The sequence below is a fragment of the Halobacillus karajensis genome (assembly GCF_900108515.1).
Taxonomy (GTDB): domain Bacteria; phylum Bacillota; class Bacilli; order Bacillales; family Halobacillaceae; genus Halobacillus; species Halobacillus karajensis.
On record NZ_FNWW01000004.1, the window covers coordinates 113,466 to 228,808 of the forward strand.

Consider the following 115,343-nt stretch of genomic DNA (forward strand, 5'->3'; position numbering starts at 1 on the left):
AATCATATAATGGGAGGTTTTTTGATGAAAAAGAGTAAAAGGGGAAATAGAAAAAATTTAGTGGAGTTAAAGATTTTTATCCCCTCTATACTGATCGTTCTTGCTATTTGTATTCCCTTTTCGTTATATGAAGATGCATCTTTAGACATGTTAAATCATATTTTTAACGAAATTACGAAAGCGTTTACATGGGGGTATATTTGGTACGGAACTTTAATCACTATCGCAGCATTATATTTTTCATTTTCCAAATACGGAAAGGTCGTATTAGGAGATCTGAAGGAAAAGGCAAGATTTACACTGTTTGAATATGCTTCCATTTTAGTCGCCATGGGGCTGGGATCTACCATTATGCGAACGGGTATGGTGGAATGGACGAATGTGGCACAGAACCCTCCTTTTGGAGCGGAGGCAAATTCAATGGAAGCCATAATGTGGGGGAGTTCCTACAGTATGTTTTTATGGAGTTTCCAAACCTTTGCTATTTTTGTTATGGCAGCCCCGGCATTAGGTTATATTATGCATGTCCGTAAAAAGCCTTTCTTGAGGATTTCGGAAGCCTGTCGGTGTATTTTTGGAGATAAGTTTATCGATGGCTTAGGTGGAAAAATGTTAGACATGATTTTCTTAATTAGTATATTCGCTGGAGCAGCAGTGACCTTAGGTTTAGGTGCGCCGATTATCACCCATAATTTAGCTGAATTACTTAACATAGAGATCACATTTACTTTAACATTAATCGTGACAATCATCTGGGTATTCCTATTTTCGATGAGTGCTTATTTAGGAATAGAAAAAGGGATAAAAAGATTAAGCACCTTTAATATGTATATGGCTGGTGCATTTACAATTTTTATCTTAATCGCGGGACCTGGGATTTTTATCCTTGATTACTTTACAGATAGTGTTGGTTTTCTATTAACGAATTATTTCAACATGTCTCTTTATACCAATTCCATTAATATGGAAAAAACCACGTATATAGTGAAAAACACGGTCTTTTGGTTTGCATATTCAGCTACATGGGCTATGTTACATAGTGTATTTGCTGCAAAAATTTCTCGAGGGAGAACCATTAAGGAGATGATACTTACCTATTTATTGGCCCCTACTTTAATATCTTGGGTTGCGACAGGCGTCCTTGGTGGTCTAGGGGTGAATAGGTATCTGACAGGAGATATCCCTGTAATGGATGTTGTAAGAGAACAGAGTCCAATGGCTGTTATCCCTGAAATATTAGCGTCTTTGCCTTTCTCTACTCTAGCGATTACAGTTTTCATTATTTTGGCAACCGTTTTTCTGACTACGACACTCGATTCAACAACGTATACGGTGGCATCTTATCTGAGCACAAAAAATATGGCGAAGCGAGAGCCCTCCAAAATATTAAGGATTTTTGTGGCTGGAATTATTACTTTCATTGGACTAACTTTGATGAGAATAGGGGGACTTGCACCGTTATCCGTGCTTTCTGGTCTGATGGGGATCCCCATCATTTTTATACAGTTTTTGACCGTTTATGCAGCGAAGAAAATGATGGATGAAGATAGAGCATGGGAGACGAATGTAAAGCATAAAAACGATCCTGTGGAAATGGAATGGAGAAAGGTGAATTAAATAAAACCAAATCATACTATTATGACTGGGATTTCTGTATTATTACCCGAGAGATGTTTCTCGGGTTTTTTCTATGACTCTACAACTTCCGTTTAAAATTGATCCATTTCAAACGGAGGAGCCTACTAAGAATATCAATATTTTTGAGCCTCTTCCTGTGGGCTACATGGATAAGGGCCGCCTTTAACTGAAAAAATACTACATATAGAAGTGGTGAAAAATATATATTTATAAAAGAAAGTTTTATAGTGTAAAATTATTCTATTAGATTTTTCAAAAAATTCACATCCTCTGCCATACTAATCGATATTGGAGGTAGTTCAAGTGCTTACTTTAAAAAACGTGGTTGAACTCGAAATATTAAAAGGTGCAATCGTGAGGACGGCTAAGCAAAGGTTAGATGAACAACCAGTGGAATGGGTCTCCATTATGGATATCCCGGTGGAGAATTATATTCGTAAAAACGAATTGGTGTTAAATATTGGGGCTGGTGCAGGGAAGGATATGAATACATTTCTTACATTTGTCGAAAGCGTCTATGAGTCCGGAGCTTCAGCCCTGGCCATTGCAAAAGGGAAATATATTGTAGATATTCCCCAAAGTGTCCTTGCTTTTGCAGAAGAGAAGGAATTCCCAATTATTGAAGTGCCATGGGAAATTCGTTCTGCTGAAGTTATCCATTCTGTGATGAATGAAATTAAAAAAGACCAAAATGAAGAGATGGAAATAGTGGAGAACATTCAACAGCATCTTTTAAATATCATTCTTCAATCTCCCACCCTATCTAAGGTTTCCAACTATATAAGTGAAAAATTGGGATTCCCCCTTATCATCATTGATAAAACAGGGATGATAAAAGGTAAGAGTGTATACGCTCAAGAATTTGCAGAAAAATGGACCCTTTACAAAAAGAATAACGATATTCCTCAAACCGCATCACTTACCTATAAACACCACCCCTTACATGCTAGAATCGAGAGAATTAAATGGTTTGATCATATGATTTTACAAATCCCTATAGAATCTTCTAACCGCATTAATGGCTATATCATGGTCGATTTAAAAAATGAAGAGGAGATAGATGTATTCTTGAACAATAAGAATGTCAGTATTCTGGAGCAGTCCTCTACAGTATTAGCGCTGTGGTTTCTGCGTGAAAACGCGATCGAAGAAACCAAAAACAAACTTAGGGGAGATTTTGTATGGAGGCTAGCAAAAGGGGAGTTTATGAATGACAACCAAAAAATAGCCCAGGCGAAGTCACTCGGTTATAAATTAGACATCTCCTACACCTGTGTCATTGGTTCAGTTGAAAATTATGAAACCCTTTATCAAAGAAATCAAACCCATACTTCCTTTGAGCGATGGAAAGGAAGTATGGAGCATATGATCCAGGAAGAAATCTTTATCGTGACTAATATGTCAAATAAGAGGGCAATGATCACGAATCATGATGACGAAATCATTTTATTTCTCGAAGCTTCGATGGAAAATTATAAAGAACAAGCTCATAATTTTCTTGAGTTATTGAGCCGACGTTTAAATAATCTATTACCTGGCTTAATCATTTCTTGGGGGATCGGAAGATGTCATGATAATAATGCAAGGTTTGTAGCGAGTTATAATGAAGCCCAACTAGCTCTTGAAATAGGCCGAAAAAAAGACGGGAAGACTTGTCGTACGAATTATGATGACACAAGAGTTGAACGTGCCCTTGTAAAAATGGCAAAAGATGAAGAGATAAGGGACATTGTTAACCAAACGATAAAACCTCTGTTAAGCTATGATCTACAAAAAAATACGAATTTTATAGATACCATCACTACTTATAATGAAAATCAAGGCAAAATTAGTCAAACCGCTAGAGACTTACATTTACATCGTCATTCTCTTATTTATCGATTGAAAAAAATCGAAGGAATAGTAAACTTATCCATTATCGATCCAGAGGATAGATTTTTATTGGAACTATGCATTAAATTATGGAAGTTAGGGGAGGTTGAGGTGAAAACCTGATCATCAATCCAGATCCTTAGTCTTTCTTAAAAAAGCAGCTTTTCAAAAAAGCTGCTTTTTTATTTTTCTCTTTTTGGAAAGGGAGGGGATTCCCTTTAAAAGTGTCGGACTTTTCTAAAAATGTTTTCTACAAAATGGCGAATGACTATTTCGGCCTTAGCGATATATGATGACGTTAAGCATTAACAAAGAGGGGTGGAGTACATGAAGCAATTACCGGAGACAGCCGACGTTGTTATTATTGGAGCAGGATTGATGGGATGCTGCACAGCATTCGAATTAGCCAAAAGAAGCGTAAAGAACATCGTGGTATTAGAGAAAAATGCTATAGGTTCCGGAGCCACTGGTCAATCAAGTGGTGTTTTGCGAGGTCATTATAGCTATGAAGTCCTTACAAGGATGGCGGTCCAAAGTCTGGATACTTTTAAATATGCTGAAGAAATTCTAGGCGCTGATGTTGGTTACCAACCAGTAGGATATTTGTTCGGTGTAGACCATCAAAATATCGAAAACCTTCAAAAAAATGTGGAGATGCAGAAAAGGAATGGTGTTTATACCGACATGGTCTCCCGAGAGGAGGTCAAGGAAATTTCCCCTTACTTAGATACCGATCTATTTGGTGCATTTTCGTTTGAACCTGAAGGCGGATATGGGGATCCTGTCCTCTTAAGTCAAGCGTATGCAGAGGCAGCTAGACAATTGGGAGTTACCTTTAAACAACACTGTGCTGTTGATCGAGTGATGACTAGCCAAGACGGAAGCTCCATTGTTGGTGTAGAAACCGTAGATCATCATTTTATATCTACACCTTCTGTCATTGTTGCTGCTGGGGTAGGGGCTCATCATTTAATGAAGAACGCAGGTGTTGAGGTGCCTATTAAAGGACAACGAGCTCAGCTCATTTACATCGATCCAGGGGCAGAGATAAAAAAGGCTCCTTCTTTTGGTGATTTCGTTCAGGATCAATATATTAAACCTGAGGTTAGCAGCGGGCACTTATTATTAGGGAATGCAGATCATGCCTCCCCACATTTTATAAATCCATCTGATTATGATAAAGGCCGATATCCAAAGCATGCGACAGAGAAGGCTATAGAAACAGCAATTACGAAATTTTCGAATGCGTTTCCAACCCTTGATAACGCTAAGCTTTTAGCTAGTTATTCTGCAGCGTATGAAATTACCCCGGACGGTATACCTTATATTAGTCGTACACCAGTAGAAGGGGTTTACCTATGTACGGGGTTTAGTGGGCATGGATATAAGATCACTCCGGTAGTAGGTAAGTTAACAGCAGATCTAGTCTTAGAAGGGGAAAGCACACAAGAGGGAATTAGTCTCTCACCTTTCCGGCTGAGCCGTTTGAACGAAAATGACTCACTGAAAGCTGCGCACCCGTATACCACCACCATAAATGCGCATGTGTAAGGTTTAAATATGACGACAAAAAGGAGTAATTAGAATGATGAACATTGTGGTGATTTTAAAACAAACGATGGATTTAGAAGAGCAGGTAACTATAGAAGGTTTAAAAATAGATAACGAAAATGTAGAACTCATTCTTAACCCATACGATGAGTATGCAGTGGAGGAGGCCGTTAAGCTAAAAGAAGAGCATGGAGGGGGAGTAACAGCAATCACGTTTGGTAAACCCGAGGCGGAAAGTGCGCTTCGTACAGCCTTAGCTATGGGGGCAGATAAAGCAATCTTAGTGGAACAAGAGCGAGAACTAGATGAAAGTTCAATCGCTAAAATACTCGCTGCCGCGATTAGAGATAATGAATTTGACATTATCCTGGGCGGGAATATGTCAGTGGATAATGGGGCTAGTCAAGTAGGACCGCGTGTGGCAGAGGAGCTTGACATTCCCCATATCTCTACCCTCACGAAACTTGACATTGACGGAGAGAATGTAAGAGCAGAACGGGATTCAGAAGGGGATGTGGAAATTGTAGAGTCCATGTTGCCTATCCTGGTTACGGCACAACAAGGGTTAAATGAACCTCGGTATCCGTCACTTCCTAATATTATGAAAGCGAAAAAGAAACCATTGGAAAAAGTAGATATCGAAGACTTGGGGCTGGAGGAGGTTGTTAGTAAAGTTAGGTCGACAGTAGTGGATCTTTACCAACCACCAAAGAAGAAGAAAGGGCGTATTTTTGCAGGCGATTTAAGGCAACAGGTACAGAAATTAGTACGTTTATTACATGAAGAAGAGAAAGTCGTTTAAAGGAGGAATATCTAGTGACAAAAGTACTTGTGCTTGCAGAAGCTAAAAACGGGAAGCTGAGAAGCGTATCTTTTGAAGTGTTAACAGTTGCCAGTCGTTTAGCCGCAGATGGGGAAATTAGTGCTTGTGTATTTGGAAGTGATGCCGAGCGTCATAGTAAAGAACTTTCCAAATACGGGGCTCAAACAATATACATCGCAGAGAACGAAGAATTAGATGATTACACTCCAGATGGATACAAACAAGCTTTATTGGAAGTCATCGAAGAAATGAACCCTGATGTAATCTTAACTGGACATACTTCTATTGGAAAAGATATATTGCCTCGTATAGCAGCACGGCTGGATAAAGCCTTATTTTCTGATTGTATAAATATCGAAACCGATGATGGGATTATCTTCACACGGCCGATCTATTCCGGGAAAGCTTATCAAAAGAAAAAGGTTCATGATGATGTGGTGATCGCAACCATTCGACCAAACAATATGGAAGCAGTTGAAAATCCAGTTACGGCTGAAATCATTAAATTGCCAGTTACTATTACTGATTTAAGGGCAATTGTCAAAGAAGTAGTGAGCAAATCTAATGGAAAAGTGGATCTTGCAGAGGCGAAGGTCGTTGTATCAGGGGGAAGAGGTGTGAAAAGCGCCAAAGGATTCGAACCATTACAAGAATTAGCAGGTTTACTTGGTGGAGCTGTTGGGGCATCGCGCGGAGCTTGCGATGCGAACTATTGTGATTACTCGTTACAGATTGGTCAGACTGGTAAAGTGGTGACACCAGATTTATATATCGCATGTGGTATTTCAGGAGCCGTCCAGCACCTGGCTGGCATGTCCAGTTCTAAAGTCATTGTAGCTATCAATAAAGATCCAGAGGCGAATATTTTCCAAGTATGCGATTATGGGATAGTAGGGGATCTATTTGAAGTAGTTCCTTTATTAATAGAAGAATTTAAGAGCGCATTGGAAGAAGATGCGGTGACCAACTAAATAGAAATCTTGTCCGATTACCGGGTGGCTTAGCCATCCGGTTTATCTATAAGAAGTTGGTATCTAATTTAAATAGCCTTCTACTATAGAATGGCAAAACCATAGAATCCCGAATTTTCGTTTTTTTAGCGAGTGTTCTATGAACGCATGCAAATAGGGGCCCATTTTGGAAGAAGCGTTGTTTTAGACTATTATGAGTGGTCTCCCTAAAAGAATAGAAAAGGAGGAATATCACGATGTTACCCTTCACAATATCCGAATATCAAGAACGAGTCAAAAAAGTGAAAATAAGTATGGAAGAACAGGGGGTGGAAGTTTTATTGATTACTGATCCCTCGAATATGAACTACGTGTCAGGTTATGATGCTATGTCCTATTACACCCCTCAGGGAGTGATCATAGCAACTAAATTAGAGGAACCCATATGTATTGTACGGTTTCAAGATTTGTTCTGTGCCACAACTACAACTTGGATGTCGCATGAAAATATTATAGCCTATCCGGATAAATTTTTATGGGAACCGAAAGTGCTCGATGTGATGGATTTTATTGGAGATCTATTAAAGGAGAAGGGACTGCATAATAAACGTATAGGACTTGAGTTTAGTGCTTACTTTTTTACAGCACACAGTCTTAAAAGTCTAGAGAGATGTATACCAGATTCTACATTTATAGATGCGACATCTCTCGTCAACTGGGTGAGGACACGAAAGTCACCAAAGGAAATAGAGTATATGCAGATCGCTTCAAGAATATCGGAAAAAAGCATGTATAATGCAATAGAAAAAATTGGTGTAGGTGTCAGAGAATCACATGTAGCGGCTGGGATTTTAAAGGATTTAATTGAGGGAACAGGAGTTTATGGAGGAGAATACCCTTCGATTGCCCCCATAACACCAGCAGGAGAAAGAACAGCAGGTGCCCATTTTTCTTGGACCACAGAAGGGAAGTATAGTGATGGGCAATTAGTTTATATGGAATTGTCGGGAAGTTATAAACGGTATCATGCTCCTTTCACTAGGACCGTATTTATAGGAAAGCCACTGGCACAAGTGACAGAAACAACCAAAATCGTGATTGAAGGGCTGGAAGTAGCGTTATCGACAATAAAGCCTGGAGTAACTTGTGAAGAGGTAGAAAAGGCATGGCAAACAACCATTAATAAATACGGATTAAACAAAGAATCGAGGATGGGATACACCGTAGGATTAAGCTATCCACCTGTATGGACGGAAAATACGGCCTATTTTAAACCTGGAGAAAAAACGGTTTTAGAACCGAATATGACTTTTCATATGATGCCGGGAATGTGGCTGGACGGGTATGGAGTTGCGATAACAGAAACCTTGAGGGTTACGGAAAGTGGCTCCGAAACAATCACAAAGTTTCCAAAAGAATTATTTGTTAAGTGAGGATGGGAACAGTTGAAAGGTGGTAAATCTCTGCCGCTCCCCATTAAAACAACCGGTCTGTCACGGAAAGTCCATTCACATATGAGAACGCTCTCTTATTTAAATGAGGACATATTAGAGCTTTGGCCTATCCATCGTGTAAAGGCTCAATTTTATTGAATTTCTTCTTTTATTTTTAGAAACAAAGATGGTGCAGTCTGAAAAAGGGAAGATTCTACGATTTCAATGAGAGATTGTACTTAAGAAAACGAATTGGGGGATTTCTAAAACTTTCTGGTATACATAAGGAGCAGGGATGCATATAATAACATACAGAACATTTGTTCCTAATGTGGGGTGACACCAATGGATTCTTTAATAAAGAAGTCCGAAGTTGAAAAGATCAAGATTGATTTGATTTATTTAAACCGGGAAGGGGAAATCTCTCAACGAACGATTCGAGTTACAGGGGTTCGTCGAAATCATGTTTTAGCCTATTGTTATACTCGTAAAGAAGTCAGGTCCTTTCTTAAAGAAAATATTTTAGCTGTGTTCCCTGTGTATCGCACGAAGAAGTCATTCGGAGCATAAGGGAGAGAATATAGAAAAGGATAAAAAAGAGAAGTGCCCCGCTAGCGAGCCTCCTTAATACATTATAGGGTTACAAAGCCTTTCTTGTTGAAACTTTCACTCAACCTCCTTTGTGAAAAGAAATCATAATAGTCGAGTTTTAGACATTAAAAAGGAGAGACGAATAAAATCGTCTCTCCTTTTTAATGAACGGTGCGATATAAGCCAACTACTTTACCTAATATGGAAACATCATTCAGTAATATGGGTTCCATCGTAGCGTTTTCAGGCTGAAGTCGTATATGGTTTCTTTCTTTAAAGAACCTCTTAACAGTAGCTTCTTCCTCCTCCGTCATGGCCACAACAATGTCACCATTTTGGGCTGTCTGCTGTTGTCTGACAATCACCATATCTCCATCCAGTATTCCGGCTTCAATCATACTCTCTCCTTGTACGATGAGTACGAAAGTATTGTCTTCCGATCCAGCGAGTGTGTCTGGGAGCGGCACGTATTCTTCAATGTTCTCGACTGCAGTAATCGGGGATCCGGCCGTAACCTTACCGATAACCGGTGCATAAGAAGCCTCTGTTCTTGGAATACTGTGGTCTTCCTCCAATTCTATCACTTCAATGGCTCGGGGTTTGGTAGGATCGCGCCGAATATAGCCCTTCTTTTCCAGTCTAGACAGGTGACCGTGTACGGTTGAACTTGAAGCAAGCCCAACGGATTGTCCGATCTCTCTCACGGATGGGGGGTACCCCTTCAATAACACTTGTTCTTTAATAAAATCTAATATTTCCTGCTGCCGCTTTGAAAGTTTACTCATAGATTAGCACCTCGTACATAGGATTATAGTAACCACATTGTACCATGCATATTCTATAAATACAAACACGCGTTCGAAAAAAGATGTTGACAGGAACGTACATTCGTATATAATTTAAAGTAACAAAACACGAACACAGGTTCTCGAGAACGTTCGTTCTTATAAATGGAGGGGTTATTATGTTCAACAAACTTTCAAAACTTGATTATACTTATATTGTACTGTTTATTGTGAGTTTCATAATTCTCTATTATTCTATGGTTACAACTGTATAAGAGATCTTCATTCAGAATCGAAAGGAACGTTATTATGAAAGTCATTCTATACTGTAGAGTTAGTACAGATAAAGAGGAACAGGTATCTTCATTAAAACGGCAGAAGATGGAGCTCCTAACCATGGCTGACCATCATGGCATGGAAGTCATCGATTGCATAGTAGAGCGGGCAAGTGGGTATGAAATAGAACGGGAAGGAATATACCAGATGCTTGAGAATTTCTCGTCTGGAGAGGCTGAAGCTTTATTAATCCAGGATGAAACAAGACTTGGACGGGGAAATACTAAAATCGCTTTATTTCATCAGTTAAATCGTTTAAATATAAAGGTGTTTTCGCTTTCAAACCATGGTGAATTACAACTATCAGAATCAGATTCAATGGTTCTTCAGATTGTTGGAATCGTGGAAGAATACCAAAGAAAAATACATAATATGAAAATCCGTCGAGGAATGAGGAAAGCTGTAGAGGGAGGGTATGACCCTTCGGCTAACCTTTCCAATCAGCATTTGGCCCCGGGACGGGAGCGAATTGAATTCCCAATAGAGGAAGTGGTCCGTCTAAGAAATAGTCAATTAACATTTAAGGATATAGCCGCTACCCTTCGCGGACTAGGTTATAATGTATCGAAGGCTACTGTACACCGAAGGTATAAGGAATACCTTTCTCTTGAAAATAAAGAATAAACAAGGTACCATATACTAAAGGGCAAGAATCTTTGATTTCTTGTCTTTTTCATGTTTTTAACGATCCAGACTAGAGGTAAAGGAGAAGGATCTATGTTATCAAGAGAAAAAATTAATCGTATTAATGAGTTAGCCAATAAATCGAAACAGCAGGAGTTAACTAAAGAAGAGAAGGATGAGCAGAAAAAATTACGTCAAGAATATTTGAAGAACGCTCGTAAATCCTTTAAAAATCAATTGAAAGGTGTAACTGTTATTGATCCTGAAGGCAATGACGTAACACCAAAGAAACTCCGGCAAATGCAGAAAAATGAAAAGAAAAATTAATTTTTCAAGGTCCGTGTTCGATGAATTTTCGAATACGGATTTTTCTTGTTTAATTCCTTCTGAACGGGGGAAATTAGGTGAGAGACTGTGTAATAAATGTACACAATGCTTGTTTTGAAGCAAATTTCATTATAGGATAATACATGGTACATACACCTGAAAAGAAAGGGGAATGTTGAAACATGGCAAACAGCCTTGAACAAACATCAATCAATACGATTAGAACTCTTACAATCGATGCAGTAGAAAAAGCAAATTCCGGTCACCCAGGAATGCCTATGGGGGCCGCTCCCATGGCCTATACGTTATGGACACAGTTCATGGATCACAATCCAAAGAATTCGAACTGGTTCGATCGCGATCGTTTCGTCCTATCGGCTGGACATGGTTCTATGCTGTTATACAGCTTGCTTCACCTATCTGGTTACAATGTGACCATCGATGATCTGAAAAATTTCCGTCAATGGGACTCTAAAACCCCTGGTCACCCAGAGTTTGGCCATACTGACGGTGTCGAAGCAACTACAGGTCCTCTTGGACAGGGTATTGCAATGGCGACAGGAATGGCTATGGCAGAAGCTCACTTAGCAGCAAAATACAACCGTGAAGGTTATAATATCGTTGATCATTACACCTATACGATTTGTGGTGACGGTGATTTAATGGAAGGGGTATCTCAAGAATCCGCATCTCTTGCTGGACATCTTGGTCTCGGCAAACTGATCGTTCTTTACGATTCCAATGATATTTCTCTAGATGGTGACCTGGACCGTTCCTTCAGTGAAAGTGTAGAAAAGCGCTATGAAGCATATGGATGGCAAGTCATCCGCGTGGAAGACGGAACAAACACAGAAGAAGTGGCCAGGGCATTAAAGAAAGCAAAAGCGAACACGGATCAGCCGACTATGATTGAAGTGAAAACAGTCATTGGATACGGTTCACCAAACAAATCTGGTAAGTCTGCTTCTCATGGAGCTCCATTAGGAGAAGACGAAGTAACAGCAGCTAAACAGTTCTATGAGTGGGATCATGAGCCTTTCCACGTTCCAGAAGAAGTTTATCAGGACTTTAAAGATAAGGTTCAGCAAAATGGACAGGATAAAGAAGAATCTTGGAATAACTTGCTTGCTCAATATAAAGAAGATTACCCTGAACTTGCGAAGGAGTTCGAACAAGCCATTCGTGGAGAACTCCCAGAAGGATGGGAAGAAAACCTTCCAACTTATAAAGTCGGGGAAGATAGCCCCGCTACCCGTGCAGCATCTGGCGATGCGATTAATGCACTTTCAAAGTCTATCCCTAACTTCTTTGGCGGTAGCGCGGATCTTGCAGGATCTAATAAAACAGCCGTTAAAGAAGAAGAAGACTTTTCTCGTCAAAACTATGCGGGTCGTAATATTTGGTTTGGGGTACGTGAATTTGCAATGGCAGCAGCCATGAACGGTATGGGACTTCATGGAGGTCTTAAAGTATATGCTGGAACCTTCTTCGTATTCAGTGACTACCTCCGTCCAGCCGTCCGTTTATCGGCATTGCAGAATCTTCCAGTTAACTACGTGTTTACGCACGATTCTGTAGCTGTTGGTGAAGACGGTCCAACTCACGAGCCTGTGGAACAGCTTGCTTCCCTTCGTGCGATGCCAAACCTTTCTGTCATTCGCCCTGCAGATGGGAACGAAACCAATGCAGCGTGGCGACTGGCTTTAGAATCAGAATCAACACCAACAGCGCTTGTTCTCACACGTCAAGGGCTACCGACGCTTGAAGGCACAGAACAACATGCGTATGAAGGCTTGAAGCATGGTGCTTATATCCTAAGTGATTCAGATAAAGCTGAACCGGATGCTATTCTTTTGGCTTCCGGGTCTGAAGTTCAACTGATTGTTGAAGCTCAGGCAGAATTGAAGAAAAATGGTTATGATGTTCGCGTTGTCAGCGTACCTTCATTTGACCGCTTCGAAGCTCAATCTCAAGACTATAAAGAGAAAGTGCTTCCTTCTTCCGTACGTAAACGTTTGGCAGTCGAAATGGGCGCATCTTTTGGCTGGGAACGTTATGTCGGTTTAGATGGTTCAGTTATCGGGATTGACAAGTTCGGTGCTTCAGCTCCAGGAAATACAGTAATCGAAAACTATGGATTTACTGTAGAAAATGTTGTGAAGCATGCTGAAAACTTGATGAAATAATAAGGAAAGCTGCCCCTAAAAAAGGGCAGCTTCTTTCTTGGTATTAGGGGAAATTGAATGATGATTTTTTGTTTACAAGGTAGCTTCTGTTTTTAACGGATCATCTTAAAAGCAACATCAAAATAACCATTTTCGCAATCCCTTTCCCTTATGATATAATTAATATAAGAATTATTGTTGTCTTATCATTCTATCGTCTATTAAAGGGGAAGATTAATAAGTACTTTCCGGAGTTAGAATTACTTTTGCCCTTTGTATAGGAGGTAAACCTTTAAACTTAAAGAGTAGCGTTTAAGGGTAAAGGTTTAGCTGAAACGGCTATTGTATTCTCAAAGGCGTTTTACTATACTGTTATGGGAGACAACACGAAGGAGGAAGACGAAGTCATGACATTGGGGATCGTTTGGGTTATCATCATAGCCTTGTTGACTCTTGTCGGTGGTGCCGCTCTAGGCTTCTTCATCGCAAGAAAGTATATGATGAACTATTTGAAAAAGAACCCGCCAATTAACGAACAAATGTTACGCACACTGATGATGCAAATGGGACAAAAGCCATCACAAAAGAAAATCAATCAGATGATGCGTTCAATGAACAATCAAATGAAATAATGAAAATAAGCCTTCTTTCTTTTAGGAAAGAAGGCTTTATCTATGTCATTTTAAAAATTCACAGGATAGGCATCGTTTTATATGGTGGGCTCTGATACAATAGGGAACGACTATGTTTGTAGGGTGTGATTAACTAATGGATGTCAACCTTTTTTTAGCGTTTGGTGCGGGGTTTTTATCATTTATATCTCCGTGTGTTTTCCCTTTATATCCTGCCTTTCTTTCCTATATTACAGGGATGAGTGTGAATGAATTGAAAGAAGACAATGGGATGTTGAGAAGAGCAAGTCTGATTCATACGATCCTATTTTTGTTAGGGTTTACAACCATCTTTATAATTTTAGGATTCTCAGGTTCGCTATTTGCTCAGTTTTTTATACAAAATGAATCCATTATCCGACGTTTAGGTGCAATTTTAATTATCTTTTTTGGGTTTGTGATTATAGGTGTTTTTAATTTCAACTTCCTAATGAAGGATCGCAAAATTATATTTAAAAATAGACCATCAGGATACATAGGAACATTCATCATCGGCCTTACCTTTTCGTTGGGGTGGACCCCTTGTACAGGTCCTATCCTGGCAGCAGTCCTATCCCTGGCTGCTGATTCCCCTGAGTTGTTTTTCGTTACCATGCTCGCATATTCCCTTGGATTCTCGATACCATTTTTAATCTTGTCTTTCTTTGTTGGTAAATTAAATTGGATTAAAAAGCATAGCGCAAGCATTGTGAAGGTTGGAGGTTATGTAATGATTCTTGTTGGTGTCGCGCTTTATTTTGACTGGATGACAATGCTTACTTCTTACCTCGCAGGTTTCTTTGATTTTCAAGGGTTCTAAGGCATGGATTTTACCTGCCAATTATATTAAGATGATACTATAGAAAAATAAAGGAGTATTTGTATGACCCAAACGAATGACATTATTTTAAGAACAGCAACCACATTAATCGCATTTATCCTGCTGGGGTTTTCCATTTACTTATTTTTTGCGGGGCATAATGCTCCGGGTGGAGGATTTATTGGAGGATTAATGACTGCAGCAGCCATTATACTTATGTACATGGCATATGGAATTAAGGCGATGGAAAAGATTCTCCCAATTAATTTTCGACACATGATTCCAGTTGGATTAATCATCGCGACGGCTACAGGAGTGGGCGGAATCCTTTTTAATGCCCCTTTCTTAACCCAAACATTCGCTTATTTCCAATTGCCTATCTTAGGTAAGACGGAATTAGCCACGGCCTTAGTGTTCGATCTTGGTGTATATTTAGCTGTTGTAGGAGTTACAATGACTATTATCCTCACAATTGCAAACGATCGAGAGTAAAGGGAGTTGTTAAATCGAAGCTCTTAAGAATTTCAACGGGTTTCCGGTGATGCTGGGGGTTTCAGTTATAGGACAACAAAAAACGTTTGTAGCGGCTATCGAAGTGGCCCAAAAGACTTTATTGTTAAACCTTTTGATGAAACTCGGGTCCTGGGCACTATTGAACGGGTGTGTACACTAGCTTTAAGGACAGAGTAGAGAGAGTGAATCTGTATGTTGTGGTTAATAGCAAGTACGATAGTTGCTGCCGGGATGGCTACAGCAATGATCTTCGTCCGTCTCCGGGCAGCCAAAAAACCAGCAAGTGTTAAAAAAATTATTCTGCCTCCATTTATGATGAGTACGGGTGCCCTTATGTTTGTTTTTCCTATGTTCAGGGTGCAGTGGAGTCAAGTATTTGAGGCAGTTATGATTGGTGCTATTTTCTCTATTTTCCTTATCCGCACATCAAAATTTGAAGTGCGGGATGGGGATATTTATTTAAAGCCTTCCAAAGCATTTATAGGGATTCTATTTGGCCTCTTGATCTTAAGGATTATCCTTAAGCTGATAGTAGGTCACCATGTGTCCTTTGGTGAGACGAGCGGAATGTTCTTCTTACTTGCTTTCGGAATGATTATGACCTGGCGCATAGCCATGTTGAAACAATTCTTACATTTAGAGAAAAAAATGGAACCAAAAAAGGACCTGGCATAAGCCGGGTCCTTTTATCGTTCGATTAATGGATCATAAGGAGTCATGTCAATTTTTTTCTCTTCTAATTTTTTGACAAGGAACTTGTGGTCACGCTTTGGTGTCGCACGTATGTAGCCCTCAATCAAAATCTCTTGTGTGATTTTTTTCTTTTTCCTCTGCAGAGCAATCTCTCCAATACGGCCGGCAATTTTCTGTCTTGCTACATCCCTGAAAAGCTCAGGTACTGGAGAAATTAATTCTTCCAACAGTTCTTTTTGTTCATTAGTCCACATGTGACGTGTTTGATCTACATAATATTCTTCCCAGTCAATAATTGATTTTCCATCTTCTTTTGGAAGGCGTTTCAGGAATTTTCGGAACATAAAGAAACCACCAATACTCATCAAACCAACCATGATGACAATCCACCCGACAATAAACAGGGCAAATCCACCTGACATATTATCACCTGTTTCATTATTCTTATGACATATCTATTTATAATTATAAAAGGTCTCCTAATTAAACACAAGCCGTAGTCTGAAATGTAGTTTTTTGTATAAAATTTATCGAATTCAGAAAAATTTGTTGTCATTTATTTTACTTATAAATCGTTTTCATTTACAATAAGGATTGCAGATTTGTGAACTTGTTTTTAACTAAGGGATCAAATGTACAATTTTTGGGGAATAGTGAAGCCGTTTGCCGGTAGCACTATTGAATATTGATGAGGGGGTAAAAGGAATATGGCTAGCAATGCTTTTAACGCTCGCAAACAATTTGAACTAAATGGCCAAACGTATAACTATTACGATTTGAAAGCCTTAGAAGATGCGGGACATGGTAAGATTTCCCGTCTACCTTTCTCCATCCGAATCCTACTAGAATCTCTATTACGTCAACACGATGGTCGTGTTATTAAAGATGAACACGTAGAGAGTCTAGCAAACTGGGGAACTGACAAATCAAAAGGGGAAGACGTTCCATTCAAACCTTCCCGAGTAATTTTGCAAGACTTCACGGGCGTACCTGCTGTAGTAGATCTAGCATCTCTACGAAAAGCGATGGTTGATATGGGAGGAAGCCCTGATAAAATCAATCCAGAAGTACCTGTGGACCTTGTTATTGACCACTCTGTACAGGTTGACAAGTATGGAACACCTGATGCTCTGAACGTGAACATGGAGCTTGAATTCGAACGAAATGAAGAACGCTATGAATTTTTACACTGGGCTCAGAAAGCGTTTGATAATTACCGTGCTGTCCCGCCTGCAACAGGGATTGTCCACCAGGTAAACCTTGAATACATCGCAAATGTTGTTCATGCGAAAGAAAATGAGAACGGCTCTTATGATACTTATCCAGATACACTTGTTGGAACGGACTCCCATACTACGATGATTAATGGTCTTGGTGTCCTTGGATGGGGTGTAGGTGGTATTGAAGCAGAAGCAGGAATGCTTGGACAACCTTCTTACTTCCCTGCTCCGGAAGTTATTGGTGTGAAGTTGAATGGCAGCTTCCCACAAGGTACAACAGCGACAGACTTGGCTCTTAAAGTAACACAAAAGCTTCGTGAGCAGAATGTAGTCGGTAAATTCGTCGAATTCTTCGGCCCAGGACTGCAGGAAATGCCACTTGCTGATCGTGCAACAATTTCCAACATGGCTCCTGAATATGGTGCTACTTGTGGTTTCTTCCCAGTAGATGGAGAATCTCTCGAATACCTTCGTCTAACTGGACGTAGTGAAGAACAGATCAAGCTTGTTGAGGAATACTGCAAGAAAAATAGCCTTTGGTATGATCCTTCATTTAAAGATCCGGAATTTACTTCCCTCGTTGAAATCGATCTCGGGGAACTGGAACCCAACTTGTCAGGGCCTAAACGTCCACAAGATTTGATCCCACTTTCCCAAATGAAAGATTCCTTTGAAAAAGCCGTTACAGGTCCAGCAGGGAACCACGGTTTTGGCTTAGACAAAGCAGAGTTCGATAAAGAAGTAGAAGTGGAATTTAACAATGGCGGTAAATCTGTCATGAAGACAGGGGCTCTTGCGATCGCTGCGATCACTTCCTGCACAAATACATCAAATCCGCATGTCATGCTTGGAGCTGGCCTTGTAGCTAAGAAAGCAGTTGAAAAAGGGTTACAGGTACCTGATTACGTAAAGACTTCACTAGCACCAGGCTCCAAGGTTGTTACACGTTACTTGGAAGACTCAGGCTTGATGCAGTTCTTAAATCAATTAGGATTTAACCTTGTCGGTTATGGCTGTACAACATGTATCGGTAACTCAGGTCCATTGCTTCCTGAAATCGAAAAGGCGATTGCGGATAGCGACTTGACCGTGTCTTCTGTACTTTCTGGTAACCGTAACTTCGAAGGGCGTATCCACCCGCTTGTTAAAGCAAACTACTTAGCTTCACCGCCATTAGTTGTTGCCTATGCTCTAGCAGGAACTGTGGATATTGATCTTAGAACTGAGCCAATCGGCAAAGACAGTGATGGAAACAACGTATACTTCAATGACATCTGGCCTTCACAAGAAGAGATCAAGTCAGAGATTTCTCGCGTTGTAACACCAGAAATTTTCCGTAAAGAGTATGAAAGTGTCTTTAATTCCAACGAAAAATGGAACGAAATCCAAACAACGGATGAACCATTATATGATTGGAATGAAAACTCCACATACATTCAAAATCCACCATTCTTCGAAGGACTTTCCAGTGAACCAGAAATGGTTAAGCCGCTTGAAGGCATGCGTGTCATTGGTAAGTTCGGTGATTCCGTAACCACGGACCACATCTCTCCAGCAGGTGCTATTCCAAAAGATATGCCTGCAGGTGAGTATTTACAAGAAAACGGGGTAAGTCCTCGTAACTTCAACTCTTATGGTTCTCGTCGTGGTAACCATGAAGTTATGATGCGTGGTACGTTTGCAAACATTCGTATCCGTAACCAATTAGCTCCGGGAACAGAGGGTGGATTTACAACATACTGGCCAACAGAAGAAGTAATGCCTATTTACACAGCGGCTATGAAATATCAACAAGACCAAACCCCGTTAATGGTTATTGCTGGTAATGACTATGGCATGGGTAGTTCACGTGACTGGGCTGCAAAAGGTACGGATCTTCTTGGTATTAAGACAGTTATTGCGGAAAGTTTCGAACGTATCCACCGTTCCAACCTTGTAATGATGGGTGTTCTTCCACTTCAGTTTAAACAGGAAGACAGTATTGAATCATTAGGATTGACGGGACGCGAAACTTTCGATGTCCAAATCGGTGAAGATGTAAAACCTCATGACCTTGTGAAGGTAACAGCGACAGATGCAGAAGGCAATAAAAAAGAATTTGAAGTCATTGCCCGATTTGACAGTGAAGTCGAAGTGGATTACTACCGTCATGGTGGTATCCTGCAAATGGTACTTCGAAATAAATTGAACTAAAAAACATTTGAAAGGTCGCCTTTTAGGGGCGGCCTTTTTATGTGAATACGTTATCTTGACCTAGTGTCTCTATTTAGGCTTTACAAGTAGATGGTTTCTTCTTTATTCTAATACATAGAATAGAAACGGTAGACTTATAATGGAGGAAGAATTTATGAAAAGATGGATCGCCTTAGCTTTTTTGCTCACGCTCTTAATTTTCGTTATTATTACAGCATTTAACGACCAAAAGGAAGAGAAGGCAGAAGAGAATACCCCAGTAAATGCCTCGCCCGAAAGAGAAGGCATGATTGCACCTAATGCTCCTGATGGATTAGAAGTGGGAGAGAAGGCGCCTGATTTCACATTAGAAACTTTAAGTGGTGAAACAATTCATCTTTCTGATTTTAGAGGGAAAAAAGTGTTTCTCAATTATTGGGCCACCTGGTGCCCGCCATGCCGGGAAGAAATGCCGGAAATGCAAAGGTTTCAGGAAGCTTATAAAGATGAAGTCGTTATTCTTGCCGTTAATGGGACAGGTACAGAAAAAAAAGAAGAAGATGTAAAACAATTTGTGGAGGAAGAAGGATATACGTTTCCTATACTTATGGACAAGGATTTGGAAATTAATCATTCCTATCAAATCCTTACCATCCCAACGACTTATTTTATTGGCACTGATGGTGTTATACAAGCAGAGAAGGTTATTGGACCAATGACTTATCAAATAATGGAAGAAAAAAAAGATGCCCTTAATTAAGAATAATAAGATTGAAAATTGGAAATCCTACCAGTAAAAGGAGAGATTTCCATGAGAAAACATAAGACCATTTCTTTTGAAGAGCGTGTCAAAGAAAACATTCGTTCCATTAAATCTGACCCAAAGTTAATGGATCAGATTGATGACCGTATCGAAAAGCGCCATAAAGACCGCATAAAACAAATCCCATCTTAAACCGGGATTTGTTTTTTTATTGTTTTTATTCTTTGTTGTTTAGGGGGAAGAAATACATAAGTCAAGAATTCCTTCTCATAAATCCCTTACTCTCGGGAAAAGTAAAGGATGACTCTTTAGGGGTCCATGAAAAACTACAGGAGGGTACCATATGTCCCATAAACAACAGCACATGGCGAATCAAAAACCAAATCCTGATAATCGTGCAGACAATGTTGATCGTCTACAGGAAAATGTGACGAATACCATAGAAAATATTGAAGCTTCTCATGAAGCCTTACAATTTGCTTCGGATGAGGAAAAAAGAAACATTGAAAAGAAAAACAAGCGAAGAAACCAATCTTTAGAGGCTATGCGTGATGAAATTAAAGATGAAGCTCGCCATCAACAATATTAAATTCAGAAACCGCTTCTCTTAAGAGGAGCGGTTTTTTTCTGTGAATTTTCAGTGGGGTTGTGCATCTTCATCTACATCAAACCTTGACTATGATAAAATGGATATCGGCGATAGAAAAGGAAGTGATGAAGGTGTTAGATGAGCTGAAACAATGGAAAAGTTTAGAACAACAGCCTCCGATGACAGAGGTGGAGGCTTTACGATATATGAACAAAAATAATTGGCAAGGTCATAAGGAAGGAAAAGCTTTACTTTATGTAACATTGGCCTATCATCGGATAAAAAGACATCCAGGAGAAGACTTGCTTGCTGAGCAATTTATTGATGAAGCGCGAGTTCTTGATCCTGCACATCCTTTAGTAGCAGAATTATACGAATCTCAACAGTTGATGCAGGCCTATACAATGCTAAAAAATACCCCTCTTGACCAGTGGGTGCTGCATGAGACGGATCATGACTCAGCGAAAGCAAAAAAAGTAAAATCCATTTATTCTGATGTGGGGTACTTAAAAAAACAGTGGGATAAAGATCTTGCTGAAAAGACGATTATTGATGCTTCCAGCCGGTTAAAACTTTATCAAGATGTATATGAAGAACTAGGTGACTTGGAAATAATGTTGGAAGAAGCCATCCATTCGATTGAGAACAGGCGGATCCGTGTCCCTGTAAAAGAGATTAATGAGCGGGCAAGACGTCTTTCCGATAATCAGGATGAGATTTATAAACGATTACCAGGATTTTTGACGGATCAATCCTTTCAAAATCCATTAGAGGCATTCGACCAAATGGTTGGTTTGAAAGATGTTAAGACTTACATTCGACGGTACTATCATTTTTTACGCTACCAACAACAGCGGAAGAGTTACGGTTTTTCCATGGTAGATGAGCCTGGGTTACATATGATTATTACTGGCAATCCAGGGACCGGAAAGACGACCATGGCCAGATTGCTGGCAAATATTTATCATGAATTGGGGATATTAGATACGAAAGAAGTGATTGAGGTAAATCGATCCCACCTCGTCGGATCTTATGTTGGCCAAAGTGAAGAAAATACAATGAACTATGTGAAGCAGGCTATTGGCGGTGTGTTGTTCATTGATGAAGCTTATAGCCTGAAGAGGGAAGGTCAAACTGGAAACGATTATGGACAGGCTGTTATTGATACATTAGTCTCTGCAATGACCAGTAAGGAATATGGCGGGAAGTTCGCTGTTATTCTAGCTGGATATCCTGAAGAAATGCGTCAGTTCCTATGGTCCAATCCTGGTTTACGTAGTCGCTTTCCTGAACAGAATCATATAGAGTTACCAGATTATCAAATGGATGAACTTTTGACGATTGCTGAGCAAACGGCTATAGAAAATGATTTCTTTTTTACTGAAACGGCTTTAAAAGAGTTCTCCTCACTCATCGAGCGCGAACGCGTGGATGATTCATTTGGAAATGCTCGCACGGTGAAAAACCTTGTGTTAAAAACTATTTTTCAAAAAGGAGCTCAAGAAGCAGAGCGGGATAAACAACATTGGCTGGATCATATGCGCATTTCCAGTGACGATTTGGAATGGGAAGATCCTAAAAGGGAAGATCAACCCTCTCCTATGGAGCGATTGGATGAATTAATCGGTCTTGCCAATGTGAAAACAGAAGTAAGAAAGTTGTCTTCCTTTGTACAAGCTCAGCAAAAAAGGAAAGAAAAAGGCTACCCAGTTGTGCCTATACAACTGCACTCTGTCTTTTCTGGCAATCCAGGAACAGGAAAAACGACAGTAGCTGAAATTTACGCAAATGTTTTGAAACAGTGCGGATTGCTAAAGAGAGGACATACGGTTGTCGTTTCCAGAAGTGATTTAGTTGCGGGTTACATTGGACAAACCGCCATAAAAACAAAACGAAAAATCCGTGAGGCTTTAGGTGGCGTTCTTTTTATCGATGAAGCTTACTCTCTATACAATGGTGGAAGAGATGACTTCGGTAAGGAAGCCATTGAAACACTTGTGGATGAAATGACGAAACATAATGAAAACCTTGTGGTGATTCTAGCGGGGTATCAGCGTGAAATGGAGCAATTGGTGGAGAGTAACCCTGGATTGTCCTCCAGATTTAAAAAGTACTTTCATTTCCCGGATTATTCCGAATCCGAATTGTTGCAAATGACACATTACCAGGCTAAACAATACGGATATCATTTTAATGAATGGGCAGAGTCATTCCTCTTGGAAAAATTCACCGATCATAAAATTCGCGGAAATGGCCGTTTTATTAATAATCTTGTTAATGAAGCCATCCAATTTCAAGCCATTCGAATAATGGATGATGAAGCAGAAGACATAAATGATTTGCAGCTTGAAGATTTTGAAAAAGCATGGCATATGGTGCGAAGGGAGTCCTGAATATGAAAGTGAATGAAACACCAATCCAAGTGAGGTACCAGGAAACGGATATGATGGGGGTTGTTTACCATGCCAACTATTTGGTTTGGTTTGAAATCGGCCGTACGGCTTTCATCGAAGGGCTTGGGTTTTTGTATTCAGAAATCGAACAACAGGGTGTAGTCTCCCCTGTTATTGACGCTCAAGTCAGTTTCAAAAAACCTGTACGTTATGGAGATGAAGTTCACATTCGGACATGGGTGGAAAACTATGATGGCCTTAGAGTGGCTTATGGATATGAAGTCGTGGTAAATAATGATGAGGTTGCAGTAACGGGAGTAACTAAACATGTCATCGTAAAGAAAGATACTTTTAAGCCTGTTTCCATTCGCCGCAGCTTTCCAGATTGGCATGAAGCCTATCTATCTGCGATGGAGTCCTAACTATCATGGCTTTCGGAGTGAAAAGGGAAGAACTTAGAAATTGGAAAAGTAAAGTCAAAAATGGAGAAATTGCGATCTTGACTCATTATTGGCTTGATGAACGTTTTCCAGACTGTGATACGGTAACTAAAGTAGGATGCAACAATATGAAGAAGTTAAAAGAGTGGGGGGAGGGGTACGGTTTAGCTCCTGAATGGATCCATAAAGACCCCCAATATCCTCATTTCGATTTATTTGGAGATCGCCAGGTCCGAATTTTAAGAAAAGAACAATGTTGGGAACAGATTGATCGATTTCGTTTAGATAAAAAATAAGACGCCCTCCAAGTGGCGTCTTATTTTTTGTATTTAAATGCTGGTTCTTTCCATTTAGAATCAAAGGAAACTTCCAGTGAATGATTGTCAAAGTACCATTCATCGTCAGCTTCAATGAAAAAATGGATATTCCCTGTAGTCGTTTCAGCGATAGGTTCGGTAGCTTCCTCTAATTTGATGGCAAGAGAGAAGCCTGGTTGAAGACCGCCGACACCGCCATAACGTACATAAAATCGTAAATCAGTTTTTTGGTCGATATCTAGTTCTTCTTCATACCATTTGGCTGCTTCTTCTGTAACGGTTAAATTCATTAGCTCAACTCCTGTATGGTGGTTCATGTGTTATCATGTATCCTCTTCAGTCGTTTCATAAACCTCTGATTCTGACAAATTACTGTTTATCCGGCTTGTCAGTGGCATCAGTGGACGATTTCCTTGGTACAGGGTCGAATCCTCCACCGTGAAAAGGATGACATTTTAAAATCCTCTTCAACGTTAAATAACTGCCTTTGAAAAATCCAAAGCGACGGAAAGCTTCCAATCCGTATTGGGAACATGTAGGTTGGAAACGGCAGGATGGAGGAAAAAAAGGGCTGATGCCCTTTTGATAAAACTTAATCAAGCCTATCATTACATGTTTCATAGGACTTTTTTATTTTGATTCCCGTTTTTTATCATAACTGACAGTAGCTACAGCATCATGCAAATGAATCGATTCTTCATTTCGGCATTGAACTTGGAAAGCTTCCACGAATGAATATTCATAAAGATCTGCCGCTACTAAACGGACAATATCTTCTACGAAACGTGGATTTTCATAGGCCTGTTCCGTGACCATCTTCTCATCGGGTCTTTTTAGGACAGGATGAATTCTTGCGCTCGCATTGCTTTCTGCCGCTTCGAGCAGCGCCGCCTTCCAGTCGGTTTTTTGTTCATCGAAATCATCTGTCAGTTTTACGCTCATGGTTACATTGCCTCGCTGATTATGGGCACTGTACTCACTAATTTCTTTAGAACATGGGCAGAGAGTTGTGATTTTTCCTGTCAGCGTTACTGTCACATCATGACCAGAATGGACATCATATTCGACTCGGATGGTTGCATCAGCATGATTCATACCCGTCAACCCGGAAAAGGGGCCTTTACGCTCAAAGAACCACGGAAAGCTGACTTCCACTTCAGCATCTGTTTGCTTCAAGCGTCCTGCCAGCTCTTCGGTAAACTCTTTTAGAGTGGCAATATCAATCGCAAAACCTTCATTGTGATATTTATCTAATTGTTCTGTGAAGCGACTCATGTTTGTCCCTTTGCTTCCTTGAGAAATGGAAGAACCAAAAGAGAATGTACCGATGGTCGTCTGAATTTCGGGTGTTAGAGTACTTGGAATTCGGATAGGGTGTTTGACATTGGAAATGCCTACCATATCAATATCAAAGAGAAAATCTTTTCTAGAATTCTGAAGATCGGCCATTTGGTCTTTCTCCATAGGTTTTGTGCGTGGACCCGGGTCCACGGATCCGAATAATTTATGACGTTCTTTTTTTGATGGTAGTGGTTTGTTCTGACTCAATTCGGTCTTATTCATAACAAAGACTCCTTTCAGGCCTTCTTTCTAAGTCAAAGTATACAATATGTATTTCTGAATATACAATGGATTGCTTATACTCGACTGTATTCATAGAGTACGTCATAAAAGAAAGCCTATCCTTTCATCGGATAGACTATTCCTCTATTCTTCTTTTAGAGAGGTTGTTACATCCAGGTAATCTTAGGTTCAGTTTTGTTCAATATCCTCTTAATATTGGCACGATGACGATAAATGACAAATAGGGTAAATAGAGAAATAATAATCGTCAACCCATAGTCCTTAACAATCAATGTGGCGATAATACCGAATAAGCCGGCCACCATCGATGATAAGGAGACATACTTACTTAAATAAAGTACGATGAAAAAAGATAATAACAGAACGACAAATATAATTGGGTTAACTCCGAGTATGACTCCCCCTGAGGTCGCGACAGCTTTTCCACCTTTAAACCCTGCAAAAATCGGATACATATGTCCCACTACTGCGAAGATTCCAATTACAAGCGGGATCACCTCGGCTCCCACAAAATAAGGGATAGCGGCGGCAGCTGTCCCTTTCAGGATATCGGCAGTAGTGACGATCATCCCGGCTTTAAATCCTAGGACACGGAACGTATTGGTTCCGCCCAGGTTCCCACTCCCATGCTCCCTGATATCTGTTCCGTAACCAATTTTACCGACAATTAATCCGGAAGGGATGGATCCGAGGAGATAGGCAATGAGGATATAAAGAGCATATTCCAATAAATTCAACTCCTTGTACACTTTCTTTTATTTTATCATGGCTATTAAAGATAAAGAACAGCCATTTCATGGTCAACTCTTTTATTATACCAATTTAGTACCAGGTATCAAGTTCTTGTGGGGATTGTTCCATCTACACACATCGAATGGAGGCTCCCGTGATAGGGAAAGATTATAAAATAGGAGGATTGCATTATGTTTCAAGTTGTGGAAATGTGGTTATAGAAATAAGTCTTTTATTTATTGCTTAGGGGGAACAAAATGATTACATTCACAGATGTTACGAAAACCTACCCGGATGGAACCACAGCACTGAAAAATATTAATCTTGAAGTTCAAGAGGGAGAGTTGCTTGCTCTGATTGGACCAAGTGGCTGTGGAAAGACGACAACAATGAAAATGATCAATCGTCTAATCCAGCCAACTGAGGGGAAGATCACGATACATAATCAAGATATCGAGGAATACAACATTCATGAGCTCCGCTGGAATATTGGGTACGTGTTACAGGAGATCGCGCTTTTTCCTCACATGACTGTGGAGGAGAACATATCCGTAGTCCCAGAGATGAAAAAGTGGAAGAAAAATGAGTTATCCAAGAGGATCGATGAATTGATGAAGATGGTAGGACTGGATCCTAAAAAACATCGGGAAAGGAAGCCAAGTGAACTTTCCGGTGGTCAACAACAGCGTGTAGGTGTCATCAGGGCACTGGCTGCTGACCCGGATATTATCTTGATGGATGAGCCATTTAGTGCTTTGGATCCAATAAGCCGGGAACAGTTGCAGAAGGATATCCGTAATCTCCAACAGGAAATCAAAAAGACGATTGTTTTCGTCACTCATGATATGGATGAAGCGCTAGCTCTTGGGGACCGGGTCTGCTTAATGAAAGCGGGGGAAATCATTCAATTGGATTCTCCTCAAAATCTGATATTGCATCCAGTTAATGCATTTGTTAAAGATTTTATTGGCAGCAGAAAAACGCCATGGCAGACGGCGGTGGATGTTATTATGAATGATACGTCGCATCGAATCATCACAGAAGAAGAGTGTATCCAAGGGAATGTCGTTATGGACGGTCCGTTTGCACTTAAAAATAAGCAGGGTGTTTATCAAGGAATGGTTGAGGATGGAAGGATTTTAAAAGCACCGTCCCTCTCGAACGAGATGATTCTCAGGGATGCGGTAGAAGTATTCGAAGAAGGGCATTACAAAATTCTACCAGTGATCAAAGGAGATTTCCTTCTAGGCACGTTATCTTATCGTGATATTGTCCTCTACCTGAAAGAGCAGGAACGTAAGAAGGGAGAGGAGGTAGAAAGTAAATGAGCCAATTTATCGACGTATTTAACCAAAGACAAGGGATTTTATTAGAAAAGGTTTGGGAGCATTTACAAATATCTATTATTGCCTTAGTTATTGCGACCTTGATCTCTGTTCCGCTCGGTTTATGGCTGACAAGAAAGCAAAAAGTAGCGGAACCTATCATAGGCGTCACCGCTGTTTTGCAGACCATTCCGAGTCTCGCCGTTCTTGCTTTCCTTATTCCATTCTTTGGAATAGGGCAGTCTCCTGCTATCATTGCCCTGTCAGCATACGGTCTGCTTCCTATTCTAAGGAATACATATACAGGAATAAAAGAAGTGGATCCAGCGTTGAAAGAAGCGGCAACGGGTATGGGGATGAAATCTTTTAGGCGGTTAACCAAGATTGAATTGCCTATTGCCATGCCTGTAATTATGGCAGGGATTCGTACTTCTATGGTATTAATTGTAGGAACAACAACAATCGCTGCTTTAATCGGTGCTGGCGGCTTGGGGGATTTGATCCTTCTAGGGCTTGATCGCGGTGGAGATGCGAATCTTATCTTGCTGGGAGCTATACCTGCCGCTTTGCTAGCTATAATTTTAGATTTGGTTTTACGTTTATTTGAGCGTACCTCTGCAAAATCTGGTTTTCGTTCCCTTGTCAGCTTACTTGTGATTGCCGCTTTAATCGCCGTAGGGCCGTTAGCCTTTGGGGGGAAAGTTAAAAATGACTTGACTATTGGTGCGAAACTCGGATCAGAACCTGCCATTTTGATTCACATGTATAAACTCCTGATTGAAGAAGAAACGGATTTGTCTGTCGGCTTGGAACCGAATCTTGGTAAAACAGATTTAGTTTTCAGTGCTTTACAGGAAGGTAGTATAGATATCTATCCCGAATTTACAGGTACAGCCATTGTTTCGTTACTAGGTGAAGAAGCTAACAGTAATGAACCAAATGAAGTCTATCAGCAAGCGAAGGAAGGCATGGCTGAAAAATACGACCTGGCATTTCTTGAACCGATGGAGTACAACAACACGTATGCTGTAGCTACTACACAAGAGCTTGCTGAACAATATGACCTTGAAACCATCGGTGATTTAAAACCAGTTGAAAATCAAATCACTGCTGGTTTCACACTTGAATTCAACGACCGGGAGGATGGATATCAGGGAATGAAAGAGATGTACAATCTTGATTTAAGGGAAGTCCGCACGATGGACCCTGGTTTAAGGCAGGGAGCGATAGAAAGTGGAGAGGTAGACATTATTGACGCTTATGCGACGGATGGATATATGATCGATTTGAATCTTAAGGTATTAGAGGACCCTAAGAATTTATTCCCTCCATACCAAGGAGCGCCGTTGTTGAGGCAAGAAATCCTTGATCGTTACCCCGAAATTGAAGAAGTGCTGAATCAATTAGGTGGCAAGATTACCGGAGATCAAATGAGGGAAATGAATTATCAAGTTGATTTTGAAGATCATTCCCCAGAAGAAGTAGCCAGAGAATATTTAATTGAAGAAGGGTTAATTAAAGAATAGGAGGGTCATTATGAGTTTTGAAAATCCATCAAAACAACAAATAAAGAATTTATTGGACCAATCGAAAACCATCGCAGTCGTTGGACTTTCGGATAAACCTCACCGAACATCTTATCAAGTAAGTGAAGCCATGCAGAAAGCGGGATATAAAATTATTCCTATCAATCCTACGATTGCTGAATCTCTAGGGGAAAAGGCAATCCCAAGTCTGAGTGATTTGAAGGAGCCCGTTGATATTATCAATGTCTTTAGAAGATCTGAAAATCTTCCAGACATCGCGAAAGAAGCATTAAAGGTTGATGCCAAGGCATTTTGGGCACAGCAAGGTGTCTACTCTGAAGAAGCGAGTCATCTGTTAAAAGACAGTCCTAAGCTTGTTATCATGGACCTTTGCATCAAAGTAGCTCAGGCTATTTATCAATAAGAGAACAGAAAAAAGTATGAAAAATCCCTGGCTTTTCAGGGTTTTTTTCATGCTTTTTGGAAGAATTATGTTTGCGAAACCTTATAAAATCGCTACAATATAACAAGCGGCGTTTTTTAGCCATGTAAACTTTCAAAGAGTATCCACCTTGAGAAAGTGCTGTGGAAGCGAAAAGTGTTCGGGGTAAACGAGGGATACTTAATGCATTCAGTTATGCGTCTCAAATATACGTTCGTGCCTATTCTTTTGAAGTCATAAGCCAATCAATGGAGTGGAAAAAGCCTCCACACCATTGATTGACTTATGCTTATCGGGCATGAAAAAGACCTATATATATTTACTCGTTTACACAAACGAACGTTTGTTCTATTATGGATGTAGCAGTGTGTAAGAGAAAGGAGCCGATGGTAAATTGTCGAGTCAAAATCAAACATATTCAGATGATTCTATTCAAGTGCTGGAGGGATTGGAGGCAGTTCGTAAAAGGCCGGGGATGTATATTGGATCCACGGATCATAGAGGTCTCCACCACCTAGTTCACGAAATTGTAGATAATGCTATAGATGAAGCTTTATCTGGATTCGGCCAACAAATGACTGTCACGCTCCATAAAGATGGAAGTGTATCGGTACAAGATGAAGCGCGCGGTATGCCAACAGGGATGCACAAAACGGGAAAACCAACACCTGAAGTTATCCTGACTGTGCTTCACGCAGGAGGAAAGTTTGGACAAGGAGGTTACAAGTCTTCTGGAGGTTTGCACGGTGTCGGAGCCTCTGTCGTTAATGCTCTTTCTGAATGGTTGGAAGTACACATTTGCCGGGACGGGGAGAAGTTTTACCAGAGGTTTGAAAATGGAGGTGTTCCGGTTACTTCCCTTGAAAACAAGGGGACAACAAGAAAAACAGGGACGACGATCCGTTTTAAACCAGATCCCACCATTTTTTCTACCACAAAATTCAACTTTGAAACTTTATCAGAACGGCTGAGAGAAGCGGCATTCCTCTTAAAAGGTTTCCGAATTGTGCTTATTGACGAGCGGAATGAAACGGTACGGGAAGAATATCAGTATGATGATGGCCTCGTATCCTTTGTGGAATATTTAAATGAAGAGAAGGATACATTGCATTCTGTTGTCTCTTTTGAAGGAACCCATGGCGAAATTGAAGCAGACTTTGCTTTTCAATTTAATGATGGGTTTGCTGAGAATATTCTTTCTTTTGTTAATAACGTCCGTACAAAAGACGGTGGTACTCATGAGTCTGGCGCAAAAACGGCCATTACAAGGGTGTTTAATGATTATGCCAGACGAGCTCAGCTATTGAAGGAGAAGGATAAGAATCTAGAAGGAAACGATATCAGGGAAGGTTTTACAGCTGTAATTTCGGCGAGGATCCCTGAAGGACTTCTCCAATTTGAAGGTCAGACCAAAAGTAAGCTCGGGACGTCAGAGGCTCGTTCGGCTGTTGATGGCGTGGTTGCAGAACAATTATCTTATTTTCTTGAAGAAAACCCTGATGTAGCCTCTATGCTCATTAAGAAGGCAATTAAAGCAAAAGAAGCAAGAGAAGCGGCCAGAAAAGCAAGGGAAGATGCGCGTTCTGGTAAAAAGAAAAAGAGGAAAGAGACGCTTTTAAGTGGAAAATTGACACCGGCTCAATCTAAGAATGCTCAAAAGAATGAATTATACCTCGTGGAGGGGGACTCTGCAGGAGGATCGGCAAAGCAAGGCAGGGATCGTAAATTCCAAGCCGTTCTTCCGTTGCGAGGGAAAGTCATCAATACGGAAAAAGCCAAAATCGCAGATATCTTTAAGAATGAAGAGATCTCCACAATTATTCATACCATTGGTGCAGGCGTCGGAGGCGATTTCACATTAGAAGATTGCAACTATGATAAAATTGTCATCATGACCGATGCAGACACGGATGGTGCACATATTCAAGTACTGCTGCTGACTTTCTTCTATCGTTATATGAGACCTTTAGTAGAGGCAGGTAAAGTTTTCATTGCCCTTCCTCCCCTTTATAAAGTATCAAAGGGGAAAGGGAAAAAAGAAAAAGTGGAATATGCCTGGGATGAAGAGGGCATGCAAAAAATATTAAAAGAATTTAAAAATGGATATTCGATCCAGCGTTATAAAGGTTTAGGTGAAATGAATGCCGATCAACTCTGGGAAACCACAATGAATCCGGAGTCCCGTACATTAATTCGTGTTACGATCGATGATATTGCTCGTGCTGAACGCCGGGTAACGACATTGATGGGAGATAAAGTCGAACCTCGCCGTAAATGGATTGAATCCCACGTCGCTTTTGGTTTGGAAGATGAAGCGAATATTTTAGAAAATGATAAAATTCAGACGTAAAAGGGGGCCCTTCTGTTGGCAGAGGCAGAGAAATATTTAGATTTACCATTAGAAGAAGTTCTCGGAGACCGCTTCGGGAGATACAGTAAATATATTATACAGGAACGTGCTCTTCCTGATGCCAGAGACGGACTTAAACCGGTTCAAAGGCGTATCCTTTATGCTATGCACCAGGAACGAAACACACATGACAAAGCTTACCGTAAATCCGCCAAAACAGTGGGTACCGTGATTGGTAACTATCACCCTCATGGCGATACATCTGTATATGACGCGATGGTTCGATTGAGTCAAACATGGAAAGTAAGGAAACCACTTGTGGAAATGCACGGGAATAATGGAAGTGTCGATGGCGACCCACCAGCAGCAATGCGTTATACGGAAGCTAGGTTATCTGCCATTTCGTCCGAATTATTGAGGGATATCGAAAAGCAAACCGTTGAATTTATTCCTAACTTTGATGATTCGATCGAAGAGCCTACCGTGCTCCCAGCAAAGTTTCCCAATCTCCTTGTAAATGGTTCAACAGGGATATCAGCTGGATATGCAACTGAAATCCCTTCCCACAACTTGGGAGAAGTCATTGATGCTGTTATTATGAGGATTGATAAACCTCTGACGACAGTACCGGAATTAATGACTAAGTTGAAAGGACCTGATTTCCCGACAGGCGGGATAATTCAAGGAATCGACGGAATTCAAAAAGCTTATGAGACAGGTAAAGGGAAGATTGTCCTCCGTGGGCGCGCAGAAATTCAACAACAGCGTGGAGGCAGGGAACAAATTGTCATCGATGAAATCCCTTTTGAAGTGAATAAGGCGAGTATGGTTAAGCGGATGGATGAATTAAGAATTGATAAAAAGGTCGAAGGAATTGCAGAAGTTCGCGATGAAACAGACCGTACCGGCTTGCGCGTCGTGATTGATTTGAAGAAAGATGCGAATAGTGAAGGTGTCCTTAATTATCTTTATAAGCATACAGATCTTCAGATCTCTTATAATTTTAATATGGTAGCCATTCATGACCGGACGCCTAGTCTTATGAGTCTGCCGATGATGCTTGATTCTTATATTAAACACCAGAAAGAAGTAGTTACTAGACAATCCATTTATGACCTGAACAAAGCGAAGTCACGTGCCCATATCGTCGAAGGGTTAATAAAAGCCATTTCGATTCTCGATGATGTGATCGCAACGATTCGAAGTTCTAAAGACAAAGCCGATGCGAAGAAACATTTGATTGCAAATTATGATTTCACTGAAGAACAAGCAGAAGCAATAGTTACTTTGCAACTATATCGCCTGACTAATACGGATATCACGGCATTGCAAAAAGAAGCGGAGGAACTAAAAAAACAAATTGAATATTTAGAAAAGCTTCTAACCAGTGAACATGAAATGATGAAGGTCATTAAATCGGACCTTCGTTCCATAAAAAAACAATACAATAATGACCGACTGACAAAAATTGAAGAAAAAGTGGAGGAGTTAAAAGTTGACCTTGAAGTAACAGTAGCAAGTGAAGATGTGCTCGTTTCTGTTACCAAGGACGGGTATATCAAGCGCACGAGCCTGCGATCTTATGCAGCTTCAAACGGGGAAGATTTTGCCCTGAAAGAAGGAGATCATCTCCTTGGGTTGTTTGAGATTAATACCACAGATACTATTTTACTCTTCACGAACCTAGGAAAATACTTGTTCTTACCTGTTCATAAACTTCCGGATATTCGTTGGAAAGACCTGGGGCAGTATATCTCAAATATAGTTCAGGTAGATAAAGATGAGTACATCGTGAAAGCGATCCCTGTACGGGATTTTAATGTTGAACAATATCTAATTTTCTTTACAAAGAACGGCATGGTTAAGAAAAGTGAATTGAAACTCTATCAAGCCCAGCGCCATTCCAAAGCGCTCGTTGCTATTAATTTGAAAAATGATGATGAAGTGGTCGATATCCATGTGACAGATGGAGACTCTGATTTATTTATTGCTTCAAAGAAAGCTTATGGTCTTTGGTACCATGAAGAAGAAGTAAATACTGTAGGACAAAGGGCAGCTGGAGTTAAGGCTATTAACTTAAAAGAAGACGATGAAGTTATTTCCGGTCAAACCTTCCAAGCAACTGAGGACCCATCCATACTTCTAACAACGCACCGGGGTGCAGTAAAACGAATGCGCCTGAAAGAATTTGAGAGGACATCACGCGCCAAACGAGGCGTGATCATGTTAAGAGAATTGAAGAAAAACCCTCACCAATTAATAGATGTACACCTGGTTACCCGTGACGACCAAGTCATGTTAATGACAGATAAAGATGAAAGTATTATTGTAAATACGATGGATTTTAAAGTGAATGACCGTTACAGTAATGGTTCTTACGTCCTTGATACTGAGCAGAAAGGTCAAGTAACGGAGGCGTGGGTCAAACCAGAATATGAAGTTCCTTTTGATAAAGAATCGGATGATTAACCAAAAAAACAACTCTTCATTATGGAGAGTTGTTTTTTGATTTTAATAGAAAAGATATCATCATAAAAATAACCCGTAGGAAAGTCGAAATGAATGGTCATTGTTTTTTCAGAAAAATGTGATAAAATGAATGTATATTCAGCAGATGGGAGATGATTTATGAGTGATTTGAGGGAAAAGATCATCCAAACGTCTTTAGAATTGTTTGACAGACATGGCTATCATGGTGTCACTGTGAAGCAGATCGTGCAAGCAACGAATACTTCAAAAGGCGGCTTCTACCACCATTTTCAATCGAAAGATGAACTTCTTTTCGTCATTCACGATACCTTTATTACATATGTTTTGAAAGAAGCACAAGCCGCTAATGTTACCCACTCTTCCCCGATTCCAAAAGTACAGGCAATCATTCAATCCTTTGTTCAGGTATTTGATTTGTATAAGCCGCATATCTCTGTGTTTTATCAAGAAAGCCTCTATTTAAAGCCAGAATACGAGGAGAAAATTAAGAAGAAGCGCGATGAATTTAAACGAATGGTTTTTGAAGTCATCGATGAAGGTCAACAATCAGGCCACTTCCGCAGAGAGTTGCCCCTGGAAATTACCGGAATGGCGATCCTTGGGATGGTAAACTGGATTTACAAATGGTATCGGCGGGATGGGAACTATTCAATTGACCAAATTGCAGAAGTTTTTACAGATCTTGTGTTACATTTTTTGTTACCAGGCAAAGAAGATGAGGCGTATTTTAGTCATATGTTAAAAGTTCCTTTTTTTTACGAAATAAAGTAAACGCTTTCACTATTTTTTTAATATTTTTACAGACCAACCAGTCGGTCTTTATTCCTTAAGGAGGAATCATATGAACTTTGATCTTACAAAAGAACAAGAAATGACAAGGAAAATGGTACGCGATTTTGCAGAGGATGTCATTGCTCCCAGGGCAGTGGATATTGATATTCATAGTGATTTTCCGAAAGATATCTTTGATGAAATGGGGAAACTCGGTCTTTTGGGGATTCCTTTTCCTGAAGAATATGGAGGATCAGGAGGAGATACGATCACATACGCTCTCGCTGTTGAAGAGATCGGGCGTGTGTGCGGATCGACAGGCCTTAGTTATGCGGCCGCGGTTTCTCTAGGAGCAAGTCCTATATATTACTTTGGAACAGAAGAACAAAAACAGAAGTTTTTAACACCGCTTGCCAAAGGTGAAGGCTTGGCTTCTTTCGGTTTAACAGAACCGAATGCGGGTTCTGATGCAGGAGGAACGAAGACTCATGCCGAATTGAGTGGTGACCACTATATCATTAATGGCGAAAAGTGCTGGATTACGAATGCTGAATATGCAAGGTCCATCACAGTTACAGCCGTTTCAGGCAAACGCGAAGACGGGAAAAACATTATTTCCGCTTTCGTCATTCCTAAAGATACTCCTGGGATGACGATCACAAGCCCATACGACAAGATGGGAGTAAGGGGGTCAAATACATCTGAAATTGTTTTAGAGGATGTAAAAGTTCCGAAAGAAAATATTCTGGGGGATCCCGAGAAAGGATTTAAACAATTTCTTTACACGCTGGACGGAGGGAGAATATCCATTGCTGCTCTGGCTGTAGGGATTGCACAAGCCTCTCTTGATCGTGCTCTTGCTTATGCAAAAGAAAGAAAACAATTTGGTCAGCCAATTACAAAATTCCAGGCTATCCAGTTCAAGTTGGCAGATATGGCCATGGAAGTTGAATTAGCGCGAAACATGGTCCTGAAAGCTGCATGGTTAAAAGATCAGGGGAGAAATTTCACTAAAGAATCTGCCTATGCCAAGCTATTTGCATCTGAAACGGCTTTCAGATCTGCCAATCAGGCTATCCAGATTCATGGTGGATATGGATATATGCGAGAATACGAAGTCGAGCGTTTTCTACGTGATGCGAAATTGCTTGAAATCGGTGAGGGGACTTCAGAAATTCAGCGTTTAGTTATTGCCCGTCAGCTTGGTTGCTAAATAAACAAAGGAGGAACAGCTATGTCCTTATTAGAACAAACCGTTGGGGAGTTGTTAGAGAAGCAGGCTGCCACATATCCGGATCATGAAGCATTTGTTTATCCTGAGAAGGGACTTCGGAAGACCTATGCAGAATTTAATGAAATGACAGATGAAGTTGCCAAAGGACTAATGGCTCTAGGTATAGAAAAAGGGGAACATGTAGCCATTTGGTCAGATAATAAACCGGAATGGCTACAGACACAATTTGCTTCCGGGAAGATGGGAGGCGTTCTGGTTACTGTTAATACCAATTACCGGGCTCAGGAGCTTGAATATCTATTGAAGCAATCCGATGCGACTACGCTCATTTTAGCAGAAGAATTTAAAGGAACATCTTACATTGATATCCTTAAGGAAATTTGCCCTGAACTTGAAACATCGGAAAAAGGGAATTTACAAAGTGAACGTCTTCCATTTTTGAAAAATGTAGTGGTCCTTAGTGATAAATCTTATCGTGGTTGCTACACATGGCAGGATGTGCTGGATATGGGTTTAACCATAAATGATGAAGAATTATCTCAAAGGAAAGATTCGCTTCATCACCGGGATGTTATTAATATGCAGTACACGTCTGGAACCACTGGTTTTCCAAAAGGAGTCATGTTAAGTCATTACAATATTGTGAATAACGGTAACCAAGTAGCCGATTGTATGCGGCTAACAGAAGAAGACCGCCTTTGTATTCCGGTACCTTTCTTCCATTGTTTTGGCTGCGTGCTTGGGACCATGGCTGCCGTGTCAAAAGCATCGACCATGGTGATCCTTGAGCAGTTCGATCCAAAGAAAGTCCTCCAAGCTGTGAAGGAAGAGAGTTGTACAGCTCTGCACGGTGTTCCAACAATGTTTATTGCAGAATTAAATCATCCAGAATACGAGCAGCTGAAGCCGACCACTCTTCGAACAGGGATTATGGCTGGATCTACATGTCCTATGGAAGTCATGAAAAGCGTGATAGAGGATATGGGAGCAGAGGAAATTACAATTGCTTACGGACAAACGGAATCCTCTCCTGTTATCACCCAGACGAAAGCAGACGATCCTATCCATTTAAGGGTCAGCAGTGTCGGGCAAGCCCATCCGAATGTCGAAGTAAAAATTATAGAGCCAGCCACAGGGGATGAAGTGGAGACCGGAATTCCGGGTGAACTTTGTACGCGTGGTTATCTCGTCATGGAAGGATATTACAAGAATGAAGAAGCGACAAGTGCTGCTATAGATCCTGATGGATGGCTTCATACAGGTGATATCGCGGTAAAGGATGAGAACGGCTATATAGAAATCACCGGAAGGATTAAAGATATGATTATACGTGGAGGAGAAAACGTATACCCTCGTGAAATAGAAGAATTTTTGTACCAGCATCCAGATGTTCTTGATGTTCAGGTCGTAGGGGTACCTGACGAGAAATATGGGGAAGAAATCATGGCATGGATTATTCCTAAAGAAGGAAAAGAGTTAAATGAAAGCGATATTAAAGAGTTTAGTGATGGAAAGATATCGAAACATAAGATTCCACGTTACATCACTTTCACTGATGAATATCCAATGACAGCAAGCGGTAAAATACAGAAATTCCGCCTGCGTGAAAATGCGCTGGAAATGATGAATTTAAAATCTTAACAAAGAGGTGAGTATGGGTGTTTAATAAGGTGTTGATTGCAAACAGAGGGGAAATCGCTGCTAGAATTATTCGGACGTGTAAACGGATGAACATAAAAACCGTTGCTGTTTATTCGGAAGCCGACAAGGAGTCACCCTATGTATCTATGGCGGATGAAAGTTTTTTAATTGGCAAACCAAAGGTTAATGAATCGTATTTGAATATTGAAAAGATATTGCAGGCTGCTAAGGAGTCAGGAGCCGAAGCGATTCATCCAGGATATGGCCTTTTGAGTGAGAATGCCGATTTTGCAAGAAGGACCGAAACTGAAGGCATTACTTTTATCGGTCCGGGTGCGGATATCATTGCTAAAATGGGAGACAAAATTGCTGCAAGGGCGGAGATGAAAAAAGCCGGCGTCCCAATTATACCTGGGACGGAAAGCGCCGTAGATTCTCCAGAAAGCGCAAAAGAAAGAGCTGCTGAGTTTGGCTATCCTGTTATGCTAAAAGCGGCAGCAGGCGGTGGTGGTATCGGCATGCAGGCCGTTTATACGGATGAAGAGCTTGAAAAAGCTTTTGAAGGGAATTCCAAGCGTGCTCAGGCATTTTTCGGCGACGGACAAATGTTTATTGAAAAGTTAATCGAGGATCCCCGTCATATTGAAATTCAGGTGCTCGCAGACAAATATGGGAATGCTGTTCATTTATTCGAAAGAGAATGCTCGATTCAGAGACGTCACCAAAAGGTTGTGGAAGAAGCCCCTTCACCTGTTCTATCAGAGGTAACACGTGAAAAAATGGGCCTTAGTGCACTTAAAGCTGTAGAATCTCTGGGGTATGCCAATGCTGGGACCATTGAGTTTCTAGTTGATGACCATGAGAATTTTTATTTTCTCGAGATGAATACCCGTCTTCAAGTTGAACACCCAGTGACAGAACAAATTACCGGGATTGATCTCGTCGAGCAGCAATTGCGTGTGGCGTCAGGCGAAAGACTTTCTCTAAGTCAAAACGACCTCATCATCGATGGACATGCCATAGAAGTAAGGATCTATGCAGAAGATCCACGTACTTTCTTCCCCTCACCAGGAAAGTTGACGAATATGGAGCTTCCGGAAGGGCCGGGTGTCAGACATGAATTAGCCGTTAACGGAGAATCGCAGGTCACACCTTTTTATGATCCTATGATTGCTAAACTTGTCATCCATGGGGAAAATCGAACAGATGCCATCGAGCGATTAACTACTGCCCTTCAAGAGTACAAAATAGAAGGAATTAAATGTAACCTGACAATGTTAGAACAAGTGGTATCACACGAAAAATTCAAGCAGGGCGAAACGAAAACATCATTTATCGAAAATTATTATCTACCAACATTGACAAAACAATAAGGAGGAACAATTATGACAGAAATCAAAGCATCTATGGCAGGAAGCGTGTGGAAATTAGTGGCAAGTAAAGGAGAGCAGGTGAATGATGGTCAGGATATCGCCATCTTAGAATCTATGAAAATGGAAATTCCGATACCAGCCGAAACGTCTGGGACCGTTAAAGAATTGAAAGTAAGTGAAGGAGACTTCGTGAACGAGGGCGATGTCATCGCGATTATTGAATAAGCAGGAGGTTCTCAAATTGCAATGGCCTGAAAAAGTAACCATTAAAGAAGTGGGTCCCCGGGATGGATTGCAAAATGAATCGGGAGAAGTACCTTTAGAAGACAAAGTGTCCTGGATCGACCTTCTTTCTGAAGCGGGCTTCTCCTATATAGAATTCAGTTCTTTCGTTCATCCAAAATGGATTCCCCAACTCAAGGATTCTAGAGCAGTGGCCGAAAGGATTAAACGAAAAAGAGGCGTCACGTATGCAGCCCTGGTTCCAAACCGGAGAGGACTTGAAGCGGCTGTAGATACCCAAGTAGATGAAGTATCCGTTTTCATGTCTGCAAGTGAAACACATAATAAAAAGAATATTAATAAATCTATCGAAGATACATTTCCTGTACTGGAAGAAGTAGTAAGAGAAGCAAAATTGGAAGGGAAAAGTGTCAGAGGTTATCTCTCTACGGTGTTTGGATGTCCTTACGAAGGTAATATTTCAACAGAGAATGTCGCAAGGATCAGCGAACGACTTTTTGAGATGGGCATTAATGAGCTTTCCCTTGGTGATACGATTGGTGTAGCGAATCCGGAACAAGTCGACAGAGCACTCAATAAGTGGAAGCAATGGCTTCCTTTCGATCACCTGGCTATGCATTTCCACAATACACGAGGGATGGCTTTAGCCAATGTCCTTGTATCATTGCAGCATAACATCACAACGTATGATTCGGCAGTTGGAGGTCTTGGTGGTTGTCCGTATGCAAAGGGGGCATCAGGAAACCTTGCAACTGATGATCTCGTTCATATGCTCCATCAAATGGGCATCGAAACAGGTATTGATGAACGAAAACTTGAGGAGGCCGCACTTTATATTCAACAGGTGCTAAATAAACCTCTTCCGAGTCACCAGATGCAAGTGATAAATAAAGAAAGGGTGTAAGAAATGAAGGATCTCGTTACCTTAGAGGAGCTGTCTCCACATGTTTTCTTACTTCAGTTGAATCGGGAGAAGGCTGCTAACTCTCTTTCCCACCTTTTGTTGGATCAGTTACAGATGAGAGTGAAAGAAATTAACCAGCGTAGTGAGATTCGAGTAGTCCTCGTGACAGGTGCAGGAACGAAGGCTTTTTGTGCAGGTGCAGATCTGAAAGAACGGGCAGGGATGAGCGATCATGAAGTTATACAAACCGTTAAAAAAATCGGAGAAACAATCAACATGGTTGAACAAATTTCCGTCCCTACGATTGCTGTGATCAATGGGGTAGCATTTGGAGGCGGGCTTGAACTCGCCCTCGCTTGTGATTTGCGTATGATGAGTACATCAACAAAAGTTGGTTTGACAGAAACTTCGCTTGCGATCATTCCGGGCGCAGGAGGAACACAACGTCTTTCAAGGTTGATAGGAATCGGGCATGCAAAATCAATGATTTATACAGCCCGACCTATCGAAGCCAAACGTGCCCACTCCCTAGGGCTGGCGGAGTATATCCATGAGCCCCAATTTCTTATGGAAGAAGCGAAGGATTTAGCGGCTTGTATGGCACGCAACGGTCCTGTAGCAATGAAACAAGCGAAGAAAGCTATCAATCTTGGTTTTGATGAAACCCTTGAATCAGGTCTTGAAATTGAGCGGTCTTGCTATGAAAAGACCATTCCAACAACAGACCGAATCGAAGGACTTCAAGCCTTTAAGGAAAAACGTAAGCCTGAGTATAAAGGAGAATAAAAAGGTGGAAAAAATAATGCCTACAAATGAGACGTTAGAAGAAAAAGCTAAAAAAATCGCTTCAGGTGGTGCTGAAAAATACCACCAAAAGAACGCGGAAAAAGGGAAAATGTTTGTTCGTGAACGTTTACAGCTCCTATTTGATAAAGGTATGGACATTGAAGATGCTTTTTTTGCTAACTGTCAAGAAGGAACTCTCCCAGCAGATGGGGTGGTCACAGGTATTGGGAAGATTAATGGTGAAAAAGTCTGTGTCATGGCCAACGATTCCACAGTTAAAGCTGGCTCTTGGGGAGCTCGCACTGTAGAAAAAATCATCCGTATTCAGGAAACGGCCCTGAAGTTGAACCTACCTATGCTTTACCTTGTCGATTCCGCCGGTGCCAGGATAACCGATCAGGTAGAGATGTTCCCCAACCGCCGAGGAGCAGGTCGTATCTTTCACAACCAAATTAAACTGTCCGGCCGTGTCCCACAAGTTTGCTTGTTATTTGGGCCTTCAGCAGCAGGCGGAGCTTACATACCTGCCTTTTGTGATATTGTTGTCATGGTTGATGGCAATGCATCCATGTATTTAGGTTCGCCAAGGATGGCGGAGAAAGTAATCGGCGAAAAGGTTTCCCTGGAGGAAATGGGGGGAGCTAACATGCATTGTTCAGTTTCCGGCTGTGGAGATGTATTAGCTAAGGATGAAAGTGATGCGATTGCCTATTCCAGGAAATACTTAAGTTATTTCCCGCAATCGTATAGAGAATACCCCGAAAAAGCGGAAGCAAGAGAACCTGCTCCATTTGAAAAAAGTATGGAAGAATTGGTTCCCAAAAATCAAAATGCACCCTTTGACATGTACCAACTGATCGACCGATTGATCGATGATGATTCTTTCTGCGAAATTAAGAAAAAGTTCGCCCCTGAATTAATCACCGGGTTGTCCAGAATTAATGGACGTTCTGTTGGAATAATCGCCAATCAGCCTAGGGCAAAAGGAGGGGTTTTGTTCCCTGATTCTGCTGATAAGGCGGCGAAATTCATACAGCTCTGTGATGCTTTCAATATACCTTTGCTTTTCTTAGCAGATATTCCAGGTTTTATGATTGGAACTAAGGTTGAACGAGCAGGGATTATACGTCATGGAGCAAAGATGCTTTCTGCAATGAGTGAAGCCACCGTGCCGAAAATTTCAGTTATTGTAAGAAAAGCTTATGGGGCAGGGTTATATGCCATGGCAGGTCCCGCTTTTGAACCTGATGCATGTCTGGCCTTACCGACAGCGCAAATTGCTGTTATGGGCCCTGAAGCAGCTGTTAATGCTGTATATGCCAATAAGATCGCAGCTTTACCTGAAGAAGAACGTCCTGCTTTTATTAAAGAAAAACAAGAGGAGTACAAAGAGAACATTGATATCTACCGTCTGGCTTCAGAGATGGTAATCGATGATATTGTTCAACCGAACAACCTTCGCGAAGAGCTGTCTGCTCGTTATGATGCATATGAGACAAAAAATGTTCTGTTTACTGAAAGAAAACACGGAGTTTATCCAGTATAAAAAAGAATTCCTGGATCGTATGTGGTCCAGGAATTCTTTTTTATTTATGCTTTAAACGATGGATTTTGACCGATGCTCTTGATTTGGTTTACACTCTCTGGGTTTTCCAGGGCACTCAAATCCCCGGAAGGCCTATTAAGATAAGCCGATTTGATCGCACGTCTCATCACTTTGGCATTACGTGTTTTCGGTAGATCATCGACAATGAACAGCTTCTTTGGAGCTAGTGCTTTCCCGAGCTTCTGGTCCAGATGCAAGAGAAGTTCTTCCAGAAGTTCATTCGTATTTTTCTTTTTATTGCTTAAAACGATAAAAGCAACCGGTTCTTCTCCTTTGACCTCGTGAGGGATTCCGATCACTCCTGACTCGATGACGTCCTTATGTTCAACTAGTACAGACTCCACTTCAGCAGGTCCGAGCCGCTTACCCGCAACATTCAATACATCATCCGACCGACCTGTAATCGTATAATAGCCTTCTTTATCTCTGATGACCCAGTCTCCATGGACCCAAGTATCCTTGAATCGACTCCAATAGGTTTGCTCATAACGTTCATCGTCTTTAAAGAAGCTATTGGTCATCCCAACCCATGGTTGTTTGATGACAAGCTCCCCGACATGATCAAAAACCGGATTTCCTTGGTCATCAAAAACATCTACATCCATACCCGGAAGGGCGGCGTTGAAGGTAACAGGCTGAATAGGTTTAAGGAGTACATTACCTAGGATACCGCCTGATATTTCTGTTCCTCCAGAGTAGTTGAAAATCGGAACTTTTGAATCTCCCGCGTGCTTGAACAACCAATTCCAAGGCTCTGGGTTCCATGGTTCGCCCGTAGAACCTATGAGTTTTAAGGAGTGGAGATCATGTTTCTTAATCCAATCTTCTCCATGCTTCATCATAGACCGGACTAATGTAGGAGAAATTCCTAAATGGGTCACCTGATATTTTTCAACAAGGTTCCATAATCGATCAGGCTCTGGATAATCAGGCGTACCTTCAAACATTACGATAGAGGCTCCATTTACTAAGCCTCCATATACCAGAAAAGGACCCATCATCCACCCCATATCCGTATACCAAAACAGAGTATCTCTTTTTTGGACATCCATGCAGATACCGGCATCGAAAGCAGCCTTAATCGGAAATCCAGCATGAGTATGAACCGCCCCCTTTGGTTTTCCAGTGGTACCTGAAGTATAAATCAACATGTAAGGGTCATCCGCCTTTTTCACTTTCGTCTTGTAAACGGTTTCATTTTTTCGCAGATTGGACCATGCTACATCCCGGTATTTGTTCCAATCCACTTCTATACCAGCCCTTTCTACAACGAATACATGCTCTAATGAAGGAGACTGGTCTGCAGCTAAATCCGCTTCATCTTTCATAGAAATGGTTTTGCCTCTTCTGAAGAACCCATCAGCTGTGATGAGGGCTTTAGCACGGCTAGCCTGGATTCTCGTCGCCACGGCATCGGCTTTGTATCCAGAGAAAGCAGGGGAGAATATTGCTCCTATCTTTGAGATCGCGAGCATGGAAATCAATGTTTCAGGGATCATAGGCATATATAATGTAACGATATCCTCTGGAGTAATATTGTATTGTTCCAGCCCATAAGCGACAGCATCCACTTCTTTTTGTAGATCATGGAATGTGTAGCTTGCAGTATCCCCGTTATCTCCCTCCCATAATAGGGCGACCTCATTTTTCATCTCTTCATCTTGTGCCCAGCGATCAAGGGCAAGATGAGCAACGTTTAATTTACCACCCTCAAACCATTGAGGATACATAATTCCTCGGGATAAATTCAGTGTTTTTTGATAAGGAGTGTACCAATCGATGTCCATTTCCTTCACAGCCGCATCCCAAAACCAATCAATTTTTTTTACCGATTGTTCATAAAAATCCTCGTAACGATTGAAACCAAGTTTATTCATCCATTGGTATAACCGTGTTGATTTTTTCATATCCTGTGTTGGGATCCATGCATTCTCATATGTACTCATGTTAAGTTCCTCCTTTTCAGAATGTTCTAATATTCATTATACCTTAAAGAAGTGTTTGGTTGAATCTATGTATAGATTTCACAAAGAATTATTTGTCGAACATTGCAAATTTGTTGAAACTTTAATATGGTTGAATTCGTTATGCTATATATCCCCTTTTATTACATATTAGGGAAATCGTAAAGGAGTGGTATTTTGTTTGAAGGTGCTTTATTTTTGCTTATTTTAGGAGTTATAGGTGTGGTAGCTCTTGTGGGGGGAATTATTACATTTATCGTTTTTCGATTGCGTTATAAAACAGCAAGCTCGAATGAAGCGTTAATTGTGACAGGGCCTAAGTTGGGAGATCCAGAACAAGAGAAGAATGTTTTCGAAGATGATAACGGCAGGTCCGTCAAAATCATCCGGGGCGGAGGTTACCGTTTACGAATGTTTCAGACGGCAACACCTATTGATTTGACATCATTTCAACTTCAAGTCAATTCTGAAAAAGCGTATACCAAGGAAGGAATCCCTGTCAGTGTTGAGAGTACTGCAGTAATCAGCATTGGCAGTGAGCTTGAGATTATGGCGAACTTTGCAGAGAAATTCCTTGGGAAAAAACAGAAAGAAAGAGAATCAGAGCTTAAAGATGTATTGAATGGTCATTTGCGCTCAATCATTGCTTCTCTACCTATTGAGAAGATATATAATGACTTTAAAGAAGTAAATACTCAAGTGAAAAAGATTGCGGAGTCAGACCTTAAAGGAATGGGTTTTGAAATTACATCCTTTGCACTGAATGATGTAGAAGATGTGGATGTGGAAAATGGTTATATTGATGCTTTAGGACGCCCGCATATTGCGGAAGTACAGAAAAAAGCGAACATGGCTGAGTCGGATGCAACGAAAGAAACTCGTATTTACCAGGCGAAAAATGATCAGGAAGCTCAGAATGAGGAAAATCGTCGCCAAACAGCTATTGCCGCATCAAAAAAAGAAAAAGACATTAAGGAAGCGGAATTCCAAACCGAAACAAATCGTGCAAAAGCAAATGCTGATCAGGCCGGAGAGCTAGAAAGACAGAAGCTTGCTCAACAGATTAAGGAAGAAGAGTTGAAAGTTCAGTATATTGAAAAACAAAGGGCCGTTGAGCTTGAAGAAGAAGAGAATAAGCGTCGTCGTTCGATAGCTGATGCAGAAGCATATGAAGTAACGAAACGGGCTCAGGCGGAAGCGGATAATGAAAGAATCAAAGGGGAATCAGAAGCGGAAGTCATCCGACAGCGTGGTTTAGCGGAAGCTGAATCTAAAGAACGCATGGCTAAGGCTATGGAACATTATGGGGAAGCGGCGATCATGGAAATGTTGATCAAAGTATTGCCTGAATATGCAGAAAAAGTATCTGCACCGATTAGTCAGATTAAAGATATGAAAGTCATCGACATGGGTGGAACTGACTCGCGCGGGGGATCTACAAAAGTAGCGAACAGCGTTACATCAACAATGCTCGGAATTCAGGAATCGTTGAAAGAAACCACAGGAATGGATTTAAAAGCCATGCTGGAAAGTTATGTTTCAAGGGGAGCTGTTCACGATTTCGATGATCGTTCTACTGACCAAATGAAGGAAGCAGCCGCTGCTAAAGAAAACGAATCTCATGAAATTCAAGAGGATGTAAGGAAAGAAGAATAAATGGAAGGCCTGCAGAAGGATCAAATCTGCAGGTTTTTTAATACAGAGGTTTAATGGTTATGATAGTGGGGGTACATAGGTTTCAGGCCTTAAAAATTTACATGTGCTATACATAGAACCAGCGGTTTAATAAAGAATTAATTGTTTCAAAATTAAATTAATGGTAAAGTCTAAATCGTAGAGACCTGACAGAATGACATCAAGGATAGTAGCTTGAGAACTTTTATAAACCTTATGGTACTGTCATAGAGTCATTCCATTAAGGATACGAGTATGTGATGTAACTAGGAGGTAGATTATGAGAATTATTGTAGCAGGGGGAGACGGTTTTTGCGGTTGGCCAACCGCATTATACCTATCCAAACAAGGCCATGATGTAACAATTGTAGATAACTTAGTACGCAGAAAGTATGATCAGGAACTTCGCTCAAATTCCGTAACACCAATCGCGTCATTAGAAGAACGGGTGACAAAATGGAAGGAAGTCTCAGGAAGGGAAATTAAAACTTTCATTGGAGATTTGAATCACTACGATTTTTTAAGTGAAGTTTTCCGTCAAACACAGCCAGATGCGTTTGTTCACTTTGCTGAACAACGATCAGCCCCCTATTCAATGATTGACCGTGAGCATGCAGTGTATACACAAACGAATAATGTAATGGGGAACTTGAATGTCCTATACGCCATCAAGGAATTCGCTCCTGAATGTCATTTAATTAAATTGGGTACAATGGGCGAATACGGCACACCAAATATCGATATTGAAGAAGGATATATTGAAATAGAGCATAAAGGGCGTAAAGATACACTTCCATATCCGAAACAGCCGGGCTCTTTCTATCATCTTTCCAAAGTGCATGACAGCCATAATATCATGTTTGCATGTAAGATATGGGGCATTCGCGCGACCGATTTGAATCAGGGGATCGTTTATGGTCTTCATACAGAGGAGACCAAGCTTGATCCGAAACTAGTAAATCGTGTAGATTACGATGGAGTATTCGGAACAGCATTGAATCGCTTCGTTAATCAGGCGGCTATCGGACATGATATAACTGTCTATGGTTCTGGTGGGCAAACACGTGCTTTCTTGAATATTGAAGACACTGTAAGATGTGTTGAAATTGCTGCTGAAAATCCTGCAGATAAAGGTGAATTCCGTGTGTTTAACCAATTCACGGAATGGTTCTCTGTACAGGAGCTTGCTGAACGTGTACAAAAGATCGCTAAAGAAGAAGGTCTTGATACACAAGTGAGGCAAATCGAAAACCCAAGAATTGAAAATGAAGACCATTATTATAACGCTGTAAATACAAAACTTCGTGATCTTGGATTGGAGCCTCACTTGCTTACAGACGATGTCATTCGTGATATTCTCCGTACAGCAGTAGAACATAAAGATCGAATTATCCAGGAGAACGTATTGCCGTCAATCACTTGGAAGTAAGGAGTTTTCCGCTTTGAAAATCGCCATTATTACAGAGACATTCCTCCCATCAACAGATGGAGTTGTAACTCGATTAAAAGAATCTATCAAATATTTACGCAAACAAGAACATGAGGTCGTAGTCATTGCTCCAGATTTTGGTGTGACGGAATACGAAGGGGCGATCGTCGAAGGGGTTAAAACCACGAAAATGCCATTTTACAGGTATCGAGAATTCAGTTTACCTCAGCGGCGGGTGAAAGAGTTGTTACAGAAACATAACCCAGACCTTGTTCATGTGGTTAATCCAGCTCTCGTCGGGGTTTCAGGTGTATATTATGCAGATAAACTGAATTATCCTTTAATTGCCTCTTACCACACCCATGTACCAAAATACCTGGATTATTACAGTTTATACCCTTTTAAACCTTTGGTTTGGTGGTATTTCAGAAAGTTACACAATTATGCAGATGTGAACTTGTGTACGTCCAAAGCGATTAAAAAGGAATTAGATGAAAAAAACTTTCATAATGTCAGTGTGTGGGACAGAGGAGTAGCGGTTGATCATTATCATCCAAAACATAAAAATGAAGCCATGCGCAAGCGATTGACAGGTGGTAAAACAGCAAACAAACTGCTTATTTTTGTAGGAAGGCTGGCTCCTGAGAAGGAGATCCATAAAATAAGACCACTTTTGGAAAGACGGAATGATCTTTCCCTCGCTATTGTCGGAGATGGACCTGTAAAAAAAGAGTTGGAGGAGACATTCAAAGGGACAAATACCATATTCACAGGGCTTTTGCACGGAGAAGAATTAGCCCAGGCGTTTGCTTCTTCTGATGCCCTCATTTTTCCATCTGTGACCGAAACGCTTGGCCTCGTCATTTTGGAATCCATGGCATCCGGTTTACCTGTAATCGCAGCAAAAAGTGGACCTACGATGGAACAAGTGGAGGATGGCAAAACAGGCTTATTATTTGAAAATGAAAATACAGAGAGTATGATCCAAGCTATTCAAAGACTAGAAGATGAAGGTTTATATCGAACTCTTTGCGAAAATGCTCGTGAAGAAGCTGAAAAGTACAGTTGGCAAAAACCATCCGAACAAATTCTCGAGTATTATTATCAAACACTAAAAGTCTATGAAGAGCAAACGGCTACCACTTCAAAAAAATCAAAGCTTAAAGTCACAGAGTAATCGCTCTGTGACTTTTTCTTTGCGTATTAAAGCGACTTAGTAGTAACTCAAAATACATTATGATACACTAACCATCGGAACACACGTTCTAAGCCTCATAAATACCACATTACCCTTCGACATTCTTACTTACAACTTAGTAGCAACTCCGAGACTAAAAATAAAAACAATCAACAAATCAAAACAAACGATTTTCCTTTAAATTCTATATAGGGAGTGTGGAAATAGCAACTAAAAGAAGGGGAGAGCCATCTCAACTTTTTATATTGCTGGTGATAGAGTAGATTTTAGAGTGTTTAACGTGAACGAATTGTTTTTGATCATTCAGAAACACTGACCAGATAAAATGGATAACTTCTAAAGGTAGGTCCATACGAATAATAAAATAATGGTAATTCGTAATTTTTTGCAAATGTTTTATAGCTTTGCACGGGAAGTTATGAATAGAAGTTATGGGTATAAGTAGAATTTATCTTAAATTCAAATTGGTCACGGGAACGGCAAGTATAAAGTGTAAAAGGAGATTACGCAGTAAATTAAGAAAGTAATAACATAACGTAGTATGTTCGCGGATCTATAATGTAACAATGATTAAACAGAATAAAAATTTGCTCATTCATTAACATTAAAAAACAAAATCTATTCGCACATTTATATTTTTATATTTCGTCTCAATATCTAAAGTATACTTTATTATTGAGACGAAAACTCATCCCCAGAAATGACTCAGTATAATAAATATTATGTAAACTAAGATGTGAAATAAAATAAGCATAACTTTTTTTATTTTCTCCCCCTTCCTTCTTACATCTTGTTTCAGTTTGCTGTGATGATTTATGAAGAATCTATTGGACTTTAGGATAAACTAATTTATCAACGCCATAATTACAATGCATTCCACCTGCGAAGATATTCAAATTCAGCTTAAATTTCCATGTTACGTATTTTCTTACTCCACAATACATGGAATTTTAAGTTATCTTCTTTGTTCATAATCGCTTATGCTTTCCATTCCTTAACGGATGCGAACATACGTTCCAACCCCGTGTTTTTGGCATTTCATATAGTTGTGTTTAATTTTTATTGATCTAGGATCGTCATAGAAGAAAATAAAGGAAGATTTATATGCAAAAATTACATTTATTATTGATTTCATTCATTATGGTGATTTTTTTTATTAAAGCTAAGAAGGTGTTTGCTCCAGTGCATCAAGAAAAAAGCCCTAAATATCCTCAATCAATGAGAACACTACTTCCAGGAGATTTGTTGTTTTCTCCTATCGGCCGAAAAGAATCACGTTACATAGGCCATGTAGGGATTGTAAATAGCAATTACAAAGTCGTTCACTCCGTTCCTGCCGGGGTAATTCAGGATTGTCTTGAAGATTACTTCCAAAAGTTCTCAAAAATTAAGGTGCTTTCCCCTCTTGATAAAAAAGCAGGAAAAGCTGCTGGAGAATACGCTTTAAAACTACAATCGGTTCACTCTAAGGCAATGTATAAAATACGGACCCCTATAGGATATTCAAACCAATATCAATATTGCACTAAAATTGTTTGGCAGTCTTATTTTTATGGAGCAGGGATTAATCTTGGCGGATTGTCCATTACATCCAAATCCGTCCACCCTCTACGTATAAAAGACCGCCGGTATTTAATGCAAAAAGAGAACCCAAGCTCATCATTAGTTCATTGATGAGCTTGGGAAATATTGAAGAAAATCGGATTCTGGAATAATTTCGATCGGGTATCCCTGACTGAGGAATGTTTCGACTTGTTCAAGCTTGCTTGTTTTATTACCCCTCATGTACTCTTTGAAGCTCTCTTCTCCAACAATAATAAAATTTGTTGTTGACTCAATGGAGGGCTGGAATTTAGCACCAAGATCTACTACTTTCTGAATAGCCTCCTCCCTTTTCAAGCTTTTCAATTTTCCTGTAAACACAATCGAAGCCTTGTAAAATGGATGCGCTGGGTCAAAGTGGTTTGTTGTAGCTGGATAAGCACTGCACTTTTCCTTCTTTACAGGTTTCTTATTATTCAAACGAGCAGGTTCATATCCATGTTCATACATGACCCCATTTGTAGTCCCCGTTTTATTGACTAAATCTCTTGAGTCTACTGCCCCAAGTTCTTCTTTTGCACATAAGAATATATGAGCAGCTGCTCTTGCATCATCCAGGGCTTGGTGATGACGAAATGTAAAACCAAGGTAGGCCGATACAACATTTAAATTGTATTTAGGTAAACTCCACGTTTTTTTAGATATGTTCAATGTACAGTTGTAAGCAAGCATGGGGTAAGGAAGGTGGTATTGATCCAAAACGGCCCGTAATACTCCCATATCAAACTTAGCATTATGGGAGATAATTAACCTGCCTTCTAACAAAGGCTTTATCTCTCGCTTCCAGAGTATATCGAATTCTTCAGCATCGGATACATCCTCTTGTGTAATTCCATGAACGCGAGTGTTCATAGGTGCGAAATAATTGTTCTTTGGCTTTATCAACTTATAGTATTCTCTAATTACTGAACCCTCTTTATATTCGATAAGGCCTATGGAACATACAGAAGCTCTTGAAGAATTAGCTGTCTCAAAATCCAGGGCTATAAAATTCATATATGACTCCTTTAGGTGTAGTTGTTTATTTCTATCATAAAGAAATCTTTTCTCATTCGTCCATTCTAAAGGCTTATACCAGATGATATTATTTTTATCCGATCATAACTGTATAAGCTATAAACGACTAGCGGACAATATACAAAAGGAGGAGTTGGAGATGGCTTGCGATTATGCTAAATTACCGAAAGAACAGTTGAACCGGGTGAAAGAGCTGGAGGAACAACTGAAAGTCGTTCTAATTGCTTACGATTCCAAATATAAAGATTAAAGAAAGGGTGCCGTAAACGGGCACCTTCTTTCTTAGAGCTTTATTACTTAGGCTTCGTGTTTTTATTCGTATTCGTATTTTCTTTCCATTTCCATATGATAATTTTGATAACTACGGAAGGAAAAAGTTAAATTTTTGGCCCACATTCTCGTTATAAGATCAAGTTTAACGTTAAATACGGACAGAAATAAACGAATACTCAATGATTACTTGTTAATCCAGCCCAACGATAAACAAAAGAATAAGGGATCTTGCTCCACTTAAAAATCTAAACCAAGCCCCTAATAAGGTATAATTATCATCTAATATTCCCTGGACCACTACAAAAAGCCCACCATTAATGGTGGGCTTTTTGTTAGTTTTTATAAACGGTTAATTTATTTTCAATTGGTGTTCTGGATTTTTGCTTCGGTTGCTGATCAAAGAATCCCATGTGGATAAAACCTACAATCTTCTCCCCTGGTTTCACATCAAGGAGTTCCCTTACCTTTGGCTCGTGGATTTGTGGGTTCGTTTTCCAGCAAACTCCTAATTGCCTTTCCCAAGCAAGTAATTGGAAGTTTTGGAGCATGCTGCTGATAGCACCAAAATTTTCTTCCCATTGTTTTTGACGCGGATCTTCCTCCATGACTGCAATTAAAAATGCTGCCGGCTGACTAAAATAATTTCGGCGATTTTCCTGCATCTCTCGCGGGAAGGTTTGGACAAGGGATTCTACAAATTCATCTTTTTCGTGAGTTGGAATATAGATAAATCTCCAAGGCTCCCGTAAACCATGAGTCGGTGCCCACCTTGCATCATCCAATAATTCCTTTATTAATTCAGTTGGTACTTCTTTATCTAAGTATCCACTCTTAATGGATCGGCGTTCACGAATAATTTTCGCAAGATCTGTTTTCGTTTGTTCCATACCTCTCACCTACGTTATCAAAATATTTTATCTACGGTAATGATAATCGTTCTCATTGATTTTGTCAAGGTTTGGTGCTTTATAAACCCCTTCCATTGCCAAGAGCTATCATTAATTAGTTCAGTTTAGCTGCAATTTCCTCAGCCAAACGTTCTGCAGAAAGAGGTCCTGCAAATGTACCCATATCACCTGGGAGCTGATATGTACGTTCTTTCTCAACAAAATCCAGATTTGTCCAAGCAGGATTATCTGCAAGGTTGTCAAAAATAGGGTCATCTTCCTGGACAAGATAAAAGAAATGAGCATCTTGATAGTTTTGAAGAGCTTCAACATCAGAAGATATAAAGCCATAAACTTCTGGTTTTTCACTATTTACTGCATTTTCAATACCCATCTGGTTCAGTACACCTGCCACAAGTGAATTGTCAGTAAACAACCTCATTGTTGGTGTATTTTGCGCAGTGAAAGCCTGAGTGACTATAGCTTCGATTTCCTCGCTTTCGTTGATTTCTTGACCTAATTTCATCATTTTATCTTCCAAAGTAGATATAAATTGAGAGGCTTTGTCTTTTTTCTTAAATATCTCTGCCATGATTTTAAATTCATTTTTCATGTGCTCATATTGATCGCTGCACCTTCTTCAGAATAAGGAGCAAACATAATTGTAGGAGCAATCTCTTTTAATTGATCTTCAAATTCCTCATGGCGGTAGTCGGCCCCAATAATTAAATCAGGATTCAAACGTGAAATTGCTTCAAAATTAGGTTCAGAACGGGTCCCCACATCCACTACATCATCAGCAAGAGATTCTCCCGCATTCACCCATTTATTATACCCCTCTTTATCTGCGACACCAACAGGTTGAATTCCTAGTGGAAGTATATGTTCTACATAGGACCATTCCAAGACTACAACCCTCTTAGGGACTCCCTCTATCTCAACTTCGCCATTAGGGCCATCTATCGTTCTTATCTGCCCATTCTCTTCTGAACTTGTTTGTTCTTTTACTTCTTCACTACCACAAGCAGCAGTTAATAATACGACTAATAATAAGGCAATCCATTGGCCCCACTTCATTACACATCCGTCCCTCCGCAATTAATTGATAAAGATTCTCATTATCAATAATGAGTCTATCCAATTATTGATTGTCTGTCAATGAGAGGAATGATCAATTTTATAGGGGACACAAATGAAAAAGGTATATAAACGAAGAGGAACCTAACTCACCACTCAACACTATGAGTCATGATGGATCAGATGATTTGGTCTTTAAAAGTTATGAACTGGTTTAATTTCGGTCATCCTATTAAAAGGATACGAATGGAGGGATAGGAAATGAAGAAAAACATAACTATCATAGTCTTCACTTTCGTTATTTTGTCAGGATGTAAAGCCTCCCCCCCCTGATGAACAAGCGTTGGATTATGATCAACAACAATTATCTACAGAACAATCATCTAAGCCTCATGACAATATAGATAAAGTCCCTAATGAAAAATGGCAACATTCGAGGAAGGCCCTTCCTTTCAAGGAATTTGATCTCGAAATCGACTATGTAGATTCACTTTCTTTTGAGGTGGAATATTATACTTCAAAAGATCAAACGAGTGCTGCCATCCATGAAATTGACCAAGAAAAGATCGTGGGAGAAAAAGCACTCAATCAACTGACTCCACATTTTATGGAACTTAGTTTTGATCAAGATTCTACGGAGGAAGAAGTTATAGACGATGTTATCCATGTGTTTGGGCTTGATGATACGTATAAAGAATTTAAGCTGAGGGTTATCTATAATAATGGGAATAGGGCTGTTTATGAAGATTAAAGTAAAAAAACAAACACCCAGTCTGGTTTGGCTTAGGTGTTTGTTTTTTTTTATTTCAATTCGGAGTTGCTACTAAGTTTTAAGAACGATTATGATTGATCATGGTTTTCCCGTCTTTTTGGATGATTTTTCTTTCCTTCAAAAGTTGTCCTATTGCTCTTTTAAAGGCAGCTTTACTTATTTTGAATGTCTTGCGTATATCTTCTGGATCACTTTTATCATGTAAAAACATGACTCCATCGTTATCTTGTAAGTATTCATAGATCATTTCAGCATCTTCTTTCATGCCTTCTTGCTTTAAGGGACGTAATGAAAGGTTAATGCTGCCATCTTCCTTTACGTCAATGACTCTTGCCTGGATTGTCTCCCCTAGTCTCGGTTCATGCTTCCTCTCACTAGGATGTATGAAGCCTCTAAAGCCTTCACCAGTCAGAACTGCTGTTCCTGCCTTTGTAGCTTTATATACACGTGCAGTAAGCTCCTTATTCATCAGAGATTTAGGAGCTTTTTCAAGATCATCGATTACTTCCTGTTCGGAAATAGGCTCGGCAAGGAGGCGGCCTTTCTTATCAAGTTCCAGACTTACAAATAAATGATCCCCTTGTTGAGGCCAAACAGACTTAAGGAGTGGCAGGTGATCAGTTGACACAAGAATGTCTTTATCACTTAACCCGATATCAACGAAAACCCCCATATTCGGTACAATCTCAACCACTTCCGACCAGCCATAAGTCTCTTTTGTGACTTCAGGGATCTCTAAAGTTGCTACAGCTTGTCCTTTTTTATTTTCATAGATAAAAATCTGGAGTTCTTCATTCTGTTCAACTTCTTTCCCTACTTCTTCTTCAGGTAATACAATTTCGTCTGCCCCGACTTTCAAAATAAAGGCGTTCGTTATTTTCTTTTCTACTGTCGCCTTCTGGACAGTACCAAGTATATGGTTGATATCTTTCATGTTAATTCATCCTTTTTCGACCGTAATGGTACTTATTATAGCTTACATTAAAGCAATTTAAAACGTTGAATATATGTAATGGGAAAAGCGTGGCAAATGCCACGCTTGCAGTGATTAATACCACCAAGACGCTCCTACAATAATTAGGAGAATAAACAATACAACAATTAGCGCAAAGCCTCCACCATATCCTTTACTCATTCCAATTCCCCCCTTTACTTCTATATATGAAAAAGAGGGATAAACGGTATGGGTGAAAGGAGGAGTTTATAACAGAAATAGGCAGATATCTATTAAAACAGATCAGCAATTCTTTCATAGGACTTTTTCTTTTCTTCAAAATCAAAGATGTTCGTAATAATTAAAAATTCCTCTGTCTTATACATTTCTGATAATTCAAGCAACTGTTCCCTTACTTGATGGGGATCTCCAATCACACACCGTCTTCGATTACGGCTGATTTTTTTTATTTCATCTTCAGTATATGGATACGCTCTTGCTTTATCCACTGAAGGAACACGCGTATCCAGTCCTTTTTCTACACGTAACAACCAGAGGTCCTGGCTTAGGGCTAACTCTTCAGCCTTTTCTTCCGTTTCAGCACAAATAACGAAGATACAAACATTGATTCGTGGCTTTTGAAGACCTTTGGAACTTTTGAAGCGTTGCTTATAAGTAGATATACTTGCGCCTCCACGGTCAGGATTAATAAAATGACCAAAGGTGAAACCTGTTCCGTTTATAGCTGCATGTTTGGCCCCTCTTTCGGATAATCCAAGAACCCATAGCTCAGGTTGATGAACGGTCTCTGGAGTTGCCTTTACACCATAATATCGGTCACCCTTAGGAAAATCGCCATATAAAAATTGACTTAGTTCTTTCACTTGTCTTGAAAAAGAACTAAGGGGTTTTTCTATACCATCTGTTAAAGCCATCCTAGTCTTCGGCCCTCCCCCTGGGGATCTTCCTAAACCTAAATCAATGCGGCCAGGATAAAATGCCTCTAACATTCGGAAGTTTTCCGCAACTTTATACGGGCTGTATTGAGGGAGTAACACACCTCCAGAACCCACGCGAATTTTTTGGGTTGATTGGGCAATCTGCGAAATAAGAACTTCCGGAGAGGTGCTTGCCAAACCATTTGTATTATGATGTTCAGCAACCCAAAACCTATGATATCCGAGTTGCTCTGTATGCCTAGCTAAATCAATGGTCTGATGTAAAGCATCTTTTGCTGTTAACCCTTCAGAGATGGGGCTTTGATCCAGTACACTTAATTTCAAAACTGCTCACCTGGCTTTCTTATCGGTACACATCATCCATTATTTGTTGAAGGATGTGTATTTGTTCTTCAAATAATAATTTATACCGTTTTTTTAATACGTCAAACTCCTCTTTTCCTTCATCCGTAAGGTAATACCAATACACTTTTTGTCTTTTCTTCTCATGTGACTTGTAATCCTCTTTTCGGTATAATAAACCCTGCTCTGTCATCTCATGAAGTGTATCAAGCAATGTGGAAGGCGCAGGGACCCAATTCCTTGTAAGCTTCTTAAATTCTGATTTAAAATGTTCACTGATCATCGGTTGATGAATTTGTAATAAATGCATAATGTAAAACTTGGTGAATTGTGCGGCACTCATATTTAATGCAAATCTTTTCGGATTATTCTTATGAGACAAAACATCCACCCCTTGTCATAAAATGGTCTTTCTTTCATTTTACAACAAAAGATGGATGAATTGTCCACTCATACGCACATTCGTTCGGTTATTTATTTGAATATTTTTTATTATATGTTCGGAGTTACTACTAAGTTTTAAGTGAAAACATTAAACAATCTTAAAACCGATTTTTCCGAAGTTTTTTGAGTCCCTAATGTATTCAAATGCCTGTAAATATTCATCAATGGAGAATGTCTTGTCTAATTGTGGTCTTATGTGATGTTCCGTTACAAAGTGAAGCATCTCTCTGAATTCTTCTGCACTCCCCATCGTGGAACCGAGTAGGTTATACTGTCCATAAAAGAACTGACGTATATTGAGCTTCACTTCGTCCTCAGTAGTTGAACCAAATGTAACGATGGTTCCTCCTTTACGAACAATATCAAGGGATTTATTAAAAGTGGCATTCCCTATACTCTCGATAAGTAAATCCACGTTCTCAGATGACAAACTGTTATTCCAATCCTCTTCTGTAGATAATGTTACATCGGCTCCCAGCTTTAATGCTTCTTTTTGTTTTTCCGTAGATCGTGAGGTAACGATGACACGTGCCCCTATGGCTTTAGCAAATTTCAAACAAAAAGTAAGGACTCCACTGCCTATCCCTGGTAACATGACAGTTTGATCCGCTTTCAAATTTCCTCTAGTAAACAGAGCCCTATACGCAGTCAAAGCAGCTAAAGGGAGCACGCCAGCTTCTTCAAAAGATAAATACTCGGGTTTTCGTTCGACGTGATCTTCTGTACAGGTATAATATTCTGCAAATGTCCCATCATCAGGAAGGCCGACAATTTCAAAACCTTGAGGTGGAGCAGCACTCTTTCTTTGCCAACCTAGACCTGGATTCACGACTACTTCATCTCCTGGCTGAAACTTTGTAACCTGCTCTCCAACCGCTTCAACAATACCTGATGCATCAGACCCCGGTATGAGTGGAGGGTCTTCCGCTGTATGACGTTTGGTAACTACAGCTAAATCTCTTCGGTTCATCCCCGCGGTATGTATTTGAATTCTCACCTCTTTCCCTGTAACTTGTTTAACAGACATATCTTTAACCGTTAAGCCATCCAGTCCATTTTCATTTTCATGTACGATTGCTCGCATCACTTTCTCTCCCTTCTAAAAACGAATTATCTATAGTCTATCAATAAGTCCTCCGTCTTCAAAGTAAATGGACTGCATCAAAAAAACTCCTTTCTAATTCCTAGAAAGGAGTTGGTTACACATCTATATGATTTCGTTAATTTGCGAGTACTTGAACTTTCACTGATTTTCTTCCAAAACTAAGGGCCTCTTCCTGAGATGGCATAAAGACATCAATACGGTTTCCACTAATAGATCCACCAGTATCTCCAGCAATAGCTGTGCCGTATCCTTCCACATAAACTTTCGAACCAAGTGGAATAACATTAGGGTCAACGGCAATTACTTTTTGATCAGGATTTGCACGTAGATCGATTCCTGTTGAAGTTACACCACTGCAACCGGAGCAATAAGCAGTATAGGCTGTCGCTTCAGCCGTGATTTCTTTGATTACGTCGTTTCCTGTATCTTTAGATGTACTCGTCTGTGTTGCTGATGATGTATTACTGCTGGAGTTAGAGCTAGGTGCTGTTGTCGCAGGTGCAGCTTGTCCATCTACTTTGAATTGTTCACCAGGATGAATGAGGGTAGAAGTCAGGTTGTTCCACGCCATCAACTGGTCAACTGAGATATTGAATTTTTGCGAAATGGCGTACAACGTGTCTCCGGACTTCACTGTATAAGTGGATGTATTTGAAGACGTATTAGATGAAGATGAAGGTGTGCTAGATTTTGATCCATTTGCTACTTTCAAAGTTTGATTAGGATAGATCAGATTTGAGTTTAAATTATTCATTGTCTTCAAGTCATTTACACTGACGTCATATTTTTGAGAAATTCCCCAAAGGGTATCTCCCTTATTAATTTTATATTCCGTTTCATGTGCACTGACAGTTGTGGCAAATGCCCCAGTTAAAGCTACAGTTGCTGCAACAGAAATTACGGTTTTTTTCATGGAATTCTGCCTCCTCTTGATTGGTCGATCACCAAGCGTGATCATTAACACAATTACAAGATTACCAGAATATCCTGTAAAATTAAGAACAAACAAGCAACAGTTTAGTTGCAAACATAACATGAACATTTCACAGCCATTACAAAAAGGGTAGATTCACCCTTTTTTAGTCAAAAATACCTTCAGGCTCTTATCATTCGACAGCTTTCCCCAATGTAAACTTTTGTCTTTTTATTTATATTTTTACCCAACTTAGTAGAAAGATCAAGTGTTTTATCGAAAAAAACGTCGTTTCTATTAAATAGAAACGACGTCTTACTCATTGTTATTTTGAAGCTAATTTTTTCTGAACCTCAGGATCATTCAAATACTCATCGTACGTCATCTCTTTATCCACTATACCGCCGTTTGGTGTAATCTCAATAATCCTATTGGCGATCGTTTGGATAAATTCATGGTCATGAGAAGCGAAAATAACAGAGCCCTTGAAGTTGATTAACCCTTTGTTCAAAGATGTAATGGATTCTAGGTCAAGGTGGTTGGTCGGTTCATCAAGTAGCAGAACGTTCGCACCTGAAAGCATCATCTTGGATAACATACAGCGAACTTTTTCTCCACCTGAAAGTACATTCGCCTTCTTTAAAGCTTCTTCTCCTGAAAACAACATACGTCCAAGGAAGCTACGAAGGAATGTCTCTGTTTCATCTTCTGGTGAATATTGGCGAAGCCATTCAACAAGGCTTAGATTAGAACCTTCAAAGAATTCAGAGTTATCCTTAGGAAAGTAACTTTGAGATGTCGTCACACCCCATTTGTATGTTCCTTCATCCGGTTCGATTTCTCCCATAAGAATTTGGAAAAGTGTCGTTTTAGCGACTTCATTCGCCCCTACAAGGGCCACTTTATCATCTTTATTTAATGTAAAACTGACGTTATCCAAAACTTTAACTCCATCTACTGTCTTGGAGAGGTTTTCAACAGTGAGTAAATCATTTCCGATTTCACGGTCAGCTTTGAATGCGATATACGGATATTTACGTGAAGACGGCTGAATATCGTCCAATGTAATCTTTTCAAGAAGCTTCTTCCTGGATGTTGCCTGTTTAGACTTTGATGCGTTTGCACTAAAACGGGCTATAAATTCTTTCAAATCTTTAATCTTTTCTTCTTTTTTCTTATTCTGTTCTTCAGCCATCTTCATCGCCAATTGACTGGATTCATACCAGAAATCGTAGTTTCCTACATAAACCTGTATTTTTCCAAAATCAAGGTCGGCGATGTGCGTACAAACATTGTTCAAAAAGTGACGATCGTGGGAAACAACGATGACCGTATTCTCAAAATCAATCAAAAAGTCTTCCAACCATTGAATGGCTTTGATATCCAGGTGGTTGGTCGGCTCGTCTAGCAGAAGAACATCCGGGTTACCGAATAACGCTTGAGCAAGTAGCACTTTTACTTTTTCAGAACCTTGAAGCTCACTCATTTCTTTGTCGTGAAGCTCTTCCCCGATTCCCAGACCTTTAAGAAGGCGGGCGGCATCTGAATCTGCTTCCCACCCATTCATTTCAGCGAACTCCCCTTCTAGTTCAGCTGCTCGCATGCCGTCCTCTTCAGAGAAATCCCCCTTCATATAGATGGCGTCTTTTTCCTTCATTACTTCATAAAGACGGGTATGACCCATGATTACCGTTTCGAGAACTTTATACTCATCATACTCGAAGTGGTTCTGTTTCAAGACTGCTAATCTTTGATCGTTTTTAAGACTTACATCTCCTGTTTGAGCTTCGATCTCACCGCTTAAGATTTTTAAAAAGGTGGATTTTCCTGCTCCGTTCGCTCCGATCAATCCATAACAATTCCCAGGTGTGAATTTTATATTGACATCTTCAAACAACTTCTGGTCGCCGAATCGAAGACTGACATTGTTTACTGTTAACATATGGTAATCCTCCAGTATCTCGTTTCTATAACATAAAAATTATATCATTCTTAAGCTTTGTATGATAGTCGTCCGTTCCAATAAAGAGTTCATTCATCTGCATTCTTTTTATTTGTAAACAGAAAAAAGCGATTGCTTAGAAGCAACCGCTTTGAATATTATGAGTCAGATTTATAATATAAACTGTTGTTCTCTACAACTTGAAGAACTTTGTTTTCTTCTTCCATATCACTTCCGCACATTGGACACTTCTTCTCATCATTAGTTCTAAAGTTATCTCTCATCCAGCAGTTGCAGTCTTCAGACTGACAAACCCAGATCTTTGTATCTTCTTCTTTGATTTCAGCCTGATTCTTTTTTCCGAAAGCCATCGGTGTGCCTCCTTTAGACTGTCATGATATAAAAGAGACTGACCTTCTAAAGCCAGTCTCTTTCTATTTTTTATTATAGTTTCGTGACGTTTGCAGCTTGTGGTCCGCGATTTCCTTCAGTCACTTCAAACTCTACGGCCTGACCTTCTTCTAGAGATTTGAAGCCTTCTTCATTGATGGCGCTGAAATGTACAAATACATCATCTTCGCCTTCAACCTCAATAAAACCAAAACCTTTTTCCGCGTTAAACCACTTCACTGTACCTGTTTTCATAGGGATGGATCCTCCAATGTTTCAAAAATTAATATGCGTTTTGCAATAAAGAAAAAATCACATATTATAAAAAGTACCAATAATGATTGATCACTCTTTATAATAGGTGATTGGAAGTAAGAACTTCAGAATATTGGTAAATTTTATATCTTGTTAAACACTATACTATGACTCACCGGTGAAGTCAAGCAGAGCGGGTTTTTGCTTTACATGAATAGTATATGCGATTGGCAGGCGATTTATTCCATTATTTCATGATCTTTCAATAACCGCACAGGCAAGCCGTTTCCCCGCATCTCCACTTGGCTGGGATTGATAATCATCGGGGCCTTCATGAATAATGACAGATTTACCAATAATATCACGGACATTAAAGCGATCGGTAAAAAAGATCATCCTAGCTCTTCCTTGATTCGAAAATAGCACAGGGAAATCCCCGGCATGATTGCCATGCGGTTGGTGATCTGGGTTCCAATGCTCGCCAGCTGAAGAAAATGGGTCTTTTCCATCACCAATCTCGCAGACACCTTTTTCATGAATATGAAAACCGTGAGGACCAATTTGTTTACCGTTCTTCCCTTTTCGAAAAGCCGGCAAACCTTCTACCTGGACAAAGACCTCGACCCCATAAGGCATTTGATAAAATTGAACGACTCCTTTTAAGTCAGGGGCCAGAGGACTGCTTAAAAAATGAGCCTGAGCAGTTTCCGACGCGTAGGTTTGTCTGTACGGGCCATGTTGGATATACATATGGACATCCTCCTCTTTGTCTATACCTATGTGGACGAATAATCTGATATACCATATTTACATTTTCCATGTATTTAATCATAAAACAAATCCCCTTGTCTAAGGAGGAGGAAGTAGTCCTTAGACGGAGGGGACTTCTGATAGCTTATCTTATGACCTTTATTTTATTTTAGAACGAAGGAAGACGAGAAATTGTATCTTCAAGTTCTTTTGTATGGATTGGGCGATCAAGGTGTGCCTGCAATTGAGCAAATTGATCATGTAGGTCTTCTGCCCATATATCCTTACATTCCTTATATCTTTGATGCCATAACCTTGTATAGTGCTCGATGACAACGTTCGTTAAAGAGTTTAATTGATCTTTCAACACAGGTGAGATAATTTCGGACATAGTATCCTTCATTTCTTCTTTTTCATTTCTTTCAAAAAACGCTTTTGGATTCCTAAAAAGCTTGATCAGCTGACTTTTTTGCTTTTCCTCTATGTCTACTTTTCCATTCAATGGTGGCAATGGAAAATCCTTTTCATCCATATGGGATAATTGCAGAGAATGGCGAATCAGTTGAATTTCACTTTCTATACGTTCTTTCGTCTGTTTCTCTAAATTTTCAATGAAGCGTTCCATCCTGACACAAACAGCTTTGGTCTCTTGAAGCATTTCAAAACTCATTTCCTCAAGAAGCTGCTCCTGGGCCTTTTTCAACGCCTCTTTTACATCAGCAGTGTTTTGAATACTGGCTGGATTAAAATGCCGCTTGAACAGATCATTGAAGTTCAGCATAATACGTTCGTGAACGTAATGGATCTGTTTTTCTGCTTTAATTTTAATCGCATCCTCTGTTCCCTGGGCAAAATTATTCTGCAAAGCCAGGGACAACCGCTCCTGATCTCCCTCTACTTTTGCTTTTTCTAGTTGACGTTCATCTTCATCCATTCGGCTCGTCTCAATGAAGTTCTCTAATACTTGGCGTATGCTGCGAATATCTTCATCAATGGCTTCTACCATCATTTGAGCTAATTCTTCATTTAGAAAAGATTGGAAACTACGCTCGAAGGATTGGATACCTGATTGAAGATCTTTCCCTGTGTGCTTTTCTTCGAGTGCCTTTAAACTGGAGACGGAATACAGTTTAGGATGTCGGATTTGGAAATCATTTAATTGCCTTTTTACATAAGTCTCCACCTGTTTTAACTCTCCCTGGGAATCAGCTAGATCAGCGGCATTGATAAGGAAAAACATTTTATCAAGTGCAAAGCTGTCCTTGACTCGACCAAGTTGGGTCAGAAAGGTCTGATCTGCATGAGAAAAAGGATGATTATAATAGGTGACAAACAACACAGCATCAGAATCCTTGATATATTCAAAACTGACATTCGTATGTCTGGCATTCACTGAATCCGCACCGGGGGTATCGACAAGAGTAATACCTGCTTGAGTCCACGGACAATCATAAAATAATTCCATGGATTCAATGAAACAGGATTTTTTCTCTGTGGAAACATACGATGAAAACTCTTCCCATGGAACATCAATCCTACTGCCAAGTGATGAGGCCATCTCCTCATACCCCTCTATAAATGCTCTTAAAAATGAATGTTGCTTTTGATCAAGTTTCTGCCAATCCTCTTCTTTCAAGTGTTTCGTTTTGTGATAAACATCTGCTAACGATTGTTCGTGAATAGAAATAGACTCCAAAACAGGCGCCAAATCTTCCAGCATTTCTATTTCCTTCTTCACATAAGCATCAATCGAACGATTCGGTTTTTGCTCATTCGAAGGCGAAATCTTGTTGATAGTAGCGGTCGTCGGATTAGGAGAGACCGGCAGAACTAAATCACCGAGCAAAGCATTGGCAAAACTCGACTTCCCCGCACTGAAAGCACCGAATAAGGCTATCGTATAATGTCGGTTTTCCAAACGGTTTTGTTTGTTTTTCAGCTGCTTATATAACCTTTGTGTACCGTCCACATGGGAGATGGTTTTAAGTGTCCTATCTGCCCTTTGCAAAGCTTCTTCAATAGAAGATCCCTTAGGCATGTGTGTCTCTTTTATATGTTCCTCGTTTTTATCGTCAGGTATATCTTGTTGAATAAAATCATCAGGGTCTTTATCAGTGATCGATTCTCGTCGCCACTTTAAAGCCTCTGTAATGACTCTAGCATCTTCTTTTGAATGGCCCTTGTCCATATTTTCTTCCATACGGATACGGAATTTGTTAATATGCTCGGTTAATTCCGTCATTCTTTCATCGATCATTTGCTTTTCTTCGGCCGCTTCAAAAACCTCTTTATGCGTCTTCTTCCATTCCATTTGCTTTTGATCTAACGCTTCAATGAAAAGCTGTTCCCATTTCTGGACAAAGGAACGGACCTCTTTTTGAATATCTTTGGCCACTTCATCGGTATATCGAAGAACATAAGGGCCTGTCACCGATGCCCCTTGTTCAACGAGTGCGGATAACTTTTCCTTGGGATAAATAAAGGGATGATTTTGGATATAATCCAACAAACCTTGATCTGTAATCGTATAATGTTCACTTAAAGTCAACATCCGCTCACGCAGCGGCCAATACAAGTTCTGTTCAATTGACTCACAAACTTTTTGATAAAAGGTATCTTCTCTCCTTCTCCGCTCTTCTTCCGTTTTCTTTTGGGTGAATAAAATGCCGACTTTAAAATTCGGCTGCAAAGATTTTAAATAAGATTCTGCATATTCACGCAAAGAACTTGGCATCAAATAAGCATTGGGTATGAATGAACGAATTTTCTGACGAAAAGCGTTTGTGGCTTCGCCTATAAGTCTCTTCTGATTTTCTAACCAATCCGAGTCTAAATGACTTTGTTCAATCATTTCCTCTAAATGGTCCTTCCTATCTCGCAATTCTTCCATTTCTTGTTCCAGAGTATTAGAATACTCCCTTACAGCTTCTTCCGCTATTCCCTCTGTTTCCTTACTGTTCCGATTTGCTAAAATATCTTCCATTTTGTCAGATAGAGCATGAAAATCTTCTCTTAAATCTTCAAAACTGTTAAAAGGCAGTGAAAAATCCCTCATTGAGGTGAAATAGATATTTTCAGGTTCTATGCCCCATCGCCCAAACGCGTCTTTTACACTATTTTCATACTCTTCAAACGTAAGTTCTCTTTCCACATGCTTATCTACTTGATTGATCACGATAGAGAAAGGAGTCTCTCTTCTTTGCATTTCCAATAGGAACATTAAATTGACTTCAGATTGAACGTGATTATAATCCATAACGTAATACATATAATCCATTAAATGAAGGGAAGATTCCGTGATGAGACGATCCGCATCATTGGTTGAATCTACACCTGGTGTATCTACAACTGAAACTCGTGAGGGTAAGGCCCCTCCCGGCTTCGTAATATTTAAACCTGTAATAGTATCTCCATTTTTACATAGGGCTTTAATGGTTTCGAGATCCACATCTGTATCATAACGAACGGCCGAACCATCTTGAAAATAAACAATGGTTTGGGCATCTCCGCTACTCAAGCGGACAATATTAGCACTTGTTGGAATTGGACTTGAGGGAAGTAAGTTATTTTCTAGTAATTGGTTAATTAATGTAGATTTACCGGCTGAAAAGTGTCCCGCAAAGCCTATAATCATTTCTTTATTTAGCATTTTTTCATAGAGGTCCAATAGTTTCTCTTGCTGAGTTGTAAAATTATATTCACTTAAAAAAACGTACAAATGTTGTATTTTGTTCATTCTTACGTCTGTCAAATAGCTCATCACTTGTCTCCTTCCGGAAAAGTACAATATCTCCTATCATTCTACTCTGAAGAGATTTATTTACTCAAGAACAAAAAACTCTGAGAACGAGATCCATTGTAAGTTTGATAGTTAAGTATCTTTTGTCTGCGTAAAATTCCATTACCTTCCCCTATTTTTAGCAAACCAGAGTCATCATTCACTAATTAACGCCCTTTTTTAATGTTGTCTACATAAATGTATTTTGCTGAAGGAAGCGGTGTACTTTCCAAAATGATTCAGGAGTCATTCTCCATTTACTTCATGAGTCCAATTATATATGAAAGCCTAAGTCTTTCGATGTCCAAACCTCCCCTTGTTCACGAGTAAATAAAGGTTCCTCAACATTTCAGAATAGTCTCCCAAGTGATCTATTTCCTTTAGTAAAGAGGAAGGAAACGCATACAATTCCCCGTGAAGTACTGCTCATCTTTAACTAAGAAAGGATAATAAGTGAACTTGTATACAAACTTCCTTTTACATAAGCTTGTTCTGATAAACAAACGGATTTTTGTAAGAAATGGTGATTTTCCTGATATTTGCACAGCGATCCATAAACAAAAACTTTCATTTTCGTTCTCCTCTCACTGCATCAAATCTTTTGCTGCTATCAAAGTCGATGTGGACTCTGCATGGAAGACGGCATTCAGAATAGCTTGCTCTACCGCTTTTACAGCCATTACACTAAGACTATTTAAATCACACGGAACCTCTCCTGTACTCATAAAGAACATGGTATCTCCGTCTACAAATGTGTGGGAGGGACGGATTGTACGTGCCAGACCATTATGGGATATACTTGCAAGTTTATTGGCTTGTGGTTTACTAACATCCGCATTGGTAATGACGGCACCAATCGTTGTATTACCTGCAAAGCGATTGGTTTGTTTACGCATTATTTCTTTCATAAGCAACGTTTCACTATTTAAAAAGCGGCCTTGTTCCTGAAGCCCGGCAATAATATGACCACGTTGAGGATCGATAATATCCCCAAAACAATTAACAGCTACGATCGCTCCTACTTGGACAGATCCTACTTGAAAGGCATGATAGCCTATCCCGCCTTTCATACTATATTCAGCACCTAAAGCTTTTCCTACGGATGCTCCTGCCCCTGCACCGTAATTCCCCTGCTTTAATAAAGAGCAACGAAGGGCATTTTTTGCAGCCTTATAGCCCATTGTAGCATCTGGTCGTATTTGGTGATGTTCATGGTGTAAATCAAATAAAATGGCTCCGGGGACAATAGGAATTTGGGTCATGCCGACATCAAATCCAATCTTTTCTTCTTCTAATAGTTTCATGACCCCTGAACCAACATCGAGACCAAAGGCACTGCCTCCCGATAAAAAAATTCCGTGAATCTTTTGTACATAATTCTCTGAAGTCATCACATCGGTTTCTCTCGTTCCAGGTGCTCCGCCTCGCACATCCACTCCAGCTTTTACACCATCCTTATGAATGATAACGGTACACCCTGTATGACCATCGGTACTTTCGTATTGACCGAAGAGAAACCCTGGAATCGTTGTAATTTCAATTTTTTTCATATATGATTTCTCCTTTCACATGTTTGCTGTAGTCTTTGTGTGGGGAAACATGTGGATGGATGAGGAGGTGTTAGCGTGGAAAATAATCAAATTACTGTTCATGGACGTGTTCAAGGCGTTGGTTTCCGGGCAGCTACCAAGCAAATCGCTGAGGAGATTGGTGTAGCTGGCTGGGTTAAGAACCAGCCGGACGGCACAGTTCTAATCGAAGTAGAAGGGAAACACGAACAGGTCAAACAGTTTATTAAAAAAATTCAGGAGGGCCCTACTCCATACAGTAAAGTTAATGCTCTTGATATTACAAATAATAAGAGCATGAATGATCACGAAAAATTTAAGGTTTTACCATAAAAATGACCGCATTTCCGCGGTCATTTTTATTTATGACTTTTTTGATGCATAAGTCTTACCATCACTTTGTTCACGTGAATATCGAAGGTTGAGTAACTGCATAACACACAGAATGTGCCATTCATCTATATGGTCATTTTTCAAGAAAGATAACAACACAACTCCGACCTTGTACATAGATAGGTTCACATGCATACCTATTGCTTTTGTTTCAGTTGTTAAGTTTTCACCACTTCTCACTCTACCTTTTATGGTTCCTGGTTTCCGTTTGAACGTTGGCTAAGTTTCTCAGCCTTTCTCGCAACACTTCCACTCTACCTATTTCTTTTCACCCGTAATCCATCTAACTATCATAGTCGTGCCCAGAATGGAGAAAGTAAAGAGTTTTTTTGTTGTAATCAAAAGACTATAGGTAATTATACCTGCTTATAAAAAGACCGCCTCTATAAAAAAGAGACGGTCGTTGCTATGTTAAGTTACTGTTCTTCAAAGAACTTACGGTTAAGTTCGATGTATGGAGTTTCTTCTTCTGGTACCTCATCTTCAATATAAATTGCTTCAACTGGGCAAACGGCTTCACACGCACCACAATCTATGCAAATCGCAGGATCGATATAGAACATATCTTTCCCTTCTTCAATACAGTCAACCGGGCACACATCCACGCACTCTCCAGCTTTTTCATCTTTACAAGGGGATGTAATAACAAATGCCATTCGATTTCTCCTCCTTCTACTAGAATATCGTGTGCTTATTATTAATATTCACCCTAAATGGCTAAGATAAACACCACATTATACTATAACGATTTTAATGAAAAATCGCAATTCCTATAATCATTCGACCATTTTCGCTGCTTCTATAAAAAGAAATGGAAAGAGGGTGTCGTCGTTCACTCTTCCCATATACGTTCAACTGTATATTCTCCACCTTGTTTTTGAACAAGGAATACATCTGGCCGGGACAGCCGCTTCCATTCATAAAACCCTATTTCTCGATTATATTTCTGCAACAATAATGCTAATAAGTTTCCATGAGTAACGAGCAGGACGTTACCACTAACCTCGTTTTCAAGCTCTTCGATAAGGGAAAGGACGCGTTTTTTTGCTTCAGAGGAAGATTCTCCACCCGTTAGTTTCAAATCAAGGTCTACAAATGTATCATGAAGAACTTCTTCCCAATCATCTAAAGGTTCTTTACTGAGTACACGCTCTTCTAAGCGTTCGTCAACCTCAATCGTCACATTATTTTTTCGGGCAAAAGGCTTAATGGTTTCAACAGCACGGAGGTACGGACTTGATAGTATCCGATCAATACCATAACCGTAATTCTCAATAAATGTAGCAAGCATTTGCGCCTGCCGTACCCCTAGTTTTGTTAACGGGGAATCTTCGTGCTGGCCTTCTGTTTCACTGTGACGTACTAAGAATAATTTGTCCATTGCTACCCATCCTCCCCTTTCCATCGCTTACTACCATTATGGCTGATGAAGCGATTGTTGACAAGGAAAGTTGTGAAATCAATCACCTTCTATATACACACTTTCCTCGATGCCAAGTCTCGAGAACTTTTACTTGATTTAACTCTCTTAGATCAATCTCTTCCGGGTGTCTATCAAGAATGACAAAATCCGCTTGATAACCAGGTTCTATTTTACCCTTTTCTTCCTCTCTATATTCAAGTTCCGCTGGGGTTTTAGTAAATCCGATAAAAGCATCTTTGACACTTATTTTTTCCTGAGGCATCCACCCACCCTCAGGGTTTCCATCAAGATCTGTACGATGAACAGCTGAAAAGATCGATGTAAAAGGGTTTAGAGATCCAATCGGAAGATCCGAACTTAAAGTTAATGGAATCTGTTCATGCAAGAGGCTCTTATAAGCATCGCAAAAAGGGAGAAGACTTTTAGGGGTCCAATCCTCCTTTTTGCTCCATTCATCCAAAAGAAAAGATGGCTGTGTTTCAATATATGGTTTTATTCTTCTTAATCGATCAATTAAGTCAGGGGCAAGGGTTTGGGCGTGGATAATTCGATGTCGCAGTCGTTTTGTATCCTCCCTTGATTTTTCAAGGGCCGTTATTGCTTGTTCCACTGCTCTGTCACCAATCGCATGCATGGCGACCTGCATATCATTCTTACTGGCATATGCAACCATATCCTCCAGTTGTTCCTGCGTATAGATCAAATATCCATCTTTTTCGGGATCAGCCGGATAAGGGTTGCGCATCGCTGCTGTATAAAGACGTTGGGTTCCATATAAAAAGATTTTAAATGCCCCCACTTTGACCCTTGAGGTCCCTTCACCGGTGCGCCGTTCACTTTCTTGACAATAGCTCTTCATATCATTGATGTTGAATATATAATGATGAAGCTGAACGTCGATCGGTAAATCCTCTTCATCTTCTAATTGAGTATAGGCCTGCCACAAACTATCATAACAGCCGATGAAATTAATATCATCTGTATGAACAGAAGTAATTCCATGTTCGCTCATCTTTGGTAAAGCTTTCTTCAAGGCTTCTTTAGCATCTTCAGAAGACCTCCCCCAAAAATGGTGCTTAATATAGTGAACGGCCGTATCTTTGAATCGTCCATTCCAATTTCCATATTCATCTTTTTCCTTAAATTCTTCCGGCTCTTTTTTGAAGTCTTCTTCTTTTTTTAACAGTTCCATCGCCCGCTCACTTATGACGCATTCATGACCATCCTGGTGCATGAAATACATAAAGGCATTCACTTGTATTTCGTTTAAATTTTGGGCTGTTAAAAGACAATCAATATCCTCAAATTTACTATCATTGAATCCTTTTCCAAACACCCAGTGATATTGTTGGAGTTCATCATAATGACTTTTGACTAAAGCTTTCATTTCTTTCCAACTTGTAACCTCAGTCAAATCCAATTCTTTTTTTAGTAAACCATAGCGGAGCAAATGCATATGACTGTCTATGAAGCCTGGAGATAAGACCCTCCCCATGCCATCTATGACTTCTCCATCTCCCTCATAAGGAGAATTATAGATGGCTTCGATTTTATATCCGTTTATTTTTACTGCGTATGTCTGGTCTTTTTGAAAGGTTTGATATGGTTGGTAAGGTTGGAAAATTCGAACATTATCAAGAATCATGACATTCGTTCCTTTCTTTAACTAATTATTTATTCATTCCTTACCCCACCGCACATCTCAAGTAAACACGAAGGAAAACACACCTCGCACGGTCTGGCATTATAGAACATTTATCCCATAAAAAACTACAAAATAAAAAGCCAGGGAATCCCTGACCTTTTTTGAGTTACACTTCTTTGAAATATTCTTTATAAAATCCACCCATACGACCTGAGTTATCAATGACAAAATAAAACTCTTCACTTTCATTTTTTACATCATATACTTTACCTGGGGTAAGTACATGATTCACTACGAATTTCTTTGCGTCATTATGAATACACTCAATTTGTTTAATTGTATCATGATTCTCCCAATCTTTGTGAATCATATTATGCCTCCTTGTTTTCTGCGTGCTCCTATCATACAACGAACGGCTATAGGACACAATATTCCGGGAGAGTTAAAATTGAGATTTATACCATCTCGCCGCTGTATTCACTTCGGTCTCAGTTAACTGATGCCCCATACGTTCCCAATGGACAGTCACATCTGCTCCAGCATTTGAAAGTAATTCCTTCAACTCTTCGGTTTCATGAGCCGGGCAAATCGGATCATTTTCACCTGCCCCGATGAATACAGGAAGTCCAGATTGCTGAGGTATATCAATCCCCCGGCGTGGAACCATCGGATGAAATAACAATGCTCCTTCCAAGCTATTGTTAAAATGGAACAACAGACTTCCAGCAATATTTGCGCCATTAGAATACCCTACAGCAACGACTTTATTCCGGTCAAAACCATATTCAGAACTTGCTTCGTTTAAAAAAGTATCCAGTTCCTTCGTCCTCGCTATGAGGTCCTCTTCATCGAAAACTCCTTCCCTTAATCGTTTAAAAAAGCGCGGCATCCCATTTTCTGATACATTTCCTCTTACAGAAAGTACAGAAGCTTCAGGATCGATCATTTTAGCTAGAGGTAACAAATCTTGTTCTGTGCCCCCTGTACCATGAAGAAGTAGTAACGTCCGATCAGAAGCCCCTTTTTTAAAAACATGTTTCATAATCATAATCCATTGCCTCCTATATTATCCTTGCAGAATATGTTGAATTAACCAATATCTACGATTATTTTATCTTCATTTCAAGATAAGGTCAAAATCAGCGCTTATATGCATTCTTAAATACGAACGGGAGAATTAAAACAATGATTAATAACCGAATTGTTTGCAATGAACTAACGATTGCGGGCTCGCCCCCTGTTTGTTCTGCTGTAATCGACATCTCTACAAGTCCTCCCGGGGCCAGTGATAAAACAGCTGTAGTTAAATTCATAGCCGTCCACCAGCTTAATAAAAAGGATAATCCAATCCCTAAACCAATCGTAAACAAAGCCAATATAAAAAAGTATAAACATGTCTTTCCGGATAGAATGATTTCCCTTAGAGAAACCGTATGACCTAAATAAGCTCCGATAATAAGTTGAGCCAAAATGAAAAGGACTTCAGGCAATGGATAAAACGGGGCCCCGGACGACTGCAAAATCCCAATGGACAACATGGGCACGATTACAAGAGAAGCGGGAACGATGTCTCTGATCTTCCAACCGATTAAGGCAAAAATGACATAAAGCGGAATCGTCCATAAAGAGCCGTCTTCTGTGTTTATTAGCTCCCCAGCTCCTCCATCGGGTGAGGAACTCGATACCCAATGAGTGGCGAAAAAAGGAATAATGAATAATACACTAACAAGCCTTAATGTATGGAAAATCGTAACGAGTGCACTATTCCCTTTTAAAGCATCGCTGACCGCAATCATTGCCGACAGCCCTCCTGGCGAGCTTCCCACTAGTGCTGTCATCTTATCAATATTCGCAAATTTAGATATGTAAAGTCCGGCTATTAAGCTGAACCCAATCATTAAAATCGTTAACACTGTATACGGCAGTATGTATGGAACAATCAAAGCAAATGTCTGTGCAGTGAAACTGAGCCCGATCTGAATACCGAGTAAAACAAAAGCCATGCTTTTTGCTATAGGGGACGTATCTGATTCCAAAGAGGAGCAATATTTAGCAATTACTACAAATACGATTGGCCCCAATATCCATGGAATAGGGATCCCAAGGATTTTAAATAGCGCCCCTCCTGGGAGAGCAACGAGATAAGTTTTCATCATCGGGATCCTAGTCACTAAAAAAAACCTCCTATGGCTGAATTAACAAATCCCCCGGTGTTTACAAGTACTACAATGGAACCTCCATTTAGAATAATAAAAATCAAACGTTAAACAAGTTTCGAATAGGAATAGCCGCTTCCTTTATAGGAAGCGGCTATTCCTTTGCTACCCCATTCTCAATCAAATCGAACAACTGATCATAATCTTATAAGTTTCCATTAAATCCTCATGCCTTTTTTGTACGGTAAAAAAGGGTGAGATTTTTATCGCTGCTGTGCAATTCTCGAATCATCTGGTCAATATGATACGTTTCTGGAATTAAGCAAGGTATATAACAGACGATAAAGTTTATGATTGGGTGGTTCCTCTCAGGAATTTGTTTAATTTGTTTCGTCATCTCTTCCATGATGTATTTCATGTAAGTAAAGATGAGATGTTCCTTGGTATTGAAGTATTCATAGAAAGTGCTCCGGCTTACGTTAAGTTTGTCCGAGAGTTATTTTAATGAAACCTATGGGATCAGGATCTTTTTTCTTCTCAAACTTTTTCTCCTCCCCCTTCTTTTATTGTACCAGCTGGAGAAGGGGAAAGAACGTTCATTGTTGACACATCCGCTTTCCTACTCAAAAAGATGCGTTAAATACCCGTAGCCTTCTTGTTCCATTTCCCCTTTTGGAATAAACTTCAGCGCAGCAGAATTAATGCAATAACGAAGCCCGCCCCGATCAGAAGGACCATCTTCAAAAACATGTCCAAGGTGAGAATCTGCACGATCGCTTCGTACTTCCGTGCGGAACATTCCATGAGAAGTGTCCACTTCTTCTTTGACCTGCTGCTTTTCAATAGGTTTAGTAAAGCTTGGCCAACCACATCCAGCATCGTATTTATCCCGGGAACTGAAGAGTGGTTCGCCTGAAACAATATCGACATAGATCCCTTCTTCGTCGTGATCATGGAATTCATTTTGGAATGGACGTTCTGTCCCATTTTCCTGAGTAACTTTATATTGTATATCTGTCAAACGCTGTTTTAAATCCTCTTGGTCCTTGTGATAACTCCAGCGATCTTTAATAAAATCTGCTCGTCCGGATCCTTTCTTATATCGCTTGTAATGAAAACGATTCTTTTTATAATAATCTTGATGTTTATCTTCAGCAGGATAAAAAGTTACGGCTGGTAGGATTTCTGTTACAATCGGTTCCTTAAATTTCCCGGAAGCTTCCAAAGCCTTTTTGCTCTCTTCAGCTATTTTCTTTTGTCTCTCATTGTGAAAATAGATGGCAGTCGTATAAGAATGGCCGCGATCAGCAAACTGGCCCCCAACATCTGTGGGATCGATTTGCTGCCAAAACAGTTCAACGAGTCGTTCATAAGGAAATTTAGAGGGATCAAAAGTTATTTGTACAGCTTCCCTGTGACCTGTTGTTTCCGTAACGACTTGCATGTAGGTAGGGTTTTCCGTATGTCCGCCAGTATAGCCAGAGAGAATGGATTCGATCCCAGGGCGTTCGTCAAAAGGTTCAACCATGCACCAGAAACAACCCCCTGCAAATGTTGCTTTTTCTAAATGTTTATTCAAAAATAATACCTCCTAAAGGATCGGTCTTTTACTATTAGATATGTCCTTATTTTTGCTAACTACAGAAAAAAAATCAAGCCACACGCACAGCCTAAATATACAATTTAGGCTGTGATGCACCTTGAGGTCTTGTTTTCTTATCTTTATCGTCTAACGTACTTGTGGATTCCCAATCGAAAGACTCCTCTTTCTTATGGCTACTTTCGACAGGTCCTGTTTCATCCTCATCGTCCGGTTCATTCATAATCTTCATCATGTTAATCATGGCAGGGATATTCTTTAACATGGGACCATATTGCTGCATCATTGGAGCTGCTGATTGCATAGCTTTCAATGCGGTTTGCATATGACTGAGCCAGCCAGCTCCGCCTGTTTTCGCTGCTGATCCAGCGGCCCCGAGTGTCTGAGCTCCTAATCCCGTTCCTCCCCCAAAAAAACCTGGTGCTCCAGCTCCAACCCCTGAGTTTCCTAAGAAGCCAGGAATTCCAAATCCCCCGATGCCCCTGCTTCCAGCATTGGCAAAAGGAGCCATGGAACGCATCATCTGTGGTCCTGCAGCTTGTTGAAAACCTGGAAATTGCCCCATAGGAGGGAAAGGCGGTTGACCTGTTGGAAACATAAAAACCCCTCCGAAACTTTAGAATACTCTAGCATATGCTTTTTTTAAAAACTGGTATGGGCTCATGCTTTTCTTACCTCTTAGGTAAAGACCAATCCACTGGGTCCATTCCATTTTGTTTAAGAAATTGATTAGCTTTTGAAAATGGACGACTACCATAAAAACCTCGATGAGCAGCAAAAGGACTCGGGTGGGAAGAAGTGAGGACAAGATGCTTATCCCGATCAACAACCGCTCCCTTTTTTTGTGCATGCTTCCCCCACAAGATAAAAACCAATGGACGACTTCTTTTATTTAACGATTGGATTACTGCATCTGTGAATTTCTCCCAGCCTAAGCCCCTGTGGGAGTTCGCTTCACCAGCTCTGACTGTCAAAACATCATTTAAAAGCAGCACCCCTTGTTCTGCCCATGAAACCAGGTAACCATGTCGTGGTATCTCAATACCCAGATCCTCCTTTAATTCTTTATATATATTACGCAGCGATGGAGGGATGCGATTGCCAGGGCGAACAGAAAAACTTAACCCATGGGCCTGATTTTCACCGTGGTAAGGGTCCTGGCCGATGATTACTACTTTTGCCGATTCATAAGAGGTATAATTTAAGGCCGAAAAAATTTCATCATATGGAGGATATACCGTACGCTTTTGATACTCCTGGTTCACCTGATCCTGTAAATAGGAGAAGTAATCTTTTTTAAATTCGTCCTTTAAAATAGATTTCCATTCATTTGATAGATGATTCATGATCTCATTCCTTCCACTACCACTCTAAGATATTTCCCGGGCAAGCGCAGAATATGACAAGCTTCCTCTTTGTCCATTATAACTACGTAAGAATCTTGACATTTCCCGTGGTTAACAGCCAAAATCCTTCTGACAGTTAAAAATGATTGGCAATGTATCTTTCTTTATTGAAACACAAATTCTACTTTGGAGCCTTGAGGACCTGAATGGATCTGTAATTTTGCAGGGATTTCTTCTTTTAATTGCTGGACATGGGAAATAATGCCCAGCATACGATTTCCATCTTGTAAACTTCTTAAACACCCTATAGCTTGCTCCAAAGAAATTTCATCCAAGGTACCAAACCCTTCATCAATAAATAATGTATCCAATTGGACACCACCCGCATGGGCTTGAACCACATCAGCCATGCCTAGAGCCAAACTTAGAGAGGTCTTAAAACCTTCTCCGCCAGATAATGTTCTAACCGAACGCTGCTGGCCTGTATGATGATCAATAACTTCAAGGTCCAGGCCACTTTGTGCCCCACGTTTAGCCACCGCGTCACTTCGAATCAACTGATAACGGTGATCGGTCATTTGATCGAGTCGTAGATTTGCTTGAAGGAGTATTTCATCTAAATACGATGCAAGAACATACCGCTCCAGGGAAAGTCGCAAATGGTTGTCACCCCTCGCAATTTGGGCTAACTCTGCTATATCATAATATTTCGCTGCAAGTTCCCCTTGTTCTTCAACAAGAGAAGTAATGGTATCCCGAATCTCCAAGTTTTGGCGTAAGGATAGGTGGAGATTATTCCATACCTCTCGCTGGGCATTCAGCTCTTTACGCACATCATCTAAGTTTACTTGTAAAGATGGTAAATCAGGTTTTTGATAGGTAGATAGTTTTGTCTCTAATTCCATCAACCTGTTCTGTACTACATTGACTCTCTGTTGATATTGTTGAATTTCAGCTGACATCTCCTCAATGATATAAGGTTCCTTGAGGGCATTCTTATAGGATTCTATTGAAGAAAATGAGAATTGAACAAGCGTTTGATCAAATTCCTTCTTCCATTGTTCCAGAGCGATTTCACTCTGTTTTAAGTAGTTTTCCCCTTCATTCACAGCGGTTTGAATTTTTTGCCATTTATCTCGTTTCGCTTGATAATCCTTTTGAATGTCTCTCCATGTCTGTTCTGCTTGTTTATAGAGGATCTCACTCTTAGCTACTTCTTCAGCTACCACTTGAGGATCATACGAAGTGAAAGAAACTGACTCATGGAGAGAATCCAATTCCGTGGTCCTTTTTGCTAACTCTTTCTGCCTATCATTATAGGTTTGAAGAAGTTTTTCCTTCTCTTCTTGAATGGAAGACAATTGTCTTTCTATGTGATCGATCTTCTTTTCAAAGGATTGCAATTCCTTTAGTTTCTCCTGTAGATCGTCATATTCCTTTTTTATTTCCTCCATGTGCTTATGACAAGCATGTAAGACATCTTGGATGGATTCTTCCGACATTTTATCTTCATTGTTCAAATCGTTCCAAATGCTCTCAGTCAATTGCCTTTGTGCTTCACCTTCTGATTTCACTTCCATCAACTGACTTTGAGCCTGCTCATAATTTAGACCAGCCTGTTCATATTGTCTCTTTAACTTTTCTAGTTCTTGCTCGTTCTGGATTTGAGCAGGTTTACTCGCGGGAGCTGGATGCTCAGAAGAGCCACATACAGGACATGGACTCCCCTCTTTTAAATGGAGAGAAATTGTGTAAGCATGGTGTTTTCTAATTTCCTCCATTGCTTGTTCGTAGGCAGATTTCTTTGCCAAATGATCATCTTTTATTTTACGGTAATTTGTTAAGGAAGATTGATAGTTTCCACGTAACTCTTTCAGTTTCTTCCACTCATTCAACAGACGTTCTGTAGCTTCTTTTCTTATATTTAATGTTCGGTGCTCTTCTTTCTTTTTAAACGCAGATTCCCTTAATAGACGCTCTTCTCTGGTTTTCTCCCTTAGACCTTTAAGCTGTTTATTTAGTTCGTCTTCCATACGTTTATACTCTTGAAGAGCTTCTTCATCTTTTTCGGATTGTTGTTCTAACTGCCTGACCTGTTCTTTCTTCTGTACAAATTCTTCTAAGCGCTCTTTCTCCTGGATTTTCTTCTGCCACGCTTGCTTTAATTTTTCTCGATCATTCTCTTTATCAGCTTCCTGGATATATTGTTCTTCTATCTTACGAAAATCTTCTTGAACTTGGTGATAGGTTTCTATTTTTTCTTTTTGATTTTGACGCAAACGGCCAAGTTCTTGTTTTCGCTCTTCATATTGCTTCTCATATGGACGTACCTCTGCGGCGTTTCTGGCAAGAGAATATTCCTTTTTTAGTTCCTGAATCTTTTCCTGGTTCTCATCTAACTTCTGCTTTTCTACAGATAATTGTTCTTTTTCTTCAAAGAGGTCCTGGAGTTGTTTGGCTTTGTAATAAAGTTCCTGGAGGTGGTCAGTTTTTTGCTGCAAGTGTTTTACTTGATCTTCCTCTTCCAAGACCATCTTTTCCTGTTTAATAATTCGTTGTTGGAGTCGCTCTCTTACTTTAGAAAGCTCTTGAAATTCCAACTCTTCATCCGCTTCTTCCCCCCAGTTTATTTTTTCCTTTTCTCGTTCGATTTTCCATTCGAATTGGTTAATTTCTGATTCCAGATCCTTCGCTTGCTTCTTAAAGTAATCAGTCAACTGCGCAAAAAATTCTGTTTTAAAGATTCGTTGTAAAATTTCTTCCCGCTCTTTACTATTTTCAGAAATCAGCTTCCTGAATTCTCCTTGGGGAATCATAATCATTTTGCGAAACTGTTCGTAATCCAAACCCAATATTTCTTCAATGTAATCATTTACTTCTTTAATTTTGGAGGCAACCAGCAGCTCTTTTTCATCCTGAATCATATAGAACTCTGCTCTCGCCGGTTCTTCTTTCCAACCTTCTCCCCGCTCTTTTCTCTTCTGTTGTTTAGGCATTCTAACAATGCGATACATTTTTCCTCGTAGTTCAAAAGAGAAATCAACATAGGTAGATTCTTCGATCTTAGCGAAGTGACTGCGCATGGTATCCTGATCTCGATCACTGCCACTTGCACGACCATATAGCGCAAAGCACATCGCATCAAAAATTGTCGTCTTTCCTGCGCCTGTTGGACCTGTAATTAGGAAAATAGACTCTTCGCCCAAGCTCGTAAAATCAATGGTTTGTTTATCTCGGTAAGGACCAAAAGCTGCCATCGTGAGTTTCAACGCTTTCATATTATTGCTCCCTCTCTTCCTTCTTAAGTTGATCGATGGCTTGATTAATCATGTTTTTTCTCTCTTCAGAAATGCCGTCACCCTTAATATCCTCATAAAAGGAAGCAAAGAGATCGGCATGTGATAATTGTTGTCGCTCTCTTACTTCATGAAGTTCGTCCATTTGCGGGTTCGTCATCGACCTGCGTCTTTCCAAATGCAGAATGTTTGGATAAACCTGACGCAACTTGCCCATAGGGTCTACAAGCTGGCCATCATCTAGGAGCCTTACATGGAGATAGTTCTCAGAATTGCTCACCGCTTCACCAGCTAGCAATTCTTCAAAATACCCTTCTATGATTTGGAAATCTCTTTTAGGGGTAAGAGGGATTTTTTCGATAGCGCAATGTCCGTCTTCATCCATTTCTACGATCGTTATAGATTTTGAATGGTTCGCTTCAGAGAAAGAATACTTCAGAATTGACCCACTGTAACGAATATATTCCTCTGTGACTCTCTGAGGTTGATGAAGGTGTCCTAAGGCGACATAGGAAAAATCCTTGAACAAGCGTGCATCTACATAAGGACTTCCCCCAATCATAGACAACCGCTCTTCTGACTCAGATTCCATCCCCCCCGCTAAAAAAGCATGACCAACCCAAACATGGCGATCTTCCATGTTAAAACGATCCTTAATATCCTCAATTAATTTCTCAGCGGCTTCCTGGTGAGATTTAATCCTATCATCATTAAACACATAGGCCACTTCTGCGGGCTCCACATATGGAATAAGGTGAAAGTGGACAGGTCCCTTTCGATCATATAAAGTGATTGGTTTTCGTTCTTTTGTAAGTTTAGTATCCAAGAAAAGACCTTGATTTCTAAACAATTGGTTCCCAAATTCTAAACGGCCCGGGCTATCATGATTTCCGGAAATAGCCAGAACAGGAATTTGAAAATCATTGATCAATATCGTTAAAATTTCATTTAGAAGTTCTACCGCTTGTTTCGGAGGGATCGAACGATCGTAAAGATCACCGGCAATCACAATCACATCCGGTTCAGTTTCCTTTACAATATCGATGAATTGCTGAAGGATATACCGTTGATCTTCCGTCATATGTACATAATTAACGATCTTCCCCAGATGCCAGTCAGCTGTATGCAGGATTTTCAAAAAATCACCCTTCTCATTTATTCTTCTTCTATTAAGTATTTTTCATATAACCGATCAAAAACAGCTAAAGCCGATGGAAATGGTGCATTCCATTCTAAATACCGGCTAATTTCATCATAGGATTTCGCCTGTTTCGGAAAACTGTGATCATCAAACATCCATTCAGCCAGTTGCTTCTCCTCATCATTTTTCCGGTTTCCACGATATCTCATCATATAATGGTAAAAAGACCTCATTTTTCGTATTCCTCCTCATCCGTGCCTACTTTATTTTTATCATGTTCCTCCATGTTCAGCAAAAGATATTGATTTCATTCAAATAAATAGCTCAGAGAAACAGTTCTCTGAGCCAATTCTAGGGTATTCGAATTCTAGTTATACTATCATACTGATGTATCGTTTTCATCATCTGTTTCCATAAATGCTCGATGATTTTCAAGCTTTTTACGGTAAACTACCTTGGACAGAATGATGCTGACTTCATACAAAATAATCAGCGGTACCGCGACGACTAACTGTAGAATAAAGTCAGGTGGAGATATAATCGTACCAATAATAATTAATATGAAATATGCATATTTCCTTACTTTCACTAAAAATACAGGATTTACAATACCTAGACTTGTTAAAAACATAATAATGATTGGTATTTCAAACAGTACAGCAAATGGAATGGTTACTCTGAACAAGAACCTGAAATACCGTTCTACTGTATAAATTTCATTAAACATCCCATTATTTAAGGATAATAAAAACGGGAGGATTAATTGAACAAAAACCACATATCCAAAGGTTAGCCCTCCAAGGAATAATAAAAATATGGCAGGGATGTAGGAAAGGGACACACGTCGTTCTTTCGGTGTTAACGCTGGTTTAATAAAAAGCCACAGCTGTAAAGATAAAATGGGAAGAGTCCCAATAATAGCGACGAGACTGGCTATGGTGAAAATAATCCATATAATTTCCCCTGGACTGGTCATATTCAGTTCGAATGGTAAGTCTTTAATAAAAAAAGCTTGAATTTGCTCAACATAAAGGAATCCTGCAATGAAAAAAGCGATAAAAAAGACAAGTGTCAATATTACCCGCTTACGTAATTCACTTAAATGATCCGTCACATTCATCTCTATATCCTGAGTCATTTTTTGTTCTGACACTCTTCATTCACCTCCAGGCTTGTATGAGCCTGACAAAAAGAAGATGTAAGGAGAATACCCTTACACCTTCTCTATTCATTTTATTCTTTAGTTTTTTTCTCTTTTTTACTGCTTTCATCATCGGACATAATGTCGCCGGTAGCTTTCTTGAATTCTTTCAAAGAACTTCCAAAAGCTTTACCGATCTCCGGCAGTTTGGACGGGCCGAATACGACAAGTGCGATGATTAAAATCAGAATGAGACCTGGTACACCGATACTTGATAACATGGTCTATCACTCCACTAGTTATGTCTTAAGATTCACTCTTATGTCCATTTGGTTTCTTAGGTTCTGTTGTGTCATTCGTAAGATCGCGAGCAGAGTTTTTAAACTCTTTTAATGTTTCTCCTGCAGCCTTTCCGATTTCAGGTAATTTTTTCGGGCCGAAAATGACTAACGCGATGGTCAAAATCAAAATCAACCCTGGTATTCCGATACTTGACAGCATGTCCATTCACCGCCTTCAATGCGTACTTCACCTATATTTTACAAGAATATAGCAAGAAAAGAAACATTCTCAAGAAATATTTCTCTCTCCAACCATCGTTTCTATCTTACCATGGTCCATGTTTTAAAGTCTTTACTTATTCCAGCTTTCAAGCAAATCTTTTGCTTTAGCGTATTCTTCTGGTGTATTCATATTGAAAAAATGCCGTGCAAGCTTACCAGCTTCAACCCCTGGGAAAGTATGAACTTTTTTAACCTTCACCTTGTCGAAAAGACCAATGACCTTCCTCCCACCATTCGAAAGGTAAGTTTCTAGTTGGGGGAATATCCTTCTATGATAAACCCCTGACAAAGGATGGAGCCTGTATCCATGTACAGGAATAACGACATCATCCGAATGATTCACTTCACTCATTAGTTTGCGGTATACGTCCTCCATAATAAACGGGGTATCACAAGGAGCCAAAACAAACCATGATTCCGAGCGGGCTTTCATGACCGCATGCACCCCCGAAAGAGGCCCTGCATTTTTAAACCTATCTGGAATCGTGAGAAAACGAGGATGGTCGCAATAATTCTGATTGACTACAATTGTATCTGTCAGTTGAGCAAGTGTAGACGTTATTAATTCCACAGGGGTTAAGGCCCCCAAAGAAAGCGCAGATTTATCAGACCCCATTCTTGTGGACCCGCCACCATTAAGAAAGACCCCGCAGACCTTTCCTTCCATCATGATTGATGCTTCCGTTCATAAGTTCTGAAATAATAGTCATAAGGATTTCTATCATCCTTCAGACCCTTTGTTTCGGACAGAAGGGCCCATTCCGATGTATCAAAGTCCGGAAAATACGTATCCCCTTCAAAACTAGCATCAATGAAAGTTAAATACATACGGTCTGCATAAGGAAGCATTTTTTCAAAAAGGACACTGCCGCCAATGACAAACCATTCTTTCTCAGGATTTTCTTTTTCCAACTCTAAAATTTGATCAATAGAATGAATAACTGTACATCCTTTACGGTCATAGTTTTTATTACTTGTAATGACAATATGGGTCCTTTCTGGTAGAGGTTTCCCAAATGACTCGAACGTTTTCCTTCCCATTATAATTGTTTTTCCCCATGTCTTGTCCTTAAAGAATTTAAAGTCATTCGGGATATGCCACGGAAGATCATTATCTTTTCCGATCAATTGATTCTTATCCATTGCGAAAATAAATGAAATCATTTAGACCACCTCTCAACAAAAAATTAAACGGCTACAGGAGCTTTAATACTCGGATGAGGATCGTAACCTTCTACTTTTAAATCTTCCATTTCAATATCGAAAATACTTTCCTTTTCTTTATTCATTAAAAGGGTAGGTAATTTTTTGGGTGCTCGTGTTAACTGCTCTCTAATTTGATTAAGGTGATTACTATAAATATGGGCATCACCTAGCGTATGAATAAACTCCCCTGCTTCAAGCCCACATTCATGGGCAATTAAATGGGTAAGTAATGCATAACTTGCAATATTAAATGGTACCCCCAGAAAGATATCCCCGCTTCTCTGGTAAAGCTGACACGAAAGTTTTCCATCCGCTACATAAAACTGGAACAGTGTATGGCACGGCGGTAAAGCCATATTGGAGGGTACATCTTCCGGATTCCAAGCAGTAACAATGTGTCTTCTAGAATCAGGATTCTTTTTTATGTTTTCGATCACATTTTGAAGCTGGTCAATTGTCCCGCCTCTGCTAGTCTTCCACTCTCTCCATTGTTTTCCATATACAGACCCCAAATCTCCAAACCTTTGAGCAAATTCATCGTCGCTAAGAATCTTCCCCTTGAAAATATCCATTTGTTCAACATAGCGCTTTTTGAATTCTTCATCCTTTTGACTGCGGCGGCCAAAGTCCGTCATATCCGGGCCCTCATAATCTTCACTCTCTACCCAATTTTGAAAAGCCCATTCGTTCCAGATATTGTTGTTGTTCTCCAATAGATAACGAATATTTGTATCGCCTTTGATGAACCACAGCAATTCGCTTGCAATCAATTTAAACGGGACACGTTTAGTTGTGATTAAAGGGAAACCAATTTGAAGATCAAAGCGCATTTGATGTCCAAAAACGGAAAAAGTCCCCGTCCCTGTACGGTCCCCTTTTGAGTTTCCTTCATTAAGAACGTGTTCACAAAGATTCAAATACGCCTGTTCATTTACTGCCATATCTATTCCCCTTTTCTGTATCATTGCTCACGGTGAAATTCTTCTAAAAAGTGGAGCATGAATTGATGACGCTTTTCAGCTTCTATTCTTCCATTTTCTGTATTCATCTGTTTTTTCAGTCTTAATAGCTTTTCATGAAAATGATCGATAGACCCCAAGCCATCTTCATTATAAATCGGCTGGTTGTTAGCTCCTCCGAAGGCAAAAGCCCTGGCGATCCCTACGGCTCCTATGGCATCCAAACGATCTGCATCCTGTACGATTGCCCCAATCCTTGAACTTGGTAAAGAACCTTTAGAGAAGGATACGGTTGCAATAGCATCGTGTATGATATCCTTCTCTTTTGTTGAGAAGCCGAGTTTAAAAAGCCATTGATTTCTTTCTTCTATTACCTTTGCGGGATCCCTAAACAATTTATAATCCCCTACATCATGAAGCCATGCAGCAACTTCACAAAGAAAAGGATCCTCCCCTTCGTCTAAGGCCAAACGCCTGGCCCACTTAGCTACACGCTTCATATGAACAGCATCATGCCCGCTTGCGTCCTCATGAAATAATTGGTTGATGTATTGAGTGATTTGCTGCAGTACAGCCATCTGATCCATATTTTCCCCCTAGAAATTAAAAAGATCCATTTGTCTTGGGTTAAGATCTTCATATTTTAGATTCAGCATGTCCATCATCTGCTTCGCATTATCTGCGGCGTCTCCACCTGAATTATTATTAAATAACAGTGTGACGTCAGGGGTGATCTCTTCCAGTTTTAAGGCTTGTTCTTTCCACTCAAGCAGTTCTTCTTCATTATAGCGATATAAGAAACGAACTTTCCTCCAATCTTTTCGCCCATTTTTGTTCCAACCATGAACATTGCGGCCATGAAAACGGACGAGCGTTTTATCCGGATGTGTTGGAACCAAAACACGCGGAACGGAACCTTCCCCTGCCTGTGGTTCATCACATATGCTGTGAATCCATTGCTGATCCTTCATAAAGGAAAGGGTCTGTTGATAATAATTCTGTTCAAACCATGTTCTATTCCTGAACTCCAATGCAATCGGGTACCGTTCTAACCACTCCCTAATATAACGCAATTTCCGAATGTTTTCTCTTCGAACATCGAACCATGGGGGGAATTGAAAGAGCAGGGCGTTGATCTGTCCCTTTTCCCATACGGGTTGAATGGATTCTTCATACCGCTTTATCAAGTCACGTGCTTCCTGAACCGAACGTGACTGCCTATCATGGCCAGTAAGCTGTTGAAAGGCTTTAATGACAAAAGAAAAAGAATCCGGTGTTTCTTTCAACCATTTTTCGTACCTTTCTGGTGGTTGTATTGCGTAGAAAGCCGTGTCGACTTCAACAACTGGAAAATGTGAAGCATAAGACGACAATTTTTCTTCCGATTTCGTTCGATCAGAATAAAGGGTTGGATGGTCCCCCCACCCCGTGAGACCAATACGAATCGTCATGTTGGACCCTCCTTCATTAGATCTAATCTTGTTGACTTGCAGGACCATTTGTATCTTCTATGTACTTGGGTTATTGTAGCAAACCTTAGCTAATTCGTATATGGATTAAAACAATCCTTGAATGCCTCCATCTTGATTGACATCCATATTTAAAGCAGCCGGCTCCTTAGGTAATCCGGGCATTGTCATAACATTCCCCGTTAAGGCCACTAGAAAACCTGCTCCAGCCGAAAGGTAAATATCTCTTACCGTCACAATAAACCCTTCAGGGCGGCCGAGTTTCTTCGGATCATCAGATAGAGAGTACTGGGTTTTGGCCATGCAAATAGGTAGATGACCATAGCCTAATTCATTCATTTGCGTGATCTGCTTTCTTGCTTTAGACGAAAACTCTACACCCTCCGCGCCATAAACATTTTTCGCCACACGCTCAACCTTTTTTTCAATTGAATCCGACAGTTGATACAGGTATTTCATTGGTGCCTCTTTCTCTTCACAGGTCCGGATGACCTTTTCCGCTAAATCTATACCGCCTTGGCCCCCCTGGGCAAATACATTCGTAAGGGAAACATCTATTCCCCTTTGTTCACACCATTCTTTAAGGTAGGAAATCTCTTGGTTTGTATCTGTCGGAAATTGATTAATCGCAACAATAAAAGGAAGTCCAAACTGTTCGATTGTTTCCACATGCTTTTCCAAGTTACCCATTCCATTTTTTAATGCTTCAAGGTTTCCTTTTTTCAATTGATCTTTTTCCATGCCACCATGCATTTTTAACGCCCGAATCGTAGCCACTATAACTACAGCATCCGGTTCAAGATCACCAGCACGTGTTTTAATATTGAGAAATTTCTCTGCTCCCAGATCAGCTCCAAATCCCGCCTCTGTCACAACAAAATCTCCAAGCTTTGAGGCAAGGTCTGTTGCAATGACACTATTACAACCATGAGCGATGTTAGCAAATGGTCCTCCATGAATAATTGCCGGGGTATTTTCCAAAGTTTGGACAAGGTTTGGTTTTATTGCATCCTTTAGTAAAAGCGTAAGAGCGCCTTCCATTCCCAACTGCTTTACGGTGACCGGTTCTTTCTTATAGGTAAAACCGATGACGATTTCGGATAATCTCTTTTTCATATCCATCAAGTCTTTAGAGAGGCAAAGGATGGCCATGATTTCAGAAGCAACAGATATATTGAAACCATCTTCTCTTGGCACCCCTTTAACTGGCCCTCCTAAGCCAACAACCACTTCTCTTAAAGCCCTGTCATTTATATCCAGAACACGTTTCCACTCAATTCTTCGAGGATCTATATTCAGCTCATTTCCTTGATGGATATGGTTATCGATAAAAGCAGAGAGTGCATTATTTGCCGTTGTTATAGCATGGATATCACCCGTGAAGTGAAGGTTGATTTCCTGCATGGGGACCACTTGTGAATATCCTCCACCTGCTGCACCTCCCTTAATCCCCATCGTAGGTCCAAGAGAGGGTTCCCTTAAGGCAATTATTGCTCTTTGGCCAAGCTGGTTAAATGCTTGACCAAGCCCAACTGTCACCGTAGATTTTCCTTCACCCGCAGGAGTAGGATTGATGGATGTCGTTAATATAATTTTCCCTCTTTTATTTGTAGAAACTTTATCTAAAAGTTGATCCGAAAGCTTGGCTTTATAATGTCCATATGGTTCCCAATCTTGTTCAGAAAGGTTTAGCTGCTCAGCAATTTGTTTAATCGGCTTCATCGTTGCTTCCAAGGCGATTTCTATATCAGATTTCATCGACGATCTTCCTTTCCCTTATGTATCTTTTCCCATTGTAACCCACTCTTCCTTTGAGACATAGTAAGGCACATAAAAGAAACGCTTACATTCGATTAAAATTTAATATAATCTGAATGTTGACGCTCCTTTTTGCATACGATATATTTGAATTAAGCAAATATCATGGTCGGAAACATAAATGACAGGTAGTTCCTCATAGAAGTGCTTCGGAATTTATTGTTCCGATTCTTCTATGAGTTTTTTTTCGATCTGCTATTTGTAATTTCCACGTTTTACGTGCAAGATTTAGGAGGAAACAGAACATGCAAAATGGTACAGTGAAATGGTTCAATGCAGAAAAAGGTTACGGTTTCATTCAAGTCGAGGGTGGAAACGATGTGTTCGTACACTTCTCTGCTATCCAGGAAGAAGGTTTTAAGTCTCTTGAAGAAGGTCAAGCCGTTACTTTTGAAATCGTAGAAGGCGACCGCGGCCCACAAGCTGCGAACGTTGTGAAAGAATAAAATGCATGCTCAAAAGCAACCTCCTCGGAGGTTGCTTTTTCTTTACCTCCTCTCCTTATCCAGAAACCTCAGTTTCTCGATATTTTGTAATACGAACTCGCGATGGAAGCTATTCGTTTTTCGCGGGGAGGTTGGCAAACCGTAATAAATGTTCGATTAAGGTCGGCACGTCATTGCAACATTGAACGAGCCCAAATCATGTCGTGCTGTAAAGCGATCCATCCCCCGCGCCCCGATCCACTAAATAATAACCTTGGAATGGAGTCTTCCAACTAATTGCCATATTATGAATAAACCTGGGATTTTCTTGCTATTCTGCTCATTCCATCGTATAATAAACCGCTGTTGGTTGTTTTTACCCGCGGTTCGTAAACTCCCGCGATATCAAAACTAAGGAGGAAATAACGATGAGTAATGAGATACTTTGGATATTATTTGCCATTATTAATTTCGGGTTATTATTAGGTGTTTACCGAATGTTTGGTAAACCAGGTTTATTTGTATGGATTGGGATGTCTACGGTTATAGCCAATATTCAAGTTGTAAAAACGATCGAAATGTTCGGTCTGAATGCAACCCTCGGAAATATTGTATATGGGACAGCATTTCTCGCTACTGATATTTTAAATGAAAAGTATGGAACAAAAGAGGCCAGAAAAGCAGTTTGGATGGGTTTTTCTACGTTGGTTATTTTAACAATCATCATGCAATCTGCTCTCCTTTTTAACCCTGGTGAAAATGATATCGCTCAGCCAGCTTTAGAAACATTGTTTGGGCTTGTTCCTAGAATCGCTATTGGGAGTATGGTCGCCTATATAGTCAGTCAATATTTTGATGTTTGGCTTTATGCAAAACTGAAACACTTATTTTCATCTGACCGGTCCCTCTGGATCAGGAACAATGGGAGCACTATGGTTAGTCAGCTGCTAGATACAAGTATTTTCTGCTTCATTGCTTTTATTGGTGTATATCCTTTTGAGGTTTGGCTTGAGATTTTTATAACGACGTATGTCATTAAGTTTATTGTAGCTGCAATGGATACGCCTTTCTTTTATATTGCTAAAAAAATGCCTCATTCTAACTAGGGGGTCATAACATGATAGAAGTTTATACAGATGCTGCATGTAGTGGTGATCCGGGACCGAGTGCTGCTGGAATCATTATAAAAAAGAAGCAAATGATGAAGGAATATCAATTTTACCTTGGCTCATGGACAAACCATGAAGCGGAGTTTCTTGCGATGATACGAGCCCTGGAACTCTGCCAGAAAATATATCCAAATGAAATTATATCGATCCGCTCTGACTCACAAATTGCAGTGGATACAATGGATAAGCGCTACACAAAGAATGAAAAATTCCTTCCATTGTATCAGCAAATTTTGGAGCTTGAAGAGAATTTCTCACTTGTCTTTTATAAGTGGATTCCCGATAAACAAAATAAAAATGCTGATCGTTTGGCACGGCAATGTCTTCAGCATAAACAAAACCCAGATCATTTATAGATCTGGGTTTTTATCTACTTGTAGTCTTTGCGATAGATAACTGTTCCTCAATAGACTCATATGCCATCCGCTTGTTGGTGATATCGGTTTTAGCAATATGTTCAAGGATGCTGATGAAGAAGCTTGGATCGAATGTCTGTTGGACTTTAAGTGTCATTTTGACCGCTACAATAGTCTTCCATTCGGGTGCATTAGCAGAATTTTTTCCAAAATAAATAAATTGGACATCCTCATCACTCAATTTAAAGCCTTTACTCCAAAGATCTTCAAGAAAGTAAGCTAGTGTGTTTCTATACATAAGCCGCTCCTTATTCTCTCATTCATCGTCGATATGTAGATTGCCATCGACACCTGTCCCCTTTTTTCCCTATCATAACAAAAATAAAGCGGTTTTTCCTTTTTTTAAAATTTTTCGTTATTTCTTTTTTATCAAAATACTCTCTCTTCACGAAAAGAACTTCCTTAACGGAAGTCCTTTAAAGCTTACTATTGAATGTAAAACGATCAGATATAAGAGGTGTAGGTTTATCTAATCGAAATGGTTTGTTCATATGATTTTTCAGGCTTGGACTGAGATCGAACTTGCTTCATTTTCCATAGATCTAAAACCGACTTTGCTGGCAAACTGCCTACTTTGGCTAACATATACACCATCAGACTGCTATAAACGGCTACAACCAGGAATATGATGATAAACATGATCGCACCTAACCCTTCCAATTGATAATGATTTTCATTTCTATTTAGGATTATAGCAAATGAAGAAAGGAAGTGCAACGTTTTTAGAATATTCAGGCCCTGTCCTCAAGCGCTTTTTCTTCTACTGGAATCCTTATGGTGAGTAGGAGTAAATGTAAAAATGGAAATACAAGAGCTGTTAAATAAGCATGAAATAAAACAGGGATTACCATCATTTCAAAGAAAACAATGACATAATTAGGGTGTTTGATATAACGATATATCCCTTTTCGAATGGGTTTCTCTTCAGGCATTACAAGGATCCTAGTATTCCACCTTTTCCCCAGTGTTTTAATACAAGCCATTCTTAGTACTTGCAAGGTAAGAAAGATCGCGAGAGCCGGGTAAAATAGCGGTTGCTGTTGGAAGGATGTCCAAACAAACTCAATGATGATAGCCATAAAAAAGGCGGTATGCAAAAGAATGAAAAGAAAGTAATGACCTTGCCCCCATTCCCTCGCTCCTCTTTTCAACATCCATTTACGGTTTCGACTTGCAAGCACAAGTTCACCCAGTCTTTGAAAAATGATGAAAGAAAAAATCATCCATAAGAAAATTTCCATTTCACATCCACTCCAAGCTGATAATTTCTGAACTAAAACCTGGGCCTAAGGAAGTCATCATTGATTTTGTACCTTTACCTGGTTGGTTACTTAACACTTCATGTAGGACAAAGTGGACCGTTGGGGAAGACATATTCCCATGACAAGCTAAGACTTTTCTCGGAATATCCAGAACCTTTTCTCCTAAATTAAATACTTCCTGATAAGCCTCCAATACTTTACGACCTCCAGGATGCGCAATAATAAAAGGGAGCTCTTGAATAGCCCATCCGTTCCTTTTAATCACCTCATCTGCATGCATACTCCAAAATTGTCTTACTAGCTTTGGAATGCTTTTATTAAAAATCACTTCAAAACCTGTATCCACAATTCTCCATCCCATGACATCTGTGCTATTTTGTTTTGTCTTTGAGCTTGCGTTCAGAATGTTAGCTAATGATCTTTTAGATCTTTTCAACCACTTCGATTTATCACCTACGACTAGAACAGCTGAAGCTCCATCACCAAACAAGGCCGTGCCTACAAAGTTGCTCACCCGAGAATCCTCAGGTTGAAAGGTCAGACTGCAAAGCTCCACACAAACGACAAGCACACTCTGGGATGGATGACCGATCAGCCACTCATAAGCTCTAGCTAACCCGCTTGTTCCTCCCGCACAACCAAGACCAAAAAGAGGCGAGCGTTTCGTATCATCTCGGAAGCCGAGTTCATTCATTATATAGGTGTCAAGTGTTGGGGTTGAAATCCCTGTCGAAGAAACAAAAATAATATGATCTACATCATAAGGAGGAACCTCTTCAGACAAATGATTACCGGATAAGCAGGATTGAATAGCTTCTATGGAATACTTCAATGCTTTATGGTGATACAATGTATTTCTTTCTTCCAAACCGCGCGGTTCTTTAAACCATGACAAAGGGGCGGCAAACTGACGCTCTTCAATATTTGCATGTTCAAATATGGGTAAGAGTCTTTTTTTCTCATTTTCTTTCAGAGGAAATAAGTCATAAACAAGTTTCTGAACATCCGTTTGCAGACAAGGATATTCAGCACATTGAATACCGGACGATAGTATGTATGGCATGGTCATCCTCCTTTTTCTTACTATGCGCCGAAAAAGGAGGAATTATGAATCCATCAGAATGTAACGAAAATTATTGAAGCCCTTGGCTTTATAGGAGATTAAAGTGCAGATTCCACTTGAGGGAGAGGTGGCAGGAGATCTGGGAAATATGATCACTGGGAACAGTATTGGTTGATCACACGTATCGATGGAAGAAGAGAAATGTTTCAAACAACAAAAAAGGAGTAACTATTCCCTAGTATGGAAAAATACATCAACTTTCTCTTCTTCTCATAATCAAAAGAAACATTTAACTCCATCCATTGCGATCAGCGATTTTTATAAAATCCGGCGCTTTACTAAGCCAAACAAACCTATGGCCTCTATAGCATTATAAAAAACTTAAAACCCATAAATGGTCATCCCCCCATCCACAAATAGGGTCTGTCCTGTCATATAATTCCCTGCTTCGGATGCTAAAAAGATGGCTGCGCCAGTTAATTCTTCAAGTTTACCAATCCTGTTTAATGGTGTACGATCAAGGATTGCTTGTACATATTCTTCATCTTCCAGAAGTTTTTCGGTAAGAGACGTTGGGAAATACCACGGTCCAATAGCGTTTACGTTTATATTGTGTTTCCCCCATTCTAATGCAAGGTTTTTTGTCATTTGAATCAAGGCACTCTTAGTCATTGCATATACGACTCCTGTTCGTAAAGCTGTGTGGCCGCCAACTGATGAAATATTAATGATTTTCCCCTGTTCTTCCCTTTTCATGACTGTACCGGCATATTGAGAAAGAAAAAATGCACTTCTCATGTTTGTAGTTATAATTTGATCCCATTCCTCCTCGGTAACATTCTCTGCCTTACTCCTAATATTCAAACCTGCGTTATTCACCCAAATATCGATCGGCCGGCCATCACGTAACCGTTCTACTTCACGTTTAATGGCTTCATAACCCGTAATGTCATGACAAAGGAGGTAAGCTTTAGAGCCTATTTCCTCCACTTCTTTTTTTGTATTTTCAAGGTCTTCATAATTTCTCGCAATGACAATAACATCGGCCCCTGATTCCGCAAAAGCGAGAGTGATCGCTTTTCCAATTCCTTTCGTCCCACCTGTAACAACAGCAAGTTTCCTATCTAATCGAAAGTTAGGTACATACATACGAGCTCCTCCAATAACAATATTGAATTTTCAGTATAGTATAACATTTTTGCAAATTATTTACAGGATTAAAGGAGTGACATAAAATGAATAAGCCTAAATGAAAAGAAGGGAGTTGTCTGTATGAAAAAATGGTTGTACGTATTAGGGATATCCGGCTCACTCATCTTAACAGGATGTAACGGGAATGCAGAAGACACAAACGCGGAGACAGAAAATCAAGCGGAAGAAAAAACGGAAGAGGTAAATGAGCAACAAGTTAAAAAGGAAATACTTAAAGCGCAAATGGAGCTAACAAACACATTCAAACCTTACCAAGAAAAAATTACAGCCTATCAAGCTGCTGTGTCAGCAGAAGAGCCTGATTCAGAAACCATTCAGTCCACAGGGAAAGAGGCTAAAACTGCCGCAAGCGAAGCAGCCTCAAAAGTAGAAGATTTCACTATTGAAGCAGATCTTCCTGAGGATGTGAACACTGCATTTAACGATTCACTTCCATCTCTTCAAGCGTATTATGAGCACGTTGAGTCAGCACTAAACGAGAATTTAGAAGAAGCAGACTTCACATCAGCAGAAGAGAAATTCACAGAATTCAATAATCAATTCAATGAAATTATTGAAAAGGCAGGGTTCCCTGCTGCTCCGGATTTAATGGAGGAAATGTCATAAATCTCACTTCAATAAAACCGATAAACCATCACAGATTCTATGATTTCTTAATAAAGAAAGCCCACTGGTTTTTCCAGATGGGCTTTCTTTATTAGAAGTGGTAAATTTGCTTATATTTTCTTGTTAAATATTCAATTAGAAATTCGGGATTAAGTTCTTCCCCTGTTACATCTTTTAATATTTCTAAAGGCTTTTTCATTTTGCCGTACTGATGCACATTCTCAGTCAACCACTCTTTGATCTTATTAAAATTCCCTTCTTCAATGCATTGACTGACATCTATTTCTTCCTGCATTTTAGCATGAAATTGGGAGGCATACATATATCCTAGCGCATACGATGGAAAATATCCAAAATCACCACCAGACCAGTGAATGTCCTGTAACACTCCATCTGAATCCTTGTCTGGACGAACGCCAAGGTAATCTTCCATCTTTTGATTCCAAAGGACAGGTAGATCTTTCACTTCAACCTCCCCGTCAATTAGTGATTTTTCCAACTCGTATCTGACCATAATATGGAGACAATAAGTCAATTCATCTGCTTCAATTCTTATTAAAGAAGGCTTCACTTCATTAACTGCAGGATAAAACTTTTCAAGTGGGAGGGTTTGAAAGTTCTCAGGTGCATAGGATTTAAACAATTCATAATGATTTTTCCAAAAACCTTCACTTCGAGCGACGAAGTTCTCCCAAAACAAAGATTGGGATTCATGAATCCCCATGCTCGTTCCATCTGCAAGCGGAGTCAAGGCAAGTTTTGGATCGATGTTTTGTTCATAAAGGGCGTGACCTCCCTCATGTATGGTACCAAATACCGCCGTACGGAAGTCTGTTTCATCATACTTTGTTGTCACACGGACATCCTTAATGTTCAGGCCAATTGCAAAAGGGTGAATCGTTTCATCGAGTCGGCCTGCTTCAAAATCATAACCCATTCGTTTTAAAATGACTTCACTGAACTTAGCCTGGTTTTCCTTAGGAAAGTGTCCCTCCAATACACTCGGATCAGGTTTAAAAGAGGATGTTTTAATCTTTATCAACAGTTGTGTTAAGGCTTCTCTTACTTTTGGGAATACTTCATCAAGCACCTTGACTGTTACCCCTGGTTCATAATTATTTAATAGGGCATCGTATCTGTGATCTTCGTACCCCCAATAATCAGCAAACCTGCGATTATATTCAACTAGCTCTTCTAAATAAGGCCGGAACTGCTCAAAATCATTATTCTCTTTTGCTTCCGCCCAAACCGACTCTGCCTTGGTTTGAAGGGTAACATAGGCGCGGTACTCTTCAGTAGGAATTTTAGCGTTTTTGTCATAAGTCTCCTCGGCTTCTTCAACGGCCCTTTTCACGACAGGGTCCTGAACGTTCCCTTTCAGTTCCTCAATGCATTGCCGCATTTCCTTTGAAGTCTGGATGTCGTGTACCTTTTGCGATAGGACGCCGAGAACTTCTGAACGCCCTTCTGCACTTTTTCTTGGAGCTTTTGTTCGCATATCCCATGCCATTAATCCGATCGCTTCCACATAAGCGGCTTGTTGCTTCATTAGTTCCATAAACTTTTGCTCTGTAGCCATACTCACATTTCATCTCTCCCTCTCTCATCACCAGAATCACTCTATACGACCTTAAAATCCAAATCCTTTTCCATTTTTAGATATCGATTTGGGACGTCTTCCAAAGTACTGGTAGTAATCTGTTTTGATGAAGCCATTGAAGAGCTTACGTTTTTTGGTGGCAGGCTTTCCGTAAAGTTTTTCAAACCCTTCATGAGAAGTAAGAATGTACACACTCCAAGATGGATGATCACGCATAATCGTCCCTAAATCATGATACATTTGTTCCACTTCTTCCCGCTCCCCCATACGCTCTCCATAAGGAGGATTAGACACAAGGTATCCATTTTCCTGCTTGGGTTTAAAATCACTCATCTGCATTTGTTTCCATGTGATTAAATCCCCAAGTCCAGCTTCCATTGCATTTTTTTGGGCAATTTCAATTAACGTAGGGTCTAGATCCGATCCGATTATTTGTAAGGGCTGATCATAATTGGCAGCATCTTCCGCCTCCTGGAATGCGTCATCCCAAACCTTGGGTGGAATAAACCCCCATTCCTCAGATGCAAATTCTCTGTTAAAACCAGGGGCAATATTTTGTCCAATTAAAGCAGCCTCAATGGCAATTGTCCCTGATCCACAAAATGGATCTACAAAAGGCTGATCTGGTGTCCAATTCGTAATTTGGACAAGAGCTGCAGCTAAGGTTTCCTTAAGGGGGGCCTCCCCTTGTCCCACTCTGTAGCCTCTTTTATGCAACCCACTGCCTGAAGTATCAATAGTAAGTAAAGCCTCATCTTTATGAAGAGCGACTTCCACCCGATAAAAAGATCCCGTTTCCTTCAACCATGTAGTAATCCCATGTTTTACTTTGAGCTTTTCTACAATGGCTTTTTTTACAATAGACTGACAATCCGGGACACTGTATAGCTTAGATTTCACTGATTTTCCGACAACCGGAAACTCCCCATCCTCTTCTATAAAGGCTTCCCACGGCAATTCCTTTGTCCTTTCAAATAATTCATCGAATGTTGTAGCTTTGAACCTTCCTACAAGCAATTTAACTCGATCTGCTGTTCTAAGCCAAAGGTTTGCACGTGGAATGGCAGAAACATCCGCTTCAAAAATTACTCTTCCGTTTTCGATCGTTACATTCTCATAGCCAAGAGCTTTGACCTCGTTCCCAACTATGGATTCAAGCCCCATAGCTGCTGTAGCGATCAATGTCACTTTTTTAGGCATATTTAAGACCTCCTGATATGTAATGGATGTTATTGGTTTTATTAAATGAAATGGTTTATTATTTTCTTAGGATTTTCCGAATGCATAAAATAAAAACCCTCCTAAAAAGCATACGGCTTTTCAGAAGGGTGTAACCTGTATCAATAGCGACCTTTGAATACTCTGTAAGCCATGTTCTGTGCCATTGTACTGCAAACGGTGGTCAACCTCGTACTCCGGTGGCAATCATCTATCTGCCGCTAAACGGCCTCTTCTCTGGTTGAATTCCCATTGAAAAGTGCCCCTACCTATATTTGGGTTGCTCGCTCGTGGGGTTTACCTCGTTCCACCCGAAGTATTTCTACTCCGGCTCCGTCACTGTGGCACTTTCAAGGTAGTCATCCCTTATCCAAAGACTTAGGGATTTTCCCTGCCGTAAGTTCTGATGAACTCCCTTGACTTATGGTTTCGTCAAGCACGAACACTACAAACATCTCAGTTTGTGCGAGCATGGACTTTCCTCTGCGTAGTATAACTGCGCAGCGATTACCCGAGTATTCAAATGAATTTTATCTTATGTCCTTTACGCCTCGAAAAGACGTGCTAAATGATTATAACAAACATTTAATCGCTTGTCACATGGAAAAAAACGGAATTTAGTCAGCGTATTTGTTACCGAACACCGCTTTTTCCAAATTGGAAACACGCTTTAAGATGTCATAATTAACTTGATGGTTATTCGTAGATGGCTGTCTTTGTCTTTGGGATGTTTCACGGGAAGACATTTTTTTCAATCGGTCATTTTCTTGTTGTAAACGTTCGATTTCCTGTTGAAAGCGGTCATAATCCTGAATAATCAAATCCAAATATTCATCTACTTCTTCCTGGTTATACCCTCGCATAGACGTTTTAAAGTCTTTCTCAAGTATATCCTTTCCGCTTAAATGATACTCTTCTACGTTCATTTTTTTCACCTCTGTTTCACACATTATACTCATTTTTTCAGATGGGAACGGAAATGTCAATTTCATTTCTTGAATATTTATTGACTCCAGTATTCAGGATCAGCCATTCGTAGCTCTTCTACTGTTTCATCTAAGTCGAATGGAGTTATATAATGAACTTTATAGTCTGATTTTTCCTGAGCATTTTTAGCTATTCTCAAAAAATATTGTGGACTTCCTTCCGTATCTTCGTCAAATAGTACGAGGCATCCATCTGAATGATTAATGAGAAACTGGTCTTTGGCTCGGAATTGATAAGGACCATCATAACCTTTTTTATAAATGGTTTGATAAAAATCCGCCAACATTGTTAGTTCTTCATATACCTGCTTTACATCTTCAGGCCATCGCTCTTCCTGGTTTTCAAATGGGGGGAGAACCCCTAATTGAATTTCATACTCCTCTTTCAAATCAAGAACAACTTCTGCTGCCCATAGTTCGACTCCCATTTGCCCGGAAACTAGAACCCATTCCAATCCTTCTTCTATGTAAGAAAGAAGTCTTCTTCTTATGGTCTCTTTAATAAAATGAACTTTAGGGTCGTTATGTTTAAATATACCCATTTCTATTGGTTTGTACCCTGTAACCACAATTGTCTTCAACGGCTTCCCCCCTTTATTATTGTATATTTTAATATGTTTCGTGGAGAAATGAAAATAAGCCACTGTTTCGTGGCTTATCATCATCAACTATCTGAATCGGATCCCATCATTGGCATTTGCCCTTGACCCATCATTGGCATTTGGCCCTGACCCATCATCGGCATTTGGCCCTGACCCATCATCGGCATTTGGCCCTGACCCATCATCGGCATTTGCCCTTGACCCATCATCGGCATTTGCCCTTGACCCATCATCGGCATTTGCCCTTGACCCATCATCGGCATTTGCCCTTGACCCATCATCGGCATTTGGCCATTACCTGCCATATCCTCTTCATTCATCATTGGCATCTGGCCTTGTTCCATTGGCTGACCCATATCTTGAGGATTCATATAATCCATCCAGTTATAATCTGGAGATGACCCTTGAGGGTAAGCGAAATCTTGTGTCTGGTAATTGTTTTGTTCAGAAACCATGTACGGGAAGTAATGATTGTTATTTAAAAGGTGGTTATTACGGACGAGAATGTGTGTAGGATGAATATAATCTTGGTTTTCAGAAAAATAATTATCCACTACACAATTTTGCACTGGACAAACAACCGGTCGACGATTCCCAGCTGGTGACATAGGTCCGCAGCCGCAAGAGTCATGCATAGATTGTTGATGCATTATGCTTTCACTCCTTGTTCTTGTTATTCCTTATCAGCGTATGTCACAAAGCCTATGAATGTACTAGGCGAAATCATCATATCCCTGACTTTCTTGTTTTTTGAAAATATATAAAAGGATCTGCAGTAAGGCAAGTGCCTTCCCTTAAAGGGATCCCATCTCTTCATAGAGAAATGATTCTCTTCCTTTCATTGCCCTGTTTATTTTATAAAAGCTTGATATTCGTTCGGGTAGAGACTTTAAATGACCAACAAAAAAAGATGAGGTATCATCCTTTCAGCTTGTAGAGAAACCCCGTGTTTTTCTACAAGCTTTTTTCTTGCCTCCAGGAGCAACAGACCATTCCCTTTCCGCGGACGAACGCCCGTTTTTCGCAGGAATGTCATGGTCTGTACTCCTTCGCTCTAGCTTATAGCCAAAAAAGACTCTCCTCCATCTAACTTCCCCTACCTAAATGGAGGGCAATCTTTTTCATGTTTTGACAGACGGCGTCATCTGTGCCTGTTCCTTCACTTTCTCTTTTCTCATGCGATAAATCCACTTGCCTTCATTGGAAAGTCGGTTCAAACCAACCTGCTCTTTATCCTCCTCCCATACATGGCGTGTAATAGTTTTCTGGTGATTTTGATTTTGCGTGCACTGAGTAAAAAGAGGACATGTCTCACACTGCTGCGGATCTGATTTATAATGGCGATATCCGTCACGGTCTGTTGTGCCATACCTTAGCTCTTCTCCTTGCAGACAGACATAGACATCATGTTCCACTTCATACTTATATTTCCATTTAGCTAGAAACCCTTTCCTTGTCTGGTACGACGGTGGGCAATCACACCAAAGATGTTTCTTTGGGCAAGTCCATGGCAGAGGGGTGAAATAAAACCAGAGGGTCTAACGCTGGACGACCATTATCTTCCGATATGTATGGATCAATCTTACGAAATAAGTGGTCTTCAGGCACAAGCTCTTCAATAGTCACCATTTCCAGCTCATTTTGTCGATCTTACCTTGATTGAAACAAATCATCACTGCCTAAAAGGATTTCCATCTTTAGGGTAACAAATAACAAAACGTAAATTGAGACCAAAACAAAAAAATAAGGCTGCCGAGAACTTTCTCGACAGCCTTAAAGGATGATACCTCATCCTTTTTTAAATCTTTATTTAACTTCTTCTTCTGGTAAATCAGAGGAAACAAATGAAAACGGAAGAATTTCTTCCATCGTAAAAGTTTTTGTATCACCATGAAGGTTGGTGGTGTATATCTCGACATCTGAATCAAAGAACTCACTCATCACTTGGCGACACGAACCACATGGTGGAACAGGCCTTTTTGTATCAGCAACCACAGCTAAATTTTTAAATTTGTAGTGCCCATCGGCTATGGCTTTAAAAATAGCTACTCTTTCTGCACAGCATGTGACTGGATAAGCTGCATTCTCAATGTTACAGCCTGTATAAAGATCGCCATTTTCTGTTAAAAGGGCTGCACCTACTGGGAACTTAGAATAAGGTGTGTATGCTTTATCCCTGATTTGCTTTGCTTCATTGATTAATTGTTTCATTTCCATAAGCATTCCTCCCTATTGATGGGATAGCAATTATATATGAAACCTTTTAAAATGTAAAGCGGTTTCATTAAGTGATTCAGCACATTAAAAAAACATATAATTGACACATCTGTCAAAAAAGAGGTTATATTTCAAGGAAGAATAAAGATATCATAAGGAGGAGAAGAATGAGAACGATACTGAACTTCAGGAAAATTGTTTGGGTATTCATAGGTTTATTAATTTTCACTGGTATACTTACGTATTTACAACTTCCTAAGAGAGATATACCTGAAATCAATGTGAATGTAGCTTCCATATCAACTGTTTACCCGGGTGCTACTCCTCAGGAAGTGGAACGTACAATCATTACCCCCATGGAAGAAGAATTATTGAAAACAGACGGGATTGAAAAGATCACTTCCGCTTCAGCTACTGGATTCGGTACAGTTACGGTTACACTTGAAGAGAGGAAAAGTGAAAAAACGAAGGCGCAAATTCAACAGAAGGTTTCAGAAGTATCAAGATTATTTCCAGAAGAAGTAAAAAATCCCGATATTCATACAGATATGACGTCATCGGCAGTAGCTTCTTACCACATAACCAGTGATAACCGAGAAGATTTATATCAGTTAAGGGACCAATTAAACCATTGGGAAAAGGTATTAACAGATCTACCAGGGGTAGACTCACTTTTAATCAAAGGCCTTCCTGAACAAAGAATTTCAATCCGTCTAGATCAACCACAATTAAATAATTACCACCTTTCCCCTTTTTCCATCATAAATACTTTGAGAGATGAGATTACCCCCTCCCCCATAGGAACCGAGAAAAAAGAGGGCACTTTACGGCAATTGATTTTCAATAAATACTCAGACATTGAGGATATGGAAAATTTGGTGATTGGGGAAACTTCAAATGGAGAACGTCTCTCCCTGAAAGATATAGGCTCCACCCAGGTCGTAAATCAAAATGCTGATGATCTGATTTATTATAAAGGCCAACCGGCCCTTTCGGTGACCGTTCTCGCTAAAGAAGGAGTAAACATTCGACCTCTTCAAGACCAATTGTCGGATCATATCAATCGTTTGGAAAAGGATCTGCCAGCAGCAATTACTGTTGATCGCTTCTATACACAAAGCACAGTCATAGATGAAGTATTTACAAATTTAATTACATCTTTTGGAGTCTCATTTATAGCGGTCATCTTCATTATGTTTCTTGGTTTACCACTATCTTCAGCAGTACTTGTCGCACTATCCATCCCTATTTCCATTATCATTGGATTAATTCCTTTACCTTATGTGGGTGTAGATTTAAATCAAATTTCTATGATAGGCATGATTATTGCCATAGGAATTCTTGTCGATGATGCTATTGTAGTAAATGATCATATACAACGTAGATTTCAACTTGGAGATGGACCATTCGAAGGTACTATAAAAGGGGTGCGGGAAGTATGGAAATCAATCATCACGTCCACGCTTATGATTATATTCAGTTTTCTCCCTTTATCCTTCTTGTCAGGATCAAATGGTGACTTTATCCGAGCACTGCCCACGGTATTAATACTTACCCTTATCGCATCCACCATTATCGCTTTATTATTTATCCCAACCGTTCAATACACAAGAAAAAAAAGACAATCAAAGGAGTCTCCTATAAAATCCGGTCTTTTTGGGAAAGGATTTGACCGTTTAGAAAACGTTTATGCTGATCGTTTATTACCTTTTACTACACGTAAACCCTTGGTTACTGCTCTTGCTGGAATACTTACCTGTACCCTATTAGCTTTATTAATCACCCGCATCCCATTTGAGTTTTTTCCTGCTGCTGACCGGCCTGAAGTGACTATCTCTATCGAAAATCCTCAAGGGACAGCCATTCAAGATACAGAAAAAAAACTGAAAGATATTGCGGAATACTTGGAAAAAAACGATAAAACGATAACAGAGACAGCTATTTATGCTGGAGCCGGAATCCCAAACTTATTTAATTCAGGGCTGGAGCGTTCAGGCGAAAATACTGGGCAAGTAGTTATACGCGTAGACAGAGATCAAACAAGTGCTGAGGAATTCATTAAAAAATGGAAAAAACCTTTAAGAAATAAATTTCCGGAAAGTGACATATTCCTAGAAACTATTGTGTCCGGCCCCCCTCCATCTCCACCAGTGGAAATTCAAGTTCAAGGGTCGGATCTAGATATTCTCGTTTCTGAAGCGGAAAATGCAAGGGATTTAATCAGTCATTTAAACAGTACGGAGATGGCTACAATAAATGCTAAAAAGCAGCCATTTACTGAATACTCGCCTGAGCGAAATATCCTTGATGAAAACAATATTACAATTGAGCAAGTTACCTCTCAACTTCAACTGGCTAATACGGGTGTTCCATTGGGAACATTTGATAACGGGATAAACAGAATACCAATGGAAGTTTTAGTTGACGACGGACTGGATGAAGGTATTGCACTAGACCAGTTGACCATTATTAGTCAAAATAGCAGGGAGAAGGAAGGACCACCTAATATTTTATCTATGGATGAAATGATTACAACAACCCCTGCAGAAAGAATCGGAGTCATTCCACACTTAAATGGAAAAAGAACCATTACAGTCGAAGGTTACCCAGCCGAAGGAATGGAGCAAACATTCTCCACACAATCTGCTGAAGTGATAAAAAAAATTAAAGATCAATTACCAAAAGGCTATTCCTTAGTTGAAAGTGGAGAATCTGATGCACAATCCGATTTTTTCGTAGAAATTACTAAACTGTTTGTAATTGTGCTATTCCTTATTTACCTGACCATAGCCATCCACTTCAATTCATTACTCATGCCACTTCTCATCACTTTTACGGTATTTCTAGCTGTAACGGGAGCTATTGTTGGACTCTTCATCTCAGGGCAGCCTTTAAGTTTTCTTGCTGTGTTAGGGATCGTTTCTCTATCTGGTATTGTAGTCAGGAACTCAGTGATTCTCATCGAATTTATTGAAAACAATCATAAATTCTATAGAGATAGGGTTGAAGCTGTTGTGGAAGCAGGAAGAGCAAGAATACGCCCGATAATCCTAACATCACTCACTTCAATAGCCGCGTTGACCCCAATCATTTTTACAGACGATGTATTATTCAAACCACTCGCGATATCTATTATATCGGGCTTATTGTTCTCGACGGTTCTGACTCTTCTGCTCGTACCATCCTTTTACTTGATTATCTCTAAAAAGAAGGAACCAAAAGAGTATTAGCCGCCTGCCTGTTGTTTCGTAAAAAATAAGTAGTCATTTCTTCAAAAACCTAAAAAATTCCCAAAAAGTGAACGAACCACCTAAAAGATATAGGTGGTTCGTTTTTCCAGGAAATGGACTTATAAATCTGACGGACTACTCTAAATCATTTAAGATCATATCCAGCACATAATGAACGGATTGATACAATTCCTTGAACCGTTTCCGATGAACATCTAGATAATAACTATGAAGAATGAGCATTTCTATATTTTCATGTGTTGATTTCACCTGGTTCGGATGGACGTTCGTTTTTCTATCCTTAACGAAAGCTTCCGCTTCCCCAAGCCATGTATTGTTCAATTCGAACAATGGAGACGTTTCTTCTTTTACTTTATTAAAAAATTCGTAACTCTTTTTATCCACGGGACCTTCCGTAGTTAAAAAACAATGATGGCAGCGGTCAATTACCCGCTTTAATTCTTTTGTATTTTCTTTTAATCCCATTGTTCCCACACCTTTCATGAATATCTTACCATGAGGAAACAATGATCATCAAAATCAGACGACAGAACGCCGCTTGGCCTGCTGAGCAACCTTTCCTAAATACTCATGCCGACGCTCTTTTTTTATTTTTCTTAACTCATCACGAAGTAGAAATACTTCATCTTTTAACTCATCGATCTCTTTCCGGTGGGAGACTGTCATCGTAAAAACAACTTCATCTGCTTTCATTGACAACCTGCGTTCCAGTAAGGAGAACTTTTCCTGCAGGTGTGACAACTGTTCCTCGAATTCATCAGGTGTGACGACACTATTCTTCATCATGCACAACTCCCCCTTTTTTTGGTATAGTACAATTTCTCGTTTAAATGCATAACTCCTTTATGGATGACAAGACTAGAACTAAAGCAACAAAACAAGTCAAAGCAGACTTTAATCTTCGACATAAAAGGAGAATTTTATATGGCTAAGAAGAAAGAAAAGAAAAACAAAAAACCAACCCCGGCGAAAACAGACAACCCTAAATTAGCTGGTGAGAATCGCCCTTCTACGTAAGTCTATAAAAGCTGTTGCTATTGTATATAGCAACAGCTTTTTTTCTAAATATTTTACAAACCATAAGTAAAACACCCTTTTCCTATTTGAAAATACTAGTCAAAAAACAGCTCATTATTACGAAAAGATATGAATGAGTTTTAAACGAATCTGCGAAGGGAAAATGGAGTTGGCAGTAGAAATGCATGTGTCAATTCTGTGAACAAGTGAAACTTTCCTGCTCTCTATACGTCTAATTAAATGGAGCCGTATGTTTTATATCCTTGGAGATGAAATTTTGTTATGATACTCTCATGGCTATAGGGAGGGATGGATAGTGAATTATCCCAATGGGAAGCGCAGTTCAATACAAAATAATGCTCCCAGAGGTAAGAAAAAAACAGATTTCAGCAACCGGGGAATGTCATTGGAAGAAGACATAAATGTTACAAATGAATATTATTTACAGGCAGGAGTTGCTGTTGTTCACAAGAAACCGACACCTGTTCAAATTGTACAAGTAGATTATCCCAAACGAAGCGCAGCCGTTATTAAGGAAGCCTATTTTAAGCAAGCTTCAACAACGGACTTTAATGGAGTTTATCGAGGAAAGTATATTGATTTTGAGGCAAAGGAAACCAAAAACAAAACTTCCTTTCCTTTAAGTAATGTCCACCAGCATCAGGTAGATCACATGAAGTCAGTTCAAGAGCATGGAGGTTTATGTTTCATGATTATAAGATTCACTCCTTTAGATGAAACGTATCTTCTCCCTTCTTCATCAATGATTCTATACTGGGAAGATCAATGGAACGGGGGCAGAAAATCAATTCCTTACCCTTATATTGTGAAAGAAGGAATCCAGATCCCTTTTCATTATCAGGCAAGGGTCAATTACATCACAGCTATAGATAAGCTTTATTTCTGAAATGGAGGAAAGATCAATGGCCAATGATAGCCAGTCACGTACAGCACGAAGAAAACAAATGAAATCATCAAAAAAAGGAAAGAAAACATCCAAAGTTAAAAAGATATTTATGACACTCTTAACCATCGGAGTAGTCTTAATGCTTGGAATCGGTGCGTTATTTACCTATTATGTAGCAACAGCTCCAAGTTTAGATGAATCGAAATTATCTGATCCTTTTTCATCAAAAGTGTACGATAAAAATGGTGATCTCATAGCCGACCTGGCTGGAGATGAGCGCAGAACTAAAATCACCTACAATGATATCCCTCCTTTACTGGAGGATGCTGTATTAGCTACGGAGGATGTGCGTTTTTATGACCATATCGGCATAGATTTCCGACGTATTGGCGGAGCGGTGATTGCAAACATCACAGGAGGATTTGGTGCAGAAGGGGCCAGTACGATTACCCAGCAAGTGATTAAGGAATCATTCTTAACTAAAGATAAAACGATTAAACGTAAAGTCCAGGAACAATACCTGGCCATTAAGTTAGACCAGGAGTACTCCAAAGAGAAAATATTAGAAATGTACTTGAATAAAATTTATTATGGTGCCGGATCCTACGGTGTTGCAGAAGCTGCAGAAACGTATTTTGGAAAGAAAGATTTAAGTGAATTGACACTCCCTGAAGCAGCCCTTCTTGCAGGTTTGCCACAACGACCAAGCGGCTACATGCCGTTTGAAAACCCTGAGCTTGCTAAAAAGCGGATGAACACCGTATTAAACTTGATGGTACAGCATGGTAAAATTACTGAAGCTGAGGCTGAGGAAGCAAGGCAAGTTGAAATTGAGGATCTTGTAATTGAAAGACAACCTGAAAAAGAAACCCCTTATCAGGCATTCATTGATGAAGTGGAACGTGAGATTAAAAAGAAATTAGACGGATCTGAGATTTATAAAGATGGATTAAAAATTCATACGACGCTTGACCCTAAAGCTCAAGAACATGTACAAGAGCTTCTTAGTGATGAGGGGCCAATATCATGGCCTGATGAAAAACTTTGGGCAGGTGTAGCTGTCACGGATACTCAGACTGGCGCAATAAGAGCTATTGGCGGCGGCCGTAATTATCAAAAAGGAAATTTAAATACAGCTAGCCAAATCAGCCGCCAACCCGGATCAACATTTAAGCCGATCACTGCATACGGGCCAGCTATTCAATATAATAAAATGTCCACTTATCATCAAATTAAAGACGAAAAAACAGTATTTGGAAATGATTGGACGCCAAATAACTTTGATAACCAATTCCGAGGTTGGGTGTCCGCCAGGTATGCCTTAAGCCGTTCCTTAAATATCCCTGCAATCAAAACGATGGAAGAAGTCGGGGTAGATAAAGCAGAAGAATTTACAAAAGGATTAGGATTTGAAATCCCTGATAATGGTCTAGTGCTGTCTGATGCCATTGGCGGGGGAATCGGTACAAATCCTAAAGAAATGGCAGCTGCTTATGCAGCATTCGGAAATGAAGGTGTTTACAATGAGCCCCACACTGTAACAAAAGTTGAAGTTCCAGGAGAAGGAACGATTGATTTAACACCTGAATCTAAATCTGCAATGAATAGCTATACAGCATTCATGATTTCTAATATGCTGCAGACTACTATGAGTGAAGGAACTGGTACAGCGGCCAACGTTCCCGGCATCCCTGATGCAGGTAAAACCGGAACAACCAACCGTGGGGACTACGCCTCAGATTCCTGGTTTAATGGTTATACGACCAACTATTCGATTTCTATCTGGTCAGGTTACGAAGAGGAAGATGCGATGTCACAAGCAGCCAAAGACATTCCAAAACAAATTTATAAACCTTTGATGACCCGGTTATCCGAAGGGATTGACACCCCAGATTTCACAAAGCCGGATTCTGTCTCTTGGGTTGATGTAGAAAAAGGCTCGAGACCTGCCAGATTACCAAGTAAATATACACCATCAGATAGGATCGTCACAGAGCTTTTCCACGTGGATAACCAACCTTCAAAGGTTTCAGAAACCTATCAGAAGTTAGATCCTGTTCAATCATTGTCCGGAAGCTTTAATGAAGAAACTTCGAGCATCGATCTTTCTTGGTCCTATGGGGAAAGCGATGGTGTGAGTTTCAGAGTTGCCGCATCCATCGATGGTGGTGAAATGAGAGAACTTACAACAACGAAAGATACAAGTCTTGAAATTACAAACGTCGATCCAGGAGCTTCCTATGAATTCTCTATTGTAGTGGTCAGTGACGATGACAATACAGCCAATAGTGACCCTGCAACAGTTCAAGTTCAGGCACCTGGTAACATCGAAGAGGAAACTCCAGATCCAGAAGAAGGTACCGAAGAAAATCAAGAAAATGAGGAAGAAGAACAGGAAGACAATCAGGAAAATCCTGAAAACGAAGGTGAAGGTCCTCCTGAAGGTAACCCTAATAATGAGAATGGATCAGGAAATAACGGCGGTGAAGGTAACGGAAACGGAAATGGAAACGGGAATGGGAATAATCCTGGGAATGATGACAACGAAGATAATGAGGAAGAAAACCAGGATAATGGTTCCGAATCTGACGGAAGTAATGATTCAGAAGAAGAAACACCTCCAGAGGAAAACCCGGATGAACAACAAGATGCAGCATAATCATAAAAGCCCTCTTACCATAAAGTAAGAGGGCTTTTTCATAGCTGTTTTTCTTTCTTTCGCATACGTTTTTGACCTTCTCTACACAAAGATAAAAGTGGACATTCTTCACAATTCGGCCGCTGAGCTTTACAATGATAACGGCCGAAAAAAATCATACGGTGATGAGTGACACTCCATTCTTCCATCGGAACCTTTCTCATTAATGTTTTTTCCACTTCTAATACAGAATCTTTCCACCGACATATACCAAGTCGTTTTGATACACGTTCGACATGAGTATCTACAGCAATGGCGGGTTCATCAAAAGCAACAGATGCGACAACATTCGCTGTCTTCCTCCCTACCCCTGCTAAACTTTCTAGCTCCTTTTGGGTCGAAGGGACTTCTCCTCCAAAATTGTCTACAAGTGTTTGTGATAATTTCTTTATATTTTTGGCTTTATTACGGTATAGACCAATGCGTTTGATATCATTCTGAAGCTCTTCTAATGGGACTGCGATATAATCTTCCGGTGTTTTATACTTCTCAAATAATTGAGGTGTCACTTTGTTTACCAATGCATCTGTTGCTTGTGCCGACAGTACAACAGCAACAAGGAGTTCGAACGGATTGTTATGAGTCAATTCACATTCGGCATCCGGAAACATTTCCTCGAATGTATCTAAACAATACCTTATTTGTGTTTTGTTCAACATAATGTAACTTAAGAGTCCTCCTCCAGCCAATTATAGTAGAGCGAAATATCTCTTTTTTTATTTTCTTGTTTTGACGTTTTAACAGGTGATTGGCCTTGACGGAATTGTCTTCCCTGTTCTCTCGCCTGTTCAACAGTTCTTACTCCTTTTCGCTTCCACTCCCTAAGGATGCGGTCGATATATTTAAAGTTTAGTTTACTCATTAAAACAGCTTCTCTTAATGCTGCTTTAATCAAAGCAGGAGATTGTTCTTCTTCATCCAACCATATATTTATGGTTTCAATTTCAAAAGGAGATAACGGGCGCCCAAATTCTTGTTCAAACAATGGAAAGATGTTTTCATCATAAGATTTGTCATTGATCTGGGGTTTAGATGACACAGTGAACAATTTTTCCCATAATGGTTCTAATGAATAAAATTCATTAAGAACTCTATGCTCGTTTTGATTTTGCTCTATAGTCAACATTCTTTTTTGAATTAAAGTCCTAAGCACACGTGAACATTCCTGCGAAGAAACAGAAAGGTGAGTTGCAAGCTCTTCTGGTGTAGGAAACCCGTTCCCTTCGGTGCGGAATCGATGGATCTGCAAAAGAACCACCAGTTCTGTCTCACTCAATTTTAATTGATGATAGTTTTTTAACAACTGTGTTGGAACGACCATTTGGTTATCCACGATGTCTTGAAAACTTTGATATTTAGCCAAATTAATCCCTCCATTCGTAGTAAGGTTGAATGAAAAACACCGATACGCCATAAGGCGAAAAATCGGTGTTTAATCATCCGCATGATATCAGATCACGGGTAAAGTCTGTTCAATAAGCGTGGGAATGGAATGGTTTCACGAACATGTTCGACACCTGCAATCCATGCTACAGTACGCTCAAGTCCCAAACCAAATCCTGAATGGGGTACACTTCCATATTCACGGAGCTGCAAGTACCATTTGTAGGCTTCCCCTGTTAATTCATGTTCTTCATATCTCTTTCTCATTAATTCTAAATCATCAATTCGCTGTGATCCGCCGATGATTTCTCCATAACCTTCTGGTGCGATCAAGTCTGCACAAAGAACGACTTCTGGACGTTCAGGATCTGGTTTCATATAGAAGGCTTTAATTTCAGCAGGATAATTTGTTATGAATACAGGTTTTTCATAACTTTCTGCAATTGCTGTTTCATGAGGGGCTCCAAAGTCCTCTCCCCACTCAATATCATCGAAGCCTTTATCCTTCAGTAGTTGAACCGCATCATCATAACTAATACGCGGGAACGGGGCCTGAATATTTTCTAATTTCTTAGTGTCACGGCCCAATGCTTCTAACTCGATCTTACAATTTTTAAGAACGGACTGGACCACATGAGAAACGTATTGTTCCTGAACTTGCAAGCTATCTTCATGATCCATAAAAGCCATTTCAGGTTCAATCATCCAAAACTCAATTAAATGCCGACGTGTCTTTGATTTTTCAGCACGGAAGGTAGGGCCGAAACTGAATACCCGTCCAAATGCCATGGCTGCTGCTTCCATATAAAGTTGTCCACTTTGAGATAAATAGGCATCTTCTTCAAAATACTTTGTATGGAACAGCTCTGTAGTCCCTTCCGCTGATGAACCTGTTAAAATAGGTGGGTCAATTTTGACATAACCATTGTTATTGAAAAATTCATATGTGGAACGGATGATCTCATTCCGTACTTTCATCACTGCGTGTTGTCGCTTCGAACGTAACCACAGGTGACGATGGTCCATCAAAAATTCAGTTCCATGCTCTTTTGGTGTAATCGGATAGTCAATCGCTTCATGAATGACTTCGAAGTTTTTCACTTGCATTTCAAAACCAAGTGGAGAACGCGAATCTTCAACAATTACCCCAGTGACGTACAAAGAAGATTCCTGAGTTAATGCTTTGGCGTCTTGAAATTTGTCTTCTCCAATCTCCGCTTTCACAACGATCCCCTGCATAAAGCCAGTGCCGTCACGTAGTTGCAGAAAGGCAATTTTCCCGCTTGAGCGCTTGTTGCTTAACCAAGCTCCAATGGTTACTTCTTGTCCTACATATTTCGATACTTCTGAAATGGTTGTTTTCATACTTTGACCTCCAACATTGCTTATGATTGATATTTATTTACGAAGTTCTCAATTCGATCAGCAGCTTTTTCAAGCTGATCCAGTGATGTAGCATAAGACAGACGAACATTGTCTGGACTGCCGAAACCGGAGCCTGGAACAAGAGCAACCTTTTCTTCATCCAGCAAGGCTTTCACCCATGCGTCCACATCTTCAAAACCGCCACGTTCAACAGCTTTTTTTACATTTGGAAAAAGATAAAAAGCACCAGAAGGTTTGGCACATTCTATTCCAGGAATGTTAATCAGACGCTTGTGCAATAAATCCAACCGCTCTTTGAAAGCCTCTTTCATCTTTGTTACTTCATCTTCGGAAGCTGTATATGCGGCTAATGCTGCATATTGGGCAATTGTCGTCGGGTTAGAAGTTGAGTGCGAAGCCATATTCGACATTGCTTTTACCACTGTCTTGTTTCCTGCAGCAAATCCGATTCTCCAACCTGTCATCGAATGAGATTTTGAAACCCCATTAATGATGATCGTTTGATGATAAAGCTCATCAGATAGTTGAGCTATCGATACATGGTCTTCCTTTGTATAAATAAGTTTCTCATAAATTTCATCGGAAACAATTAAAACGTCATGCTCAAGACATACTTCACCGAGAGCTTTTAATTCTTCTTCCGAGTACATCATCCCTGTCGGGTTACTTGGAGAATTAATGATTACAGCTTTAGTTTTTGGTGTGATCGCTGCCCGTAATTGTTCAGCAGTAAGTTTAAAGTTATTCGCTTCTTCTGCGGATACGATTACTGGTTTCCCTTCAGCAAGCTTGATTTGTTCAGGATAACTGACCCAATATGGAGCGGGAACAATCACCTCATCTCCTTCATTTAGGAGCACTTGAAATAATGTAAATAATGCATGTTTGGCACCTGTTGTTACAATGATTTGCTCATTTGTATAGGTTAGGTCCTGATCACGTTTCAATTTAGCTGTGATGCTGTTCTTTAATTCAGGAATCCCACCGGCAGGGGTATATTTTGTCATACCTTCATCCATTGCTCTTTTGGCCGCATCAAGGATATAAGCAGGTGTATTAAAATCCGGTTCTCCTGCTCCTAATCCAATCACATCATGTCCTTCTGCTTTCAGTGCTTTTGCTTTGGCTGTAATCGCCAGTGTTGTTGATGGTGTTAATGCTTGAACACGTTCTGCTAATTGCATAATCGTCACTCCTTAATCGTTTTGTCTGAAGGCAAAGCGTTGGTCGAACGCCTCTCCATTTAATGTGAAATAATCCATTACATAACGGTTCCGTTCGTCGATATAAGTCAACTGGTAGACTGGTTCATTTTCTTCAAAGGCGTACGCTAGATCTTTAAACGTACATCCAGAACATGATTCATCCCACTGAGCGTGCATTTCTGCAACAGGAAGAACGTCATCTAAAGGTACTTCATCCAGTACGTCTTTTTCTTTGATATCAATAAATAAAAGCCATTTCCCCTCTTCTTTTGAGCCTTGAACAATATGGATCTCCTTCTCACCATGGTATGTAAAGACATGATCTACTCGGTGGATACCTCCAGCCTCTTTTGCAATGGCTTTTGCTTCTTCATGTCCCTCTGTACGGTCCTGATTTACTTCCACATACAACCAAACAGAAAGAATTAGAATAAGAAACAGGATGATACCCACAATAATCAGGCTCCATTTCACCCATCTAGGTGCGGTATATGGTGAAGACTGCGGTGTCAGCATCGTCATCATCCAGTGCCAATCCAAACATTAGATTTTTTTCTTTTAACGTACGATTCAATGTATCAACAATTTTATATAAATCGTCAGACTTTTGAATCCTTACAGTCGATAACGTTTCTATTTTATTTTCCATCCATACAACCTCCATTTTTGTGGTGGGCCGCTTTATATTATAACAGGTTCGTCCAGTAGATTCTTACCTCGTTACAACCAATTTTCAATTTCATTAATTAAGCGTTTTGTGGATTCATAGGAGACAGGCACTTTAGGCAAAGAAGAGAGAAAGTACTTACCGTAACGCGCTTCTATTAACCGTTGATCGCATATAAAGACCACACCCTTGTCAGTAGAACTCCGAATCAATCTACCAAACCCTTGCTTAAAGCGAATGATGGCATGAGGTAGAGATTTCTCCATAAAAGAATTCTTCCCCTCTTTTTTCATACGCTCGTCCCTTATAGATTGTACGGGTTGATCAGGGGGCTGGAAAGGTAATCGGACCATCATTAGACATGAAAGATCATCCCCTGGAATATCCACTCCTTCCCAGAATGAACTAGTACCAAGCAGGATGGCCTGGTCAAAGGCCTGAAAGTTTTTCTTTAACCGATCTCTGCTTCCACTCGAAACCCCTTGTGCAAAAATCATGAATTCTTCTGGATCTATGAACTCTTTTAACAGAAGATATGTTTTTCTAAGCATCTCATAAGAAGTAAATAAAACAAGCATTCGCCCTTTGGTCACTTGAGCAACAGAATAAATGGCTTCACTAAGAGCTTCAATAAAAGCTTCTGGTTCCTTCTTGATATTAGGAAAATCATTGGGCACCATTAATTGAACCTGTTTCTTATAATCATAAGGAGATGGAATGATAGCCTCTAAAGTGTTATGCCCTTCCTCTATCCCCAGTGACCTTCGTATATAACTAAATGAGTTGTTTGTAGATAAAGTAGCACTTGTCAGAATAACACTCTGCTTCTTATTAAATAAACGATGATTCAGCATGCTGGCTATATTCACAGGTTCACTAAATAAATATATCGCATTCGCTGCCCCTTCACCTTCGATTTCCATCCATTTTACTTCCTCATCCCTAGTGAAATCGAAATAATGAATCAGTTGTGAGCGGATCTTCTGACACACATCTATTTGATTATCCAATCGAGCAAGTAAAATAGGGATGCCATGGTCTTCATTGACTGCCAGCTGAGCTTTCAATTCAAGTTCGATTTTCTCCATTTGAAGAATTAACTTTTTAATCTTTGCAAGGAACCGATGAGACATTTCCTTAGCCGTATTCATGAATGAAGGCATTTTATCTCTTTTTAGAAGCCACTGTGTCCGCCCGATATCACTTTTTCCTTTTCCTAATTGGCTCTGCTTTTTAACATTTTGATAAATATAGCGAGAAAGCTGGCTTAGTTCCTCTTTTGCTTCATCAATTGTCTGCTGACCTTTTGAAAGATTCGTAAACATGTCGTTTGGTAAGAAAAATCCTTTATAGAGACTCTTGTGGAAAACCTCTCCAAATTGTGTTAAATGTCTCTGTAATTCTCTATAGTCCATACGAACACCGAAATATCTGCTTGCCACTGCTTCCAAATGGTGTGCTTCATCGATTATGACATGATCATACTCCGGTAAAACCGTCTCCTCTTTCATTATATCCATACAAAATAGCGCATGGTTTGTGATCACCAGGTCTGCTTGCAAAGCCTTCTCCTGCGCCCAGTGAAAGAAAGAATCATCTGTATAACCCAATTGAAGAGTCTTACTGGATTGTTCCGAGGATACTTTATGCCAGAACTGCCTCCCATTAGAAGGCAATTGTATTTCATCGACGTCTCCTGTACGAGTCCTTGTCAACCAGACGAGAATCATCGCTTTCGTCAAAGCGATATCGTAATTATCCTGGTATGAATTCTCTAATTCGTAATGAAAATGGGTGAGACTAATATAATGGGATTTCCCTTTATAAATGACCGCTTTAATAGGTCGAGGAAACATCCGTTCAATTTTTGGTATTTCTTCTTCTAACAATTGCTTCTGCAAACTAGTTGTATGAGTCGATATAATGACGCGTTTGCTATCTTTCATTGCCGT

Annotated in this window: 113 protein-coding genes and 1 other RNA gene (1 of these 114 only partly in view); 47 read left to right on the top strand and 67 right to left on the bottom strand. The window is 39.9% G+C overall.

Going from position 1 to position 115,343, the window contains the following annotated elements; genetic code table 11:
- Positions 1–24 precede the first annotated feature (24 nt).
- The 7 genes from BLW54_RS09750 (at position 25) to BLW54_RS09780 (ending at position 8,837) form a co-directional block, all read left to right on the top strand.
- Entirely contained in the window at positions 25–1,617 is a 1,593-nt protein-coding gene (locus BLW54_RS09750; protein ID WP_074734358.1) for a BCCT family transporter, read from the top strand.
- 324 nt (positions 1,618–1,941) lie between these two features.
- The gene (locus tag BLW54_RS09755) at positions 1,942–3,633 is read left to right on the top strand and encodes a PucR family transcriptional regulator (protein ID WP_035505157.1); all 1,692 of its coding nucleotides are present in this window, start codon (positions 1,942–1,944) and stop codon (positions 3,631–3,633) included.
- A 204-nt stretch (positions 3,634–3,837) separates the two neighbouring features.
- Entirely contained in the window at positions 3,838–5,061 is a 1,224-nt protein-coding gene (locus tag BLW54_RS09760; RefSeq protein ID WP_035505155.1) for an NAD(P)/FAD-dependent oxidoreductase, read from the top strand.
- Between the two features lie 37 nt (positions 5,062–5,098).
- A complete protein-coding gene (locus BLW54_RS09765) occupies positions 5,099–5,863 on the top strand; it encodes an electron transfer flavoprotein subunit beta/FixA family protein (protein WP_035507485.1) in 765 nt (254 codons plus the stop codon).
- Between the two features lie 14 nt (positions 5,864–5,877).
- Complete coding sequence (locus BLW54_RS09770; protein WP_035505154.1) at positions 5,878–6,855, top strand: electron transfer flavoprotein subunit alpha/FixB family protein; 978 nt, start codon at positions 5,878–5,880, stop codon at positions 6,853–6,855.
- Positions 6,856–7,091: 236 nt separating this feature from the next.
- Positions 7,092–8,267, top strand: coding sequence for a M24 family metallopeptidase (locus BLW54_RS09775; protein ID WP_035505149.1), 1,176 nt, complete (start codon positions 7,092–7,094; stop codon positions 8,265–8,267).
- Between the two features lie 345 nt (positions 8,268–8,612).
- Positions 8,613–8,837: a hypothetical protein gene (locus BLW54_RS09780; protein ID WP_035505145.1), complete on the top strand. Its 225-nt coding sequence runs from the start codon at positions 8,613–8,615 to the stop codon at positions 8,835–8,837.
- Positions 8,838–9,019: 182 nt separating this feature from the next.
- Here BLW54_RS09780 and lexA read toward each other — a convergent pair whose 3' ends face one another.
- Positions 9,020–9,643, bottom strand: coding sequence for a transcriptional repressor LexA (gene lexA / locus BLW54_RS09785; RefSeq protein WP_035505144.1), 624 nt, complete (start codon positions 9,641–9,643; stop codon positions 9,020–9,022).
- A gap of 309 nt (positions 9,644–9,952) precedes the next feature.
- On the opposite strand from lexA, the gene BLW54_RS09790 reads away from it, so the two are divergent.
- The 7 genes from BLW54_RS09790 (at position 9,953) to BLW54_RS09820 (ending at position 15,753) form a co-directional block, all read left to right on the top strand.
- A complete protein-coding gene (locus BLW54_RS09790; protein ID WP_035505142.1) occupies positions 9,953–10,603 on the top strand; it encodes a YneB family resolvase-like protein in 651 nt (216 codons plus the stop codon).
- 93 nt (positions 10,604–10,696) lie between these two features.
- Positions 10,697–10,930 carry a DUF896 domain-containing protein gene (locus BLW54_RS09795; RefSeq protein WP_035505141.1) on the top strand — a complete coding sequence of 78 codons (234 nt, stop codon included), beginning with the start codon at positions 10,697–10,699 and terminating at the stop codon, positions 10,928–10,930.
- 182 nt (positions 10,931–11,112) lie between these two features.
- Positions 11,113–13,116 carry a transketolase gene (gene tkt / locus BLW54_RS09800; RefSeq protein ID WP_035505140.1) on the top strand — a complete coding sequence of 668 codons (2,004 nt, stop codon included), beginning with the start codon at positions 11,113–11,115 and terminating at the stop codon, positions 13,114–13,116.
- Between the two features lie 386 nt (positions 13,117–13,502).
- The gene (locus tag BLW54_RS09805; protein WP_035505139.1) at positions 13,503–13,727 is read left to right on the top strand and encodes a YneF family protein; all 225 of its coding nucleotides are present in this window, start codon (positions 13,503–13,505) and stop codon (positions 13,725–13,727) included.
- A 136-nt stretch (positions 13,728–13,863) separates the two neighbouring features.
- Entirely contained in the window at positions 13,864–14,565 is a 702-nt protein-coding gene (locus BLW54_RS09810) for a cytochrome c biogenesis CcdA family protein (RefSeq protein WP_035505138.1), read from the top strand.
- 63 nt (positions 14,566–14,628) lie between these two features.
- Entirely contained in the window at positions 14,629–15,057 is a 429-nt protein-coding gene (locus BLW54_RS09815; protein WP_035505132.1) for a Na(+)/H(+) antiporter subunit B, read from the top strand.
- 213 nt (positions 15,058–15,270) lie between these two features.
- The gene (locus BLW54_RS09820; protein WP_035505130.1) at positions 15,271–15,753 is read left to right on the top strand and encodes a CcdC family protein; all 483 of its coding nucleotides are present in this window, start codon (positions 15,271–15,273) and stop codon (positions 15,751–15,753) included.
- 11 nt (positions 15,754–15,764) lie between these two features.
- Here the strand turns inward: BLW54_RS09820 and BLW54_RS09825 are convergent, their stop codons facing one another.
- Positions 15,765–16,193, bottom strand: a complete 429-nt coding sequence (locus BLW54_RS09825; protein ID WP_035505128.1) for a DUF2621 domain-containing protein — start codon at positions 16,191–16,193, stop codon at positions 15,765–15,767.
- A gap of 285 nt (positions 16,194–16,478) precedes the next feature.
- On the opposite strand from BLW54_RS09825, the gene acnA reads away from it, so the two are divergent.
- The 7 genes from acnA (at position 16,479) to BLW54_RS09860 (ending at position 23,644) form a co-directional block, all read left to right on the top strand.
- A complete protein-coding gene (gene acnA, locus BLW54_RS09830; protein ID WP_035505125.1) occupies positions 16,479–19,184 on the top strand; it encodes an aconitate hydratase AcnA in 2,706 nt (901 codons plus the stop codon).
- Positions 19,185–19,338: 154 nt separating this feature from the next.
- On the top strand, positions 19,339–19,923 hold the full coding sequence (locus BLW54_RS09835; protein WP_035505124.1) for a TlpA family protein disulfide reductase: 585 nt from the start codon (positions 19,339–19,341) through the stop codon (positions 19,921–19,923).
- Positions 19,924–19,974: 51 nt separating this feature from the next.
- Complete coding sequence (locus tag BLW54_RS09840) at positions 19,975–20,118, top strand: FbpB family small basic protein (RefSeq protein ID WP_081867019.1); 144 nt, start codon at positions 19,975–19,977, stop codon at positions 20,116–20,118.
- A gap of 151 nt (positions 20,119–20,269) precedes the next feature.
- On the top strand, positions 20,270–20,515 hold the full coding sequence (gene tlp, locus BLW54_RS09845) for a small acid-soluble spore protein Tlp (protein WP_392387187.1): 246 nt from the start codon (positions 20,270–20,272) through the stop codon (positions 20,513–20,515).
- Positions 20,516–20,640: 125 nt separating this feature from the next.
- Positions 20,641–22,908, top strand: a complete 2,268-nt coding sequence (locus BLW54_RS09850; protein WP_035505123.1) for an AAA family ATPase — start codon at positions 20,641–20,643, stop codon at positions 22,906–22,908.
- Between the two features lie 2 nt (positions 22,909–22,910).
- Positions 22,911–23,330: an acyl-CoA thioesterase gene (locus tag BLW54_RS09855; RefSeq protein ID WP_074734360.1), complete on the top strand. Its 420-nt coding sequence runs from the start codon at positions 22,911–22,913 to the stop codon at positions 23,328–23,330.
- 5 nt (positions 23,331–23,335) lie between these two features.
- The gene (locus tag BLW54_RS09860; RefSeq protein ID WP_035505113.1) at positions 23,336–23,644 is read left to right on the top strand and encodes a hypothetical protein; all 309 of its coding nucleotides are present in this window, start codon (positions 23,336–23,338) and stop codon (positions 23,642–23,644) included.
- Positions 23,645–23,664: 20 nt separating this feature from the next.
- Here BLW54_RS09860 and BLW54_RS09865 read toward each other — a convergent pair whose 3' ends face one another.
- The 4 genes from BLW54_RS09865 to plsY form a co-directional block, all read right to left on the bottom strand.
- Positions 23,665–23,955, bottom strand: a complete 291-nt coding sequence (locus tag BLW54_RS09865) for a HesB/YadR/YfhF family protein (protein WP_035505111.1) — start codon at positions 23,953–23,955, stop codon at positions 23,665–23,667.
- 79 nt (positions 23,956–24,034) lie between these two features.
- On the bottom strand, positions 24,035–24,286 hold the full coding sequence (gene yidD / locus BLW54_RS09870; protein WP_074734362.1) for a membrane protein insertion efficiency factor YidD: 252 nt from the start codon (positions 24,284–24,286) through the stop codon (positions 24,035–24,037).
- 9 nt (positions 24,287–24,295) lie between these two features.
- The gene (gene folE2 / locus BLW54_RS09875) at positions 24,296–25,228 is read right to left on the bottom strand and encodes a GTP cyclohydrolase FolE2 (protein WP_074734364.1); all 933 of its coding nucleotides are present in this window, start codon (positions 25,226–25,228) and stop codon (positions 24,296–24,298) included.
- A 167-nt stretch (positions 25,229–25,395) separates the two neighbouring features.
- The gene (plsY, locus tag BLW54_RS09880) at positions 25,396–25,977 is read right to left on the bottom strand and encodes a glycerol-3-phosphate 1-O-acyltransferase PlsY (protein WP_035505108.1); all 582 of its coding nucleotides are present in this window, start codon (positions 25,975–25,977) and stop codon (positions 25,396–25,398) included.
- 261 nt (positions 25,978–26,238) lie between these two features.
- Here plsY and BLW54_RS09885 point away from each other — a divergent pair, with 261 nt between their 5' ends.
- The 13 genes from BLW54_RS09885 to BLW54_RS09945 all read left to right on the top strand — a co-directional run bounded on the left by BLW54_RS09885 (position 26,239) and on the right by BLW54_RS09945 (position 42,612).
- Entirely contained in the window at positions 26,239–27,309 is a 1,071-nt protein-coding gene (locus BLW54_RS09885) for an ABC transporter ATP-binding protein (protein WP_035505106.1), read from the top strand.
- On the top strand, positions 27,306–28,832 hold the full coding sequence (locus BLW54_RS09890; RefSeq protein ID WP_035505104.1) for an ABC transporter permease/substrate-binding protein: 1,527 nt from the start codon (positions 27,306–27,308) through the stop codon (positions 28,830–28,832). Before BLW54_RS09885 ends, BLW54_RS09890 begins: the two co-directional genes overlap by 4 nt.
- A 10-nt stretch (positions 28,833–28,842) precedes the next feature.
- Positions 28,843–29,256 carry a CoA-binding protein gene (locus BLW54_RS09895; RefSeq protein ID WP_035505103.1) on the top strand — a complete coding sequence of 138 codons (414 nt, stop codon included), beginning with the start codon at positions 28,843–28,845 and terminating at the stop codon, positions 29,254–29,256.
- A gap of 412 nt (positions 29,257–29,668) precedes the next feature.
- Complete coding sequence (parE, locus tag BLW54_RS09900) at positions 29,669–31,624, top strand: DNA topoisomerase IV subunit B (RefSeq protein WP_074734366.1); 1,956 nt, start codon at positions 29,669–29,671, stop codon at positions 31,622–31,624.
- A 15-nt stretch (positions 31,625–31,639) separates the two neighbouring features.
- Positions 31,640–34,093 (top strand): DNA topoisomerase IV subunit A, encoded by a 2,454-nt coding sequence (parC, locus tag BLW54_RS09905; RefSeq protein WP_035505100.1) that lies wholly within the window; start codon positions 31,640–31,642, stop codon positions 34,091–34,093.
- A gap of 159 nt (positions 34,094–34,252) precedes the next feature.
- The gene (locus BLW54_RS09910) at positions 34,253–34,885 is read left to right on the top strand and encodes a TetR/AcrR family transcriptional regulator (protein ID WP_035505098.1); all 633 of its coding nucleotides are present in this window, start codon (positions 34,253–34,255) and stop codon (positions 34,883–34,885) included.
- 70 nt (positions 34,886–34,955) lie between these two features.
- On the top strand, positions 34,956–36,098 hold the full coding sequence (locus BLW54_RS09915) for an acyl-CoA dehydrogenase (RefSeq protein ID WP_035505096.1): 1,143 nt from the start codon (positions 34,956–34,958) through the stop codon (positions 36,096–36,098).
- A 21-nt stretch (positions 36,099–36,119) separates the two neighbouring features.
- Positions 36,120–37,760, top strand: coding sequence for an AMP-binding protein (locus BLW54_RS09920; RefSeq protein WP_074734368.1), 1,641 nt, complete (start codon positions 36,120–36,122; stop codon positions 37,758–37,760).
- 17 nt (positions 37,761–37,777) lie between these two features.
- Entirely contained in the window at positions 37,778–39,133 is a 1,356-nt protein-coding gene (locus tag BLW54_RS09925) for an acetyl-CoA carboxylase biotin carboxylase subunit (protein ID WP_035505089.1), read from the top strand.
- Positions 39,134–39,145: 12 nt separating this feature from the next.
- Entirely contained in the window at positions 39,146–39,358 is a 213-nt protein-coding gene (locus BLW54_RS09930) for an acetyl-CoA carboxylase biotin carboxyl carrier protein subunit (protein WP_035505087.1), read from the top strand.
- Between the two features lie 16 nt (positions 39,359–39,374).
- Positions 39,375–40,280, top strand: a complete 906-nt coding sequence (locus BLW54_RS09935; protein ID WP_035505085.1) for a hydroxymethylglutaryl-CoA lyase — start codon at positions 39,375–39,377, stop codon at positions 40,278–40,280.
- A gap of 3 nt (positions 40,281–40,283) precedes the next feature.
- Positions 40,284–41,066, top strand: coding sequence for an enoyl-CoA hydratase (locus BLW54_RS09940; RefSeq protein ID WP_035505083.1), 783 nt, complete (start codon positions 40,284–40,286; stop codon positions 41,064–41,066).
- Between the two features lie 16 nt (positions 41,067–41,082).
- Positions 41,083–42,612, top strand: coding sequence for an acyl-CoA carboxylase subunit beta (locus tag BLW54_RS09945; RefSeq protein WP_035505081.1), 1,530 nt, complete (start codon positions 41,083–41,085; stop codon positions 42,610–42,612).
- 44 nt (positions 42,613–42,656) lie between these two features.
- Here BLW54_RS09945 and BLW54_RS09950 read toward each other — a convergent pair whose 3' ends face one another.
- Entirely contained in the window at positions 42,657–44,618 is a 1,962-nt protein-coding gene (locus BLW54_RS09950; protein WP_035505079.1) for an AMP-binding protein, read from the bottom strand.
- Positions 44,619–44,813: 195 nt separating this feature from the next.
- On the opposite strand from BLW54_RS09950, the gene BLW54_RS09955 reads away from it, so the two are divergent.
- The 4 genes from BLW54_RS09955 to BLW54_RS09970 all read left to right on the top strand — a co-directional run bounded on the left by BLW54_RS09955 (position 44,814) and on the right by BLW54_RS09970 (position 50,611).
- The gene (locus tag BLW54_RS09955) at positions 44,814–46,292 is read left to right on the top strand and encodes a flotillin family protein (protein ID WP_035505077.1); all 1,479 of its coding nucleotides are present in this window, start codon (positions 44,814–44,816) and stop codon (positions 46,290–46,292) included.
- Between the two features lie 298 nt (positions 46,293–46,590).
- On the top strand, positions 46,591–47,739 hold the full coding sequence (locus tag BLW54_RS09960) for an NAD-dependent epimerase/dehydratase family protein (RefSeq protein WP_074734370.1): 1,149 nt from the start codon (positions 46,591–46,593) through the stop codon (positions 47,737–47,739).
- A 13-nt stretch (positions 47,740–47,752) separates the two neighbouring features.
- Positions 47,753–48,916: a glycosyltransferase family 4 protein gene (locus BLW54_RS09965; protein ID WP_074734373.1), complete on the top strand. Its 1,164-nt coding sequence runs from the start codon at positions 47,753–47,755 to the stop codon at positions 48,914–48,916.
- A gap of 1,125 nt (positions 48,917–50,041) precedes the next feature.
- Complete coding sequence (locus BLW54_RS09970; protein ID WP_035505071.1) at positions 50,042–50,611, top strand: C40 family peptidase; 570 nt, start codon at positions 50,042–50,044, stop codon at positions 50,609–50,611.
- On the opposite strand, the gene BLW54_RS09975 is transcribed toward BLW54_RS09970, so the two are convergent.
- The 4 genes from BLW54_RS09975 to BLW54_RS21185 all read right to left on the bottom strand — a co-directional run bounded on the left by BLW54_RS09975 (position 50,600) and on the right by BLW54_RS21185 (position 53,793).
- Positions 50,600–51,535, bottom strand: coding sequence for an exonuclease domain-containing protein (locus BLW54_RS09975; RefSeq protein ID WP_071414079.1), 936 nt, complete (start codon positions 51,533–51,535; stop codon positions 50,600–50,602). The two genes, BLW54_RS09970 and BLW54_RS09975, sit on opposite strands and share 12 nt — an antisense overlap.
- Positions 51,536–52,161: 626 nt before the next feature.
- On the bottom strand, positions 52,162–52,716 hold the full coding sequence (locus BLW54_RS09980; protein WP_035505064.1) for a nitroreductase family protein: 555 nt from the start codon (positions 52,714–52,716) through the stop codon (positions 52,162–52,164).
- Positions 52,717–52,831: 115 nt separating this feature from the next.
- On the bottom strand, positions 52,832–53,329 hold the full coding sequence (locus BLW54_RS21180; protein ID WP_279626547.1) for an ABC transporter substrate-binding protein: 498 nt from the start codon (positions 53,327–53,329) through the stop codon (positions 52,832–52,834).
- A complete protein-coding gene (locus tag BLW54_RS21185) occupies positions 53,326–53,793 on the bottom strand; it encodes an ABC transporter substrate-binding protein (protein ID WP_279626548.1) in 468 nt (155 codons plus the stop codon). The genes BLW54_RS21180 and BLW54_RS21185 overlap by 4 nt, the downstream gene beginning before the upstream one ends.
- Positions 53,794–54,136: 343 nt before the next feature.
- Between BLW54_RS21185 and BLW54_RS09990 the strand changes: the two genes are divergently transcribed.
- Positions 54,137–54,544 carry a YusW family protein gene (locus BLW54_RS09990; RefSeq protein WP_074734375.1) on the top strand — a complete coding sequence of 136 codons (408 nt, stop codon included), beginning with the start codon at positions 54,137–54,139 and terminating at the stop codon, positions 54,542–54,544.
- A 79-nt stretch (positions 54,545–54,623) separates the two neighbouring features.
- On the opposite strand, the gene BLW54_RS09995 is transcribed toward BLW54_RS09990, so the two are convergent.
- The 13 genes from BLW54_RS09995 to BLW54_RS10050 all read right to left on the bottom strand — a co-directional run bounded on the left by BLW54_RS09995 (position 54,624) and on the right by BLW54_RS10050 (position 67,927).
- Positions 54,624–55,499, bottom strand: coding sequence for a CvfB family protein (locus tag BLW54_RS09995; RefSeq protein ID WP_035505058.1), 876 nt, complete (start codon positions 55,497–55,499; stop codon positions 54,624–54,626).
- Between the two features lie 114 nt (positions 55,500–55,613).
- Positions 55,614–55,700 (bottom strand): YjcZ family sporulation protein, encoded by an 87-nt coding sequence (locus BLW54_RS10000; RefSeq protein ID WP_008640034.1) that lies wholly within the window; start codon positions 55,698–55,700, stop codon positions 55,614–55,616.
- A gap of 92 nt (positions 55,701–55,792) precedes the next feature.
- On the bottom strand, positions 55,793–56,782 hold the full coding sequence (locus BLW54_RS10005) for an LLM class flavin-dependent oxidoreductase (protein WP_035505055.1): 990 nt from the start codon (positions 56,780–56,782) through the stop codon (positions 55,793–55,795).
- A 19-nt stretch (positions 56,783–56,801) separates the two neighbouring features.
- A complete protein-coding gene (locus BLW54_RS10010; protein WP_035505053.1) occupies positions 56,802–57,182 on the bottom strand; it encodes a helix-turn-helix transcriptional regulator in 381 nt (126 codons plus the stop codon).
- A 150-nt stretch (positions 57,183–57,332) separates the two neighbouring features.
- Positions 57,333–58,328: a zinc-binding dehydrogenase gene (locus BLW54_RS10015; protein ID WP_035505048.1), complete on the bottom strand. Its 996-nt coding sequence runs from the start codon at positions 58,326–58,328 to the stop codon at positions 57,333–57,335.
- A 136-nt stretch (positions 58,329–58,464) separates the two neighbouring features.
- The gene (locus BLW54_RS10020; protein WP_035505046.1) at positions 58,465–59,262 is read right to left on the bottom strand and encodes a LysM peptidoglycan-binding and 3D domain-containing protein; all 798 of its coding nucleotides are present in this window, start codon (positions 59,260–59,262) and stop codon (positions 58,465–58,467) included.
- Between the two features lie 325 nt (positions 59,263–59,587).
- On the bottom strand, positions 59,588–61,204 hold the full coding sequence (locus tag BLW54_RS10025; protein ID WP_035505045.1) for an ABC-F family ATP-binding cassette domain-containing protein: 1,617 nt from the start codon (positions 61,202–61,204) through the stop codon (positions 59,588–59,590).
- 158 nt (positions 61,205–61,362) lie between these two features.
- Positions 61,363–61,575, bottom strand: coding sequence for a cold-shock protein (locus tag BLW54_RS10030; RefSeq protein ID WP_035505041.1), 213 nt, complete (start codon positions 61,573–61,575; stop codon positions 61,363–61,365).
- Between the two features lie 73 nt (positions 61,576–61,648).
- Complete coding sequence (locus BLW54_RS10035) at positions 61,649–61,849, bottom strand: cold-shock protein (RefSeq protein ID WP_027954344.1); 201 nt, start codon at positions 61,847–61,849, stop codon at positions 61,649–61,651.
- A 252-nt stretch (positions 61,850–62,101) separates the two neighbouring features.
- Positions 62,102–62,599 carry a superoxide dismutase family protein gene (locus BLW54_RS10040; RefSeq protein ID WP_035505039.1) on the bottom strand — a complete coding sequence of 166 codons (498 nt, stop codon included), beginning with the start codon at positions 62,597–62,599 and terminating at the stop codon, positions 62,102–62,104.
- Between the two features lie 169 nt (positions 62,600–62,768).
- Positions 62,769–66,359 (bottom strand): dynamin family protein, encoded by a 3,591-nt coding sequence (locus tag BLW54_RS10045; protein WP_074734377.1) that lies wholly within the window; start codon positions 66,357–66,359, stop codon positions 62,769–62,771.
- Positions 66,360–66,813: 454 nt separating this feature from the next.
- Positions 66,814–66,948 (bottom strand): gamma-glutamylcyclotransferase, encoded by a 135-nt coding sequence (locus BLW54_RS21300; RefSeq protein ID WP_139254154.1) that lies wholly within the window; start codon positions 66,946–66,948, stop codon positions 66,814–66,816.
- Positions 66,949–66,961: 13 nt separating this feature from the next.
- Positions 66,962–67,927 carry a P1 family peptidase gene (locus BLW54_RS10050; protein ID WP_035505036.1) on the bottom strand — a complete coding sequence of 322 codons (966 nt, stop codon included), beginning with the start codon at positions 67,925–67,927 and terminating at the stop codon, positions 66,962–66,964.
- Positions 67,928–68,002: 75 nt separating this feature from the next.
- Between BLW54_RS10050 and BLW54_RS10055 the strand changes: the two genes are divergently transcribed.
- Positions 68,003–68,278 carry an acylphosphatase gene (locus BLW54_RS10055; RefSeq protein ID WP_035505034.1) on the top strand — a complete coding sequence of 92 codons (276 nt, stop codon included), beginning with the start codon at positions 68,003–68,005 and terminating at the stop codon, positions 68,276–68,278.
- A gap of 476 nt (positions 68,279–68,754) precedes the next feature.
- On the opposite strand, the gene BLW54_RS10060 is transcribed toward BLW54_RS10055, so the two are convergent.
- The 21 genes from BLW54_RS10060 to BLW54_RS10160 all read right to left on the bottom strand — a co-directional run bounded on the left by BLW54_RS10060 (position 68,755) and on the right by BLW54_RS10160 (position 88,041).
- Positions 68,755–68,994 (bottom strand): ferredoxin family protein, encoded by a 240-nt coding sequence (locus tag BLW54_RS10060; protein WP_035505032.1) that lies wholly within the window; start codon positions 68,992–68,994, stop codon positions 68,755–68,757.
- A 176-nt stretch (positions 68,995–69,170) separates the two neighbouring features.
- Positions 69,171–69,719: a histidine phosphatase family protein gene (locus BLW54_RS10065; protein WP_035505031.1), complete on the bottom strand. Its 549-nt coding sequence runs from the start codon at positions 69,717–69,719 to the stop codon at positions 69,171–69,173.
- An 82-nt stretch (positions 69,720–69,801) separates the two neighbouring features.
- Entirely contained in the window at positions 69,802–71,406 is a 1,605-nt protein-coding gene (locus tag BLW54_RS10070) for an amidohydrolase (RefSeq protein WP_074734379.1), read from the bottom strand.
- Between the two features lie 166 nt (positions 71,407–71,572).
- Positions 71,573–71,776, bottom strand: coding sequence for a DUF6501 family protein (locus BLW54_RS10075; protein ID WP_035505023.1), 204 nt, complete (start codon positions 71,774–71,776; stop codon positions 71,573–71,575).
- A 72-nt stretch (positions 71,777–71,848) separates the two neighbouring features.
- Positions 71,849–72,448, bottom strand: coding sequence for an alpha/beta hydrolase (locus tag BLW54_RS10080; protein WP_035507478.1), 600 nt, complete (start codon positions 72,446–72,448; stop codon positions 71,849–71,851).
- 97 nt (positions 72,449–72,545) lie between these two features.
- Complete coding sequence (locus tag BLW54_RS10085; protein ID WP_244153501.1) at positions 72,546–73,577, bottom strand: AbrB family transcriptional regulator; 1,032 nt, start codon at positions 73,575–73,577, stop codon at positions 72,546–72,548.
- Between the two features lie 604 nt (positions 73,578–74,181).
- A complete protein-coding gene (gene msrB, locus BLW54_RS10090) occupies positions 74,182–75,141 on the bottom strand; it encodes a peptide-methionine (R)-S-oxide reductase MsrB (protein ID WP_035505021.1) in 960 nt (319 codons plus the stop codon).
- 91 nt (positions 75,142–75,232) lie between these two features.
- Positions 75,233–75,760 carry a VrrA/YqfQ family protein gene (gene vrrA / locus BLW54_RS10095; RefSeq protein ID WP_074734382.1) on the bottom strand — a complete coding sequence of 176 codons (528 nt, stop codon included), beginning with the start codon at positions 75,758–75,760 and terminating at the stop codon, positions 75,233–75,235.
- Positions 75,761–75,833: 73 nt separating this feature from the next.
- Positions 75,834–76,508 (bottom strand): uracil-DNA glycosylase, encoded by a 675-nt coding sequence (locus tag BLW54_RS10100; RefSeq protein ID WP_074734384.1) that lies wholly within the window; start codon positions 76,506–76,508, stop codon positions 75,834–75,836.
- A 164-nt stretch (positions 76,509–76,672) separates the two neighbouring features.
- A complete protein-coding gene (locus BLW54_RS10105) occupies positions 76,673–79,786 on the bottom strand; it encodes an AAA family ATPase (protein WP_074734386.1) in 3,114 nt (1,037 codons plus the stop codon).
- 1 nt (position 79,787) lies between these two features.
- Entirely contained in the window at positions 79,788–80,942 is a 1,155-nt protein-coding gene (locus BLW54_RS10110; RefSeq protein ID WP_035505015.1) for an exonuclease SbcCD subunit D, read from the bottom strand.
- A gap of 17 nt (positions 80,943–80,959) precedes the next feature.
- Entirely contained in the window at positions 80,960–81,178 is a 219-nt protein-coding gene (locus tag BLW54_RS10115; protein ID WP_035505014.1) for a YozE family protein, read from the bottom strand.
- 146 nt (positions 81,179–81,324) lie between these two features.
- Positions 81,325–82,083 (bottom strand): twin-arginine translocase subunit TatC, encoded by a 759-nt coding sequence (gene tatC / locus BLW54_RS10120; protein ID WP_074734653.1) that lies wholly within the window; start codon positions 82,081–82,083, stop codon positions 81,325–81,327.
- Between the two features lie 95 nt (positions 82,084–82,178).
- Entirely contained in the window at positions 82,179–82,367 is a 189-nt protein-coding gene (tatA, locus tag BLW54_RS10125) for a twin-arginine translocase TatA/TatE family subunit (RefSeq protein WP_035505012.1), read from the bottom strand.
- 25 nt (positions 82,368–82,392) lie between these two features.
- The gene (locus BLW54_RS10130; RefSeq protein ID WP_035505010.1) at positions 82,393–82,587 is read right to left on the bottom strand and encodes a twin-arginine translocase TatA/TatE family subunit; all 195 of its coding nucleotides are present in this window, start codon (positions 82,585–82,587) and stop codon (positions 82,393–82,395) included.
- Between the two features lie 132 nt (positions 82,588–82,719).
- Entirely contained in the window at positions 82,720–83,319 is a 600-nt protein-coding gene (gene mobA / locus BLW54_RS10135; RefSeq protein ID WP_074734388.1) for a molybdenum cofactor guanylyltransferase, read from the bottom strand.
- Positions 83,316–83,813 (bottom strand): dihydrofolate reductase, encoded by a 498-nt coding sequence (locus tag BLW54_RS10140; RefSeq protein WP_074734390.1) that lies wholly within the window; start codon positions 83,811–83,813, stop codon positions 83,316–83,318. Before BLW54_RS10140 ends, mobA begins: the two co-directional genes overlap by 4 nt.
- Positions 83,814–83,836: 23 nt before the next feature.
- Entirely contained in the window at positions 83,837–84,796 is a 960-nt protein-coding gene (locus tag BLW54_RS10145) for a thymidylate synthase (protein WP_035505007.1), read from the bottom strand.
- A gap of 20 nt (positions 84,797–84,816) precedes the next feature.
- Positions 84,817–85,401: an HD domain-containing protein gene (locus BLW54_RS10150; protein WP_074734392.1), complete on the bottom strand. Its 585-nt coding sequence runs from the start codon at positions 85,399–85,401 to the stop codon at positions 84,817–84,819.
- Between the two features lie 9 nt (positions 85,402–85,410).
- A complete protein-coding gene (locus tag BLW54_RS10155; RefSeq protein ID WP_035505003.1) occupies positions 85,411–86,265 on the bottom strand; it encodes a DUF72 domain-containing protein in 855 nt (284 codons plus the stop codon).
- A gap of 105 nt (positions 86,266–86,370) precedes the next feature.
- On the bottom strand, positions 86,371–88,041 hold the full coding sequence (locus BLW54_RS10160) for a formate--tetrahydrofolate ligase (protein WP_074734394.1): 1,671 nt from the start codon (positions 88,039–88,041) through the stop codon (positions 86,371–86,373).
- 305 nt (positions 88,042–88,346) lie between these two features.
- On the opposite strand from BLW54_RS10160, the gene BLW54_RS10165 reads away from it, so the two are divergent.
- The 3 genes from BLW54_RS10165 to BLW54_RS10175 all read left to right on the top strand — a co-directional run bounded on the left by BLW54_RS10165 (position 88,347) and on the right by BLW54_RS10175 (position 90,051).
- Entirely contained in the window at positions 88,347–88,547 is a 201-nt protein-coding gene (locus tag BLW54_RS10165; RefSeq protein WP_035504999.1) for a cold-shock protein, read from the top strand.
- A 407-nt stretch (positions 88,548–88,954) separates the two neighbouring features.
- Positions 88,955–89,632 (top strand): queuosine precursor transporter, encoded by a 678-nt coding sequence (locus BLW54_RS10170; protein WP_074734397.1) that lies wholly within the window; start codon positions 88,955–88,957, stop codon positions 89,630–89,632.
- An 11-nt stretch (positions 89,633–89,643) separates the two neighbouring features.
- Positions 89,644–90,051: a ribonuclease HI family protein gene (locus BLW54_RS10175; protein WP_074734400.1), complete on the top strand. Its 408-nt coding sequence runs from the start codon at positions 89,644–89,646 to the stop codon at positions 90,049–90,051.
- A gap of 10 nt (positions 90,052–90,061) precedes the next feature.
- Here BLW54_RS10175 and BLW54_RS10180 read toward each other — a convergent pair whose 3' ends face one another.
- From BLW54_RS10180 to BLW54_RS10195, 5 genes are all read right to left on the bottom strand, one after another.
- A complete protein-coding gene (locus tag BLW54_RS10180; protein WP_035504992.1) occupies positions 90,062–90,349 on the bottom strand; it encodes a DUF6123 family protein in 288 nt (95 codons plus the stop codon).
- Between the two features lie 227 nt (positions 90,350–90,576).
- On the bottom strand, positions 90,577–90,750 hold the full coding sequence (locus BLW54_RS20720) for a hypothetical protein (RefSeq protein ID WP_155996958.1): 174 nt from the start codon (positions 90,748–90,750) through the stop codon (positions 90,577–90,579).
- Between the two features lie 92 nt (positions 90,751–90,842).
- Positions 90,843–91,352 (bottom strand): isoprenylcysteine carboxyl methyltransferase family protein, encoded by a 510-nt coding sequence (locus tag BLW54_RS10185; RefSeq protein WP_074734403.1) that lies wholly within the window; start codon positions 91,350–91,352, stop codon positions 90,843–90,845.
- A 1-nt stretch (position 91,353) separates the two neighbouring features.
- Complete coding sequence (locus tag BLW54_RS10190) at positions 91,354–92,436, bottom strand: type III polyketide synthase (RefSeq protein ID WP_035504989.1); 1,083 nt, start codon at positions 92,434–92,436, stop codon at positions 91,354–91,356.
- Positions 92,437–92,817: 381 nt separating this feature from the next.
- The gene (locus tag BLW54_RS10195; protein ID WP_074734406.1) at positions 92,818–93,585 is read right to left on the bottom strand and encodes an SDR family NAD(P)-dependent oxidoreductase; all 768 of its coding nucleotides are present in this window, start codon (positions 93,583–93,585) and stop codon (positions 92,818–92,820) included.
- A gap of 123 nt (positions 93,586–93,708) precedes the next feature.
- Here BLW54_RS10195 and BLW54_RS10200 point away from each other — a divergent pair, with 123 nt between their 5' ends.
- The gene (locus BLW54_RS10200) at positions 93,709–94,254 is read left to right on the top strand and encodes a hypothetical protein (RefSeq protein ID WP_074734409.1); all 546 of its coding nucleotides are present in this window, start codon (positions 93,709–93,711) and stop codon (positions 94,252–94,254) included.
- Positions 94,255–94,345: 91 nt separating this feature from the next.
- Here the strand turns inward: BLW54_RS10200 and BLW54_RS10205 are convergent, their stop codons facing one another.
- From BLW54_RS10205 to cdd, 8 genes are all read right to left on the bottom strand, one after another.
- Complete coding sequence (locus BLW54_RS10205; protein ID WP_035507471.1) at positions 94,346–95,833, bottom strand: carboxypeptidase M32; 1,488 nt, start codon at positions 95,831–95,833, stop codon at positions 94,346–94,348.
- 51 nt (positions 95,834–95,884) lie between these two features.
- Complete coding sequence (locus BLW54_RS10210) at positions 95,885–97,054, bottom strand: THUMP domain-containing class I SAM-dependent RNA methyltransferase (RefSeq protein WP_051744164.1); 1,170 nt, start codon at positions 97,052–97,054, stop codon at positions 95,885–95,887.
- Between the two features lie 160 nt (positions 97,055–97,214).
- Positions 97,215–97,591: RNase P RNA component class B (gene rnpB, locus BLW54_RS10215), an RNA gene on the bottom strand.
- Positions 97,592–97,689: 98 nt separating this feature from the next.
- Positions 97,690–97,998, bottom strand: a complete 309-nt coding sequence (gene gpsB / locus BLW54_RS10220; RefSeq protein ID WP_035507468.1) for a cell division regulator GpsB — start codon at positions 97,996–97,998, stop codon at positions 97,690–97,692.
- A 77-nt stretch (positions 97,999–98,075) separates the two neighbouring features.
- Positions 98,076–98,639: an SLOG family protein gene (locus BLW54_RS10225; RefSeq protein WP_035504983.1), complete on the bottom strand. Its 564-nt coding sequence runs from the start codon at positions 98,637–98,639 to the stop codon at positions 98,076–98,078.
- 83 nt (positions 98,640–98,722) lie between these two features.
- Positions 98,723–99,310 (bottom strand): CotD family spore coat protein, encoded by a 588-nt coding sequence (locus BLW54_RS10230; RefSeq protein ID WP_074734411.1) that lies wholly within the window; start codon positions 99,308–99,310, stop codon positions 98,723–98,725.
- Positions 99,311–99,781: 471 nt separating this feature from the next.
- Positions 99,782–100,075, bottom strand: coding sequence for a transposase (locus BLW54_RS10235; RefSeq protein ID WP_074734415.1), 294 nt, complete (start codon positions 100,073–100,075; stop codon positions 99,782–99,784).
- A 391-nt stretch (positions 100,076–100,466) separates the two neighbouring features.
- Positions 100,467–100,877, bottom strand: coding sequence for a cytidine deaminase (gene cdd / locus BLW54_RS10240; RefSeq protein ID WP_035504980.1), 411 nt, complete (start codon positions 100,875–100,877; stop codon positions 100,467–100,469).
- 167 nt (positions 100,878–101,044) lie between these two features.
- On the opposite strand from cdd, the gene BLW54_RS10245 reads away from it, so the two are divergent.
- The gene (locus BLW54_RS10245; RefSeq protein ID WP_074734418.1) at positions 101,045–104,107 is read left to right on the top strand and encodes an efflux RND transporter permease subunit; all 3,063 of its coding nucleotides are present in this window, start codon (positions 101,045–101,047) and stop codon (positions 104,105–104,107) included.
- Between the two features lie 135 nt (positions 104,108–104,242).
- On the opposite strand, the gene BLW54_RS10250 is transcribed toward BLW54_RS10245, so the two are convergent.
- Complete coding sequence (locus BLW54_RS10250; protein ID WP_035504976.1) at positions 104,243–104,593, bottom strand: YppE family protein; 351 nt, start codon at positions 104,591–104,593, stop codon at positions 104,243–104,245.
- A 54-nt stretch (positions 104,594–104,647) separates the two neighbouring features.
- Complete coding sequence (locus tag BLW54_RS10255; protein ID WP_035504973.1) at positions 104,648–104,914, bottom strand: hypothetical protein; 267 nt, start codon at positions 104,912–104,914, stop codon at positions 104,648–104,650.
- Positions 104,915–105,461: 547 nt separating this feature from the next.
- Here BLW54_RS10255 and recU point away from each other — a divergent pair.
- Both recU and BLW54_RS10265 read left to right on the top strand, forming a co-directional pair.
- The gene (gene recU, locus BLW54_RS10260; protein ID WP_035504972.1) at positions 105,462–106,052 is read left to right on the top strand and encodes a Holliday junction resolvase RecU; all 591 of its coding nucleotides are present in this window, start codon (positions 105,462–105,464) and stop codon (positions 106,050–106,052) included.
- Between the two features lie 16 nt (positions 106,053–106,068).
- Positions 106,069–108,711, top strand: coding sequence for a PBP1A family penicillin-binding protein (locus BLW54_RS10265; RefSeq protein ID WP_074734421.1), 2,643 nt, complete (start codon positions 106,069–106,071; stop codon positions 108,709–108,711).
- 38 nt (positions 108,712–108,749) lie between these two features.
- On the opposite strand, the gene nth is transcribed toward BLW54_RS10265, so the two are convergent.
- From nth to dinG, 7 genes are all read right to left on the bottom strand, one after another.
- Complete coding sequence (gene nth / locus BLW54_RS10270) at positions 108,750–109,409, bottom strand: endonuclease III (RefSeq protein ID WP_035504968.1); 660 nt, start codon at positions 109,407–109,409, stop codon at positions 108,750–108,752.
- Between the two features lie 8 nt (positions 109,410–109,417).
- On the bottom strand, positions 109,418–110,113 hold the full coding sequence (locus BLW54_RS10275; RefSeq protein WP_035504966.1) for a DnaD domain-containing protein: 696 nt from the start codon (positions 110,111–110,113) through the stop codon (positions 109,418–109,420).
- Between the two features lie 92 nt (positions 110,114–110,205).
- Entirely contained in the window at positions 110,206–111,498 is a 1,293-nt protein-coding gene (gene asnS / locus BLW54_RS10280; protein ID WP_074734424.1) for an asparagine--tRNA ligase, read from the bottom strand.
- 20 nt (positions 111,499–111,518) lie between these two features.
- Positions 111,519–112,703, bottom strand: coding sequence for a pyridoxal phosphate-dependent aminotransferase (locus tag BLW54_RS10285; protein WP_074734427.1), 1,185 nt, complete (start codon positions 112,701–112,703; stop codon positions 111,519–111,521).
- A 12-nt stretch (positions 112,704–112,715) separates the two neighbouring features.
- A complete protein-coding gene (locus BLW54_RS10290) occupies positions 112,716–113,249 on the bottom strand; it encodes a cell wall elongation regulator TseB-like domain-containing protein (protein ID WP_167358805.1) in 534 nt (177 codons plus the stop codon).
- Positions 113,203–113,388: a YpmA family protein gene (locus BLW54_RS10295; RefSeq protein ID WP_244153502.1), complete on the bottom strand. Its 186-nt coding sequence runs from the start codon at positions 113,386–113,388 to the stop codon at positions 113,203–113,205. Before BLW54_RS10295 ends, BLW54_RS10290 begins: the two co-directional genes overlap by 47 nt.
- A gap of 56 nt (positions 113,389–113,444) precedes the next feature.
- A protein-coding gene (dinG, locus tag BLW54_RS10300; protein WP_074734655.1) for an ATP-dependent DNA helicase DinG crosses the window boundary here: on the bottom strand, positions 113,445–115,343 show its 3' portion. It continues 903 nt past the right edge of the window; 1,899 of the gene's 2,802 nt are visible here — the last part of the coding sequence; the start codon falls outside the window, past its right edge; it ends in the stop codon at positions 113,445–113,447.

Excerpts from the sequence above, each read along its gene's own strand:
- BLW54_RS09750 (WP_074734358.1), top strand. The coding sequence starts at position 25 with ATGAAAAAGAGTAAAAGGGGAAATAGAAAAAATTTAGTGGAGTTAAAG.
- BLW54_RS09760 (WP_035505155.1), top strand. The coding sequence starts at position 3,838 with ATGAAGCAATTACCGGAGACAGCCGACGTTGTTATTATTGGAGCAGGA.
- BLW54_RS09765 (WP_035507485.1), top strand. The coding sequence starts at position 5,099 with ATGAACATTGTGGTGATTTTAAAACAAACGATGGATTTAGAAGAGCAG.
- BLW54_RS09775 (WP_035505149.1), top strand. The coding sequence starts at position 7,092 with ATGTTACCCTTCACAATATCCGAATATCAAGAACGAGTCAAAAAAGTG.
- BLW54_RS09780 (WP_035505145.1), top strand. The coding sequence starts at position 8,613 with ATGGATTCTTTAATAAAGAAGTCCGAAGTTGAAAAGATCAAGATTGAT.
- lexA (WP_035505144.1), bottom strand. The coding sequence starts at position 9,643 with ATGAGTAAACTTTCAAAGCGGCAGCAGGAAATATTAGATTTTATTAAA.
- BLW54_RS09790 (WP_035505142.1), top strand. The coding sequence starts at position 9,953 with ATGAAAGTCATTCTATACTGTAGAGTTAGTACAGATAAAGAGGAACAG.
- BLW54_RS09795 (WP_035505141.1), top strand. The coding sequence starts at position 10,697 with ATGTTATCAAGAGAAAAAATTAATCGTATTAATGAGTTAGCCAATAAA.
- tkt (WP_035505140.1), top strand. The coding sequence starts at position 11,113 with ATGGCAAACAGCCTTGAACAAACATCAATCAATACGATTAGAACTCTT.
- BLW54_RS09805 (WP_035505139.1), top strand. The coding sequence starts at position 13,503 with ATGACATTGGGGATCGTTTGGGTTATCATCATAGCCTTGTTGACTCTT.
- BLW54_RS09810 (WP_035505138.1), top strand. The coding sequence starts at position 13,864 with ATGGATGTCAACCTTTTTTTAGCGTTTGGTGCGGGGTTTTTATCATTT.
- BLW54_RS09815 (WP_035505132.1), top strand. The coding sequence starts at position 14,629 with ATGACCCAAACGAATGACATTATTTTAAGAACAGCAACCACATTAATC.
- BLW54_RS09820 (WP_035505130.1), top strand. The coding sequence starts at position 15,271 with ATGTTGTGGTTAATAGCAAGTACGATAGTTGCTGCCGGGATGGCTACA.
- BLW54_RS09825 (WP_035505128.1), bottom strand. The coding sequence starts at position 16,193 with ATGTCAGGTGGATTTGCCCTGTTTATTGTCGGGTGGATTGTCATCATG.
- acnA (WP_035505125.1), top strand. The coding sequence starts at position 16,479 with ATGGCTAGCAATGCTTTTAACGCTCGCAAACAATTTGAACTAAATGGC.
- BLW54_RS09835 (WP_035505124.1), top strand. The coding sequence starts at position 19,339 with ATGAAAAGATGGATCGCCTTAGCTTTTTTGCTCACGCTCTTAATTTTC.
- BLW54_RS09840 (WP_081867019.1), top strand. The coding sequence starts at position 19,975 with ATGAGAAAACATAAGACCATTTCTTTTGAAGAGCGTGTCAAAGAAAAC.
- tlp (WP_392387187.1), top strand. The coding sequence starts at position 20,270 with ATGTCCCATAAACAACAGCACATGGCGAATCAAAAACCAAATCCTGAT.
- BLW54_RS09850 (WP_035505123.1), top strand. The coding sequence starts at position 20,641 with ATGAAGGTGTTAGATGAGCTGAAACAATGGAAAAGTTTAGAACAACAG.
- BLW54_RS09855 (WP_074734360.1), top strand. The coding sequence starts at position 22,911 with ATGAAAGTGAATGAAACACCAATCCAAGTGAGGTACCAGGAAACGGAT.
- BLW54_RS09860 (WP_035505113.1), top strand. The coding sequence starts at position 23,336 with ATGGCTTTCGGAGTGAAAAGGGAAGAACTTAGAAATTGGAAAAGTAAA.
- BLW54_RS09865 (WP_035505111.1), bottom strand. The coding sequence starts at position 23,955 with ATGAATTTAACCGTTACAGAAGAAGCAGCCAAATGGTATGAAGAAGAA.
- yidD (WP_074734362.1), bottom strand. The coding sequence starts at position 24,286 with ATGAAACATGTAATGATAGGCTTGATTAAGTTTTATCAAAAGGGCATC.
- folE2 (WP_074734364.1), bottom strand. The coding sequence starts at position 25,228 with ATGAATAAGACCGAATTGAGTCAGAACAAACCACTACCATCAAAAAAA.
- BLW54_RS09885 (WP_035505106.1), top strand. The coding sequence starts at position 26,239 with ATGATTACATTCACAGATGTTACGAAAACCTACCCGGATGGAACCACA.
- BLW54_RS09890 (WP_035505104.1), top strand. The coding sequence starts at position 27,306 with ATGAGCCAATTTATCGACGTATTTAACCAAAGACAAGGGATTTTATTA.
- BLW54_RS09895 (WP_035505103.1), top strand. The coding sequence starts at position 28,843 with ATGAGTTTTGAAAATCCATCAAAACAACAAATAAAGAATTTATTGGAC.
- BLW54_RS09910 (WP_035505098.1), top strand. The coding sequence starts at position 34,253 with ATGAGTGATTTGAGGGAAAAGATCATCCAAACGTCTTTAGAATTGTTT.
- BLW54_RS09915 (WP_035505096.1), top strand. The coding sequence starts at position 34,956 with ATGAACTTTGATCTTACAAAAGAACAAGAAATGACAAGGAAAATGGTA.
- BLW54_RS09920 (WP_074734368.1), top strand. The coding sequence starts at position 36,120 with ATGTCCTTATTAGAACAAACCGTTGGGGAGTTGTTAGAGAAGCAGGCT.
- BLW54_RS09930 (WP_035505087.1), top strand. The coding sequence starts at position 39,146 with ATGACAGAAATCAAAGCATCTATGGCAGGAAGCGTGTGGAAATTAGTG.
- BLW54_RS09940 (WP_035505083.1), top strand. The coding sequence starts at position 40,284 with ATGAAGGATCTCGTTACCTTAGAGGAGCTGTCTCCACATGTTTTCTTA.
- BLW54_RS09945 (WP_035505081.1), top strand. The coding sequence starts at position 41,083 with ATGCCTACAAATGAGACGTTAGAAGAAAAAGCTAAAAAAATCGCTTCA.
- BLW54_RS09950 (WP_035505079.1), bottom strand. The coding sequence starts at position 44,618 with ATGAGTACATATGAGAATGCATGGATCCCAACACAGGATATGAAAAAA.
- BLW54_RS09960 (WP_074734370.1), top strand. The coding sequence starts at position 46,591 with ATGAGAATTATTGTAGCAGGGGGAGACGGTTTTTGCGGTTGGCCAACC.
- BLW54_RS09970 (WP_035505071.1), top strand. The coding sequence starts at position 50,042 with ATGCAAAAATTACATTTATTATTGATTTCATTCATTATGGTGATTTTT.
- BLW54_RS09975 (WP_071414079.1), bottom strand. The coding sequence starts at position 51,535 with ATGAATTTTATAGCCCTGGATTTTGAGACAGCTAATTCTTCAAGAGCT.
- BLW54_RS09980 (WP_035505064.1), bottom strand. The coding sequence starts at position 52,716 with ATGGAACAAACGAAAACAGATCTTGCGAAAATTATTCGTGAACGCCGA.
- BLW54_RS21180 (WP_279626547.1), bottom strand. The coding sequence starts at position 53,329 with ATGAAAAATGAATTTAAAATCATGGCAGAGATATTTAAGAAAAAAGAC.
- BLW54_RS21185 (WP_279626548.1), bottom strand. The coding sequence starts at position 53,793 with ATGAAGTGGGGCCAATGGATTGCCTTATTATTAGTCGTATTATTAACT.
- BLW54_RS09995 (WP_035505058.1), bottom strand. The coding sequence starts at position 55,499 with ATGAAAGATATCAACCATATACTTGGTACTGTCCAGAAGGCGACAGTA.
- BLW54_RS10000 (WP_008640034.1), bottom strand. The coding sequence starts at position 55,700 with ATGAGTAAAGGATATGGTGGAGGCTTTGCGCTAATTGTTGTATTGTTT.
- BLW54_RS10015 (WP_035505048.1), bottom strand. The coding sequence starts at position 58,328 with ATGCGAGCAATCGTACATGAAAATGAAAATGGACTGGATGGCTTAACG.
- BLW54_RS10020 (WP_035505046.1), bottom strand. The coding sequence starts at position 59,262 with ATGAAAAAAACCGTAATTTCTGTTGCAGCAACTGTAGCTTTAACTGGG.
- BLW54_RS10025 (WP_035505045.1), bottom strand. The coding sequence starts at position 61,204 with ATGTTAACAGTAAACAATGTCAGTCTTCGATTCGGCGACCAGAAGTTG.
- BLW54_RS10030 (WP_035505041.1), bottom strand. The coding sequence starts at position 61,575 with ATGGCTTTCGGAAAAAAGAATCAGGCTGAAATCAAAGAAGAAGATACA.
- BLW54_RS10035 (WP_027954344.1), bottom strand. The coding sequence starts at position 61,849 with ATGAAAACAGGTACAGTGAAGTGGTTTAACGCGGAAAAAGGTTTTGGT.
- BLW54_RS10040 (WP_035505039.1), bottom strand. The coding sequence starts at position 62,599 with ATGTATATCCAACATGGCCCGTACAGACAAACCTACGCGTCGGAAACT.
- BLW54_RS10045 (WP_074734377.1), bottom strand. The coding sequence starts at position 66,359 with ATGAGCTATTTGACAGACGTAAGAATGAACAAAATACAACATTTGTAC.
- BLW54_RS21300 (WP_139254154.1), bottom strand. The coding sequence starts at position 66,948 with ATGAAAGTTTTTGTTTATGGATCGCTGTGCAAATATCAGGAAAATCAC.
- BLW54_RS10050 (WP_035505036.1), bottom strand. The coding sequence starts at position 67,927 with ATGAAAAAAATTGAAATTACAACGATTCCAGGGTTTCTCTTCGGTCAA.
- BLW54_RS10060 (WP_035505032.1), bottom strand. The coding sequence starts at position 68,994 with ATGGCATTTGTTATTACATCCCCTTGTAAAGATGAAAAAGCTGGAGAG.
- BLW54_RS10065 (WP_035505031.1), bottom strand. The coding sequence starts at position 69,719 with ATGGACAAATTATTCTTAGTACGTCACAGTGAAACAGAAGGCCAGCAC.
- BLW54_RS10070 (WP_074734379.1), bottom strand. The coding sequence starts at position 71,406 with ATGATTCTTGATAATGTTCGAATTTTCCAACCTTACCAACCATATCAA.
- BLW54_RS10075 (WP_035505023.1), bottom strand. The coding sequence starts at position 71,776 with ATGATTCACAAAGATTGGGAGAATCATGATACAATTAAACAAATTGAG.
- BLW54_RS10080 (WP_035507478.1), bottom strand. The coding sequence starts at position 72,448 with ATGAAACATGTTTTTAAAAAAGGGGCTTCTGATCGGACGTTACTACTT.
- vrrA (WP_074734382.1), bottom strand. The coding sequence starts at position 75,760 with ATGTTTCCAACAGGTCAACCGCCTTTCCCTCCTATGGGGCAATTTCCA.
- BLW54_RS10100 (WP_074734384.1), bottom strand. The coding sequence starts at position 76,508 with ATGAATCATCTATCAAATGAATGGAAATCTATTTTAAAGGACGAATTT.
- BLW54_RS10105 (WP_074734386.1), bottom strand. The coding sequence starts at position 79,786 with ATGAAAGCGTTGAAACTCACGATGGCAGCTTTTGGTCCTTACCGAGAT.
- BLW54_RS10115 (WP_035505014.1), bottom strand. The coding sequence starts at position 81,178 with ATGAGGTCTTTTTACCATTATATGATGAGATATCGTGGAAACCGGAAA.
- tatC (WP_074734653.1), bottom strand. The coding sequence starts at position 82,083 with ATGACTCAGGATATAGAGATGAATGTGACGGATCATTTAAGTGAATTA.
- tatA (WP_035505012.1), bottom strand. The coding sequence starts at position 82,367 with ATGTTATCAAGTATCGGTGTACCAGGTCTCATTCTGATTTTAATCATC.
- BLW54_RS10130 (WP_035505010.1), bottom strand. The coding sequence starts at position 82,587 with ATGCTGTCAAGTATCGGAATACCAGGGTTGATTTTGATTTTGACCATC.
- mobA (WP_074734388.1), bottom strand. The coding sequence starts at position 83,319 with ATGATGGAAGGAAAGGTCTGCGGGGTCTTTCTTAATGGTGGCGGGTCC.
- BLW54_RS10140 (WP_074734390.1), bottom strand. The coding sequence starts at position 83,813 with ATGATTTCATTTATTTTCGCAATGGATAAGAATCAATTGATCGGAAAA.
- BLW54_RS10145 (WP_035505007.1), bottom strand. The coding sequence starts at position 84,796 with ATGGCAGTAAATGAACAGGCGTATTTGAATCTTTGTGAACACGTTCTT.
- BLW54_RS10150 (WP_074734392.1), bottom strand. The coding sequence starts at position 85,401 with ATGGATCAGATGGCTGTACTGCAGCAAATCACTCAATACATCAACCAA.
- BLW54_RS10155 (WP_035505003.1), bottom strand. The coding sequence starts at position 86,265 with ATGACGATTCGTATTGGTCTCACGGGGTGGGGGGACCATCCAACCCTT.
- BLW54_RS10160 (WP_074734394.1), bottom strand. The coding sequence starts at position 88,041 with ATGAAATCTGATATAGAAATCGCCTTGGAAGCAACGATGAAGCCGATT.
- BLW54_RS10165 (WP_035504999.1), top strand. The coding sequence starts at position 88,347 with ATGCAAAATGGTACAGTGAAATGGTTCAATGCAGAAAAAGGTTACGGT.
- BLW54_RS10170 (WP_074734397.1), top strand. The coding sequence starts at position 88,955 with ATGAGTAATGAGATACTTTGGATATTATTTGCCATTATTAATTTCGGG.
- BLW54_RS10175 (WP_074734400.1), top strand. The coding sequence starts at position 89,644 with ATGATAGAAGTTTATACAGATGCTGCATGTAGTGGTGATCCGGGACCG.
- BLW54_RS10180 (WP_035504992.1), bottom strand. The coding sequence starts at position 90,349 with ATGTATAGAAACACACTAGCTTACTTTCTTGAAGATCTTTGGAGTAAA.
- BLW54_RS20720 (WP_155996958.1), bottom strand. The coding sequence starts at position 90,750 with ATGTTTATCATCATATTCCTGGTTGTAGCCGTTTATAGCAGTCTGATG.
- BLW54_RS10185 (WP_074734403.1), bottom strand. The coding sequence starts at position 91,352 with ATGGAAATTTTCTTATGGATGATTTTTTCTTTCATCATTTTTCAAAGA.
- BLW54_RS10190 (WP_035504989.1), bottom strand. The coding sequence starts at position 92,436 with ATGCCATACATACTATCGTCCGGTATTCAATGTGCTGAATATCCTTGT.
- BLW54_RS10195 (WP_074734406.1), bottom strand. The coding sequence starts at position 93,585 with ATGTATGTACCTAACTTTCGATTAGATAGGAAACTTGCTGTTGTTACA.
- BLW54_RS10200 (WP_074734409.1), top strand. The coding sequence starts at position 93,709 with ATGAAAAAATGGTTGTACGTATTAGGGATATCCGGCTCACTCATCTTA.
- BLW54_RS10205 (WP_035507471.1), bottom strand. The coding sequence starts at position 95,833 with ATGGCTACAGAGCAAAAGTTTATGGAACTAATGAAGCAACAAGCCGCT.
- BLW54_RS10210 (WP_051744164.1), bottom strand. The coding sequence starts at position 97,054 with ATGCCTAAAAAAGTGACATTGATCGCTACAGCAGCTATGGGGCTTGAA.
- gpsB (WP_035507468.1), bottom strand. The coding sequence starts at position 97,998 with ATGAACGTAGAAGAGTATCATTTAAGCGGAAAGGATATACTTGAGAAA.
- BLW54_RS10230 (WP_074734411.1), bottom strand. The coding sequence starts at position 99,310 with ATGCATCAACAATCTATGCATGACTCTTGCGGCTGCGGACCTATGTCA.
- cdd (WP_035504980.1), bottom strand. The coding sequence starts at position 100,877 with ATGGAAATGAAACAATTAATCAATGAAGCAAAGCAAATCAGGGATAAA.
- BLW54_RS10245 (WP_074734418.1), top strand. The coding sequence starts at position 101,045 with ATGAGAACGATACTGAACTTCAGGAAAATTGTTTGGGTATTCATAGGT.
- BLW54_RS10250 (WP_035504976.1), bottom strand. The coding sequence starts at position 104,593 with ATGGGATTAAAAGAAAATACAAAAGAATTAAAGCGGGTAATTGACCGC.
- BLW54_RS10255 (WP_035504973.1), bottom strand. The coding sequence starts at position 104,914 with ATGATGAAGAATAGTGTCGTCACACCTGATGAATTCGAGGAACAGTTG.
- BLW54_RS10265 (WP_074734421.1), top strand. The coding sequence starts at position 106,069 with ATGGCCAATGATAGCCAGTCACGTACAGCACGAAGAAAACAAATGAAA.
- nth (WP_035504968.1), bottom strand. The coding sequence starts at position 109,409 with ATGTTGAACAAAACACAAATAAGGTATTGTTTAGATACATTCGAGGAA.
- asnS (WP_074734424.1), bottom strand. The coding sequence starts at position 111,498 with ATGAAAACAACCATTTCAGAAGTATCGAAATATGTAGGACAAGAAGTA.
- BLW54_RS10285 (WP_074734427.1), bottom strand. The coding sequence starts at position 112,703 with ATGCAATTAGCAGAACGTGTTCAAGCATTAACACCATCAACAACACTG.
- BLW54_RS10290 (WP_167358805.1), bottom strand. The coding sequence starts at position 113,249 with ATGATGACGATGCTGACACCGCAGTCTTCACCATATACCGCACCTAGA.
- BLW54_RS10295 (WP_244153502.1), bottom strand. The coding sequence starts at position 113,388 with ATGGAGGTTGTATGGATGGAAAATAAAATAGAAACGTTATCGACTGTA.